Annotated in this window: 80 protein-coding genes, 2 tRNA genes and 1 other RNA gene; 27 read left to right on the forward strand and 56 right to left on the reverse strand. The window is 56.6% G+C overall.

Translation table 11 applies throughout. The features are described from left to right. The first annotated feature begins 386 nt into the window (after nucleotides 1–386). Entirely contained in the window at nucleotides 387–1,352 is a 966-nt protein-coding gene (locus IAE48_RS20990; protein WP_200135495.1) for a L,D-transpeptidase family protein, read from the forward strand. A gap of 80 nt (nucleotides 1,353–1,432) precedes the next feature. On the opposite strand, the gene IAE48_RS20995 is transcribed toward IAE48_RS20990, so the two are convergent. After that, a complete protein-coding gene (locus IAE48_RS20995) occupies nucleotides 1,433–1,690 on the reverse strand; it encodes a YdgH/BhsA/McbA-like domain containing protein (protein ID WP_042715368.1) in 258 nt (85 codons plus the stop codon). 241 nt (nucleotides 1,691–1,931) lie between these two features. Here IAE48_RS20995 and IAE48_RS21000 point away from each other — a divergent pair, with 241 nt between their 5' ends. Continuing rightward, on the forward strand, nucleotides 1,932–2,567 hold the full coding sequence (locus tag IAE48_RS21000; RefSeq protein ID WP_076769689.1) for a TetR/AcrR family transcriptional regulator: 636 nt from the start codon (nucleotides 1,932–1,934) through the stop codon (nucleotides 2,565–2,567). A 517-nt stretch (nucleotides 2,568–3,084) separates the two neighbouring features. Here the strand turns inward: IAE48_RS21000 and IAE48_RS21005 are convergent. From IAE48_RS21005 to hinT, 8 genes are all read right to left on the reverse strand, one after another. Next, entirely contained in the window at nucleotides 3,085–3,624 is a 540-nt protein-coding gene (locus tag IAE48_RS21005) for a glycine zipper 2TM domain-containing protein (protein ID WP_023481678.1), read from the reverse strand. 191 nt (nucleotides 3,625–3,815) lie between these two features. After that, nucleotides 3,816–5,120, reverse strand: coding sequence for an NAD(P)/FAD-dependent oxidoreductase (locus tag IAE48_RS21010; protein WP_094420216.1), 1,305 nt, complete (start codon nucleotides 5,118–5,120; stop codon nucleotides 3,816–3,818). Nucleotides 5,121–5,379: 259 nt separating this feature from the next. After that, a complete protein-coding gene (ycfP, locus tag IAE48_RS21015; protein WP_054803905.1) occupies nucleotides 5,380–5,922 on the reverse strand; it encodes an alpha/beta hydrolase YcfP in 543 nt (180 codons plus the stop codon). Nucleotides 5,923–5,957: 35 nt separating this feature from the next. Beyond that, nucleotides 5,958–6,983: a beta-N-acetylhexosaminidase gene (gene nagZ / locus IAE48_RS21020; protein ID WP_094420217.1), complete on the reverse strand. Its 1,026-nt coding sequence runs from the start codon at nucleotides 6,981–6,983 to the stop codon at nucleotides 5,958–5,960. Nucleotides 6,984–6,994: 11 nt separating this feature from the next. Then, nucleotides 6,995–7,810 carry a thiamine kinase gene (gene thiK, locus IAE48_RS21025; RefSeq protein WP_200135496.1) on the reverse strand — a complete coding sequence of 272 codons (816 nt, stop codon included), beginning with the start codon at nucleotides 7,808–7,810 and terminating at the stop codon, nucleotides 6,995–6,997. Beyond that, nucleotides 7,791–8,444: a penicillin-binding protein activator LpoB gene (gene lpoB / locus IAE48_RS21030; protein ID WP_094420219.1), complete on the reverse strand. Its 654-nt coding sequence runs from the start codon at nucleotides 8,442–8,444 to the stop codon at nucleotides 7,791–7,793. Before lpoB ends, thiK begins: the two co-directional genes overlap by 20 nt. 10 nt (nucleotides 8,445–8,454) lie before the next feature. Then, nucleotides 8,455–8,829 (reverse strand): YcfL family protein, encoded by a 375-nt coding sequence (locus tag IAE48_RS21035; RefSeq protein ID WP_094420220.1) that lies wholly within the window; start codon nucleotides 8,827–8,829, stop codon nucleotides 8,455–8,457. Nucleotide 8,830: 1 nt separating this feature from the next. Further along, nucleotides 8,831–9,190: a purine nucleoside phosphoramidase gene (gene hinT / locus IAE48_RS21040; protein WP_023481409.1), complete on the reverse strand. Its 360-nt coding sequence runs from the start codon at nucleotides 9,188–9,190 to the stop codon at nucleotides 8,831–8,833. 329 nt (nucleotides 9,191–9,519) lie between these two features. Between hinT and fhuE the strand changes: the two genes are divergently transcribed. Continuing rightward, nucleotides 9,520–11,706, forward strand: coding sequence for a ferric-rhodotorulic acid/ferric-coprogen receptor FhuE (gene fhuE, locus IAE48_RS21045; protein WP_200135497.1), 2,187 nt, complete (start codon nucleotides 9,520–9,522; stop codon nucleotides 11,704–11,706). 191 nt (nucleotides 11,707–11,897) lie between these two features. Here fhuE and ptsG read toward each other — a convergent pair whose 3' ends face one another. The 14 genes from ptsG to yceD form a co-directional block, all read right to left on the reverse strand. After that, entirely contained in the window at nucleotides 11,898–13,331 is a 1,434-nt protein-coding gene (ptsG, locus tag IAE48_RS21050; protein WP_023481473.1) for a PTS glucose transporter subunit IIBC, read from the reverse strand. Nucleotides 13,332–13,629: 298 nt separating this feature from the next. Beyond that, on the reverse strand, nucleotides 13,630–14,424 hold the full coding sequence (locus tag IAE48_RS21055; RefSeq protein ID WP_200135498.1) for a metal-dependent hydrolase: 795 nt from the start codon (nucleotides 14,422–14,424) through the stop codon (nucleotides 13,630–13,632). A gap of 10 nt (nucleotides 14,425–14,434) precedes the next feature. After that, entirely contained in the window at nucleotides 14,435–15,439 is a 1,005-nt protein-coding gene (gene holB, locus IAE48_RS21060; RefSeq protein ID WP_200135499.1) for a DNA polymerase III subunit delta', read from the reverse strand. Further along, a complete protein-coding gene (gene tmk, locus IAE48_RS21065) occupies nucleotides 15,436–16,077 on the reverse strand; it encodes a dTMP kinase (RefSeq protein ID WP_200135500.1) in 642 nt (213 codons plus the stop codon). Before tmk ends, holB begins: the two co-directional genes overlap by 4 nt. Then, nucleotides 16,067–17,089, reverse strand: a complete 1,023-nt coding sequence (gene yceG, locus IAE48_RS21070) for a cell division protein YceG (protein ID WP_042713171.1) — start codon at nucleotides 17,087–17,089, stop codon at nucleotides 16,067–16,069. Before yceG ends, tmk begins: the two co-directional genes overlap by 11 nt. Continuing rightward, nucleotides 17,086–17,901: an aminodeoxychorismate lyase gene (gene pabC, locus IAE48_RS21075; protein WP_200135501.1), complete on the reverse strand. Its 816-nt coding sequence runs from the start codon at nucleotides 17,899–17,901 to the stop codon at nucleotides 17,086–17,088. The genes yceG and pabC overlap by 4 nt, the downstream gene beginning before the upstream one ends. Nucleotides 17,902–18,013: 112 nt before the next feature. Next, on the reverse strand, nucleotides 18,014–19,255 hold the full coding sequence (gene fabF / locus IAE48_RS21080) for a beta-ketoacyl-ACP synthase II (RefSeq protein ID WP_094420225.1): 1,242 nt from the start codon (nucleotides 19,253–19,255) through the stop codon (nucleotides 18,014–18,016). A 90-nt stretch (nucleotides 19,256–19,345) separates the two neighbouring features. After that, the gene (acpP, locus tag IAE48_RS21085; RefSeq protein WP_000103754.1) at nucleotides 19,346–19,582 is read right to left on the reverse strand and encodes an acyl carrier protein; all 237 of its coding nucleotides are present in this window, start codon (nucleotides 19,580–19,582) and stop codon (nucleotides 19,346–19,348) included. A 154-nt stretch (nucleotides 19,583–19,736) separates the two neighbouring features. Next, nucleotides 19,737–20,471, reverse strand: coding sequence for a 3-oxoacyl-ACP reductase FabG (gene fabG / locus IAE48_RS21090; RefSeq protein WP_094420226.1), 735 nt, complete (start codon nucleotides 20,469–20,471; stop codon nucleotides 19,737–19,739). Between the two features lie 12 nt (nucleotides 20,472–20,483). Then, nucleotides 20,484–21,413, reverse strand: coding sequence for an ACP S-malonyltransferase (gene fabD, locus IAE48_RS21095; RefSeq protein WP_200135502.1), 930 nt, complete (start codon nucleotides 21,411–21,413; stop codon nucleotides 20,484–20,486). Nucleotides 21,414–21,429: 16 nt separating this feature from the next. Continuing rightward, nucleotides 21,430–22,383: a beta-ketoacyl-ACP synthase III gene (locus IAE48_RS21100; protein ID WP_023481420.1), complete on the reverse strand. Its 954-nt coding sequence runs from the start codon at nucleotides 22,381–22,383 to the stop codon at nucleotides 21,430–21,432. Between the two features lie 6 nt (nucleotides 22,384–22,389). Beyond that, nucleotides 22,390–23,478, reverse strand: a complete 1,089-nt coding sequence (plsX, locus tag IAE48_RS21105) for a phosphate acyltransferase PlsX (RefSeq protein WP_200135503.1) — start codon at nucleotides 23,476–23,478, stop codon at nucleotides 22,390–22,392. A 79-nt stretch (nucleotides 23,479–23,557) separates the two neighbouring features. Beyond that, the gene (rpmF, locus tag IAE48_RS21110; RefSeq protein WP_006819481.1) at nucleotides 23,558–23,731 is read right to left on the reverse strand and encodes a 50S ribosomal protein L32; all 174 of its coding nucleotides are present in this window, start codon (nucleotides 23,729–23,731) and stop codon (nucleotides 23,558–23,560) included. Nucleotides 23,732–23,747: 16 nt separating this feature from the next. Beyond that, on the reverse strand, nucleotides 23,748–24,269 hold the full coding sequence (gene yceD, locus IAE48_RS21115; protein ID WP_023481686.1) for a 23S rRNA accumulation protein YceD: 522 nt from the start codon (nucleotides 24,267–24,269) through the stop codon (nucleotides 23,748–23,750). Nucleotides 24,270–24,410: 141 nt separating this feature from the next. On the opposite strand from yceD, the gene IAE48_RS21120 reads away from it, so the two are divergent. Next, a complete protein-coding gene (locus tag IAE48_RS21120; RefSeq protein WP_200135504.1) occupies nucleotides 24,411–24,995 on the forward strand; it encodes a nucleoside triphosphate pyrophosphatase in 585 nt (194 codons plus the stop codon). Nucleotides 24,996–25,080: 85 nt separating this feature from the next. Then, complete coding sequence (locus IAE48_RS21125; protein WP_370569041.1) at nucleotides 25,081–26,232, forward strand: dienelactone hydrolase family protein; 1,152 nt, start codon at nucleotides 25,081–25,083, stop codon at nucleotides 26,230–26,232. A 31-nt stretch (nucleotides 26,233–26,263) separates the two neighbouring features. Here the strand turns inward: IAE48_RS21125 and rluC are convergent, their stop codons facing one another. Both rluC and IAE48_RS21135 read right to left on the reverse strand, forming a co-directional pair. Continuing rightward, entirely contained in the window at nucleotides 26,264–27,217 is a 954-nt protein-coding gene (gene rluC / locus IAE48_RS21130) for a 23S rRNA pseudouridine(955/2504/2580) synthase RluC (RefSeq protein ID WP_200135505.1), read from the reverse strand. A gap of 108 nt (nucleotides 27,218–27,325) precedes the next feature. Beyond that, nucleotides 27,326–27,718: a hypothetical protein gene (locus IAE48_RS21135; protein ID WP_139567097.1), complete on the reverse strand. Its 393-nt coding sequence runs from the start codon at nucleotides 27,716–27,718 to the stop codon at nucleotides 27,326–27,328. A 71-nt stretch (nucleotides 27,719–27,789) separates the two neighbouring features. Between IAE48_RS21135 and rne the strand changes: the two genes are divergently transcribed. Then, nucleotides 27,790–31,023 (forward strand): ribonuclease E, encoded by a 3,234-nt coding sequence (gene rne, locus IAE48_RS21140; protein WP_200135506.1) that lies wholly within the window; start codon nucleotides 27,790–27,792, stop codon nucleotides 31,021–31,023. 40 nt (nucleotides 31,024–31,063) lie between these two features. Here the strand turns inward: rne and IAE48_RS21145 are convergent, their stop codons facing one another. Beyond that, entirely contained in the window at nucleotides 31,064–31,963 is a 900-nt protein-coding gene (locus IAE48_RS21145) for a LysR family transcriptional regulator (protein ID WP_370569043.1), read from the reverse strand. Nucleotides 31,964–32,136: 173 nt separating this feature from the next. Here IAE48_RS21145 and IAE48_RS21150 point away from each other — a divergent pair, with 173 nt between their 5' ends. Beyond that, the gene (locus IAE48_RS21150; protein WP_200135508.1) at nucleotides 32,137–33,348 is read left to right on the forward strand and encodes an MFS transporter; all 1,212 of its coding nucleotides are present in this window, start codon (nucleotides 32,137–32,139) and stop codon (nucleotides 33,346–33,348) included. An 84-nt stretch (nucleotides 33,349–33,432) separates the two neighbouring features. Here the strand turns inward: IAE48_RS21150 and flgL are convergent, their stop codons facing one another. The 11 genes from flgL to flgB form a co-directional block, all read right to left on the reverse strand. Continuing rightward, nucleotides 33,433–34,401 (reverse strand): flagellar hook-associated protein FlgL, encoded by a 969-nt coding sequence (gene flgL / locus IAE48_RS21155; RefSeq protein ID WP_200135509.1) that lies wholly within the window; start codon nucleotides 34,399–34,401, stop codon nucleotides 33,433–33,435. 14 nt (nucleotides 34,402–34,415) lie between these two features. Next, nucleotides 34,416–36,065 carry a flagellar hook-associated protein FlgK gene (gene flgK, locus IAE48_RS21160; protein WP_128483196.1) on the reverse strand — a complete coding sequence of 550 codons (1,650 nt, stop codon included), beginning with the start codon at nucleotides 36,063–36,065 and terminating at the stop codon, nucleotides 34,416–34,418. Nucleotides 36,066–36,140: 75 nt separating this feature from the next. Beyond that, on the reverse strand, nucleotides 36,141–37,118 hold the full coding sequence (gene flgJ, locus IAE48_RS21165) for a flagellar assembly peptidoglycan hydrolase FlgJ (protein ID WP_094420235.1): 978 nt from the start codon (nucleotides 37,116–37,118) through the stop codon (nucleotides 36,141–36,143). Beyond that, nucleotides 37,118–38,215, reverse strand: a complete 1,098-nt coding sequence (locus IAE48_RS21170) for a flagellar basal body P-ring protein FlgI (protein ID WP_023481768.1) — start codon at nucleotides 38,213–38,215, stop codon at nucleotides 37,118–37,120. The genes flgJ and IAE48_RS21170 overlap by 1 nt, the downstream gene beginning before the upstream one ends. A 12-nt stretch (nucleotides 38,216–38,227) precedes the next feature. Next, nucleotides 38,228–38,926: a flagellar basal body L-ring protein FlgH gene (locus IAE48_RS21175; RefSeq protein ID WP_023481882.1), complete on the reverse strand. Its 699-nt coding sequence runs from the start codon at nucleotides 38,924–38,926 to the stop codon at nucleotides 38,228–38,230. A gap of 57 nt (nucleotides 38,927–38,983) precedes the next feature. After that, nucleotides 38,984–39,766 carry a flagellar basal-body rod protein FlgG gene (gene flgG / locus IAE48_RS21180; RefSeq protein ID WP_023481502.1) on the reverse strand — a complete coding sequence of 261 codons (783 nt, stop codon included), beginning with the start codon at nucleotides 39,764–39,766 and terminating at the stop codon, nucleotides 38,984–38,986. A 15-nt stretch (nucleotides 39,767–39,781) separates the two neighbouring features. Next, nucleotides 39,782–40,537, reverse strand: a complete 756-nt coding sequence (locus tag IAE48_RS21185) for a flagellar basal body rod protein FlgF (RefSeq protein WP_094420236.1) — start codon at nucleotides 40,535–40,537, stop codon at nucleotides 39,782–39,784. 20 nt (nucleotides 40,538–40,557) lie between these two features. After that, nucleotides 40,558–41,835, reverse strand: a complete 1,278-nt coding sequence (gene flgE / locus IAE48_RS21190) for a flagellar hook protein FlgE (protein ID WP_200135510.1) — start codon at nucleotides 41,833–41,835, stop codon at nucleotides 40,558–40,560. A gap of 27 nt (nucleotides 41,836–41,862) precedes the next feature. After that, complete coding sequence (gene flgD / locus IAE48_RS21195) at nucleotides 41,863–42,549, reverse strand: flagellar hook assembly protein FlgD (protein ID WP_094420237.1); 687 nt, start codon at nucleotides 42,547–42,549, stop codon at nucleotides 41,863–41,865. 11 nt (nucleotides 42,550–42,560) lie between these two features. Continuing rightward, nucleotides 42,561–42,965, reverse strand: a complete 405-nt coding sequence (gene flgC / locus IAE48_RS21200; protein ID WP_023481372.1) for a flagellar basal body rod protein FlgC — start codon at nucleotides 42,963–42,965, stop codon at nucleotides 42,561–42,563. 4 nt (nucleotides 42,966–42,969) lie between these two features. After that, on the reverse strand, nucleotides 42,970–43,386 hold the full coding sequence (gene flgB / locus IAE48_RS21205; protein ID WP_023481616.1) for a flagellar basal body rod protein FlgB: 417 nt from the start codon (nucleotides 43,384–43,386) through the stop codon (nucleotides 42,970–42,972). A gap of 157 nt (nucleotides 43,387–43,543) precedes the next feature. Between flgB and flgA the strand changes: the two genes are divergently transcribed. The 3 genes from flgA to flgN all read left to right on the forward strand — a co-directional run bounded on the left by flgA (nucleotide 43,544) and on the right by flgN (nucleotide 45,015). Continuing rightward, entirely contained in the window at nucleotides 43,544–44,203 is a 660-nt protein-coding gene (flgA, locus tag IAE48_RS21210) for a flagellar basal body P-ring formation chaperone FlgA (RefSeq protein WP_094420238.1), read from the forward strand. Between the two features lie 91 nt (nucleotides 44,204–44,294). Continuing rightward, the gene (gene flgM / locus IAE48_RS21215; protein ID WP_042714118.1) at nucleotides 44,295–44,588 is read left to right on the forward strand and encodes a flagellar biosynthesis anti-sigma factor FlgM; all 294 of its coding nucleotides are present in this window, start codon (nucleotides 44,295–44,297) and stop codon (nucleotides 44,586–44,588) included. Nucleotides 44,589–44,592: 4 nt separating this feature from the next. Beyond that, the gene (flgN, locus tag IAE48_RS21220; protein WP_023481860.1) at nucleotides 44,593–45,015 is read left to right on the forward strand and encodes a flagella biosynthesis chaperone FlgN; all 423 of its coding nucleotides are present in this window, start codon (nucleotides 44,593–44,595) and stop codon (nucleotides 45,013–45,015) included. 67 nt (nucleotides 45,016–45,082) lie between these two features. On the opposite strand, the gene murJ is transcribed toward flgN, so the two are convergent. The 4 genes from murJ to rimJ all read right to left on the reverse strand — a co-directional run bounded on the left by murJ (nucleotide 45,083) and on the right by rimJ (nucleotide 48,892). After that, the gene (gene murJ / locus IAE48_RS21225) at nucleotides 45,083–46,618 is read right to left on the reverse strand and encodes a murein biosynthesis integral membrane protein MurJ (protein WP_139964968.1); all 1,536 of its coding nucleotides are present in this window, start codon (nucleotides 46,616–46,618) and stop codon (nucleotides 45,083–45,085) included. Nucleotides 46,619–46,724: 106 nt separating this feature from the next. Beyond that, on the reverse strand, nucleotides 46,725–47,648 hold the full coding sequence (locus IAE48_RS21230; RefSeq protein WP_200135511.1) for a Gfo/Idh/MocA family protein: 924 nt from the start codon (nucleotides 47,646–47,648) through the stop codon (nucleotides 46,725–46,727). A gap of 2 nt (nucleotides 47,649–47,650) precedes the next feature. After that, the gene (locus tag IAE48_RS21235) at nucleotides 47,651–48,298 is read right to left on the reverse strand and encodes a YceH family protein (RefSeq protein ID WP_200135512.1); all 648 of its coding nucleotides are present in this window, start codon (nucleotides 48,296–48,298) and stop codon (nucleotides 47,651–47,653) included. Between the two features lie 9 nt (nucleotides 48,299–48,307). Then, nucleotides 48,308–48,892, reverse strand: coding sequence for a ribosomal protein S5-alanine N-acetyltransferase (gene rimJ, locus IAE48_RS21240; RefSeq protein WP_076769679.1), 585 nt, complete (start codon nucleotides 48,890–48,892; stop codon nucleotides 48,308–48,310). Between the two features lie 235 nt (nucleotides 48,893–49,127). On the opposite strand from rimJ, the gene mdtH reads away from it, so the two are divergent. From mdtH to IAE48_RS21285, 9 genes are all read left to right on the forward strand, one after another. Next, complete coding sequence (mdtH, locus tag IAE48_RS21245) at nucleotides 49,128–50,336, forward strand: multidrug efflux MFS transporter MdtH (protein WP_200135513.1); 1,209 nt, start codon at nucleotides 49,128–49,130, stop codon at nucleotides 50,334–50,336. A gap of 65 nt (nucleotides 50,337–50,401) precedes the next feature. After that, nucleotides 50,402–51,049 carry a glutaredoxin 2 gene (grxB, locus tag IAE48_RS21250; protein ID WP_023481875.1) on the forward strand — a complete coding sequence of 216 codons (648 nt, stop codon included), beginning with the start codon at nucleotides 50,402–50,404 and terminating at the stop codon, nucleotides 51,047–51,049. Nucleotides 51,050–51,170: 121 nt separating this feature from the next. Further along, a complete protein-coding gene (locus tag IAE48_RS21255; RefSeq protein ID WP_200135514.1) occupies nucleotides 51,171–51,731 on the forward strand; it encodes a lipoprotein in 561 nt (186 codons plus the stop codon). 114 nt (nucleotides 51,732–51,845) lie between these two features. Next, entirely contained in the window at nucleotides 51,846–52,889 is a 1,044-nt protein-coding gene (gene pyrC, locus IAE48_RS21260) for a dihydroorotase (protein WP_023481733.1), read from the forward strand. A 75-nt stretch (nucleotides 52,890–52,964) separates the two neighbouring features. Continuing rightward, nucleotides 52,965–53,210, forward strand: a complete 246-nt coding sequence (gene dinI / locus IAE48_RS21265) for a DNA damage-inducible protein I (protein ID WP_042714746.1) — start codon at nucleotides 52,965–52,967, stop codon at nucleotides 53,208–53,210. 278 nt (nucleotides 53,211–53,488) lie between these two features. Then, nucleotides 53,489–53,743 carry a biofilm formation regulator BssS gene (bssS, locus tag IAE48_RS21270; protein ID WP_023481711.1) on the forward strand — a complete coding sequence of 85 codons (255 nt, stop codon included), beginning with the start codon at nucleotides 53,489–53,491 and terminating at the stop codon, nucleotides 53,741–53,743. Nucleotides 53,744–53,859: 116 nt separating this feature from the next. Next, entirely contained in the window at nucleotides 53,860–54,978 is a 1,119-nt protein-coding gene (gene solA / locus IAE48_RS21275; RefSeq protein ID WP_200135515.1) for an N-methyl-L-tryptophan oxidase, read from the forward strand. Between the two features lie 398 nt (nucleotides 54,979–55,376). Next, nucleotides 55,377–55,943 carry a cytochrome b gene (locus tag IAE48_RS21280; RefSeq protein WP_094420246.1) on the forward strand — a complete coding sequence of 189 codons (567 nt, stop codon included), beginning with the start codon at nucleotides 55,377–55,379 and terminating at the stop codon, nucleotides 55,941–55,943. A gap of 2 nt (nucleotides 55,944–55,945) precedes the next feature. After that, the gene (locus IAE48_RS21285; RefSeq protein WP_023481320.1) at nucleotides 55,946–56,521 is read left to right on the forward strand and encodes a YceI family protein; all 576 of its coding nucleotides are present in this window, start codon (nucleotides 55,946–55,948) and stop codon (nucleotides 56,519–56,521) included. A 42-nt stretch (nucleotides 56,522–56,563) separates the two neighbouring features. Here the strand turns inward: IAE48_RS21285 and IAE48_RS21290 are convergent, their stop codons facing one another. Beyond that, complete coding sequence (locus tag IAE48_RS21290) at nucleotides 56,564–57,613, reverse strand: rhodanese-related sulfurtransferase (protein ID WP_200135516.1); 1,050 nt, start codon at nucleotides 57,611–57,613, stop codon at nucleotides 56,564–56,566. Nucleotides 57,614–57,830: 217 nt separating this feature from the next. On the opposite strand from IAE48_RS21290, the gene IAE48_RS21295 reads away from it, so the two are divergent. Then, a complete protein-coding gene (locus IAE48_RS21295) occupies nucleotides 57,831–58,751 on the forward strand; it encodes a Kdo(2)-lipid IV(A) acyltransferase (RefSeq protein ID WP_200135517.1) in 921 nt (306 codons plus the stop codon). A gap of 42 nt (nucleotides 58,752–58,793) precedes the next feature. Here IAE48_RS21295 and IAE48_RS21300 read toward each other — a convergent pair whose 3' ends face one another. The 5 genes from IAE48_RS21300 to IAE48_RS21320 form a co-directional block, all read right to left on the reverse strand. Continuing rightward, nucleotides 58,794–60,275: an MdtP family multidrug efflux transporter outer membrane subunit gene (locus IAE48_RS21300; protein WP_200135518.1), complete on the reverse strand. Its 1,482-nt coding sequence runs from the start codon at nucleotides 60,273–60,275 to the stop codon at nucleotides 58,794–58,796. Between the two features lie 3 nt (nucleotides 60,276–60,278). Beyond that, nucleotides 60,279–62,219 carry an FUSC family protein gene (locus tag IAE48_RS21305; protein WP_200135519.1) on the reverse strand — a complete coding sequence of 647 codons (1,941 nt, stop codon included), beginning with the start codon at nucleotides 62,217–62,219 and terminating at the stop codon, nucleotides 60,279–60,281. A gap of 8 nt (nucleotides 62,220–62,227) precedes the next feature. Further along, nucleotides 62,228–63,256, reverse strand: a complete 1,029-nt coding sequence (gene mdtN / locus IAE48_RS21310) for a multidrug transporter subunit MdtN (RefSeq protein WP_076769674.1) — start codon at nucleotides 63,254–63,256, stop codon at nucleotides 62,228–62,230. 12 nt (nucleotides 63,257–63,268) lie between these two features. Further along, nucleotides 63,269–63,496, reverse strand: coding sequence for a YtcA family lipoprotein (locus IAE48_RS21315; RefSeq protein ID WP_083699469.1), 228 nt, complete (start codon nucleotides 63,494–63,496; stop codon nucleotides 63,269–63,271). A gap of 302 nt (nucleotides 63,497–63,798) precedes the next feature. Next, on the reverse strand, nucleotides 63,799–64,713 hold the full coding sequence (locus IAE48_RS21320) for a LysR family transcriptional regulator (RefSeq protein ID WP_200135520.1): 915 nt from the start codon (nucleotides 64,711–64,713) through the stop codon (nucleotides 63,799–63,801). A gap of 484 nt (nucleotides 64,714–65,197) precedes the next feature. Between IAE48_RS21320 and IAE48_RS21325 the strand changes: the two genes are divergently transcribed. From IAE48_RS21325 to IAE48_RS21335, 3 genes are all read left to right on the forward strand, one after another. Beyond that, nucleotides 65,198–66,967, forward strand: coding sequence for an amidohydrolase (locus tag IAE48_RS21325; RefSeq protein WP_233631694.1), 1,770 nt, complete (start codon nucleotides 65,198–65,200; stop codon nucleotides 66,965–66,967). Nucleotides 66,968–67,158: 191 nt separating this feature from the next. Beyond that, nucleotides 67,159–68,910, forward strand: a complete 1,752-nt coding sequence (locus IAE48_RS21330; protein ID WP_200135521.1) for an enoyl-CoA hydratase-related protein — start codon at nucleotides 67,159–67,161, stop codon at nucleotides 68,908–68,910. Nucleotides 68,911–68,989: 79 nt separating this feature from the next. Beyond that, on the forward strand, nucleotides 68,990–69,364 hold the full coding sequence (locus IAE48_RS21335) for a MysB family protein (RefSeq protein ID WP_094193033.1): 375 nt from the start codon (nucleotides 68,990–68,992) through the stop codon (nucleotides 69,362–69,364). Here the strand turns inward: IAE48_RS21335 and IAE48_RS21340 are convergent, their stop codons facing one another. The 3 genes from IAE48_RS21340 to mdoG form a co-directional block, all read right to left on the reverse strand. Next, nucleotides 69,365–69,583 (reverse strand): YceK/YidQ family lipoprotein, encoded by a 219-nt coding sequence (locus IAE48_RS21340; protein WP_233631695.1) that lies wholly within the window; start codon nucleotides 69,581–69,583, stop codon nucleotides 69,365–69,367. A gap of 76 nt (nucleotides 69,584–69,659) precedes the next feature. Further along, on the reverse strand, nucleotides 69,660–72,188 hold the full coding sequence (gene mdoH, locus IAE48_RS21345; protein ID WP_076769671.1) for a glucans biosynthesis glucosyltransferase MdoH: 2,529 nt from the start codon (nucleotides 72,186–72,188) through the stop codon (nucleotides 69,660–69,662). Continuing rightward, nucleotides 72,181–73,716: a glucans biosynthesis protein MdoG gene (gene mdoG, locus IAE48_RS21350; RefSeq protein ID WP_094420254.1), complete on the reverse strand. Its 1,536-nt coding sequence runs from the start codon at nucleotides 73,714–73,716 to the stop codon at nucleotides 72,181–72,183. The genes mdoH and mdoG overlap by 8 nt, the downstream gene beginning before the upstream one ends. A 275-nt stretch (nucleotides 73,717–73,991) precedes the next feature. Here mdoG and mdoC point away from each other — a divergent pair, with 275 nt between their 5' ends. After that, on the forward strand, nucleotides 73,992–75,140 hold the full coding sequence (mdoC, locus tag IAE48_RS21355; RefSeq protein ID WP_094420255.1) for a glucans biosynthesis protein MdoC: 1,149 nt from the start codon (nucleotides 73,992–73,994) through the stop codon (nucleotides 75,138–75,140). A gap of 20 nt (nucleotides 75,141–75,160) precedes the next feature. On the opposite strand, the gene IAE48_RS21360 is transcribed toward mdoC, so the two are convergent. The 6 genes from IAE48_RS21360 to ghrA all read right to left on the reverse strand — a co-directional run bounded on the left by IAE48_RS21360 (nucleotide 75,161) and on the right by ghrA (nucleotide 80,175). Continuing rightward, complete coding sequence (locus IAE48_RS21360; RefSeq protein WP_370569044.1) at nucleotides 75,161–76,654, reverse strand: phospholipase D family protein; 1,494 nt, start codon at nucleotides 76,652–76,654, stop codon at nucleotides 75,161–75,163. Further along, complete coding sequence (gene ymdB, locus IAE48_RS21365) at nucleotides 76,587–77,129, reverse strand: O-acetyl-ADP-ribose deacetylase (protein ID WP_023481602.1); 543 nt, start codon at nucleotides 77,127–77,129, stop codon at nucleotides 76,587–76,589. Before ymdB ends, IAE48_RS21360 begins: the two co-directional genes overlap by 68 nt. 127 nt (nucleotides 77,130–77,256) lie before the next feature. Next, nucleotides 77,257–77,751 (reverse strand): DUF1097 domain-containing protein, encoded by a 495-nt coding sequence (locus IAE48_RS21370; protein ID WP_200135522.1) that lies wholly within the window; start codon nucleotides 77,749–77,751, stop codon nucleotides 77,257–77,259. A gap of 84 nt (nucleotides 77,752–77,835) precedes the next feature. Next, nucleotides 77,836–78,396, reverse strand: coding sequence for a molecular chaperone (locus IAE48_RS21375; RefSeq protein WP_200135523.1), 561 nt, complete (start codon nucleotides 78,394–78,396; stop codon nucleotides 77,836–77,838). A 20-nt stretch (nucleotides 78,397–78,416) separates the two neighbouring features. Beyond that, the gene (locus IAE48_RS21380) at nucleotides 78,417–79,154 is read right to left on the reverse strand and encodes a phosphatase (protein ID WP_200135524.1); all 738 of its coding nucleotides are present in this window, start codon (nucleotides 79,152–79,154) and stop codon (nucleotides 78,417–78,419) included. Nucleotides 79,155–79,236: 82 nt separating this feature from the next. Then, nucleotides 79,237–80,175 carry a glyoxylate/hydroxypyruvate reductase GhrA gene (gene ghrA / locus IAE48_RS21385; RefSeq protein WP_200135525.1) on the reverse strand — a complete coding sequence of 313 codons (939 nt, stop codon included), beginning with the start codon at nucleotides 80,173–80,175 and terminating at the stop codon, nucleotides 79,237–79,239. Nucleotides 80,176–80,412: 237 nt separating this feature from the next. Here ghrA and IAE48_RS21390 point away from each other — a divergent pair. The 3 genes from IAE48_RS21390 (at nucleotide 80,413) to IAE48_RS21400 (ending at nucleotide 81,336) form a co-directional block, all read left to right on the forward strand. Further along, a tRNA-Ser gene (locus IAE48_RS21390) sits at nucleotides 80,413–80,500 on the forward strand. Between the two features lie 45 nt (nucleotides 80,501–80,545). Continuing rightward, a non-coding RNA gene (locus tag IAE48_RS21395) (RtT sRNA) lies at nucleotides 80,546–80,683 on the forward strand. Nucleotides 80,684–81,248: 565 nt separating this feature from the next. Continuing rightward, a tRNA-Ser gene (locus tag IAE48_RS21400) sits at nucleotides 81,249–81,336 on the forward strand. The last annotated feature ends 32 nt before the right edge of the window (nucleotides 81,337–81,368 follow it).

Genomic DNA, 81,368 nt, shown 5'->3' on the forward strand with positions numbered 1-81,368 from the left:
CGTGCCCTTTTGTAGGCCTGATAAGCGCAGCGCCATCAGGCATGTTTTTGGAGCAAGGGTCAAACACCCTGCCCGCTTTATTGCCGGATGGCGGCGTACCGCCTTATCCGGCCTACGGGATCGAGCTCTTTTGTAGGCCTGATAAGCGCAGCGCCATCAGGCATGTTTTTGGGAGCAAGAGTCGAACATTCTGCCCGCGTTTTGCCGGATGGCGGCGTACCGCCTTATCCGGCCTACGAACACGATGTTTTTCCCCTCATCCGCGTCTTTTTTTGTAATATTTACAAATGCTTTGCAATAACCAGGGTTTCCCGACGAACGTGATGAGCATAATCCTATTGAGTAGTCTTATAGAAATAACCTTATGATTTACATGGATTATGATCATGTTCAAAATGTCGCGCTTCGCTCACTGGATGACGCTGTTCGCCGTCGCCGCTACGCTTATCTTTGCCCTTCCCGCCCGGGCGAATACCTGGCCGCTGCCGCCTGCGGGCAGCAAGCTGGTGGGCGAAAACCGTTTCCATATTGTTGAGAACGATGGCGGTTCGCTGGAGGCGATTGCCAAAAAGTATGGCGTTGGCTTCCTCGCGCTGTTACAGGCTAACCCCGGTATTGACCCCTTCGTGCCGCGCGCTGGCAGCGTTGTCACCATCCCGCTGCAAACACTGCTGCCGGATGTACCGCGCAGAGGGATTGTGATTAACCTCGCCGAGTTGCGTCTTTACTACTATCCCCCCGGAAAAAATGAGGTCACCATCTACCCGATCGGCATTGGCCAACTGGGCGGCGATACGTTAACGCCGACGATGGTCACCACCGTTTCCGATAAACGCGCTAACCCAACCTGGACGCCGACCGCCAATATCCGCGCCCGCTACAAAGCGCGCGGAATCGAGTTACCGCCGGTGATGCCAGCCGGGCCGGATAACCCGATGGGCCATCATGCGATTCGCCTCGCCGCTTTCGGTGGCGTTTACCTGCTGCACGGCACCAATGCCGATTTTGGCATCGGCATGCGCGTCAGTTCCGGGTGTATTCGCCTGCGGGATAGCGATATTGCCGCGCTGTTTGCTGCGGTCAGCCCTGGTACACCGGTCAATATCATCAACATGCCGATTAAAGCCTCCGTCGAGCTAGACGGCACGCGGCTGGTGGAGGTGCATCAGCCGCTTTCCGAATCGATCAATGACGATCCGAAAACGCTGCCGATCCCGCTCAATGCGGCGATAAAGGCATTTCAGGCCGATGCGCAAAGCGATGCGGCGGTCATGGAACAGGCTATTGAGCTGCGCTCGGGTATGCCGGTGGACGTGACCAAACATGCGCAAGAGAGTATGCAAGCGATGTAACGCCCGCGCATAAACAAAAAGGCCCTGCACGTTGTGCAGGGCCTTTTTTATTGCAGTGGCGTAGCTCGAGGGTGGTGAACTTATTTGTAGAGCACTGCGGTACCGTGCAGGCGATCGGAGCCGGTCACGGAGGTGATGCGGTAAGAGGACGCGCCCAGCTGTTCAGCTTTCTCAGCCACTTTTTTCTCAACGGATGCGAGGTTGGTGCTGCCGGTCACGCCGATGGCGGTAAGCTCCTGCTGCCCGGCCGGTGCGGACTGCACCTCAACGGCGGCAAAGCTGGCAAATGAGAGAGTACTTAAAACAGCGGCGGTAAACAGCGTGTTGATGGTTTTCATAATGATTGTCCTGATGCAGGTGAACGGAGGTCGTTAAGCATTAAGTTAACGATCGATAGGTAAATCATAAGTGTGATCTATATCACCCGTCAATATTTTTTTATAACGCTCATTAACTAATTTAAATAGTTCTTAATTTTCATAAGCATATGATTTATTAATATGTGCGGTTTTGCGACTGGTCATTCACCAGGATTATTTTTATAATGGCTATTCAACAAACCAACAAAGAAGCGGCTATATGACCAGTGAAGTCAGCAGTTGTACGAAAAAAAGCCGTGGCCGACCGAAAGTGTTCGACAGGGAAGCGGCGCTCGATAAAGCCATGACGCTATTCTGGCAGCATGGCTATGAAGCCACATCACTCTCCGATCTGGTAGAAGCGACCGGGGCAAAAGCACCGACGCTCTACGCAGAGTTCACCAATAAAGAGGGGCTGTTTCGCGCGGTCCTCGATCGCTATATCGCCCGTTTCGCCAGGCAGCATGAAGCGTTGCTGGAGTGCGAAGAGAAGCCGGTGGAACAGGCGTTGCTGGACTATTTCTCTGCTATCGCCAGGTGTTTCACCAGCACCGATACCCCTGCGGGCTGCTTTATGATTAACACCTCCGCGACGCTTGCCGCCTCGTCGCAGGAGATTGCGAAGACGATTAAAACGCGTCATGCCCGCCAGGAGGAGACATTGCAGCACTTCCTCGCACAGCGGCAGGCGAAAGGCGAGATCCCGGCAGGCGTAGATATCGCTTCCCTGGCGCAGTTTCTTGGCTGCATCTTACAGGGCATGTCCATCAGCGCCCGTGAAGGCGCAAGCCTTGAGAAGCTGCTGCAAATCACCCGCACCACCCTGCGCCTGTGGCCAGATTTGATCAAAGCGTGATAAAAAAATGAGACGGGTCTCCGTCTCATTTCCTCTCTGTGATAGTGATTACACAATTCAACAATAGGTAAAAACTATCAGCCATTTTCCAGGCTTTGCTATGCTTAATTGTGATTATTGCATCGCTAATCATTGTCGGCGGCAATATAAAACAATAAGTATGTTTTTCAGGCGTCACTTTTCCCTTGCTCTCACTCTACGCGTAGTACCGATAATTCTTATGAGGATAAAGGGTCTTTTACTGACTAATCACATGCAGAAGGAAATGGAAATGATTTTGCTATTACCATTCATCAAAGTGTTAATAGTAATTACATTGTTATTTGGTCTGTGGGTCTTGCTGGGTGGCTCGGTACTGTTCGCATTTGTCTCTGTCCTCATTACCGGATTGCTGGTTGTTCGCCAACAAGACTTTATTTAACAACGAAAAAGCCCCGCATGATGCGAGGCTTTTTTATGGCAAAAAAAGGCTCCTCAGCCTGAGCGATGAGGAGCCAATATGCAGAGTACTGCTTTTTTATGCTTTGTTATTCAGAATCAGCTGACCGTTGTTATCCAGCGGAATCTGCGTGCCAGGATCTTTATCCATGCGGATTTTCCCCTGCTGGTCGCCGATTTTATAGGTCACGTCATAACCGAGCATTTTTTCCGATTTGTCATATACCGTGCTGCAGCGCTGCTGAGTGGTGGTGTAGGTATCCCGCTCCTGCATACCGCCCTGAATCTGGTTGCCTGCATAACCGCCGCCTAACGCGCCGACAACGGTCGCCACATCGCGTCCGCGCCCGCCGCCAAACTGATGGCCAAGCACACCGCCCGCTACCGCACCCAGCACGGAACCGGTAATACGGTTCTCATCCTGCACCGGACGACGATGCGTTACCGTGACATTGCGACACGCCTCTCGCGGCGTTTTCACCGTCTCTTTGATCGGCGTGGCCGATACCACCTGCGCATATTGCGGCCCGCGATCGAAAACATTGAGGCTGGCGACTGCGGCAACGCCCAGTGCAGCGGCCACGCCAATACCGATACCCGCTAACATTGATTTATTCACAGGATTCTCTCCCTGGTTGGCTATTGGTAACAATTTTGCAATGGTGCAAGAGGGCAGCCAATCAGAAATCGCGCAAAAATAGGGGTTCGACAGGTGAAAGCAGAGTTATTCAGAGTTGTCTGAGCGCTAAAGGCACATCAGGCAGAGGGATATGCTGCTCTCGCGCCGAAAGGCGGAGAGCAGCAGAAGGATCAGTGGAGCTTGAGGCGCGGGCGGATCACGCGGTTGATACTACCAACCACCATCATCAGCCCGGTTTTAAAGTAACCGTGCAGCGCCACCTGGTGCATACGGTAGAGCGAGATATAGACGAAGCGCGCAATACGCCCTTCGACCATCATCGAGCCGCGCATCAGGTTACCCATCAGGCTACCGACCGTGGAGAAGTTAGAAAGCGACACCAGCGAGCCGTGATCTTTATAGACGTAATTCTTCAGCGGCTTGCCTTTGATCTGCGCGAGGATGTTATGCAGCGCAAGGCTTGCCATCTGGTGCGCAGCCTGGGCGCGCGGCGGCACAAAACCGCCTTCCGGACGCGCGCAGGAGGCGCAGTCACCAATCGCGTAGATATCCGGATCGCGCGTGGTTTGCAGCGTCTGCTCCACCACCAGCTGGTTGATGCGGTTAGTCTCCAGGCCGCCAATCTCTTTCATAAAGTCCGGCGCTTTGATGCCCGCAGCCCACACCATCAGGTCGGCCTGAATATACTCACCCTCTTTGGTGTGCAGACCGCCCTCATCGGCGCTGGTGACCATTGTCTGCGTGAGAACGCGTACGCCCATTTTGGTCAGCTCATTATGCGCTGCGCCGGAAATACGCGGCGGCAGCGCAGGCAGAATACGCTCGCCCGCTTCTACCAGCGTTACGTTCAACGCCTCGTTGGTCAGCCCTTTATAGCCGTAGCTGTGCAGCTGTTTGACCGCGTTATGCAGTTCGGCCGACAGCTCAACGCCCGTTGCCCCGCCGCCCACGATAGCGATATTCACTTTGCCGTTTGCGCCAAGGTTAGCGGAGTATTTCAGGAACAGGTTGAGCATCTCCTGATGGAAACGACGCGCCTGGTGCGGGTTGTCGAGGAAGATGCAGTGCTCTTTCACACCCGGGGTGTTGAAGTCGTTAGAGGTGCTGCCCAGCGCCATCACCAGCGTGTCATACGCCAGCTTGCGCTCCGGCACCAGCAGATCGCCCTTCTCATCACGCAGTTCAGCCAGCGTCAGCGTTTTGCTTTCGCGGTTGATGTCGATAACGGAACCGAGCTGGAACTGGAAATGGTGATTACGCGCATGCGCCAGATAGCTCAGCGCATCGACGCCTTCATCGAGGGAGCCGGTCGCCACTTCATGCAGCAGTGGTTTCCATAAATGGCTGTGATTGCGATCCACCAGGGTGATTTTCGCTTTTTTACCGCGACCCAGCTTCTTGCCTAACTGCGTTGCCAGCTCAAGCCCGCCAGCACCACCGCCTACAATCACGATTTTTTTCAATGGTGTAGTCAAAGTGACCCCCTAAAATATTAACCAATTGTTAACTAAAAGTTATAAAAATAGCCCTTAATTAACAATGGTTTACGCGCTGGCAACCATGCATTGACCACGAGAATATCACGAACGGTTCAATGGTCATACCAAAATTGATGTACATCAAGTTTTGCTGCCGCAAAGATGAGCAAGTGTAGACGTAGCGGCGCAAATTACGCGCTGAAGACGTGAAAAAAGGGAAGCTGCGGCAGGGGGAAACCTGCCGCCAAGAGAGGGATTAACCGAGGGTTTTGAAGGCTTTAATGCGCTGCAGATGCGGTGAGATATTTTTGAATTTATGGGACTGCGCTTCGTCCCAGACAATCTCGTAATAGTGGTGCAGCTCATTTGAAGTGCGCTGGCTGTCGAGCGCTTCATCCTGACGCGAGAGGATAACCAGACAGCGGTCGCGGTTCTTTTCACGAAAGTTGGCGACGCACTTGGTGGCAATATCCCGGTACTCTTCCGGCCGGTCGATCTTCCCTTCCATATTTTCATAAGGAAAGAGATTGGGGTTGAATATCACCTGGCGGATATCGCAGAGAAAACCGATGCGCTCCGCCCAGTAACCGCCCAGACCGACACCGCAAATCAGCGGGCGCTCATCGACGTTGAGCTGCAGCATTTTATCCACCTCTTTGAGCAGATGCTGCATATCATGTTTCGGATGCCGCGTACTGTAGCTAATCAGCCGGACATCGGGGTCGATAAACTGCAGTTGCAGCACCTTTTCGTGGTTGCCGGGGCTGTTCGAGTCAAAACCGTGTAAATAGATAATCATGGTATCCTCACCACTTCGACGGTTTGTCCGCAGGGTTAATGCGCAGCTTTATGCGCCTGCCAGCGTTCGTGCAGCTGTTCCAGCTCGTTGTGAGCCGCTTTCCAGCGCGCCGAACTCATCAACTCCTGACGAGAAAAAGAACCTTTATGATACAAATGTGTAACACGCTCTGCATTGATCGGTGACAGGTTATCCAGCACCTCAACGGCACCTTTACGATTATTACAGACCAGGATCATATCGCAACCGGCATCCAGCGATGCCTGCCCGCGTTCAGCGTAGCTGCCCATGATCGCCGCCCCCTCCATCGAGAGATCGTCGGAGAAAATCACGCCGTCGTAACCCAGCTCACCGCGCAGCACGGTTTTCAGCCACCAGGGTGAGCCGCTGGCCGGACGCGGATCGGCATCAGTGTAGATAACATGTGCCGGCATAATGGCATCCAGCTTGTTCTGCTCAATCAGCGTCTTAAAAATGGACATATCTTTCGCGCGGATCTCTGCCAGCGGGCGCGGATCGAACGGCGTCTCTTTGTGCGAGTCTGCGGTTACCGCGCCGTGGCCCGGGAAGTGTTTGCCGGTGCTTTTCATGCCTGCGCTGTGCATGCCATCAATCACGCGGGTGGCGAGCGTTAACGCTTTCTGCACATCCGCATGGTAAGAGCGCTCACCGATCGCCGCGCTGATATGCCCGACATCCAGCACCGGCGCAAAGCTGATATCGATATCCATGGCGATCATCTCGCTCGCCATCAGCCAGCCCGCCTCCTGCGCCAGCCGACCACCCTCTTCCATGCCGAGCAGCGCCGCGAAAGATTGCGCCGCTGGCAGACGGGTGAAACCATCGCGAAAACGCTGCACGCGCCCACCTTCCTGATCGACCGCCACCACCAGCCGGTGGCGGGAAGCCGCGCGGATTTGGCGCACCAGCTCGCGCAGCTGTTCGGGATCGTGATAATTCCGGGTAAAGAGGATCAAGCCGCCAACCAGCGGATGCGCCAGGATCTCGCGCTCCTCCGCATCCAGTTCGTACCCTTCAACATCCAACATCACTGGACCCACACTTACCTCTCTTATCCTTCAGACTGAAGCTGACGCCATATTTCATTCGCCAGCATAATAAATTGTTGATCGCCGGTCTGCTGCCAGCGGCGTTCATACCAGCTGACCATCAGCATTAACACCCATGGCCGCCAGCGCTTAACCTGCCGCCAGAGCAGAGGCGGATCGATATTCGCCTGCATTGCATAGCGCGCGGCAATATCGCTGCGCTGCGCCTCGTTTTCGCACCAGATCCCGGCCAGCTCCAGCGCCACATCGCCGTCGCCAGCATACTCCCAGTCGATAAGCCGTAGCCCCTTCTCGCCGTGCACAATATTCCCGGCGTGAACATCCATATGCAGCGGCGCAAGGCGCAGCGGCAGTGGCTCACGCTGACGCCGCAGCCGTTTTAGCTGCCGCAGCCAGAAGGGCGTGCGCCGTGCGGGCGCACTGCACTGCCAGTCACGCTCCAGCAGCGGCAATAGCGTGATGCGCCAGCCGAAGCATTTTTGCCGGTGCAGATCATACAGCAATCTCGCCAGCGCGTCGGCCTGCGGCAGCGCGGTGTCGATCGTGCCGGGAATATAGTCGATCGCCATCCAGCCAGCCGCGAAAAAAAGGGGCTGCGGCGCAATAGTGGCAGGAAGATGGCGCAACAGACGATACTGGCGCAGAAAGGAGGCTGGGGCGGCCTGATGCTGCTGGCGAAGCACCAGCGTCTGCCGCCCGTCGCTTATCAGACAGCTCCCGCCGCTCAGCCCAACATGCTGGCTGGCGACGGGAGCGTAGTGCGGAAAGTAGCGTGACAGGATGGCGTCACGCGTCAGATTACTGCTGTTGAACGGCACCTTTACCTGACCAGATAATCTCGCCGGTCTGCACCAGCATTAACTGCATTTGCAGCGAAGGCGCATTGGCATTGCCGGTTGCGTTGGAGTAGAGCACATACTGTGCGCCGACGTTGCGCGCAATGCCCATTGCTTTGCTGCGCGTGCCGAGGCTGTCCTGCGGCGACAGGCCGAGCTGCTGCTTAGCGACAGCCAATTGCTGAGCGGTAATCAGGGTGAATTTACCGTTGTTTGCCAGCGCGTTATGCACCACTTCCGTCGCTTCGCCGGTGTTAATCGAACCGTTAGTGCGGTTGTTTACGCTGTCCACCAGCAGAACGCTGCCGGCATTGGCACCGCTGGCCTGCAACATTTTGCCCACCATCGGCTGTACCGCACCATTCCAGTCATAGTGACGCTCGCGCGGCGTTGGCTGGCCGTTCTGATCCGGGTGTTCAATCGGGCCTGGCTGCTGCGGCAGCGTTGGCACGGAAGGCACGCCCGGGATCGGCTGCTGCGGCTGCTGAGGTTGCGCGGGTTGCGTCGCTCCGCCGCCTGCCTGCTCAACCGGAGCCGGTTGCTGGTCGGTGATACAGCCTGCAAGCAGCATGGCAAGTGTGGTCAGTAACGCGTAGCGTCCAATGGTCTTAATCAAGTGTCACCTCTTAGAGATAGAGATAGAGTCTGACGCTGTGCGCGCCGAGATAGTTAGCGCTGCCGTAGAGTGTCATGGTGGCATTACCGGGAACCGTTACGCTGCGCGGCGCTTCCAGCGGGTGCATCTCCAGACCTCTGGCGTCATACCAGTAAAAGCGATAGTGCAGCGTGACGGGCTGCTGGCGTTCGTTATAGATCTCTGAGGAGGCGGAAGGCTGCAGCGCCTCCCGGCTCATGGTCGGCGGCTGCGCGATGATGCCTGCGGCAAGTATGGAGGACTCCATCACCAACGTTTGATTGCTGGCAACCGGGATTGCGGGCCGGGAGCCGCAGCCGACAAGCGCTAACGCCGTCAGCAGTAACGCAACACGCGCGACGCTCATCTTAAAGCCCTTTATGAGCCAGCATCGGCCCCAGCACGCGCCCACCCAGCAGGTGCATATGAATATGGTAAACCTCCTGCCCGCCGTGACGATTGCAGTTCATGATCAGGCGATAGCCATCTTCGGCAATCCCTTCATCACGGGCGATTTTCGCAGCAACCGTCATCATGCGCCCCAGCGCCTGCTCATGGGCCTGCGTTACATCATTGACGGTTGGGATAAGCAGGTTCGGCACGATCAGCACATGTGTCGGTGCTTGCGGAGAGATATCGCGAAAGGCGGTAACCAGTTCATCCTGATAAACGATGTCCGCCGGAATTTCGCGACGAATGATTTTGCTGAAAATGGTCTCTTCGGCCATGACGTTTTCCTTTTATGAGTGCGGGCCAGGCCCGCCGCCGTCGTCAATTATGTGCCCTAGAGTATGATCGAGATTCTCTTGTTCTTTCAACTATAACGCTGTTTTTCTTTCCCCTTTTACGCCGGGCCTGATTGTGGCAGGCGCAGACGCCTCCCGGCAGAGATGAAATCGCATTTCATAATCGATAATTACATCTGTTTACACCAGTGAAGTGAATGCGTATATTTCGCATTTGCATTTCCATGCGCGCCTCGCGCTGACGCATTTACATCCCGCAGCCAGCAACGTACTGGCTGCGGGTTCTGCTCACACACCATTAAGGGTTTATCATGTCTTTCCCGCAGAATGGCCGCTTCGGCGCACGCGCCTGTACGGCCACCCCTTCCCTGCTGGCCGTTGCCATTGCTTTCGCGCTCACCCCGGCCACCGGTTTTGCCGCCGGCAGTGAAGAGACGGTGGTGGTTGAAGGAACCAGTGCTGCCGACACCCGTGCCCTGACCGAACAGGATTACAATACGCAGACCACTGCGGCAGGCACCAAAATGACGCTGGTGCAGCGCGATATCCCTCAATCCATCAGCATTACCACCCAACAGCGAATGAAGGATCAGCAGTTGGAAACGCTGGGCGATGTGCTGAAGAACACCACCGGCGTGTTCGAGAGCGCGGCAGACTCCGATCGCAGCACCTACTACTCGCGCGGCTTCCTGATTGATAACTATATGGTCGACGGTATTCCGACGATTTTTGAAACCCGCTGGAACCTGGGCGATGCCCTTTCCGATACCGCCATGTATGAGCGCATTGAAGTGGTGCGCGGCGCAACCGGGCTGATGACCGGGGCGGGCAACCCATCCGCTTCCGTAAATATGGTGCGCAAGCACGCCGACAGCCGCGAATTCACCTCAAACGTTTCGGCCGAGTATGGCAGCTGGAATAAACAGCGTTACGTGGCGGACGTCTCCACGCCGCTGACGGATGATGGCAGGATCCGTGGCCGTGCGGTGGCCGGTTACCAGCATAATGACAGCTGGCTTGATCGCTACAGCCAGGAGAAGAAGTTCTTCTACGGCGTGCTGGATGTCGATCTGACCGCGTCGACTGCTTTCTCCGTTGGCTATGACTACCAGGAGACCGACGTTGATAGCCCAACGTGGGGCGGCTTGCCGCGCTGGTATACCGACGGCACAAAAACCCACCCGAGCCGCAGCGACAGCACCGCGCCGGATTGGGCCTACAACAATAAAGTCTCCAAACGTACCTTCGCGACGGTGAAACAGAGCCTCGGCAGTGACTGGCTGCTGACGGTCAACGGCACCCACACCGAGACGCAGCTCGACAGTAAAGCGCTCTATGTCGACGGCACGGTCGATAAATCCACCGGACTGATGGTCAGCCCTTATGGTGCGTCTTATCCCTATGTTGGCGGCACCGGGTATAACACCGGCATGCGTAAAGTCGATGCGCTGGATACTTTTGCTAATGGCTCGTATGAGCTGTTTGGTCGCCAGCATGAGCTGATGGTCGGCGGCAATCTGAGCAAGCAAAATAACCGCTACTTTAGCTCGTGGGAGAATATCCTCGATACCTCGCTCGGCAACTACAGCAACTTTAACGGCAACTACCCGGAAACCCAGTGGGCACCGCTGAGCCTGGCGCAGGAAGATACTATTCGTCAGCAGTCAGCCTACCTCGCGACGCGTATCTCCCTTGCCGATCCGCTGCATCTGATTGCCGGCGCGCGTTATACCAAATACAAACTTGAGACGTTGACGCAGGATCTGGAGAAGAACAACCTCTCACCCTATGCGGGTCTGATTTTCGACATCAACGATACCTGGTCGACCTATGCCAGCTACACCTCCATCTTTAAACCGCAGGAGTACCGTGACGCGCAGGGGAAATATCTCTCGCCGGTAACCGGGAAAAACTACGAGCTGGGCGTCAAATCTGACTGGATGAACAGCCGTTTAACCGCTTCACTCGCCGTGTTCCGTATTGAGCAGGATAACCTTGGGCAGACAACCGGTGGCGTGGTGCCGGGCACCAGCGGCGAAAGCGCGTATGAAGCGGTTGATGGCGCGGTGAGTAGAGGCGTGGAGCTGGAAATTAACGGCGCGCTGACGGATAACTGGCAGATGACTTTCGGTGCCACGCGCTATGTTGCCGATGATAAAGATGGCAATGCGGTGAACCCGAACCTGCCGCGTACGTCGATCAAAACCTTCACCAGCTATCGCCTGCCGATGTTGCAGGAGTTAACCGTCGGCGGTGGCATTAACTGGCAGAACAGCACCTGGGCGAATGTCAGCACCGCCAACGGCAATTTCCGCTCTGAACAGGGCAGCTATGCACTGGTCGATCTGTTTGCCCGTTATCAGGTGACCAAGCAGCTCTCGGTGCAGGCGAATATCGATAACCTGTTCGACAAGAAATATGACACCAACGTCGACAGCCGCACCTATGTGTTCGGCGAGCCGCGTAACTTCTCAGTGAGCGCCAATTACCGCTTCTGATATCGCATCAGTTAACAAAAGGAGCCTGCGGGCTCCTTTTTTATGGGCCACCTGTAGGCCGGATAAGCGTTAGCGCCATCCGGCATTGCGGTTTTGCCGGATGGCGGCGTTGCCTTATCCGGCCTACAAAGGCAAATGCAGGCAATAAAAAAGGGAGCCATCAGGCTCCCTCAGTCTCCCCAGACTATGGCTTAGCTGTTGCGGATGTACTCATCCATCTCGGTTTTCAGGTTATCGGATTTGGTACCGAAAATCGCCTGAACGCCGGAACCGGCAACAACCACACCCGCAGCGCCCAGTTTCTTCAGGCCAGCCTGATCCACTTTCGCTACGTCAGCCACGCTGACACGCAGACGCGTGATGCACGCATCGAGGTTGGTGATGTTCTCTTTGCCGCCAAACGCGGAAACCAGAGCCGGAGCCATTTCGCTGGTTACGCCAGCTTTGCTCTCTTCGGTGGTCTCTTCACGACCCGGCGTCTTCAGATCCAGCGCTTTAATCAGCACGCGGAAGACGGTGTAGTAAACCACTGCGTAGCAGATACCGATAATCGGGAACAGCCACAGTTTGCTGCTGTTGCCGCTCAGCACGACGAAGTCGATCAGACCGTGAGAGAACGAGGTACCGTCACGCATACCCAGCAGGATACAGATCGGGAAGGCCAGGCCTGCCAGAATCGCATGGATAACGTACAGGATCGGCGCCACGAACATAAAGGAGAACTCGATCGGCTCGGTGATACCGGTCAGGAACGAGGTCAGCGCGGCGGAGATCATGATACCGCCCACTTTAGCGCGGTTTTCCGGTTTCGCAGAGTGCCAGATAGCAATCGCGGCAGCCGGCAGACCGTACATTTTGAACAGGAAGCCACCGGAGAGTTTACCTGCGGTCGGGTCACCTGCCATGTAACGCGGGATATCGCCGTGGAACACCTGACCTGCGGCGTTGGTGAATTCACCAATCTGCATCTGGAAAGGTACGTTCCAGATGTGGTGCAGACCAAACGGCACCAGGCAGCGCTCGATGAAGCCATAGATACCGAACGCAACAACCGGGTTCTGGTAAGCAGCCCACTGAGAGAAGGTCTGGATAGCAGTACCGATCGGCGGCCAAATGAAGGAGAGGATCACGCCGGTGAAGATTGCTGCCAGACCAGAGATGATCGGCACAAAGCGTTTACCCGCGAAGAAGCCCAGATACTCAGGCAGCTTGATACGGTAGAAGCGGTTAAACATATACGCTGCGATCGCACCAGAGATGATACCGCCGAGAACACCGGTGTCTGCCAGGTGTTTCGCCGCGATCTCTTCAGCAGGTAAATGCAGAACCAGCGGCGCAACCACCGCCATGGTTTTAACCATAATGCCGTAGGCGACAACGGCGGCAAGTGCGGAAACGCCGTCGTTATTGGTGAAGCCAAGGGCCACACCGATCGCGAAGATCAGCGGCATGTTGGCGAAAACGGAACCGCCCGCTTCGGCCATAACATGGGAAACCACTTCTGGCAGCCAGCTGAAGTTTGCCGAACCGACGCCCAGCAGGATACCTGCGATAGGCAGTACGGATACTGGCAGCATCAGCGATTTACCGACCTTCTGCAGGTTAGCAAATGCATTCTTAAACATAATTGAGAGTGCTCCTGAGTATTAGTGCTTTTTTCTACGCTTTCGCGCATTGGCACGGGGGGAGAACCGCGCCGTGGGAAGGGCATCTAAGCGCCCTTTATTTATTACACAGAGTAAAATAAATCGTTTCAGGTTTGTTTGACCGCTATCACGTTTCAGCCAGCATCGACAATAAAACTCACATTGCCTTACATTTGCCGCTCTGTTTAGGTCAAATTGTAACCGTCACCGCCCATTTTATGGCGGTGAACTTTACTCTTATCGGTTATTAATTACGAGTACTAAAATAAGCTGCTTTTCAGGCTAATTGCAGACGCGACGGGGCGATATGGAACAGGCGGGCAAAGTTTTGCGTCGTCTGTTGTGCAAGCTCTTCAATGGAGACGCCCTTCAGCACCGCCATATACTCTGCAACATCGCGCGTCATGGCGGGCTGGTTCTCTTTCCCGCGGTGCGGTACCGGTGCCAGATAGGGGGAATCCGTCTCCACCAGCAGGCGATCGAGCGGCACATAGCGCGCGGCGTCACGTAACTGCTCAGCGTTACGGAAGGTGACAATGCCGGAAAAGGAGATATAAAAACCCATATCCAGCAGCTTACCGGCCGTTTCACGATCTTCGGTAAAGCAGTGTAGTACGCCGCCGCAATCCTGCACCTTCTCTTCTTGTAAAATGGCCAGCGTATCGGCGCGCGCGTCACGCGTATGTACAATCACCGGTTTATTCAGCTCGCGCCCAATGCGGATATGGTTGCGGAAGGACTCCTGCTGGCGCGGCTTGGTTTCCGGGGTATAGAAGTAGTCGAGGCCGGTTTCACCCATGGCCACTACCCCCTCTTCTGCCGCCAGCTGGCGCAGGGTTTCCACCTCGTACTCTTCATCCTGATTAAGCGGATGTACGCCGCAGGAGAAGACCACATTCTCACGCTCGCCGACTAATTCACGCATTGACCGGTATCCGGGCAGCGTCGTGGCAACCGCGAGGCAGAACCTCACATCGCGCGCGGCGGCTTTCGCCAGCACATCGTCCACATTTTTATGCAGCGTTTCATAGTTAAGGCCATCGAGATGGCAGTGCGAGTCGACTAAAAACATAATGTCTCTCTTATAGATGGGATACAGGAAGCGTCACGCCGGAATGCAGGTAACGCTCCACATTTAACAGTAAATCGGTCAGCAGCAGTTCACGGTTGACGCCAACTACGCTCAGCAGTTGCTCACGGCAGGTAAACAGCGCATGCAAAAGCGCATGTAGCGTGTCGCTGCGCCACTGGCGGGCGAAACCCTGCACCAGCGCCGGGGCATCAACGTTAGTCACCAATGTTGCGCCTTGCTGCAGTTTCAGCGCGTCGAGGATCAGCGAAGCAAGCCACTGCAGGCGCTCCGGGGCATTGTCATGGTTAAGCGCCGGCAGCATCGCCAGCCAGTCACCGCCAGCCAGCGCGTTGTTTGCCGCTTCACACAGCGCCTGGCGCTGCTTCCACTTATCATCCTGCAACAACACTTGAGCAGCACCCGGCGAGCCAGCCGACAGGCGCAGCGCGGTGAGAATCGCTTCTTGTGACATTGTCACTTCACGCGAAAGCCACGTCGCGGCGTACTGTTCTGCGGGTGGTGCTAAGTGATGCATACGGCAGCGGCTGCGCAGGGTCGGTAACAGCCGCACAGGCTCGCGGCAGGCAAGGAAAAACCATGTCTGCGCGGGCGGCTCTTCCAGCGTTTTGAGCAGTGCGTTGGCAGCAGCATCGCTGAGCTGCGCAGCATCCGGCAGGCAGACGACTTTCGCGCCGCCGAGGCGGGCATGCTCATACAGCTTTTCATTTACTTCACGCACCGCATCGATGCCCAGCGTCGACTTCCCTTTCTCCGGCGCAAGCACGTAATAATCGGGGTGCGTACCGGCCTGCATCAATTCGCAGCCGCGGCAGCGACCGCAGCTTTTATTTCCTTGCGGCGTCTGGCAGAGCAGCAGGCGGTTGATGGCGTAGATCAGCGCATCGTCGCCCATCCCTTCCAGGGCGTGGATCAGTAACGCGTGGTGCCCGCGCCCGCTCTGATAACTGGCGACCAGTTGTTCAAAGTCCGGCCGTAGCCACGGATACCATTTCATGCGCCCTGCTCCTCCACCCATGCGGTAACGGTGCGGCGAATATCGGCTACAACCTCTTCCAGCGACTGGGTGGCATCAATGGTACGAATACTCGGATCCTGTTCCGCCAGTTCCAGATAGCGGGCACGCGTACGGTTGAAGAAATCGAGCGACTCCTGCTCAATGCGGTCAAGCTCGCCGCGCGCGCGGGCGCGTTTGAGGCCCACTTCCGGCGTCACATCAAGATAGAGGGTTAAATCGGGGCGGAAATCGCCGAGCACCGCGTCGCGCAGCGTGGTGAGCAGGGTTTGATCGATACCGCGTCCGCCGCCCTGGTAGGCCTGGGTGGAGAGATCGTGGCGATCGCCAATCACCCAGTTTCCGCTTGCCAGCGCAGGTTTGATCACCGTCTCCACCAGCTGGACGCGGGCGGCGTAAAACATCAGCACTTCGGCTTTATCGGTGATCACTTCATCCCCGACGGATCGGATATCCAGCACCAGGCTGCGCAGCTTTTCTGCCAGCAGCGTGCCGCCCGGCTCGCGGGTGAAGACCATGTCGCCAACGCCGAGCGTTTTCAGCGTGTCGACAATGACATCCCGCGCGGTGGTTTTGCCCGCGCCTTCCAGCCCTTCAATGACGATGTATTTACTGCCCATTTTTTTCCTTAAGTACTTTCAGGTACTCCTGCACCGATCGGTTATGACTGGCGAGATTGGTGTTAAACGTATGCCCGCCTTTACCGTCGGCAACAAAATAGAGATATGGCGTTTTTGCCGGATGCGCCGCGGCTTTCAGTGAGGCTTCACCCGGCGTGGCAATCGGCCCCGGCGGCAGGCCATTAATGACATAGGTGTTGTAATCCGTCGGTGCCTCCAGATCGGCGCGCGACAGCTTACCACTATATCGCGCCCCCATCCCGTAGATTACCGTCGGATCGGTCTGCAGACGCATCCCGATGCGCAGCCGGTTAATAAACACCGAGGCGACCCGGTCGCGCTCACCGGCGACGGCGGTCTCTTTCTCAATGATCGAGGCCATCGTCACCAGCTGATTTTCATCTTTATAGGGAAGACCCTCGGCACGCCCTTCCCAGGCGCGGGCAACGGCCTGCACCATTTTTTGATGCGCCCGTTTCAACAGCGCGACATCGGTGGTATTGGCGGTGTACATCCACGTGTCGGGCCAGAACCACCCTTCGACCCACTCCGGGTGCGCCATTTTTATCGCCTGCGCCACGGTCGCATAGTCATCATCTTTCAGCGTGTGTTTAATGTATGGCGCGTCGCGCAGCTGTTTCAGGTAGTCGCTTAACCGCATCCCCTCAACGAAGCGCAGCGGGAACTGCGCCTCTTTGCCGCTCTCCAGCAACTGCATCATCTCCCGCACGGTCATGTTGGGCGTGAAGCGGTAGGTACCGGCTTTAAAATGCGAAAGATCGGGCTCCAGGCGCAGTAACCACTGGAACACACGCGGACGATTAATCACCTTTTCGCGATAGAGCAGCTCGCCAAGCGTTGTGCGCCCGGTGCCAGCCGGCAAGGTGAAGATGGTTTCGTCTTTGATCAAAATTTTGCTGTCGGCCAGCTGCCGCACCTTCCAGGCACCGGCGCCTGCGGCAACAACCAGTACCGCCAGCAGAATGAGTACAACGCCAAAGAGTTTTTTCATAATGGATTCATGTGCTCACAAAGAGGGGCTAAAAAATGGTACAGATCGCGCGCCTGCCACTGCCTGTCCGCCCACTGGCGAACCGGCACAACGGGCATCAGCGCGTTACAAATAATGGCTTCGTCTGCCAGTGCCAGCGCATCGGGCCCGGCGTTGACTTCGACAACGTCAAACGCAGAAGATGCCAGCTGGCGCAGGCAATATTGCCGCATAATGCCATCCACACCCGCCTGATCGAGCCTGGGCGTAAACACCGTTTTACCCTGCCGCCAGAAGAGATTTCCCGCGCTGCACTCGGTGATCCAGCCGTCGCTGTCGAGCACCAGCGCGTCATCGGCGTCGGTTTGTTCAAGCCCGAGGCGAATAAGCACCTGTTCCAGCCGGTTAAGGTGTTTGATACCGGCAAGCGCAGGGTTGCGCCCCAGACGGATTTCACTGAGCGCAAGGGAGACCCCCTCATGCTGCCAGCGCGCATAGTGTGCGGGCCGCGGTGCAAAGGAGACAATGCGCGTCGGCGCAGAACAGTTGGCCGGGCTGTAGCCCCGCCCGCCCACACCGCGCGTGATCACCGCTTTGATAACGCCTTCATCATGCTTTTTCGCCAGCATGGCCATCTCTTGCTCAAGGGCAGACCAGTCGGCAAAAGGGATCGCCAGGCGCTCGCACCCCTGCCGCAGACGCTGCTGGTGAGCGGCAGCAAATTGAATCTGCCCGTCGATAATGCGTGCGGTGGTAAAGCAGCCGTCGCCAAACTGCGTCGCCCGGTCATTGGCCGCAAGCGAGGCCTGCTCTGTGCCATTAATCAAGAACATAGCGACTCCTTGTATGCATGGGCAGACAGTTTGGCAGGATGAAAAGCCGAGGACAAGGGGGATAAATCAGAATAGAAAAGGCCCGCAAGCGGGCCTTTATACGGCAGGTTGATCACACTTTTTTGAAGATCAGCGAGCCGTTGGTACCACCGAAGCCGAAGGAGTTACACAGGGTGTACTCCAGACCGCTAACCTGACGCGCCTCGTGCGGCACAAAATCAAGGTCGCAACCCTCATCCGGATTATCCAGATTGATGGTTGGCGGTACAGCCTGGTCGCGCAGTGCCAGGATGGAGTAGATTGATTCTACTGCACCCGCCGCACCGAGCAGGTGGCCGGTCATCGATTTCGTCGAGCTGACCATTACGTTGTAAGCTGCGTCGCCGAATACGGACTTCACTGCCTGCGCTTCGGCTTTATCGCCCGCAGGTGTTGAAGTGCCGTGTGCGTTCACATAGCCAATCTGCGATGGCTCAATGCCCGCATCGCGAAGCGCATGAATCATCGCTTTCGCCGCACCCGCGCCGTTTTCCGGCGGAGAAGTCATGTGGTAAGCATCGCTGCTCATGCCAAAACCGATGATTTCAGCATAGATTTTTGCACCGCGCTTCTTCGCGTGTTCGTACTCTTCCAGCATGATGATGCCTGCGCCATCGCCGAGGACAAAACCATCACGGTCTTTATCCCACGGGCGGCTTGCGGCCTGCGGATTGTCGTTACGCGTGGAGAGCGCGCGCGCTGCGCCAAAACCACCGACGCCAAGCGGCGTACTCGCTTTTTCCGCACCACCTGCGAGCATCGCATCTGCATCGCCATAGGCAATGATACGCGCCGCGTGACCAATGTTGTGCACGCCTGAGGTACAGGCAGTCGCAATTGAAATGCTGGGGCCTTGCAGACCAAACATAATGGTCAAATGGCCAGCCACCATATTCACAATGGTCGATGGAACGAAGAACGGGCTGATTTTACGCGGCCCACCCTTGACGAGGGAGCTGTGGTTTTCTTCGATCAGGCCGAGACCACCAATGCCAGAACCAATCGCCGCGCCAATACGCGAGGCGTTTTCTTCTGTTACTTCCAGGCCGGAATCCTGCATGGCCTGAATACCAGCGACAATTCCATATTGAATGAAGTCGTCCATTTTGCGCTGTTCTTTGCGCGAAATGTACTCTTCACAATTAAAATCCTTTACTAAGCCAGCAAATTTGGTTGCATAGGCGCTAGTATCGAAATGGTCGATCAGGCTGATGCCACTCTGACCGGCAAGGAGAGCTTTCCAGGTAGACTCTACGGTATTGCCGACAGGAGACAACATGCCAAGTCCGGTCACAACTACACGACGCTTAGACACGTTTGTCCTCCAGGGAGGGATAAAAAAAGAGATTCGTGGGATTGCTCAGATAAAACTCAGGCGGTCGAATGACCGCCTGGAGATGTTCACTTACGCCTGGTGGCCGTTGATGTAATCAATGGCAGCCTGAACGGTAGTGATCTTCTCAGCTTCTTCGTCCGGAATCTCAGTATCAAACTCTTCTTCCAGAGCCATTACCAGCTCAACGGTGTCAAGAGAATCAGCGCCCAGGTCCTCAACGAAGGAAGCATTGTTGGTAACTTCTTCCTGCTTAACGCCCAGCTGCTCGCCGATAATTTTCTTAACGCGTTCTTCGATAGTGCTCATACTCTTAAATTTCCTATCAAAACTCGCTTTCGCGATGGTTTTCGTAGTGTATAAAATGTTGAAAAATTTGCAACTAAATCCCGGCAGTTCGTACCACGATTTTACGCTATTTTGAGGCTTTTCACCCCAATAACGCAAATAAATTTCATCGTGGTTAAACCATATACATTCCGCCGTTGACGTGCAGGGTCTCACCAGTGATGTAACCCGCCTCGTCAGAGGCTAAAAATGCAACCGCGCTGGCGATTTCCTGCGCACCGCCGAGACGGCCTGCAGGCACTTGCGCCAGAATACCCGCACGCTGATCGTCAGATAGCGCACGCGTCATGTCCGTTTCAATAAAACCCGGAGCAACAACGTTTACCGTAATACCGCGGGACGCAATTTCACGCGCCAGCGATTTACTAAAACCGATAAGACCCGCTTTCGCCGCAGCGTAGTTGGCCTGACCGGCATTTCCCATGGTACCAACCACAGAACCGATAGTGATAATACGCCCATGACGCTTTTTCATCATAGCTCGCATTACCGCTTTTGACAGACGGAAAACAGATGAAAGGTTGGTCTCGATAATATCGTCCCACTCATCATCTTTCATGCGCATCAGCAGATTGTCACGGGTGATACCGGCGTTATTCACCAGAATATCGACCTCGCCAAACTCAGCGCGAATGTTTTCCAGCACAGATTCGATAGATGCAGGGTCGGTCACATTTAACTGCAGACCTTTACCGTTCGCACCCAGATAATCGCTGATTGCCTGCGCGCCACTTTCGCTGGTCGCAGTACCAATCACCTTCGCGCCACGGGCTACGAGGGTTTCGGCGATTGCGCGGCCAATACCGCGGCTTGCACCGGTAACCAGCGCGATTTTTCCTTCAAAACTCATGGTCTTCCTCTTTTATTGCGCAAGTGCCTCTGACATCGCCGCCGGCTCGTTTAACGCCGAGGCTGTCAGGGTGTCAACAATACGTTTAGTCAGGCCGGTGAGGACTTTACCCGGGCCCACTTCATACAGGTGCTCAATGCCCTGTGACGCCATAAACTCAACGCTTTTGGTCCACTGAACCGGGCTATAGAGCTGGCGCACCAGCGCATCGCGAATCGCTTCCGGGGTAGTTTCACACGCCACATCAACGTTATTGATCACCGGGATCTGCGGCGCATTAAACGTAATATTGCTGAGCTCAGCAGCGAGTTTCTCCGCCGCAGGTTTCATCAACGCGCAGTGGGAAGGAACGCTTACCGGCAACGGCAGCGCACGTTTTGCGCCAGCGGCTTTACAGGCAGCTCCCGCACGCTCAACGGCTTCTTTATGACCCGCAATAACAACCTGACCCGGTGAGTTGTAGTTTACCGGCGATACAACCTGCCCTTCGGCAGCGGCTTCACACGCCTGTGCAATTGCGGCGTCATCAAGACCGATAATCGCGGACATCGCACCGGTACCTGCCGGAACGGCATCCTGCATAAACTTACCGCGCAGTTCAACCAGGCGAACCGCATCAGCAAACGCGATTACGCCAGCGCAAACCAGCGCAGAGTATTCGCCAAGGCTATGGCCTGCCATCAGCGCAGGCGCTTTACCGCCCTGCTGCTGCCATACGCGCCACAGCGCGACAGACGCCGTCAACAGCGCCGGCTGCGTCTGCCAGGTTTTGTTCAGTTCTTCCGCCGGGCCTTCCTGCACCAGCGCCCAGAGATCGTAGCCCAGCACCGCTGAAGCTTCCTGGAAAGTCTCTTCGATAACCGGCCAGGTTGCAGCCATATCGGCCAACATGCCGACAGTCTGGGAACCCTGTCCCGGAAACACAAATGCAAATTGCGTCATTTTTTTATCCTTATACTCAGAAACGTACCAGCGCAGAGCCCCAGGTGAACCCGCCGCCAAAGGCTTCAAGCAGGATCAGCTGACCAGCTTTGATGCGCCCGTCGCGCACCGCTTCATCCAGTGCGCAAGGCACGGAAGCGGCAGACGTATTGCCATGACGATCGAGTGTTACCACTACATTGTCCATCGACATGCCGAGTTTTTTCGCCGTCGCGCTGATAATACGCAGGTTCGCCTGATGCGGCACCAGCCAGTCCAGCTCGCTGCGCTCAAGGTTGTTGGCAGCCAACGTTTCGTCAACAATATGCGCCAGTTCGGTGACGGCAACTTTAAAGACTTCGTTACCCGCCATCGTTAAATAGGTCGGATTTTCCGGGTTTACGCGATCGAGGTTCGGCAGCGTCAGCAGTTCGCCATAGCTTCCGTCAGCGTGCATATGCGTGGAGATAATACCCGGCTCTTCTGAAGCGCCCAGCACGGCAGCGCCAGCGGCGTCACCGAAGAGGATAATCGTACCGCGATCTTCCGGATCGAGCGTGCGCGCCAGCGCATCGGAGCCGATCACCAGCGCATGTTTTACCGCGCCGGATTTGATGTACTGATCGGCAATGCTCAGGGCATAGGTAAAGCCTGCGCAGGCGGCGGCAACGTCAAACGCCGGGCAGCCTTTAATCCCCAGCATATTCTGGATCTGGCAGGCAGCGCTTGGGAAAGCGTGGGTCGCTGAAGTGGTTGCGACAATGATTAAGCCAATCTGATCGTTATCGATGCCGGCCATCTCGAGCGCGCGTTTAGCGGCCTCAAAGCCCATAGTCGATACAGTCTCGTTTGCCGCAGCAATACGACGCTCACGAATACCCGTACGCGTGACAATCCACTCGTCGGAGGTATCGACCATTTTTTCTAAATCGGCGTTTGTTCGAACCTGTTCTGGCAGATAGCTGCCGGTACCAATAATCTTTGTATACATGTGCGCTCAGTCACTCTTGGATAATATACATACGTTCTTGCTTTCGTCGCCCAGTGCAGACGAAGCCGACGAGATGTACACAGATACCAGGCGAGCGGCAATCCGTTGTGGGACTTGCCGCTGCACCGCCTGCACTGCCTGCTCAATCGCGACGCAAAACGCGCGCTGATTGGCTGCGCCGTGACTTTTAATCACTGTGCCGCGCAATCCTAACAGACAGGCACCATTATACTGGTCGGGGTTGAGGTGGCTGAATCGACTTATCAGACTTTTTTGTAACCAACGTTTGAGTAAGATGAGCCACCACGCCCTTTTTTTCCCTTCGCCCTGCGATTTCAGCAGCGAAAGGAACATTCTGACAACCCCTTCCATGGTTTTTAGCGTGACGTTTCCGGTGAAACCGTCACACACCAGCACATCCGTCTTGCCGGTTAATAATTCGTTCGCTTCCAGGTAACCAATGTAGTTGATGGATGGCGCTTCGCGTAATAACGCGGCAGCTTCGCGGATATTGTCATGGCCTTTGCTCTCCTCTTCACCAATATTGAGCAGAGCGACCCGCGGGTTGGCGATCTCAAGGATCTCCTCCGCCATGACGGCACCCATAACGGCGAATTGTGCCAGCATCGTACTATCGCAATCGACATTCGCACCCAGATCGAGCACCACCGTTCTGCCCTTTTGCTGATGCGGTAATACCGTCACCAGCGCCGGGCGTTCAATGCCGTCGAGGGGTTTGAGCAGCAGCTTCGCCAGCCCCATCAGCGCCCCGGTATTGCCTGCGCTGACGCAGGCCTGGGCGCGCCCCTCTTTCACCAGCTCCAGCGCAATACGCATTGACGTACCGCGACTATTACGGATCGCCTGCGCCGCGCGCGCATCACTGGCAATAACTGACTGTGCAGGAACAACAAGCAGGCGAGAGCGCTGCTCGAAATCAGCTTTGGCAAGTAATGGCGTGATTGCGTCGGGATCGCCGACTAACAGGAGAGTGAGTTGCGAATTAGAATTCAGTGCCTGCAAAGCTGCAGGCACTGTCACGGAGGGGCCAAAATCGCCCCCCATGACATCTAACGCCAGGGTTAGACGTGTCAAGGTATCGTCAGAGCCTGGTTCGGTTTATCCCCGCCTGAGCGGGGAAAGCCTCACTAAGCTTCATCACGCTTGCGCGTGATTACTTAGTGATAACCTTGCGACCGCGGTAGAAACCGTCAGCGGTCATGTGGTGACGCAGGTGGGTTTCACCAGAAGTTTTGTCTACAGACAGGCTGGTGACTGCGGTCAGCGCGTCATGGGAACGACGCATGCCACGTTTGGAACGGGTTGGTTTATTCTGTTGTACGGCCATGGACCTTACTCCTCAATTACTTACGCTTTAAGCTGGCTAATACGGCAAATGGATTGGGTTTTTGCGCTTCATCAGGCAATTCCCCAAAGACCATGTCCGCCTCGGACACTTCACAGTGTTCAGAATCATGCACCGGAACTACAGGCAAGGCGAGAATGATTTCATCCTCAACCAACGCCCGCAGATCGATTTCGCCGAATTCGTTAACCTCAATCGGCTCATACGCTTCCGGCAGTGCTTCAGCCTGTTCGTCTGAACGCACAGGACTAAAACAATACGTTGTGTAGACGTGATGGGTGAACGGTTTCCCGCAGCGCTGGCACTCGAGAGCTACCGTAACCTTCGCATCGCCGGTTAACACCGCCAGACGCTGATTATCAATAGCAAACGACATGGAGCACTCCACATCAGTTTCTACGCTGACAACAGAATCGGCGACGCGCTCGACCTGATCGAGAGTGTAGACACCCTCATAATCAAGGCGTTTTTGAGCGGTACGAACCGGATCAAGAGTCAGGGGTAATTTTACCTTTTGCATAGGGCGCGCATATTAACTTTGTAACGTCATAGAGTCAAAGAAAAAGGCAGCCTGCGGTTGCCTTTTGCCAATTATTCGCACACATTGCGGCCTACAGTTTAATTTGCCTCTCATCGTTAAGCCATATTTGGTGGAAAAAATATGTCTCCTCTTATTCTTGCTTCAACTTCACCCTATCGTCGCGCGCTGCTGGATAAACTCGGCCTCCCCTTTGAGTGTGCAGCACCACAAACCGACGAAACACCGCACCCCGGTGAAACACCCCGCCACCTCGTGCTGCGCCTTGCTCAGGAAAAAGCGCAATCACTGGCGGATAAATATCCGCACCATCTGATAATTGGTTCCGACCAGGTGTGCGTATTGAATGGCGAAATTAACGGCAAACCGCATACGGAAGAGAATGCACGCCAGCAATTGCTGAAAGCGAGCGGAAATATTGTCACCTTCTATACGGGACTGGCGCTCTATAATTCAGCAACCGAGCATCTACAAACGGAGTGCGAACCCTTCGACGTCCATTTCCGCCATTTAAATGAGCAGGAGATCGAGGACTACGTGCGTAAAGAGCGTCCGCTTAATTGTGCCGGTAGTTTTAAAAGCGAAGGGTTGGGCATCGCGCTGTTCGAGCGCCTTGAAGGGCGCGATCCAAATACGCTGGTCGGGCTGCCGCTGATTGCGCTGTGCCAGATGCTGCGCCGCGAGGAGCGCAACCCATTGTTAAGCTAATGCTTAGGCGATCACAGATTGTTTAGTACACGACCTGTAGAGTCACTCTCAATATTAAAACGGCGTTTTAATTTGAGGGGTGCTGATGAAGATGTCGTGCAAAACGGCGCTGGCCGCTGCGTTATTGATTTCCGCTGCGGCCAGCGCACAAGAGACGTGGCAAACCGAGGGCGTCGTCGAAGGCAATCTCCCGGCAAGCTGGCCCGCGCTGAAAGCGCAAATGCTCTACCCTGACTCCTGGCTCTCCGGCCACTACACCGATTTTAATCAATGGCAAACAGAGAGCCGCCAACGCTTTCGTGCCGCCCTCCTCACCCCCGATGCCACAAAAATTTTCGCGCCGGAAACAATAAGCAAAGAGGATCGCGGCAGCTACACCGCCGAAAAACTGGCGCTTAACATTACCGACGACAACCGCATTTCGGCCCTGCTGCTGATGCCAAAAACGCCCGGCCCGCATCCGGCGGTGGTGCTTCTGCACGACCACGGTTCGAAATTTGATATCGGCAAAGAGAAGCTCATCAAACCGTGGAATGACGCTAAAAAACTCGTCAGTGCGCAGGCATGGGCGGATAAGTTCTTTAGCGGAAAATTTATTGGCGACGAGCTGGCGCAGCGCGGTTACGCGGTTATCGCTATCGACAGCCCCGGCTGGGGCGATCGCGGGCCGATGGTCTATGACCAGCAGCAGGCGCTGGCCAGCAACTACTTCAATCTGGGCCGCTCCCTTGCGGGCGAAGTGGCATATGAAGATATGCGCACCGTCGATTTTATCGCCGCACATGCAGGGGTTGATAGCAAACGCGTCGGCGTGCTGGGCTTCTCAATGGGCGGGTTCCGCGCCTGGCAACTGGCTGCACTGAGTGACAAGGTGGCCGCCACGGCGGTGATTTCGTGGTTCGGCACTTACAATGGCCTGATGCAGCCCGGGAATAATGTGCTGCGCGGGCAGTCAGCCTTTTATATGCTGCACCCTGGAATGCCAGCGCTGATGGATATTCCCGATATTGCCAGCCTCGCTGCACCAAAACCGATGCTGATCTTCAGCGGGGGTAAAGATAAGCTCTTCCCGCCCCAGGCGGTCGCAGAGGCCTTTGAGAAAGTGCACCGCGTCTGGGCGTCGCAGCATGCCGATGAAAAACTGGTGACCAAAAGCTGGCCCGAACTGGGCCATGTCTTTTATCAGCAGCAGCAGGATGAGGTCTTTCCGTGGCTGGACAGGTGGCTGAAGCCGTAAGCGATCCCCTCCGCATCGGAGGGGAGAGACGTTATTTTGCGTTACGCAGCGTCGTCAGGCAGTGTTTAAGGGCGTTGTCGAGGGGCGCTTCGATGCGCAGCGTCTCGCCGGTTGCCGGGTGGGTGAACTTCAGCGCCGCCGCATGCAGGAAGAGGCGTGATAAGCCGGTTGAGGCAAGCTGCTTATCAAACTCCCGGTCGCCGTAGCGATCGTCAAAGGCAATGGGATGCCCGGCATGCTGGGTATGAACGCGGATCTGATGCGTACGCCCTGTTACCGGGCTGCAACGTACCAGCGTGGCGAAAGCGTAGCGCTCTTCCACTTTGAAGCGCGTTTCCGACGGTTTACCTTCGCTGTTAACCCGTACGATGCGCTCACCACTCTGCAGAATATTTTTCAGCAGCGGTGCCTGCAAGGTTTTCACGTGGGATTGCCACTGCCCGCGCACCAGCGCCAGATAATCTTTCTGCATCTCTTTACCGCGCAGCTGCTCATGGAGCGAACGCAGCGCCGAACGCTTTTTCGCTACCAGCAGCACGCCGGAGGTGTCGCGATCGAGGCGATGAACCAGTTCGAGGAAGCGCGCTTCCGGGCGCAACGCACGCAGCCCTTCGATCACGCCAAAGCTGAGGCCGCTGCCGCCGTGTACCGCGGTGCCCGAGGGTTTATTCAGCACCAAAATATGATCATCTTCGTAGAGGATGACGTCGTTAAGCTGGGCGACCTTTTGCAGGTGCGGCGAAACTGCCTCTTCTTCTTTTTCGGCCACGCGTACCGGCGGGATGCGAATTTCATCGCCATCTTCCAGTTTATATTCTGGTTTTACGCGCTTTTTGTTCACACGTACTTCGCCTTTACGCAAAATACGGTAGATCATGCTCTTCGGTACGCCCTTCAACTGCGTACGCAAAAAGTTATCAATGCGTTGCCCCGCTTCGTCTGCGGTGATAGCAACAAATTTTACGGCTAATGTCTCAGTTTTCATGGGAGGCGATTCTAAATAGCCACGCTGAATAGCGCCACTCATTTTTATATGCTTATATTGACTATTACATTCGGTAAACAGCGTTTCATACAGTTGATTCGGTGGTTATTAAACCAATCTCCGGGCAAAGGTGAAGAAACTGTGAGTAACCGGGTGATAAATGGTAAAAGTCAGCTTGCTATAACAGGGTTCGCAGGGAATAATGTTGCCGTTTTCCGTGTTGAATTTTGCTAAAACAAGTAAATGAGCGGAATGACCAGTTTTGCCTGTCCGATCATACACGCAGCAATGGCGTAAGACGTATTGATCTTTCAGGCAGTTAGCGGGCTGCGGGTTGCAGTCCTTACCGGTAGATGGAATCTTCTCTGGAGAGTTTTTCCCAGGCTGTTCCCCTGATAATTGCGCTGTATTTTCCACAGGAAATGCAGGCAACCGACACACTGCGCCTCTTAAGCGAGCGATAACCGTGAGGTTGGCGACGCGTAATAGACTCGAGGCCATCGGTTCTCCCCGGAAAGGCAAAATCTTGCCCGCAGCTTAGTCGTCAATGTAAGAATAATGAGTAAGTTACGATGAAAAGAATGTTAATCAACGCAACTCAGCAAGAAGAGTTGCGTGTCGCACTTGTTGATGGGCAACGTCTGTACGACCTGGATATCGAAAGCCCCGGGCATGAACAGAAAAAAGCCAATATCTACAAAGGTAAAATCACCCGCATTGAACCGAGCCTTGAAGCTGCCTTCGTTGACTACGGCGCTGAACGTCACGGTTTCCTCCCCCTCAAAGAGATCGCTCGCGAATACTTCCCCGCCAACTACAACGCGCATGGCCGTCCGAACATCAAAGATGTGCTGCGTGAAGGCCAGGAAGTTATCGTCCAGATCGACAAAGAAGAGCGCGGCAACAAAGGCGCGGCGCTGACCACCTTTATCAGCCTCGCCGGTAGCTACCTCGTTCTGATGCCGAACAACCCGCGCGCGGGCGGCATCTCCCGCCGTATCGAAGGCGATGACCGTACCGAGCTGAAAGAGGCGCTGTCTAGCCTTGAACTGCCGGACGGCATGGGTCTTATCGTGCGTACCGCAGGCGTTGGCAAATCTGCCGAAGCGCTGCAGTGGGATCTCAGCTTCCGCCTGAAACACTGGGAAGCCATTCAGAAAGCCGCAGAGAGCCGCCCGGCTCCGTTCCTGATTCACCAGGAGAGCAACGTTATCGTTCGCGCTTTCCGTGACTATCTGCGCCAGGACATTGGCGAAATCCTGATTGATAACCCGAAAGTGCTGGAGCTGGCTCGCCAGCATATCGCCGCACTGGGTCGTCCGGATTTCAGCAGCAAAATTAAGCTCTACACCGGTGAAATCCCGCTGTTCAGCCACTATCAGATTGAGTCGCAAATCGAATCCGCCTTCCAGCGTGAAGTGCGTCTGCCGTCAGGCGGCTCGATTGTTATCGACAGCACCGAAGCGCTGACCGCCATCGACATCAACTCCGCTCGCGCAACCCGCGGCGGCGACATTGAAGAGACGGCGTTCAACACTAACCTCGAAGCGGCAGATGAGATTGCCCGCCAGCTGCGTCTGCGCGACCTCGGCGGCCTGATCGTTATCGACTTTATCGACATGACTCCGGTACGCCACCAGCGCGCGGTTGAAAACCGTCTGCGTGAAGCGGTACGTCAGGATCGTGCACGTATCCAGATTAGCCATATCTCCCGCTTCGGCCTGCTGGAGATGTCCCGCCAGCGTCTGAGCCCGTCGCTGGGTGAATCGAGCCATCACGTCTGCCCGCGCTGTAGCGGTACGGGCACCATCCGTGACAACGAATCCCTGTCGCTCTCCATTCTGCGTCTGATTGAAGAAGAAGCGCTGAAAGAGAACACCCAGGAAGTGCACGCCATTGTGCCGGTGCCTGTTGCCTCGTACCTGCTGAACGAAAAACGTGCCGCCGTCAGCGCTATCGAAGCCCGTCAGGGCGGCGTGCGCTGCGTCATCGTGCCGAACGATCAGATGGAAACGCCGCACTACTCGGTGCTGCGCGTACGTAAAGGCGAAGAGACGCCAACTCTCAGCTACCTGCTGCCGAAGCTGCATGAAGAGGAGATGGCGCTGCCGTCTGAAGAGGAGTATGCCGAGCGTAAACTGCCTGAGCAGCCTGCCCTCGCCACCTTTGTAATGCCGGATGTGCCGCCTGCGCCGCAAGCCCAGGAGCCAGCGCCTGTAGCACAGGCACAGCCTGCCGCTGCCACTACCGCAGCACCGGGTCTGTTTGGCCGCATCGTCTCTGCCCTGAAAAACCTGTTTGCTGGCGAAGAAGCGCCTGCGCCGGTTGAAGTGAAGGAAGAGAAGAAAGAGGCGAAACCTGAGCGTTCGCAGGAGCGTCGTAAACCGCGTCAAAGCAACCGTCGCGACCGTAACGATCGCCGCGATTCGCGTGACTCCCGTAGCGAAGGCAACGAGGGGCGTGAAGGACGTGACAACCGCGACAATCGTGATAACCGCGAAGGTCGTGAGAACCGTGAAGGTCGCGAAGATAATCGCCGCAACCGTCGTGAAAAACCGCAGCAGAACGCGGAGAATCGCGAGCCGCGCCAGAACACCGTCGTTGACGAGTCGGATAAAGCGAAAACCCGCGACGAGCAGCAGCCGTCACGTCGTGAACGCAACCGCCGCCGTGGTGATGATAAACGTCAGGCGCAGCAGGAAGTCAAAGAGCTGAACCGTGAAGAGCTGAACCGCGAAGAGCAGCCTGCTCAGGAAGCGGAGCAGGAAGAGCGTGTTCAGGTGATGCCGCGCCGCAAACAGCGCCAGCTGAGCCAGAAAGTGCGCATCGATGATAACCGTGCTGAAACCGTTATCGACGAAACCGTCGCAGAGACCGCGCCAGAGGAGCAGCATACTCAGCTCGCGAAAGTCGATCTGCCGGCTGTGGTTGAAAACGCCCCGGTGCTGGAGCAGGAAGAGAACGGTGAAGCGCGTGAAAACACCATGCCGCGCCGCTCACGCCGCTCCCCGCGTCACCTGCGCGTTAGCGGTCAACGCCGCCGTCGCTACCGTGACGAGCGCTACCCGGTACAGTCCGCCATGCCGCTGACTATCGCCTGCGCCTCGCCGGAGATGGCGTCCGGTAAAGTGTGGGTTCGCTATCCGGTGCCGCGTGCGCAGGACGAGCAGCAGGAGATCCAGCACAACAGCGCGCTGGAAACCGAGCAGCAGCATGCAGCAGAGCATGAAGTTGCCCCAGCCGTAGCTGAAGCCCAGCTGGTCACCACCCCGCAGGCTGACGTTGTTGAGCCGCAGGCACCGGTCGAAACCGCAGCTCCCAGCGAGCAGCCAGAAGTGGTTGAACCGCAGGCAGCGGTTGCAGAGCCAGCTCCGGTCGAGGTTGAAACGACCCATCCGGCAGCGATCTCTGCCCCGGTAGACGAGCAGCCGCAGCTGATTGCTGAGGAAGATTGCCCTGTCGCAGAGCAGGTTGCTGAAGAGGCCGAGCCAGTGAAAGAGGAGGCTACGCCTGCACCGGTTGTTGAAGACGTTGCTCCGGCGAAAGTTGAAACTCCAGTGCAAGCTGAAGTTCCTGCTCCGGTGAAAGTTGAAGCCCCTGTAGCGGTGAAAGCTGAAACAGCTGCGCCGGTGGTTGCAACCGCGCCGATGACTAAAGCGCCGGCCCCTGCGTATGTACAGGAAGCACCGCGCCACAGCGACTGGGTTCGCCCGGCGTTCAACTTCGACGGTAAAGGTTCTGCGGGCGGTCACAGCGCCACGCATACCGCCACCGCGCCGGCGACCAAACCGCCAGCGGTTGAGTAAGTAAAACGCTGCAACAAGCCGACCTCCGGGTCGGCTTTTTTTATGCCCGCATTTCCGGCTGGCGCATCCCGCTCAGCCCCGGCATCACTTCCCGCATCAGTTGCAAGAATTTACGCAGCCGCGCGGGGTAGTAGCGCGCCCACGGATAGACAAGGTGAACCGGTAATGGTGCCGCCTGCCACTGTGGCAGCAGCGTCACCAGACTGCCGCTGCGGATATCCTCTTCCACCGCCCAGCTGGAGATTAACGTCACCCCCAGCCCGGCGAGTGCCGTATTGCGCGCGGCGTAAAGACTGTCGGTAAACAAGCGTGGAGAGATGGCTACCTGCACCTGCTCATCATCCTGCGCGTACAGCGTAATTTGATGCTGATAGAAGGTACTCAGCGCCACCCACGGTAAGTTGCCCAGCTGCTGCGGTGTCTCAATAGCCGGAAAGCGTTCCAGCAGCGCGGGCGACGCCACCAGACTGCGCGGCACTTCTGCCAGCAGCACCGAGACGGTAGCCGGATCGACCTCTGCCCCGACGCGAATGGCGCAATCGATATTGGCACTAAGAAAGTCGACGGTTTTATCATTCAGCATCCACTCCACCGTCAGCTGCGGATGACGCTCAAGAAATTGTGTTAGCGGCACCAGCAGCTGCTGCTGACCAAAAGCATGCGGGGCGCGCACCCGCAGCATGCCGACCGGTTCGTCGTCGGACTGGCTGAGATCATCCTCCAGCGCCACCCAGGCATCTGCTACCCGTTTAGCATGTTGATAACAACGCTCGCCGTCATCAGTGAGCTTCATGGCATGGGTGGTGCGCAGCAGCAGCTTGACGCCAAGCAGCGTCTCCAGCGATTGCAAACGACGGCTGACGGTTGCCTGCGTTGTCTCCAGCTGGCGGGCCGCCGCCGACAGCGAGCCTGCTTCCACAATGCGGATAAAGGTCCGCATTAAGTCCACCCGGTCTATACGCTCTTGTCGCCTCATAATCTTTATGCCTATACGTTTCACGTATAACCGTTTTACCACTGCGCTGACTACCGCGCCAGCGCGCCATGGGTAAAAATGCGCTCACACCGTAGCCTGACTACGCATTCACAGCTTTATCTCTTCGGGGACACCATATGAACCATCAATCGCTCTCTGCCCGTATGGCAAACGGCATCTTTTTTGCGCTGGCGCTTGGCGCAGGATTCAGCGTCGCGGCCATCTACTACTCGCAGCCGCTACTGCCGCTGATGGGCAGCGATCTGCATCTGACCATCAACGGCATGGGGCTGGTACCGACGCTCACTCAGGCCGGTTACGCGCTCGGCATTCTCTTTCTGCTGCCGCTGGGCGACCGTCACGATCGCCGTCGCTTAATTGTGGTGAAAAGCGCAGCGCTGGCGGTGTTACTGCTGGCCTGTAGCCTGACCAGCCACCTGCCCTCACTGCTTATTGTCAGCCTGTTAATCGGCATGGCGGCGACCATGGCGCAGGATATTGTACCGGCCGCGGCGATCCTCGCTCCGGCGGGCAAACAGGGGAAAATGGTCGGCACGGTAATGACCGGCCTGCTGCTCGGTATTTTGCTCTCGCGTACGGTCAGCGGCTTTGTCGGCGCGGCGTTTGGCTGGCGTGTGATGTATCAGCTCGCGGCGGTCAGCATTGCACTGATCGGCGTCTTAATGTGGTCAGTCTTGCCGCGCTTCGCTACTCACTCCACGCTGAGCTATCCGGCACTGATGCGCTCAATGGCGCATCTCTGGCAGCGCTACCCGACGCTGCGCCGCGCGGCGATGGCGCAGGGCTTTTTATCCATCGCCTTTAGCGCCTTCTGGTCGACGCTGGCGCTGATGCTGCTTGAGCACTATCAGCTGGGCAGCGCGGTTGCCGGAACATTCGGGATTGCCGGTGCTGCAGGGGCGTTAGCCGCGCCGCTGGCGGGAGGCCTTGCGGATAAAGTGGGCGCAGAGCGCGTGACGCAGCTCGGTGCCGGGCTGGTAACGATCTCCTTCGCCCTGATGTTCCTGTTGCCTGCCCTGCCGCCCCATGGCCAGCTGGCGCTGATTGCCCTCGCTGCGGTCGGGTTTGATCTTGGCCTGCAATCAAGCCTCGTCGCGCATCAAAATCTGGTTTATAGCCTGGAGCCGCAGGCGCGGGGACGTCTCAATGCGCTGCTCTTTACGGGGGTGTTTATTGGGATGGCGCTGGGTTCCGCGCTGGGAAGCAAGCTTTACGCTGTCGCTTCATGGCAGGGGGTGGTGGTACTGGCGAGCGTATCGGGGCTTATCGCACTGCTGATTCGTCTCTTCGATGCCCGTAAGCTTGAGCAGGCGAAGCAAAACGCATAGATAAAAAAAGGCCCGCTCTGGAGAGACAGAGCGGGCATAGCAGACATACTCCAGTTTCAGGATATGCCCAAAGTAAAAAGGTTATTAACGATTCATCTGGAACAGTGACATACCCTGCATATCGGTGAAGGCTTTATAAGAAGCCTGCAACGCCGCTTGTTGCATGGTGTAAGAGGAGATCACCGAGTTCCAGTCAGCATCGATCAGATCGCTCTTCTGCTGCTTTAACGACAGTGCACGATCGTCGCCAAGCGCATCGAGGGTATCCAGTTCGTTAAGCTGAGTACCGAGTTCAGCACGCACACTCAGCACGTTGTTCAGGGAGTTGCCCAGACCACGGCTGGTTTTATCCACCACGGCCTGCGCTGCGGCTTTCGCCGTATCGTCGCCCGCTACCGGCGTCTTCAGCGCTGCAATTGCCGTGTCGAGCATTTTGAACAGATCCGTCTCCGGCGCAGGCGCAACGCCTGTAGCAGGATCGACAGGCTCTTTGGTCGCATTACTGGTAACGGAGTTGAATACCTGGTCACCGGTATGGGCGATCACCATCGTACGCGCAGCATCAACCTGCTGGGTAATGGCGTCGGTACCGCCGCTGTAGTTGCCTGTGGCATCGTACGGCTTGTTTTCAGTGCGGTAACCACCAAAAATGTAGCGACCGTTACCGTCGGTGCTGTTCGCGAGGTTCAATAACTGATCGCGAAAGCCCTGCAGCTCGGCGGCTACTGAAGCGCGGTCATCATCACTCAGCGAGCCGTTGCCCGCTTTCACGATGCTGCTCTGTGCGCCTGTGACGGCAGTAGTTACCTGCTGCAACACGCTCTCTTCGAGGGAAACTTTCTGCTTCGCGAAGGTGCGCGCCGTATCGTACTGCGTGTTTTGCGCCTGCGCCTGGGAGATCACTACCGCCTGCGAGGCGGCAATCGGATCATCAGACGGGCGGTTAACACGCTGACCGGTTGTCATCTGCTCGCCGTATCCTAACCATTTGCCCTGAGCATTGGTTACGCCGCGCATATTTTGTTCGTACATCATTTGCGTGCTAATACGCATGACTCACCTCTTACTTAACGAATGGCCAGCAGGGCATCAAACAACGAGCTTGCGGTCTTCAGCACCTGGGCGTTAGCCAGGTAATACTGCTGAAAACGCTGCAGGTTGCCGTACTCTTCATCGAGGTTTACCCCGGAGATAGATTGCTGCTGGTTGCTCAACTGGGTCACGACGTTAGTCTGTGTCGCGCTGCTAGTTTTCAGCGTCGAGGTTTTGTTCCCGACATCGCTCACCAGCGTGGCATACGAATCGTTAAAGGTTTTGTTCCCGCCGACCACTTTCGCGCTCTGCAGCTTTAACAAATCCTGACCGTTGCGGTTGTCGCTCGCGCCGTTACCGGCCGCGCCCGCCATGGCGATTTTCGACTCATCGGTCACCGCCACGCTCATATTCACAATCGCGTTGCTCACCGGACGGATGGTGAAGCTGTCATCTTTTTTCGCGCCGGTAGAGCCGTTATTGATGGAGACTTTCAGGCCATCAAAATTGAGCGTGCCGTCTGTCGTATCCGGCGTTACCGCGATGGTGGTGTTATTGGAGAGACGCGTGACGTTCCACTGCGTGCCGTCAAAAGCCACTTTATAGTCGGTCGCCTGTACCGCAGAGCTGTTGGTTACGGCCGCAGTCAGCGTAGCGTCGCCGCTGTTTTTGCTGTTCGACGTGGCAGAAGGCCCGCCAATATTGAAGAACTTCTCACCCGCATCGCCGTCTGCGTCAAAGCCTTTAACGTGCTGCTGGTTAAAGGAGTCGGCGAACGAGAGCGCCAGCTGGCCCAGCGTATTACGCGCCTGGTCCAGATCCTGCGTGCGGAATGAGAGCAGGCCGCCGAGTGAACCGGTGGTCACCTGCTTTTCCGGGATCTCGACATTGCCGGCAATCTTATCGACATACGCCAGCGTGGTACGTGCCGGATCGGCGCTGGAAGGCACCGCCGCCAGTTGACGCGCTTCCTTACCCTGCACCAGAGTAATGCCGTTACCCATGCTGACGTTATAGCTGCCATCCTGGGTGCTGACTTCCACACCCACGACTTTGTTCAGTTCGCTGACCAGCTGATCGCGCTGATCGAGCAGGTCGTTTGGCGATGAGCCTGCACCTACCGCCGTCAGTTTAGAGATCTGCTGGTTGAGGTTGGCGATCTGCTTCGAGTAGTTGTTGATCTGATCAACGCTGGTGGCGATAGATAAGTTGACCTGTTTATCCTGGTCACGCAGATACTGATCGGCCACTTTAAACTGGTTTACCAGACCGTCGGCTTTGCCGAGCAGCGCCTGGCGCGACGACGGATCGGAGGCGTTACTCACCAGCGTCTGCATGCTGGAGAAGAAGCTCTGCAGGCTGCTCGACAGGGAGTTGGTGGTATCCGACAGCACATCGTCAATTTTTGACATCTGCTCGTAACGCGTGGTCAACCCGCTGTTCTGGTTTTGCGCCGCGCGCAGCTGGTTGGTAATAAAGGCGTCATACTCACGCTGAACGCCAGTCACGGTGACACCATTGCCCACGTAGCCGCTACCAGTCAGCGTGCTGTTCGAACTGGTCAACACCGTCGTCTGACGGGTATAGCCCGCGACGTTATAACTCGCAATGTTATTACTGGCGGTATTGAGCGCGGCCTGGGCTGCGCTAAGCCCGCTCATTGCGCTGTTAATCAAACTGGACATGGAGGTTCCTTATACACTTTCAGACATGAGTCCTGTTGAAGATTATCGGCAACCCTGAGTGAAACTTGAGACGTTTTAGAACAGATTTTGTGTATCTGTGCTGTACGCCTTGCTCACTTTCTCACCCATCGATTTAAGCTGCTGGATCATTGAGGTCAGCTTACGGGCATAGTGCGGATCGGTGGCGTAACCGGCGCTCTGCAACGCCTGTGCGCCCTGCTCCGCCGTTGCCGCGGTGGTTACCGCCGCGTAACGTTTGTTGCGCGTCAACATGCCGACATAGTCGGAGAGCGCTTCAAGGTAAGAGCTATACACACGGAATTTGGCTTTCACCTTCACCGCCTCACCGTTTTCATACTCGGTGGTGGTGATTTCGGTCGTCGGCCCTTTCCAGCTTGAGGTCGCTTTCACGCCGAAGATGTTGTAGCTCGGCTCGCCGTTCTCACGCGGGATCTGCCGCTGGCCCCAGCCCGATTCCAGCGCAGCCTGCGCGAGGATCAGGTGGTGCGGCACGCCGCTCTGCTGGCTCGCCAGCCGCGCCGGGAGCGAAAGCTGGGCGAGGAAGTCTTTACTGTCGCCGGAGAGTGCCTGCCCGCTACCCGCTTCGGAAACGTCATCGGCATCCGGTACTTTGGGTATCGCTTTGCGCACAAGCTGTGTGAGCGCCTGGTTTTGATAGGTGTTGACGGTCTCCAGCGGGAACTTCATCGGCACCTGCTGCATCTGGTCAGCCGGATCGACCGGCGCCTGATCGCCGGTCATCTGTTTCACCATCATATCGGCGAGACCGAGGCCTTTACCGGCGGTCATCTGCTGAGCGATCTGCTGGTCATACATGCTGGTATACAGCCGCGTTGAATCACTGCTGAAAATCCCGTCTTTCGGTAACGCTTCGCGCATGCTTTTCAGCATCATCTGCACGAACATCCCCTCCACCTGACGCGCCACCGGGCGCAGGTTGGCAGCCGGATCCTGTCCGGCTTTTGACTTCAGTTCATTCAGCGATTGCGCGTCCCATGCCGCGCTGGTCAACATTCGGCTGTCGGTCAACATTAGATGATCTCCAGTTTCGCACGCAGGCAACCGGCGCTCTGCATTGCCTGCAGAATCGACATCAGCTCCATTGGCGAGGCACCCAGGGCGTTAAGGGCACGCACAACGCTATTAAGATTGGCGCTGGAGCGTACGCTCTGCAGCGAGCCGCCGCTCTGGCGCAGGTCAATCTGCGTTTGCGGTGTTACCACGGTCTGGCCGCCGCCAAACGGTGTATTCGGCTGGCTAACGTTGTTCTGCTGGTTGACGGTGACCGAGAGGTTACCCTGCGCAATGGCGCAGCTATCCAGCGACACTTCGCGGTTCATCACCACCGAGCCGGTACGCGAGTTAACAATCACTTTCGCATCCTGCTGCGTGGTGCCGACTTCCATATTCTGGATATCCGCCAGCGCACGAACCTGAGAGCTGCCGCCGGAAGAGACGCGCACCTGAACGGTACGGCCATCCAGCGCGGTGGCGCTGCCATAACCGCGTGCGCGGTTGATGGTGTCAGCAATCTGCTGCGCCATGGTGAAGTCTTCCTGGTTCAGCTGCAGGTTGATGCTGTTCGTGGCCCCGAACTGGTTCGGCAACTCACGCTCAATCACCGCGCCGCCGGTAATGCGACCACCGTTAAGCTGGTTGACCTGCACGCTGCTGCCGCCGGCTGATGCGCCCGCGCCGCCAACGAGGATGTTGCCCTGCGCCAGCGCATAGACCTGGCTGTCGACGCCCTTCAGCGGGGTCATCAGCAGCGTACCGCCGCGCAGGCTTTTGGCGTTACCCATTGAGGAGACCACCACGTCGATGGTCTGCCCCTGGCGGCCAAAGGCCGGAAGCTGCGCCGTGACCATGACTGCCGCCACGTTTTTCAGCTGCATGTTGGTGCCCTGCGGGACGGTAATACCCATCTGCGAGAGCATGTTGTTCAGCGTCTGGGTAGTAAACGGTGTCTGGGTGGTCTGGTCGCCCGTACCATCCAGGCCAACCACCAGCCCGTAGCCAATTAAGGAGTTTTCACGTACGCCCTGTACACTGGTGAGATCCCGGATACGGTCAGCCTGGGCGAAGGTCGCCATCAGCACTAACACCATACCAGTCAAATATTTAAACATTGTTCACCCCGGTTACATCGGCGATAAGTTAAGGAAGAAACGCTGCAGCCAGCCCATATTCTGCGCTTCGTTGATGTAGCCGTTGCCGACGTACTCGATGCGCGCGTCCGCCACCTGGGTGGAAGGAACGCTGTTGCTGCCGCTGATGGTGCGTGGGTTCACGACACCGGAGAAGCGGATGAACTCAGTGCCCTGGTTGATGGCAATCTGTTTTTCACCCACAACATGTAAATTGCCATTGATCAGCACCTGATCGACGGTCACGGTCAACGTGCCGCTAAAGGTGTTACTGGCGTTGGCGCCGCCTTTACCCCCGAAGGAGTTGCTGCCCGAGGCACCCAGATCGGCACGAGCATTGCCAAACAGACCTTCGAGATAACGCGGTGTGGTGTCTACGCCAAAACTGGCTTTACCATCACGACTGGCGTTGGCCGACGAGCTCTTGCTGGCGCTCACGTTTTCCTGCAGTACGATAGTCAGCGTATCGCCAATGTTGCGCGGACGACGATCTTCAAACAGCGGCTGATAGCCGTAGTTAATCGGCTGCGCGGTCTGATAAATCGAGCCATTGACCACCGGAATGGGGCCGGGCATCGGTTGAGCTGTCGTTGCCCCCTGCACCAGTGGTGTAGAAGGGACCCAGGCACACCCGGTCAGGGTTAATGCCACTAAAGCCATTATCGGGTAGCTGCGGACGGCGTATTTTTGCATTGCATTCATCTTCGAGATCAGGGTTCCGGTGCGGCGGTTACCGCACCGGATAACGCCTTAGAGTTGCGTCAGTTTTTGCAGCATCTGATCGGTGGTCGATACTGCTTTACTGTTAATTTCGTAAGCGCGCTGAACCTGGATCATGTTCACCAGCTCTTCCGCGACGTTTACGTTGGAAGTTTCCACAAATCCCTGGTAGAGCAAACCTGCACCGTTCAGGCCAGGCGTGGTGCCGTTTGGCGCGCCGGAAGACTGGGTTTCGGTGTAGAGGTTCTCACCAATGCTCTCAAGCCCGGTGTCGTTCATAAAGGTGGTGAGGTTTAACTGGCCAACCTGCACCGGTGCTGCCGCGCCCTGCTGCGTCACGCTGACCACACCATCGCGACCGATGGTGATGCCCAGGCTGTTCGCCGGGATGGTGATTGCCGGTTGCACCTGGAAACCGCCTGCTGTTACCAGCTGGCCGTTCTGATCCACCTGGAAAGAGCCGTCGCGGGTGTAAGCAGAGGTGCCGTCCGGCAGCAGAACTTCAAAGAAGCCCTGGCCTTTAATGGCGACATCTTTGCTGTTGTTGGTCTGAGACAGGTTGCCCTGGCTGTGCAGACGTTCGGTGGCGACCGGACGCACACCGGTACCGATCTGCAGACCGGAAGGCAGCGTTGTCTGTTCAGATGATTGCGCGCCTGGCTGGCGGATCGTCTGGTACATCAAATCTTCAAATACCGCACGCTGACGCTTAAAACCATTGGTGCTGACGTTCGCCAGGTTGTTGGCGATGACATCCATATTGGTTTGTTGGGCGTCGAGGCCGGTTTTTGCGATCCATAATGAACTGATCATATGTAGTCCTGTTTATTAGCCCATTGACAGCAATTGGTTAGCACGCTGCTCGTTTTCATCGACGCTGCTGATGATCTTCATCTGCATTTCGAAACGGCGCGCACTGGCGATCATATCGGTCATCGACTCGACCGGTTTCACGTTACTGCCTTCCAGTACGCCAGACTGCACGCGAATGGAGGGGTCAGGCTGCAACGTTGCGCCACGGGTCGCCTGCGCGCTCTGGCTCAGACGGAAAAGACCGTCATCACCGCGCACTATTTCGCGCGGTTCTGCTTTTACCAGCTTCAGCTTGCCGACAGGCGCGATGGTATTCGCCGCGTCGCCAGGGTTGAGCGCCGAAATCGTACCGTCGGCGGCGATGGTGACCTGCGCCCCTTCCGGTACGGCGATCGGACCGCCTTCGCCAATCACTGGATGGCCCTGAATCGTCAACTGACCGGTCGGGCTCACCTGGATATTGCCGTTACGGGTGTAACCTTCCGAGCCGTCCGCCGTTTGCACTGCCAGCCAACCATCCTGCTGCAACGCCACGTCAAGCGGGCGTGAGGTGTAGTCCAGTTGACCCGGCGTCATATCGGCGCCAGGCGTGGAGGCCACCACCAGCGTGCGGGTAGGCAGAGAAAGCCCCTCTACCGGCACCGCACGCAGCGCGTTCAGCTGGGCGCGAAAGCCCGGTGTGGAAGCATTCGCGAGGTTGCTGGCGGTGACAGCCTGCTGATTCAGCGTCTGGCTGGCTGCGCCCATCGCGGTATATATTGCGTGATCCATTAAGCCGTCCCGTCAGTCGATTAACGCAGGTTAACCAGCGTGTTAAGGATCTGGTCCTGGGTTTTGATGGTCTGCGCGTTCGACTGATAGTTACGCTGCGCGACGATCATGTTGACCAGTTCTTTACTCAGATCCACGTTTGAGGCTTCCAGCGCGCCGTTAGTCAGCTTGCCGAAGTTACCAGTGCCAGCGGTGCCGAGCAGCGCAACACCAGAGGAGTTGGTAGCGGACCAGACGTTGTCACCCTGAGACTGCAGGCCTTCGTTGTTGGCGAAGTTCGCCAGCACGATCTGACCCAGCAGCTGCGACTGTTCGTTGGAGTAGCTACCGACAACGGTGCCGTCATCGTTGATGGCGTAGCTCACCAGTGAACCCGGCGCGTAACCGTTCTGGTTGATAGCCACTACACCGCTGGTGCCGGTGTTCTGCTGCATTGAGTTCAGGAAGCTCAGGCTGAAAGTGCCCGGCGCAGAACCGTTCAGGCTGGCCAGGTTGATATCGATCTGCGGCTGAGCGTTAGCGGTCGCCGACAGGTTCCAGGTACGCGGAGAGGTCGCCGGAGAGACTTCGGTGTAGTTGTTGACCGCAGAGAGCGTACCATTGCTGGTAAAGGTCATCTGCGCGGCTTTCTGGTAAGAAGAGCCCGCTACGCTGGAGTCCTGGGTGTAGACATCCCATTTGTTGGCACTGTTTTTAACGTAGTAAACGTCAACGGCGTGGGAGTTACCCAGGCTGTCATAGGTGGTGACAGTGCCTTTTTTGTTGTAGGAGTCTGAGTTCGTCGGATCGAACGGGCTAACCGTCGGGGTGGAGTCCGTTGAGTTCAGGTTCATCTGCATCGCCGCCGTGGTGGTGGCTTTCGCCGCCATCAGGGTGTTCGGGATGGTGATGGCAGACGGGTTCGCGCCGCTCTGCACCGCAGGCGGTGTGCCGGCTACCGGGAAACCGGTCACCTGCATACCCTGCATGTTAACCAGGTTGCGGTTTTCGTCGAGTTTGAACTGACCGTTACGGCTGTAGTAAACAGAACCGTTGCTGTCGGTCACACGGAAGAAACCGTTGCCGCTCAGCGCGACGTCGAGGCCACGACCGGTGTTGGTGGTGGTGCCGTCAGCGAAGTCCTGAGTAATACCAGCCACTTTAACGCCGAGACCTACTTTAGAACCGGCAAACATATCGGCGAAGGACGCAGATCCGGATTTAAAGCCATAGGTGGCGGAGTTGGCAATGTTGTTACCAATGACATCGAGGTTGGTGGCCGCAGCATTCAGGCCGCTGACCGCTTGTGAAAAGGCCATGACTTACTCCTGATAAGTATGAAGGCTTTAAATAATCTGTCGTACTTCGTCGAGTGTGGTACTTCCGTAAGTACCTAAATCCAGTGTGCTTCCCTTGTCGCCGCGGGTCACACCCTGTACCAGCGCAAACTGCAGCGGTTGTGCAACCAGCTGCGTTGTGCCGGAGCTGGCCGCGATAGACACCGTATATGAGTTATCCGGTGCTACGCTGCCATCTGTCATTTTGCCGTCCCAACTGAAGGTGTGGACGCCAGCTTTCAGACCGCCGAGTTCAATAGTCCGTACCGGCGTACCGCTCTTATCGCTCACGATGGCGGTCACTTTGTCGGCAGTCTGCGTCAGTTCTACGCCAAACGGCGTGGATGTTCCTTTGCCCACCAGCACGGTCTGTCCCGGGATCATCACGCCGTGACCAATCAGGGTGCTCGCCTGCAGCGACTGATTGTTATCAAGCTGTCCGGAGATGGAGCCGAGGGTGGTATTCAGTTTCTCAATCCCGCTTACGGTGCTGATCTGCGCCAGCTGCGTGGTCAGCTCGTTGTTCTGCAGCGGGTTGGTGGGATCCTGGTTCTTTAACTGCGCAACCAGCAGCGTCAAAAAGCTGCCCTGAAGGTCGGATGCGCTGTTAGTGCCGGTAGCCGTGGTACCGGACGTTTTGCTGGTCGTCGAGACGCCGTTGTTAATCGGGTCGTTAATATTTACGCTGATAGACATACGGGGCCCCTTTACTGACCGAGAGTGAGCGTTTTGAGCATCATGCTCTTCACGGTGTTCAGCACTTCAACGTTCGCCTGGTAGCTGCGCGACGCGGACATGCTGTTGACCATTTCGCCCACGACATCGACGTTAGGCATTTTTACGTAGCCGCTTGCATCTGCCAGCGGATTACCAGGTTCATACACCAGCTTGTCCGGCGCCTGGCTTTCAATCACATCCGCCACTTTTACGCCGCCCGTTGCCTGGCCCGGTGCTGCATCGACCTGAAAGACAACCTGTTTAGCGCGATACGGCTGGCCATCCGGTCCGGTTACGCTGTCGGCGTTTGCCAGGTTACTGGCGGCGACGTTCATACGTTTGGACTGTGCGGTCAGCGCGGAGCCTGCGACATCAAAGATATTCAGTAATGCCATTTAATTAGTTCCCCTGTTGCAGAACACTCATCATGCTTTTGATCTGCCCGCCCAGCACGGTCAACCCGGTCTGGTATTTGACGCTGTTGTCGGCGAACTGGGTACGTTCACGATCCATATCGACGGTGTTGCCATCCAGCGATGGTTGATCGGGAATGCGATAAAGCAGATCGGTAGACGGGCCGGTCATCGCCTGCGCCGGAATGTGGCGCGAAGAGGTGAGCGCCAGCGATACACCGCTGCCTTCAGCCCGACCGCGCTCCATCACTTTTTTTAATTCACTGGAAAAATCCATATCGCGCGCCTGAAACCCTGGGGTGTCGGCGTTAGCAATATTTGCTGCCAGAATCTCCTGGCGCTGGGCGCTCAGGTTCAGCGCTTCCTGTTGAAAGCGCAGTGCGGCATCAAGTTTATCGAGCATGGCTCCCTCACTGATGACAATTATTTAGCCAACAGCTTAAATCGCCCCTTGCAAACTTATCGTTGGAATAAGGGCAAAATGCGTCGCTATTTTTTGCGTTGATAGATTTGCAAAGCGGTTAAAATCTCCTCATCTGGTTCAACAGGCATGTTTTGCGATGAAGACGTTGAAAGGCGGTGTAGCCGCAATCTTATTGTTATTAAGCCCCTTTTCTCAGGCAGCGGATCTGCAGGCGCAACTGACGTCGCTTTTCGCCCAGCGTCTGGCTGGCTTTAGCGATGAGGTGGTGGTAAACATTCGCACCCCGCAAAGCCAGTTACCGGCGTGCGATCAGCCTACCCTGAGCGTGGTGGGCGGCGCGAAGCTGTGGGGCAATATGAATGTGATGGCGAACTGCGCGGGCACGAAACGCTTTGTGCAGGTCGAAGTCCAGGCGACCGGCAACTATGTCGTGGCGGTGCAGCCTGTTGCACGCGGCGCGACATTGCAGCCCGGCAGCGTGGCGTTACAGCGCGGCCGCCTCGATCAGTTGCCGCCAAGAACCATGCTCGATATCAACATGGCGCAGGATGCGGTAAGTTTGCGCGATCTGGCGCCGGGTCAGGCAATTCAGCTCTCAATGGTGCGTCAGGCATGGCGGATTAAAGCCGGCCAGCGCGTACAGGTTGTAGCGTCCGGAGATGGCTTTAGTGTGAACAGCGAAGGTCAGGCGATGAACAATGCGGCAGTGGCGCAAAATGCGCGTGTTCGCATGGCTTCAGGGCAGATAGTTAGCGGTACGGTTAATTCTGATGGGAATATTCTTATTAACCTATAAATTGCTTAAAGAACTAATGCTATCTGCCGATAAGTTAGTAAGACTGAAGAAATCTGGCCCGAAACGCCGCGAACCTCAATGAGGAAACATTATGAGCATCGATCGTACCTCTTCCCTGAAGCCGGTTAACACCGTTCAACAGCGTGAGACTAACGAAACCCAGACGCAGAAAGCGCGTCAGGAAACTGCCGCGACGGCAAACAGCACCAACGTCACGCTCAGCGGTTCCCAAACCAAGCTGATGCAGGCGGGCGCTAACGACATCAATATGGAACGCGTTGAAAAACTGAAAACCGCGATTCGTAATGGTGAACTCAAAATGGACACCGGCAAAATTGCTGATGCCCTGATTAACGAAGCGAAGAGTTACTTACAGAGTAAATAACCGTATGAATCGACTGTCAGATATTCTTGATCAAATGACAGTTATCCTGAGCGCTCTGAAAGACGTGATGGATACTGAGCAAAAACAGCTTTCCGTTGGCCATCTCAATGGCAGCGCGCTACAGCGCATTACGGAGGAGAAAAGCTCCTTGCTCGCGACGCTGGACTACCTTGAGCAGCAGCGTCGTGCCGAACAGAAAACGCAACAAAACGCCTCTGGCGATGTTGCCAATCGCTGGCAGATCATCACGCAGAAAACGCAGCATTTACGCGACCTCAACCAGCACAACGGCTGGCTGCTGGAGGGGCAAATCGCGCGCAACCAGCAGGCACTGGAAGTCCTGAAACCGCATCAGGAACCGAGCCTCTACGGTGCGAATGGCTATGCCTCATCCGCCAATCGCGGCGGCAAGAAGATCGCGATTTAGTCCGACGATAGCGTGAGCACGCCGTCGTAAACAGGCCAGGGTCTCCCCTGGCTTTTTGCGTTGCTTTTTATACCGTCCGGCGCGCGAACTCTTTCACTTTAAACCCGAGCAGTGCAAGGGTAACAAAGTAAGCAACAATACCCGCCCCAACCACTATCATCAGGCGCAGCAAGCGGTACGGCATTGTTCCTGTCGCCCAGTCAGGCATCACATACAACATCCCTACCAGCGCGGCGGCCATAACTACCACGGCAATTACCAGACGAAGCAGAAAACGGCTCCAGCCCGGCTGCGGGGTAAAGATCTTCTGCTTACGCAGCTGCCAGTAGAGCAGGCTGGCATTGAGACAGGCCGCCAGACCAATCGACAGCGACAGCCCGGCATGCTTCAGCGGGCCGATAAATGCCAGGTTCATCACCTGGGTCATCAGCAGCGTCACTATGGCGATTTTGACCGGCGTTTTAATGTCCTGGCGTGAATAGAAACCCGGTGCCAGCACCTTCACCACGATCAACCCCATCAATCCGACCGAATAGGCGATCAGCGCGCGCTGGGTCATTGCCGCATCAAAAGCGGTGAATTTGCCGTACTGGAACAGCGAAACGGTCAACGGCTTGGCGAGAATGCCGAGCGCCACTGCACTGGGAAGCGCCAGCAGGAAACAGAGGCGCAGGCCCCAGTCCATCAAGCGGCAATACTCCTCCTGATTGCCGCTGGAGAAGCTTTTCGACAGCGATGGCAGCAGGATCGTCCCGAGCGCTACGCCCAGCACACCGGAGGGGAACTCCATTAAGCGGTCGGCGTAATACATCCACGACACGGAGCCGGAGACGAGGAACGAGGCGAATATGGTGTTGATGATAAGCGAGATCTGGCTGACGGAGACGCCGAGGATCGCTGGCCCCATCTGCTTCACCACACGCATTGCACCCGCATCGCGCAGGTTGATACGCGGCAGCACCAGCATGCCAATCTTCTTCAGATGCGGCAGTTGATAGACCAGTTGCAGCACGCCACCGACGGTCACCGCCCAGGCCAGCGCCAGCACCGGCGGATGGAAGTAAGGCGCGGCAAATAGCGCAAAACCAATCATGCTGACATTGAGAAAGGTGGGTGCAAACGCCGGTACCGAAAAGCGGTTCCAGGTATTGAGGATCGCCCCTGCCAGCGACGCCAGCGAGATCAGCAGAATATAGGGAAAGGTAATGCGCAACAGCTGCGAGGTGAGGTTGAATTTATCTGCCGTATCGGCAAACCCCGGCGCGGTAACGAGGATAACCCAGGGCGCGGCGAGCATCCCGATAACGGTGACTATCGCCAGCGCAAGGGTCAGCAGGCCGGAAACATAGGCGACAAAGACGCGGGTGGCATCTTCGCCCTGTTTGCTTTTGTACTCGGCGAGGATCGGCACAAAGGCCTGGGAAAAGGCGCCCTCGGCAAAAATACGCCGTAACAGGTTGGGCAGTTTAAAGGCGACAAAGAAGGCGTCCGTCGCCATCCCTGCGCCAAACACCCGTGCCACAATGGCATCGCGCGCAAAACCCAGCACGCGGGAAAACATTGTCATGGAGCTGACTGCCGCCAGCGATTTGAGTAGGTTCATTCTGGTTTCCATAAGACACAACGCCTGCTATGCAGGCGTTGGGATACAGCGAAGCGCTTAGTCTACAGGGAAAAAAGCGAATTACTATCGCCTGCGTTACCCCGCATTATTCACTCATCGCCTCGCGCCAGAGCTTCTCCACCACGCGTTGCGCCAGGATCGCCTGCTCGCCCGCGGTTTCCGGAACCGTCTGATTTTGCACACACTCGATAAAGTGGCGCGCGCAGCCGGCAAAACCGCGCTGCTCCAGCACGCTCTGCCAGCCGGGAATTGGGCGCGCAATAATCCCCTGCCCGCGCTCTTCGCGCCACTCGCGCATATCGGTAATATCCACCAGCCCGCCATCAGTCACTGCCTGCACCCACTCGCGCTGGCTGCCCGCCCGCCGGTGCATACTGGTAGTGATGTGCAGCGTGTCGGCGCTGAAGTGGTGCTCGGCATAGAGCATTGCGCCGTCGTCGGTGGTTTGCAGCGTGCCGCTCTGGATCTGCACGCGACCGCCCGCCAGCCATAGCGCGGTGTCGACCACATGCAGATAGTCATCAAGCAGCGTAAAGCGCAGGTCGTGCGGCCCGACGCTGTCGGCGCGGTGTTTATCCATGCGCAGCGACGCCGCCTGCGGCATCTGCTGTTTCAACTCGCGGTAGAGCGGCGAGAAACGGCGGTTAAAGCCAACCATCAGCGTCAGTTTTTTGCGCGCCGCCAGCTCGACTAAGCGCTCGGCATCTTTCAGGTTTTCCGCCAGCGGCTTATCGACGCAGACATGCACGCCAAGGTTGAGCAGCTCGCTCACCACCGCATAGTGCGAGGCGGTTGAGGTGTGCACGAAGACCGCATCGCACTGCGCCGCCAGCGACGCCAGCGAATCTGCATAAGGAATGCGCCAGGTTTCACACACCCGCAGGGCTTTGTCCCGCGTCGGCGACCAGGCCGCCGCCAGCGTCCACTCCGTTGCCGCGCCGAGTACCGGCAACCAGGCTTTCTGCGCGATACCGCCCAGCCCTACTACACCAATCCGTAATATCGTCACGCTTAATCCCCTAAATGTGCCAGCAACGAATCGAGACGCTGCTTCAGTTCCGCGACCTCACTCTCCAGCGCCTCAACGCGCGCCTCAAGGGTCTGCTCTGAGGGCGCAACGGCTTCCACTACATTGATCAGTGTCTGCATATCGCCACTGAAGAGGTGCATATAGCGGCTTTCACGCTTGCCCGGCTCGCGCGGCAGACGCACGACACAAGGGCCATCTTCACGGTTTGCCAGCTGCTCAAGGGCGTTTTCCACCTCGGCCATATCAGCAAAACGGTGCATGCGTTCCGCACGGCCACGCAGTTCGCCCGGCGTTTGCGGCCCGCGCAGCAATAGCGTGGCGATAAGCGCCACCTCTGCCGGGCTTAACTTCAGATCGCCAAATTCTGAGTTGCAGAAGCGCTGCTCATATTTGGTCACCCGATTACCAAAACCGCTAACGGTGCGCAGATAGTGGCGCTTTACCAGCTCATCAAGCACATCCTGGACCTCGTGCTCGCTCAGGTTCATCACCGGCTCGCGGTTGGTTTTTTGATTACAGGCCGTCACCACGCCGTTGATGGAGAGCGGATACTGCTCCGGCGTAGTGACCTGCTTCTCCAGCAGGCAGCCGATAACCCGCGCCTCGATGGCGGTGAGTTGATACTTCATCTCTGCTCCTTATCGTCCCGGAGTCCACTCCTGGGCGGTTAATGCGGTGAGGACGTGGTCGCGCCACTGCCCATCGATCAATAAATAGGATTTGGCATAGCCCTCTTTTTCGAACCCGAGGCGCGCCAGCAAGTCGCCGCTGCGTTTATTGTGCGGCATATAGTTGGCCATTATGCGGTGCATATGTTGCGTGCGCTGCATATAGCGAATGGCGGATGTCAGGGCTTCAAACATCAACCCTTGCCCCTGCCACTTCTGGCCGATGGAGTAGCCGAGATAACAGGCGTGAAACGAGCCGCGCACCACGTTGGAAAAGTTGGCAACGCCGACAATCTCTTTCTCTTCGGGATCGAGCAGGGCGAAGTAAAAAGCAGAGCCCTGTTTATGAAACTCATTGATCATCCCCAGACGCGCCTGCCAGCCGGAAGGGTAACAGTGGCTCTCATCGCGAACGGGCTCCCAGGGTTTTAAAAACTGGCGATTTTCCGCGTAATAATCCGCAAGCCGCCACGCATCGCGCTCGTGAACCAGGCGCACCACTAATCTGTCCGTTACCAAGCGTACTTTCGGCACATTACTGCGATAGCCAAACATGTTTACCACTCCTTCGTTTCGCGGCTTTTTTTACCCCTTCTCTTTACTATACCTTTGCTCTGCGACTCTGTGAAAACAGCAACATGGCATTTTCTGCGCCGCGCCCCCTTTTCGATGAAAAGTCTCAATCAAACGCCCGCCTTGATAAAAAAATATTGTCGCGGTGAATGTGTGAAAACGGTTGCCGAAGCCGCAGAATAGAGGCGTCACCTTTTTCTGATTTCCCGGAGGGGAAATGGCGCGCATCTCGCAGGCAAGGAGCCTGGGTAAATATTTCCTGCTGGTCGATAATTTTTTGGTGGTGCTCGGTTTTTTTGTTGTCTTCCCCCTGATTTCCATTCGTTTTGTTGATCAACTTGGCTGGGCCGCGCTGATGGTCGGGATCGCGCTCGGCCTGCGTCAGTTTATTCAGCAGGGGCTAGGCATGTTTGGCGGCGCGATCGCCGACCGCTTTGGCGCAAAACCGCTGATTGTCACCGGCATGCTGATGCGCGCAGCAGGATTCGCGGCGATGGGAATGGCGCATGAGCCGTGGGTGCTATGGCTCTCCTGTATCCTTTCCGGGCTTGGCGGCACGCTGTTCGACCCGCCGCGTTCAGCGCTGGTGGTCAAACTGGTGCGTCCGCGCCAGCGCGGTCGCTTCTTCTCGCTGCTGATGATGCAGGATAGCGCCGGGGCGGTTATCGGCGCGCTGCTCGGCAGCCAGCTGCTGCAGTATGATTTCCGTCTGGTGTGTGCCGCCGGGGCGCTGATGTTTATCCTCTGCGCGGGCTTTAACGCCTGGCTGCTGCCAGCATGGAAGCTGTCGACGGTGAAAACACCGGTGCGCGAAGGCTTAGCCCGCGTGCTGCGTGACAAGAAGTTCGTCACCTATGTCTTAACACTCAGCGGTTACTACATGCTGGCGGTACAGGTGATGCTGATGCTGCCGATTATGGTCAACGACGTTGCCGGATCGCCGACGCCGGTTAAATGGATGTACGCCATTGAGGCCTGTCTCTCGCTGACGCTGCTCTACCCGATTGCGCGCTGGAGCGAAAAGCGCTTTCGCCTTGAGCAGCGCCTGATGTTCGGCCTGGTGGTGATGTCATTCAGCCTCTTTCCGATGGGCATGGTCGGCTCCCTGCAACAGCTTTTTACACTTATCTGCACCTTCTATATCGGCTCGATTATCGCCGAACCGGCACGGGAAACCCTGAGCGCTCAGCTGGCCGATGCGCGGGCGCGCGGCAGCTATATGGGCTTTAGCCGCTTAGGTCTGGCCTTTGGCGGCGCGCTTGGCTACGCTGGCGGCGGCTGGCTGTTTGACGCCGGGAAAGCCTTTCGCCAGCCGGAGCTGCCGTGGATAATGCTCGGCGTGATTGGGCTTATCACCTCCCTTGCTCTGCTGTGGCAGTTTGCCCCGCGCCGCGTTCAGCCGCCGATGCTCGAACCGGGTGCCTGATTTGCGCCACCTCTACCTCTCTTCCATACTGATTAGTGATGGATAAACCTGTATGGAGGAGAAACGTGAAACTCTACATTTACGATCACTGCCCTTTCTGTGTAAAAGCCCGCATGATTTTCGGCCTTAAGAATCTCCCGGTTGAACTCCATGTCCTGCAAAGCGATGACGAAGCGACGCCGACCCGCATGATTGGTCAGAAGATGGCGCCGATCCTGCAAAAAGATGACAGCCGCTACCTGCCCGAAAGCCTCGATATTGTTCACTACGTTGATAAGCTCGACGGTCAACCGCTGCTGACCGGCTCGCGCAATCCGAAGATCGAGGAGTGGCTGCGTAAGGTGAATGGCTACGTTAATAAGCTGCTGATCCCGCGCTTCGCGCAGGCCCCCTTTGACGAGTTTTCCACCCCGCAGGCACGCGCCTACTTCACCGCCAAAAAAGAGGCGGCGATTGGCGATTTTGCCGATCACCTCTCCCACTCTGCCGGGCTGGTGAAGAATATCAGCGACGATCTGCGCGCGCTGGAGAAGCACATCGTGCAGCCGAACGCCGTTAACGGCGAACTGTCGGAAGATGATATTCATCTCTTCCCGCTGCTGCGTAACCTGACGATTGTCAGCGGCATTACGTGGCCGACCCGCGTTGCCGATTACCGCGACAATATGGCGAAACAGACCCAGGTTAACCTTCTCTCTTCCATGGCTATCTAAGCCGTTCATGGCGGAAGCGACCCGCTTCCGCCCCTTCTTTAAGTATTTTCTGCTGGCCTTTGCGTCGGCCGTCGCGCATGCTACACCTCGATCGAGGCATCAGGACCACGTTGAGGAATTCATGAAGAAGATGATTTTGGCCGCAGCACTCATGCTGAGCGGCGTGCTGGTGGGGTGCAATCAACTGACCCAATACACAATCAGCGAGCAGGAGATTAACCAGGCCCTGGAGAAACGGAATAACTTCGCCAAAGATATTGGCGTGCCGGGCGTGGCTGATGCGCATATTGTTCTCAGCAATCTTGCCAGCGCGATTGGCCGCGAAGAGCCAAATAAAATCACCTTAACGGGCGATGCCAACCTGGATATGACCTCGTTGTTCGGTAATCAAAAAGCGGTGATCAAGCTGAAGCTGAAAGCGCTGCCGACCTTTGATAAGGATCAGGGTGCAATCTACCTGCACGAGATGGAAGTGGTGGACGCGACGGTAACGCCGGAAAAGATGCAGAGCGTGCTGCAAACCGTGATGCCTTACCTGAACCAGTCTCTGCGCAACTACTTTAACCAGCGCCCGGCCTATGTGCTGAAAGAAGACAGTACCAAAGGCGAAGCGCTGGCGAAGAAATATGCCAAAGGCATTGAGGTGAAGCCGGGAGAGATTGTCATCCCGCTTACCGACTGAATCACTGGGCGCCTGGCGCCCTTTTTTTCAGGAAAAGGATGCAAACGAAAACGTTTCCCCTTATGCTTGGTCTCCGGCAAAAACAGCCCTTTCTCACTTAGCCGGAGCCCTCCAATGACACAACCTCAGGTTTTGAAAATCCGCCGTCCTGACGACTGGCATCTCCATCTGCGCGACGGCGATATGCTGAAAACCGTGGTGCCGTGGACCAGCGAAACCTACGCCCGCGCCATTGTGATGCCTAACCTGGCTCCCCCTGTAACTACCGTTGAGGCGGCTATCGCCTATCGTCAGCGCATCCTTGACGCGGTGCCTGCCGGTCAGCACTTCGAACCGCTGATGACCTGCTATCTGACCGACAGCCTGGATCCTGATGAGATCGAACGCGGCTTTGCGGAAAAGGTCTTTACCGCAGCAAAGCTCTACCCGGCAAACGCCACCACCAACTCCAGCCACGGCGTCACCAGTATTGATGCCATCATGCCGGTGCTTGAGCGTATGGAGAAGCTCGGCATGCCGCTGCTGGTGCATGGCGAAGTGACCCACGCGGAGATCGATATTTTCGATCGTGAAGCGCGCTTTATCGAGACAGTGATGGAGCCGCTGCGCAAGCGGCTGCCGGAGCTGAAAGTGGTATTCGAGCACATCACCACCAAAGATGCCGCCGACTATGTGCGCGACGGCAATGAGCGGCTGGCCGCCACCATCACCCCGCAGCATTTGCTGTTTAACCGCAACCATATGCTGGTGGGCGGCGTGCGCCCGCACCTCTACTGCTTACCGATCCTCAAGCGTAATATCCACCAGCAGGCGCTGCGTGAGCTGGTCGCCAGCGGGTTTGATCGCGTCTTCCTCGGCACCGACTCGGCTCCGCATGCCCGCCATCGCAAAGAGGCGAGCTGCGGCTGTGCAGGCTGTTTCAATGCGCCAACGGCGCTGGCCAGCTACGCCACGGTGTTTGAAGAGATGAACGCGCTGCAGCACTTCGAAGCCTTCTGCTCCCTCAACGGGCCGCGCTTCTATGGCCTGCCGGTGAATGAAGAGTTTATTGAACTGGTGCGGGAAGAGTGCGTGGTGCCGGAGTCGATTGCGCTGGCGGACGATACGCTGGTGCCCTTCCTCGCCGGTGAAACCGTTCGCTGGCAGGTAAAACGCTAAATATTCTTATGCCCCCTGTTGTAATGTGTTCCGATTAACTGTATAAACATACAGTATCTTACACAGGGGGCTGTTATGCGCATTGAAGTGACGATTGCCAGAACCACATCTTTACCTGCAGGCGCTATCGATGCGCTGGCAGGTGAGTTATCCCGCCGTCTGAATGACCACTATCCCGATCGCGAAAATAAAATTTCTGTCCGTTATGCGTCAGCAAATAATCTCTCCGTCCTTGGCGGCGCGAAAGAAGATAAAGACCGCGTTAGCGAAATCCTGCAAGAGACCTGGGAAAGCGCTGACGATTGGTTTATCACCGATTAATTTCCCTCTGAAGTTGAAGTTATTGCCGGGTCGCCCCGGCTTTTTTTGCTTCAATTTTAAGCAAAACCGTAACATCTGATTTTCCTAGCGAAATGAGTCGCTTATCTTTTCGCCACTCCCTTAAGAAAAATCTATGACTACAAAAAAGATGTTGCAGAGTGTTTATTTTTTCGATCACCGGGTCGGGTTGTTGATATACTGAAAAGGCTTCAAATTAAAACACGCATTGAACCTCGAACGTCGTTGTCTAATTAAAACACGCCAAACAGGGGGTTATGATGGTAAAGAATAATGAAGTCATCCAGACCCATCCACTGGTCGGATGGGACATCAGCACCGTAGACAGCTATGACGCACTGATGCTCCGGTTGCATTACCAGACCCCGAACAGAGCCGCTCAGGAAGGGACTGAAATCGGTCAGACGTTATGGTTAACAACCGATGTTGCCCGCCAGTTTATTTCGATTCTGGAAGCGGGCATTGCCAAGATTGAATCAGGCGATTACGAAAAAGACGAGTATAAGAGGCATTAACACCATCTGCGCATACTCAACATCAGGCACCCTCGCGGTGCCTTTCTTTTTTCTGCCCTTGTATAAGCCCCCCAGGTTATTTACCCTCCTGAACACGCATTTGCCTGGAGAGAACCATGACATACGACCTGATTATTATCGGCAGCGGATCCGTTGGCGCAGCAGCAGGCTACTACGCCACGCGCGCCGGGCTTAAGGTGCTGATGACCGATGCGCATATGCCGCCGCACAGTGAAGGCAGCCATCACGGCAATACGCGCCTGATCCGCCACGCCTACGGCGAAGGCGAGAAATATGTTCCGCTGGTGCTGCGCGCCCAGCAGTTATGGGATGAACTGAATACGCTCACCGGCGAAGCGGTTTTTGAGCGCACTGGCGTCATCAATTTTGGCCCGGCTGATTCTTCCTTCCTCGCCAACGTCGCCGCCAGTGCCGCACAGTGGAAGCTAACGCTTGAGAAGCTGGATGCCGCCTCGCTAATGGCCCGCTGGCCGGAGATCCGCGTTCCGGATGATTACATCGGTCTCTATGAAGCCGACTCCGGCGTGCTGCACAGTGAACTGGCGATCAAAAGCTGGGTCCAGCTGGCTGAACAGGCAGGCTGCGCGCAGCTCTTCAACTGCCCGGTGACCGCCCTGCACCATCATCAGGATGGCGTCACTATTGATACCCCGGAAGGGAGCTTCTCCGGCAAAAAAGCGCTGGTGAGCGCTGGCACCTGGGCGAAAACGCTGCTGCCAACCCTGCCGATTCAGCCGGTGCGCAAAGTATTTGCCTGGTTCCAGGCCGATGGCCGTTACAGCGTGAAAAATAACTTCCCGGCGTTTACCGGTGAGATGCCGAACGGCGAGCACTACTACGGCTTCCCGGCGGTTGAGAATGAGTTAAAGATTGGCCGCCATAACGGCGGACAGGTGATTAACGCGGCCGACGAGCGCACGCCGTTTGGCGCAGAAGCCGGCGACGGCTCGGAGTGCTTCTCCTTTTTACGCCAGCATCTGCCGGGCATTGGCGGCTGCCTGTATGGCGCGTCCTGCACCTACGACAACTCGCCAGATGAAGACTTTATTATCGATACCCTGCCAGATGCGCCGAACACGCTGGTGGTTACCGGCCTGAGCGGTCACGGCTTTAAATTTGCCCCGGTTCTCGGCGAAATTGCCAGCGCCTTCGCGCAGCAGAAAACGCTGGAGTTCGATCTACAGCCCTTCTCTCTCGCCCGTTTTACGCGTTAACTTCACGGCGGCCCTATTTCGGGGCCGTTTATTTTGGTGGCAAATAAAGTAATCACCTGCGTGAAAATATGGCGGCATATATTCTCACCCGTCGGATTTCTTTTAATTTTGCTGACCCTCATGCACGCCAAAATGCTTACAAAAGCTGACACTTAGCGATTTATTCACCTTTTAAAGACAATATTTTTGAATACTTCAGAAGTATGACAACAGGCTCAACCTGCTGCTAATCCTGCCTTAAACGTTTCAACCTTCTAATAGCCTGAATATAAACTAACAAACTTATTCAAAATTTATGTTATAGAAAAAATAACAATCCAATTCGTTATTTTTGAGTTGCAATATTTGCTCACTGACGCCATTTTAAATTAACTTTTGGTTAACAGTGATGACCCGTTATGCAATTTCGCAACTCTCCGGCGCGCTACGGTTTTATTTCCGTGACGCTTCACTGGCTGGTCGCCATCGTGGTGTATGGTATGTTCGCCTTAGGGTTATGGATGGTCACGCTCAGCTATTACGATGGCTGGTATCATCAGGCACCCGAAATCCATAAAAGTATCGGCATTCTGCTGATGTTTGGCCTGGTGATCCGCCTGCTTTGGCGCTTTATCTCCCCGCCACCGCCGCCGTTGAAAAGCTACTCCACCGCCACGCGCATCGCCGCGGTGGTTGCCCATATCGTTCTCTACCTGCTGTTATTTAGCATCGTCTTTAGCGGCTATCTCATCTCCACCGCCGATGGTAAACCGATTAACGTCTTTGGCCTGTTTGAGATCCCTGCCACGCTTGCCGATGCCGGCTCGCAGGCGGATCTCGCCGGAACCATTCACCTGTGGCTGGCCTGGAGCGTAGTGGTTCTCTCCGTGCTGCACGGCCTTGCTGCCTTTAAACACCATTTCATTGATAAAGACGCCACTCTCAAGCGGATGCTGGGAAAATCGTCACCTGACTCTGGAGCATAAGTATGAAGAAGATCCTGCCGGGACTCGCTCTCGCCTCGCTGCTGTTCACCACCGGTTCTGCTGTAGCGGCAGACTACAAGATCGATAAAGAGGGCCAGCACGCCTTCGTTAACTTCCGTATCCAGCACCTTGGTTACAGCTGGTTATACGGTACGTTTAAGGACTTCGACGGTAGCTTTACCTTTGATGAGGCCAACCCGGCGGCCGACAAAGTGAATGTCACCATCAATACCAACAGTGTCGACACCAACCACGCCGAGCGTGATAAACACCTGCGCAGCGCAGAGTTCCTCAACGTGGCGAAGTTCCCGAAAGCGACCTTCACCTCAACGTCGGTGAAAAAGGATGGTGATGAACTGGATATTACCGGCAACCTGACCCTGAACGGCGTCACCAAACCGGTTGAGCTGGAAGCGAAACTGCTGGGCCAGGGCAATGACCCGTGGGGCGGCGTGCGCGCAGGCTTTGAAGCCTCCGGCAAGATCAAGCTGAAAGACTTTAACATCACCACCGATCTCGGCCCGGCATCGCAGGATGTTGAGCTGATTATTTCGGTTGAAGGTGTGCGCCAGAAGTAAGCAGGCGTAAAAAAAGGAGAGGGGTTCCCCTCTCCTTCTGCATTATTCCGGGTCCGGAATGCCCAGTTTGGTGTTCAGGCGACCACGCGATTTATTGAAGATCTTATTGCCATTCTCGCGCCCGGCGCGGCGTTTACGCTGCTCCTCTTCCGGCAGCGCGCGCTCCTCTTTGCACAACTCGCTGCAGCAGCCGTCGAACTTCTCAGCACAACTCGGGCACTGAATAAACAGCAGGTGACAGCCATCGTTCAGGCAGTTGGTGTGGGCATCGCACGGCATGCCACACTGGTGGCAGTGCGCAATCACATCATCAGAGATGCGCTCGCCCATACGCTCGTCGAAAACAAAGTTTTTGCCGATAAAGCGCACCGGCAGACCCTGCTCGCGGGCGCGGCGGGCGTACTCAATAATACCGCCTTCGATATGCCACACTTTGTTGAAGCCGTTATGCTTCATCCAGGCGCTCGCTTTCTCGCAGCGAATGCCGCCGGTGCAGTACATGACAATCTTTTTATCTTTGTGTTCCTGCATCATCTCAACCGCTTTCGGCAACTGCTCGCGGAAGGTATCGGCCGGAATTTCCATCGCACCGTCGAAGTGGCCCACTTCATATTCGTAGTGGTTGCGCATATCGATAAACACCGCGTCAGGATCGTCAAGCATGGCGTTCACTTCCGCCGCTTTCAGGTAATCCCCAACATCGCTGGCATCAAAAGTCTCATCCTCAATGCCGTCCGCCACGATGCGGTCGCGCACCTTCATGCGCAGCACCCAGAAGGATTTACCGTCATCATCAATGGCGATATTCAGACGCAGCCCATCCAGCGCCGGATCGAAGGTATAGAGTGCTTCGCGAAACGCCTCGAATTTGCTCTGCGGCACGCTGATCTGCGCATTGATCCCTTCATGGGCGAGGTAGATACGCCCAAAAACGCTCAGCTGCGACAGGGTCTGGTAGAGCGCATCGCGCGTCGCCTGCGGGTTCACAATAGTGAAGTATTTGTAAAACGAGACGGTGACGCGCGGCTCGGTTTCGGCGAGCATGCGGGCTTTCAGTTCATCATTGGAGATGCGGTTGTGTAACACTGGCATGGTGTACGTATCCTGCAGAGTGGAGAGTGAAAAACGGGCGGCATCATAAAGCAAATAGTGTTAATTTACATCCCCACATTTTGCGCTACATTTCAACCCATTCATTTCACACTGTAATGCGCGTTGCGCTTATGGAACGCGGCTCTACCCCCTGGTTTTTGCGAATTACAAAAAAAGTGCGAGAATACAGGCCATTGTAGCTATACACAGGACAGTCATGACGCATTTACCCAAATTTTCGGCATCGCTGCTGCACCCCCGCTACTGGGCAACCTGGTTCGGGATCGGCGTGCTGTGGTTGGTGGTTCAACTTCCCTATCCGCTGCTTTACCGCTTAGGCTGCGCGCTCGGCCACCTTGCACAGCGCGTGATGAAACGCCGCGCGCACATTGCGCACCGCAACCTGACGCTCTGCTTCCCGCAGATGAGCGAGGAGGAGCGGCAGAAAATGGTGGCGAAGAATTTTGAATCCGTCGGCATGGGGCTAATTGAAACCGGCATGGCCTGGTTCTGGTCCGATCGCCGCATGCGCCGCTGGATGGATGTCTCCCATTTCGAACATGTGCGTAACGTACAGGCGCAGGGCCGCGGCATTCTGCTGATTGGCGTGCACTTCCTGACGCTGGAGATTGGCGCGCGGATGTTTGGTCTGAACGAGCCGGGCATCGGCGTCTACCGCCCGAATGACAACCCGGTTATCGATCTGCTGCAAACCTGGGGGCGCATGCGCTCCAATAAAAGCATGATTGACCGTAAAGATCTGAAAGGGATGATCCGCGCACTGAAAGCGGGTGAAGTGGTGTGGTACGCGCCGGATCACGACTACGGCCCGCGCGCTAGCGTCTTTGTCCCCTTCTTCGCCGTCGAGCAGGCTGCCTCCACCTCCGGCACCTGGATGCTGGCGCGCATGTCGCAGGCCTGCGTGGTGCCGTTTGTGCCGCGCCGCAAACCCGCCGGTAAAGGGTATGAGCTGATTATGCTTGAGCCGGAGTGCTCACCGCCGCTGGACGATGCCGAAACCACCGCCGCGTGGATGAACAAAGTGGTGGAGCGCTGCATTATGATGGCGCCTGAGCAATATATGTGGCTGCATCGCCGCTTCAAAACCCGCCCGCAGGGCGTGCCTTCCCGCTACTAACCGCCCCGCTCCGCCTGTAAACCACGGGCGGAGCCGCCTCTGTTACGGCTTCTCTTCACCCTTTTCGTTCTCGTTACGGTAACCGCCGCCCAGCGCTTTAATCAGTGTGATATCGGTGCTGAGCTGCTGCGCCTGCATATCGAGCAGCAGAAGCTGTTGCGCCAGCGCTAAACGACGTGCCTCCTGCGCCCTGAAGCGGCTCAGCAGCCCGCGCTGGTAATGGGCTGCGGCGCTGTTGGTTGCCGTCATCGCCGCGCGCACCTTCTCCTGCTGCATCGCCACCATCTGGTTGAGATCGTTAAGCTGGCTGGAGGTGATCGCCACATCGCGCACCGCGTCGAGCACCGCCTGGTTGTACTGTTTGATCAGGATGTTACTGGCGGTACGGACTGATTTCAGGTGGGCATTTAACCGCCCGCCGTCAAACAGCGGCAACGTGAGTGCAGGCAGAATATTGAGCTGCTGGAAGGAGTAGCGGAAGAGATCGCCGACATCAAAAGCGTTGTAACCCCAGAAGGCTTTGATATCAAAGTGCGGGTAAAACGCCGCCTTCGCTGAGTCCACCTGGCTCATGGTGGCAGTAACATACCCGCGCAGCGCCTGCAGATCGGGGCGGCGCGCCAGCAGTTCAAAGGAGAGCGACGCGGGCAGCGTTTGTTGAAGTTGCGGCAGCGCCACCGGATGAATGTCAGGCATGCTCTGCGCGTCCGCGCCAATCAGCGCCCGCAGGGTCTCGCGGTAGCGCGTTAACGCGCCGTTCGCTTCCACCAGCTGTTGCTGCGCCGCCAGCCGTTCAGCCTGCGCACCGGCGAGATCGACACTATCCTCCAGCCCGCGCGCCGCACGCTGCTGATGCGCCTGCTCGGAGAAGCGGGCAATCTCTTGCTGCTCATTGAGCAGGGCGATGCGTGCAAACGTCGCCTGCATCGCAAAGTAGAGCTGAGCAACACTGCTGGCGATATCCAGCTCAATCGCCGCCGTCTCGGCAAGCCTCGCATTCTGCTCACCAATCGCGGCTGCCACGCGCGCGCGATCCGAGCCCCAGAGATCGAGATTGAGCGACGCGCCCACGCCCACCGTATTCAGCGTGTACCACGGGCCCTGTTTATCGACCGGCAGCGAATAGGCGTAGGGCCAGGTCGCTTTCGCATCCCTGTCCGACACGCGCATATAGTTTTGCGCGGCAACGGCCCCAGCCTGCACGCCCATTGCCGACTGCGCCAGCGCCACCGTTGACTGCGACTGCCCGACGCGCAGGCGCGCCGCCTGCATGGTAGGCGAGTTTTGCAACGCGCGGTTGACCAGCATGGTTAGCTGGCGATCGTGATAGTTTTCCCACCAGCGTGCCGCGGGCCAGCCACTATTTGCCAGATGGATCGCCTGCGCCAGTTGCGCCTTCTGCGGGTTGACGATCGTCACCTGCCCCGGATCGTCCTGCACCAGCGCACAACCCGATAACAGCAGCAGGCCAAATGCGGCCAGCGTGCCGCAGCGAAAACGCGAAGAGATCATTTTTGCGCGCATACCTTACTCTGCCTGTCGCGAACTCAGTGAAAAGGGGGATGACCACGCCGGCAGGCTGGAGAGCACCTGCATCAGCGGCGGGCCATAGGGGTTTGCTGCATCGGCGCGCAGTGCCTTCAGATCCGGCTTCGGCTGCGCATGATCGATAGTCGCGGCGTAGGCCTCAACATACTCCGCGCAGCGGGGCAAAAAGGGATCGTCCGCTGCGGCATAGAGGCGATAGCCTTCGCTCAGGCGCACCAGCTCCTGCGCGCTGGCAAAGGTCTTGCCGCGCGGCCAGGCTTTCGCTTCTGCATGGGGATGCGCCCAGGTGTTGAGCGGCTCGGCGGCAACGCGATTGAGCAGCGCATCGCTCTCGGTCAGGCTGGCAAACAGCGCCGGTGTCGTGGACTCGCGATCTTTCGCCCGCAGCAGGTCCGCAATACGCCGGTAGAGGCGCGCGAGGCTGGCTTTGAGCTGTGGCGCTTCGCTGTCCGGCCATAAATAGAGATGGATCAGCGACGAGACCAGCACGCCGAGCAGGATGCCGATCACCCGGTCGCGCAGCTCGGTTAAGTTGGTGAGCGGGCCAAACCAGCTTAAAAAGGCCAGCGCAAAGGTAAAACCCAGCTGGATCCCGGCATAAGCAATGCGCTCAGAACCGCCCGCCAGCCAGGCTGCCAGCGCCATTACCGGCAACGCCATCCCCAGCAGGCCAACCAGCGACTCCGTCCACGGTTGAATGAAGATAATCAGCAGCAGCGCCAGCAGGGTTGCCAGCAATGCGCCGCCAATACGCAGCGCGATCTTCTGCATCGTCGCGCCAAGCCCCGGCTGCGCCACAATCACGCAGCTCAGCATAATGGTGTGGATGCCCTGCCAGTCCGTTGCGGTATAGAAGACGTAGCAGAGCAGCGTGGCCAGCACGGTTTTCAAAGTGAAGTGCAGATAGGCCGGGTTGCGCCAGGCATCCGGCGGCATTAAGGCTATCTTCTCCCCCTCACCGGGCGGCAAGGCAATGCTTTCTCCGCGCTGAAGCGAGGCCAGCAGCGCGGCAATCTCGCGCACAATCACATCATGCTTACTGTCAACGGGATCTCCACTCTCTTGCACTGCCGGCAGGTTGCCCTCCTCCACCTGCTGCGCCAGTGCAAACAGCGCATCGGCAAGCGGCCGCCGCGCCGTATCGTCCGCACCGGGTTGCAACAGCGCAATCAGTTGATAGCTGCGTAGCGTAAACGCCATCACGCTCTGCCACTTCTGCTGATTATCAGCAATTTCCGTGCTGGAGAGCCGCGCCAGCTTAAACAGCGTGTGCAGTTGCGCAACCTGGCGGGCAATGGCGCTAAAGGTGGGGCGGGTCTGTTCGAGGGAGTCAGCATCGGTTTGCGTCAGGCAGGTCGCCGTCTGGCGCAGCATCGCGGCGAGCGCGCTTTTGAACTGCCAGCCAGGAAACGCCTGCGCAAAACAGGCATTGACCAGCAGCGTCACCACAATGGCGCTGTTGATCGCCACCCACAGCCACAGCAGCAGGCGCACGAGGATCTCGCTCTGCCCGGTCATGGAGGGAAAAGTTTGCGCATAGATCACCGCCAGCGCCACGACAAAAAAGGCCAGCCCCAGCTTGCCCATAATGCGCATCAGATAGACGGCAAGGGAGAAGAGCAGCACCGAGGCGACAAGGCGCACCAGCGGATAGTCATAGGTCCACTTGATAATCAGCAGCACGCCGCCCAGTACCAGCGTCACCACCAGCATAAAGGCGACGCTGACCAGCGAAATCATCACTACGTTGGGCTGGCTGACATAGAAAACGACAATCAGGGCTATTGCCAGAAAGGGGATCTGCAGGCTCATAAACAGCGTAATCAGGATCGCGCAGCTGATTGTCATACGCAGGGTGTAGTTGCCCCGCCCCGGCGTGGCGCGCAGCTCTTTTTGCAGATAACCCCAGGCGCGCTCCATCCCAATGCTCACTGCGGTTTAAGGGTAACGCTTGCGGAAGCGCCCATGCGGAACAGCGCCGGATCGGGGTGCTCCACGGCGATTTTTACCGGGAAGCGCTGCGAGACATGCACCCAGTTAATGCTTTTCGGCACAATCGGTAAACCGCCAATCACCGTTCCGCCCTCCGGCAGCACACCAAAGCCGACCGACTCGACGCGGCCACTAAAGCGCTGGCTGTGGTCGGTCATCACGGTGATCTCCGCTGGTGTCCCGGCGCGAATGCCTTGTAGATCCGTTTCGCGGAAATTGGCCACCACATACCAGCGGTCGTCATCCATCAGCGTAAAGACCGGTTTTAACGCCGAGGCGTACTGGCCGACCGTGGTTTTCAGCGCCACTACCACACCGTTAAAGGGCGCGCGCACCTCGGTAAACTCCAGATGCAGCTCTGCCAGCGCAATCTGCGCCAGCGCCCCTTCCCGCTGGGCCACCATCGCATCGACGCCGAGCACGGCGGAGGCTGCCTGGCTGGCCTGAAGTTGGATCGCGGCCAGCTCAGAGCGGGCGGCTTTCTCTGCCGTGCGCGCCTGATCCAGCTCCTCCTGCGAAGCGAACCCTTGCGGCACCAGCGGCTCCAGCCGGCTGCGCGTTGAGCGGGTCTGATCGACCAGCGCCTGCGAGCGCGCCACCGCGGCGGCAACAGACTGCGCGTTATACTCCTGCGCTTTGATGGTGCGCCCGGTCAGGGTGATTTGCGCATCGAGCGCCGCCAGCCGCGATTTCGCATCCGCCAGCATCGCCTGGTAAGGTCGCGGATCGATGCGGAACAGCAGATCGCCTTTTTTCACGCGCTGGTTGTCGCGCACAGGCATCTCGACAATGCGCCCCGTCACTTCCGGCACGACATCGATCGTATCGGTGTAGACATAGGCATCGTTGGTTTGCGGAGAAGTCTGCAGATGCCAGATCACCGCAATCAGCGCCACGATAGCGCCAATCACGATGAGCAGCAGCGGCCACTTTTTCCGTAACAGCGTTGAGCTGGAATCAGTCATAGGCCTTCATATCTAAAAAAGTAAGAACCAGAAAAGCGCGGCAAAGAGAAACAGCAGAGCCAGATAGCTTATAACCAGCGGCGAAAAACGCGCCTGCCAGCCTTTACGCACAATCAGCAGATGACACGGAATAAGCAGCAGCGCGGCGGCGAGAAAACAGAAGAACCAGGCGGGAAATGACGCGCCCAGAATCGGGATAGCGGGCGGTAAGCCGCAGCCGGAGAGTAAGCAGCAGAGCATAAGCGCGGCCCCGCGCAGACGTTTTGCGATCCCTTTCACAGCCTTGCTCCTGCGCGCGAAATCATCGTCACTGACACCTTTTCTCCATCCCTTAGATAAATAATTCGCTAACGACGCGTGTGGCACACCCGACTCAGATTAGGGGTAACCTTTGCAAGCGGTGATTATAAACCGCTGCGCCAGAAAATATAACGCTGACGTTACATTTCCGCTTTTTTGCATAACCCTCAGGCAAATCTCAAAAGCAAAATGTTCTCCCGCGCAGAATCGTCTGCCTGGCGGCAGAATAAATCCGGCTGCCTTTAACAATAACCGAACCACTCTTTTAAGCTGCTAACAATCAGCGAACGCAGCGCCGCGTCATCCTCGTTTTCGCGCCAGAATAACATCAGCGAGTGCAGGTTATTAAATTCATCATTATTGACATCAAGGGCGACCGCTCGCTTCGCCAACAGCTCCGGGCGCGCAATATGATCCGGCACGCAGGCGATGCCCAGCCCCTTTTTCGCCAGCGTCGCGCTCAATGTGTAATCCGTTACCAGCATCGCTTCCGCCGGGGCGTGCAGCGGATAGCGATGGTCATTATTTTCATCCGGAAAGGCGGGATAGATGAGCGTCTCACCATCCAGTTGAAAGGCATCGATATGGCGCTGCTGCGCCAGCCAGTGCTGAGGATGGGCAATAAGCATGGTTTGCAGATCGCCCACCACGCAGCCCTGCAGCCCGCAAGGCATGACCGGCAAATGCAGCCCCAGCACGTAGTCGACGCGCTTAGCACGCAGGCTCGCCTCGGTGTCATATAGATCGGTATGGATAACGTGGAGCAGCATCTGCGGATAGGCCGCCTTCACGGCGAGCAAAATATCGGCCACCACCTCTTGCGGGATCAGTTCATTAAAGGCCAGCCTCACTATCTCCGGTTCGCGGCGTGTTTGTAATGATAAGGAGAAGGCCTCCAGCCGCTGCCAGCTATTTACCATTGATTGTGCTTTTGGCAACAGTCGCTTGCCGTTGCTATTAATTTTGACCACCGATCCATTACCACGGGTGTGAAATAAGGGGTAGCCGAGAATATCTTCCAGCTCTTTTATCCAGCGGCTAATTGTTGATTTCGAGCGATTCATCCGTTGCCCCGCCTGCAGAAAACTTCCCGTTTCCGCAGCGGCGACAAATGCGCAGAGCGCTTTATTTTCAATAATCAGATCGCTTTTTTTCATGCTGGTTGCGTCCTTACCTCTTCTCATTATTGTGATGAGCCCGACGCCAGGGCATCCGCTGCTCACTCCGCAGGAACAGGTTTAAGGGCTTTCTTATTACAACACATTGATGTGGGTCACTTTTAACCCGCTCTTGCAGAGGGTTAATAAGGCGCTATTAACATGCCAATAAAGATAATTACAAAATGAAAAGCAAATAACTAAATAGCGTCAAATGACGTTATTAATTGTCAATAAACCGCATCGCTTAAGCTTTTACTTATAAGTAAACAAATAACACTTTAAGCAAGCGTTCATGATTTATCTTTAAATAAACGTCATCTGTTGCATAAACAGAACTTTTTGCCAGCAGGAAAGTTTTATTATTGCCACAAAACCCTATTGCTGCGGTTATTTTGCGTGTAGCGCATTTGTATCGTTATCCGCTTCTGCTTATTATCGCGGCGAACGTTATTATTCCCGCCTTTTAAATGGAGAACGCGATATGGGTTTATTTAAACCTTCGGGTACGCTACAGAAAATTATCAAAGTGAGTCTGTTATCGGCATTAATTAGCACCTCACTTAACGCTACAGCGGCAAAGGATGTACCTAACGATCCCAATGACCGGCCGACCCCTGCCGATATCATTATTATGAATGCCGATATCCGCACTTCCGATGCCGCCAAACCGCGCGCGCAGGCGCTGGCGATTAAAGATGGCAAATTTATCGCGGTGGGCAGCCCGCACTATATCAAGCTGCTGCAAAGCGATAAGACGAAAATGATCGACGCTAAGGGTAAAACGGTGATCCCAGGGCTGATTGATGCCCACACGCACCTGATTGCCGGGATTGATCTCATTAACGGGGTCGACCTGTTTGGCGTCAGCAGCAAACAGACGTGGCTGAAGATGATCAAGGAAAAAGTGGATGCCCAGCCGAAAGGTAGCTGGATTTTCGGCGGACGCTGGGACGCCACCTTAACCGCAGAGAAAACGCTACCCACGGCAGCCGAACTCGACAAAGTCGCGCCTGATAACCCGGTCGCACTGGTGGATGTCGATTACCACACCATGTGGCTGAACAGCAAAGCGCTGGAAGAGCTGGAGATCACCGATAAGACGCCCGACCCGGTCGGCGGAACCATTCAGCGGGATAAAAATGGCAAAGCGACCGGTATCCTGCTGGAGAACGCCCTGGATATCTACAACCGCTCGCCAAAAGTGATTGCCGCCCAGGGGGATAAAAGTGAGGGCTTGCGCAAAGTGATGGCGCATTTCAACAGCCTCGGCGTCACCGGTGCCCATGATATGTGGACCAACTCGGGAGACATCTACACCGATATGCTGAAAAAAGGCGGCTTCCCGATGCGCATCTGGTTCGGCTATATGGTGGATACCAGTGAAAAGAACAGTGGTGAACAAGCCTGGAAGGCGCAGGCCGATAAGCAGAAAGAGATGAATGCTTTTGCCGCCGACAAAGAGAAAGCGATCGGTAAAGGGCCGCAGTTCCGCTATGGCTACCATAAATATTTTATGGACGGCACCCTGATGAACCACACCGCCGCCCTGCATGAGCACTACTCCGATCGCCACGATCACTACTTCGGCACCCCGCTCTATACCCAGGAGAAGATGAACGAGATGGTGCAGCGATCTCATCAGTATGGCTTCCCGGTTGCCGTTCATGCCATCGGCGATAATGCCGTGACCATGGCGCTGGAGGCGTTTCGCAACAGCCCGCAGGGCAAGGATAAAATTAACCGTATCGAACATATTGAGCTGACGAAGTACGCCAATATCGAGAAGTTTGCGCAGAACGGCATTGTGCCGTCGATGCAGCCCGATCATGCCATTGCGCCTAACTACCTTGAGACACGTCTGGGGAATGAGCGCCTGAAGCGCGGTTACGCCTGGCAATCGCTGTTGACGGCGGGCGGCAACCTGGTATTCGGTAGCGACTGGCCAACGGCAAAAGAGAATCCAATGACGCAGCTGGGTGATGCCGTGTTACGCCTGAAAGAGGGCAAAGTGTGGTATGGCGAAAACGCCCTCACCTTTGACGAAGCGCTCTATGCCTACACCATGGCACCGGCAAAAATCAGCGGCTGGGATAAAGAGATTGGCTCGATTACCGTCGGTAAGTGGGCTGATTTCGCCATTGTTGACGGCAAAATCAAGGATCCGGTGCCGCAGGATATCCGTAACTGGAAAATTGCCGAGACCTGGTTTGCCGGCGAGAAGGTCTACGATAGCACAGAGAAGAAATCGTAATTCTCTCTTCACATGCGGAGCCTGCTCCGCATGTGAAGCTGAATGCGACAGGCCAGATTCAGAGTTTTCACGCCAGGGTGAGAAGTTGCCTGGCAGCATCACCGCCGCTCTGCTTGTTTTATCCCGAGGCCTGAAAAAAAATAGTGGGTGAGTAATCCCCTACCGGAATACCTTTTCCAGGATGGAAAGTCATGCATATTTTTCTGCTTTGCAGCGCCTTTAATGGCCTGTCACAACGTTTTTTTGTCGAACTCACCGATGCCGGTCATCAGGTCACCGTTGAGGTGTTTACCGGCGATGACGCGCTTGAACAGCGGCTTGCGGCGAACCCGCCAGACATTATCGTCGCACCGTTTCTGAAACGGGCTATCCCTGACTGCGTCTGGCAACACTTCCGATGCTTTATTCTGCACCCGGGTATTGTTGGCGACCGCGGCCCCAGCTCCCTTGACTGGGCGATCCTTGAAGGGTGGCTCGAATGGGGTGTAACCCTGCTGGAAGCCAACGCGGTGATGGATGCGGGCGACATCTGGGCGACGCGTACCTTCCCCCTGCCGCCGATGGCGAAAAGCCGTATTTACCGCCACCTGGTTACCGATGCTGCCGTTGCCTGTTTGTGGGAGCTGATCGCGAAGTTACAGCAAGGCCAGCAGCATGGCGATCCCCTTGATTATGACCGCGCCACCACGCGCGGCCGTGAGAGAGCCGCACTGCCGTTAAGCGCGCGCACCCTTGACTGGCAGCGCGATCCCACCGACCTGCTGCTGCGTAAAATCCGCGCCAGCGACAGCCTGCCCGGTGCGCCGACGCAGTTAGCAGGCGTGCCGGTGCGGGTGTTCAACGCCTGGCAGGCTGAGGCTACTGTCGCCAGCCGACGTGGGCACGTCGGGGAGATTTTCGCCCGCGACGGCGATGCGCTCTGTGTGGCCACCCTCGATGGCGCGCTGTGGATCGGTCACCTGCGCCGCAGTGACAAGCACGCCTGTGCGCAGGTCAAACTTCCCGCCGCTGTAGCGCTGCGGGACGAACTCGCAGCGTGCGCTTCGCTGCCGGTACTCGATGCGCAGCACCCCAACAAGCCCTGGCTTGAGACGCGCGGGCGTGTCGCCATTCTTCACTTCCCGCTGCTCAACGGCGCGTTTACCGTCCATGACTCGCAGATCCTCACCACGCTCTTTGTGCGCGCTGCCGGAGATAGCAGCGTGGATGCCATCGTGCTGGCCGGGGGAGATGATTTCTGGTCAAACGGCATTGAGCTTAACTCCATTCATGTGGCGGATAACCCTGCTGAAGAGGGGTGGGCATCGATCAACGCGATCGATGACTTTGCCGAAGCGATCCTCACCTGTCGCGACAAGCTGGTAATAAGCGCGGTCAATGCTAATGCCGGCGCGGGCGGTGCAATGCTGATGCTGGCGGCCGATCGGGTCTTTATGCGGGCGGGCGTGGTGATTAATCCGCATTACAAAACCATGGGGCTGCACGGGTCGGAGTTCTGGACCTTAACCCTACCCTGGCGCGCAGAGGCTGAAGCGGCGGTAGCGCTGAGTGAGAATTGCCTGCCGATTAGCGCCAGGCAGGCGGCGGCGCTTGGCCTTGTCGACTCGGTGCTTGATATCCCGCGCGAGGCGTTTCTTGAGACGGTGGTAAGCCATGCCAGCGCGATGATTGCGCCTGCCGCCCTGCCCGATTCGCTCAAGGCAAAAGCGCAGGCGCAGGAGGCGATGCGCCGTGGGCGTCCCCTGGATGCGTATCGCCGGGAGGAGCTTAGCAGGATGAGAGGCAACTTTTTTGCCGACGATCTCCACTTCTCCTCTCGCCGTACCGCGTTTGTGATGAAGCAGCCGCCCTGTAAAACACCGGAACATTTGCAGCGCCATAACGCCGCCGTGGCAGCGAGCCTGGCGAGTTTGCGCTGCGATAAAAGTGACGAGGAAGTTTGACGCTGGCATCACCAGCGACTATAGATTTCTGCATGTCTACTATCGTTATCAAGGAGCGTTTTACATGGCTGATTCTGAACTGAACTATTACACAACTCTGGCCGAAGCCATTGACGCGGCGCGCGAAGCGTTTATCGCTAACAACCCCGACGTCGATGAAGATGACCTCAATGTGCAACAGTTCAATGTCCAGAAGTATGTGCTGCAGGATGGCGATATCGTCTGGCAGGCAGAATTTTTTGCCGACGAAGAGCAACCGGGCGAGTGCCTGCCGATGTACAGCGGCGAAGCAGCACAGAGCGTCTTTGATGGCGACTTTGACGAGATCGAGATCCGTCAGGAGTGGCTGGAAGAGAACACCCTGCACGAGTGGGATGAGGGCGAATTCCAGCTCGAACCGCCGCTGGATACCGAAGAGGGTCAGGCTGCGGCAGATGAGTGGGATGAGCGTTAATTACTCGTAGGGGCCGTGCTGGGCGTCTATCGGCAGTAGCAGGGTGTCGAACACCAGCGAGAGCGGCAGATCCAGCACGGTCAGGAAACGCCATGAGGAGTCACGTACGTCCCACTGCACGCCGGGGTAGTACTGATTCCCGTGGCCCTGGCCTGGGATCGTCCGGCTGACAATACTGCCGCAGCCGCTTAACACGCACACCATGAGTACCACCAGCATCACTCTCACCGCGTTCCCCTTCTGATTATGCAGATAAAAAAATACCGGCTAATGCCGGTATTTTCTTAATGATGGCTTATTTCGCCTTCAGCGCCAGTGGATTAAGCGACAACGTTTCGTAGTGCTTCACCCAGGACAAATAGCGCTCTGGTGATTCCCAGACGCGATAGTGCAGGCGTGAGAGCGTAACCGGGTCGCTTAACAGCACCAGACGACGATCGCGGTTGAGCTTCTCAGGCGTTTCATTCAGCGCCTGCTCAACGTGACGGTCGCGGGCAATCTCCAGCACGTTACTGGCACGGTGACGCGCGGTCGCCATCGCTGTCGCCAGCGCGTTGAAGGAGGGGTTAAACACGGCGTGCATAAACCCATCTTCCAGCGAGCGTGAGCGGTTCAGCTCCAGATAGCGGTCGGTATCAACCAGCACCTGCGGCGGAGAGTACTCTTCCGGGATCAGGAACAGTTTCCAGCGTTTGGTGCGCAGACCGACCGTTGAGCGGCTCGAGATCACCGACACGAACGGCGAGAGGATCAGCGAGAAGACGATCGGTGCCAGCCAGAAGAGGAAGCGCAGATCCAGCCACGCCATCCCTACTGCCCACACCAGGCCCAGCAGCAGCTGCGAGCCGTGACGCATAAAGGCTTCACCCCACGGGGTGGAGTCATCATCACGCTGCGGCGAGTTCCATACCACTTCCCAGCCGAGGAACGCACTGACCACGAACACCGTGTGGAACAGCATACGTACCGGCGCCAGCAGCACGGAGAAGAGCACTTCCAGCAGCAGCGACAGCGTGACGCGGAAGAAACCACCGTACTCTTTCGGCCCTTTGCACCAGACAAGGATGATACTCAGCAGCTTCGGCAGGAAGAGCAGCACCATGGTCGAGGCAAACAGCGCGATAGCCAGTTCCGGACGCCACTGCGGCCAGACCGGGAAGAGCTGGCGCGGCTGCAGGAAGTACTGCGGCTCGGTCAGCGCATGCACCACCTGTAGCGCCGTTGAGAGCGCGAGGAACATAAACCACAGCGGTGCCGAGAGATAGGACATCACGCCGGTCAGGAACACCGCGCGGTGAACCGGATGCATTCCTTTCACGAGGAACAGACGGAAGTTCATCAGGTTGCCGTGACACCAGCGGCGGTCGCGTTTCAGCTCATCAAGCAGGTTCGGCGGCAGCTCTTCATAAGAACCAGGCAGATCGTAAGCAATCCACACACCCCAACCGGCGCGGCGCATCAGCGCAGCTTCCACAAAGTCGTGGGAGAGGATGGAGCCTGCAAACGAGCCTTCGCCCGGCAGCGGTGCCAGCGCACAGTGCTCGATAAACGGCTGCACGCGGATAATCGCGTTGTGGCCCCAGTAGTGGGACTCCCCCAACTGCCAGAAGTGCAGACCGGCGGTAAAGAGCGGGCCATAGACGCGGGTAGCAAACTGCTGGCAGCGCGCATAGAGCGTGTCCATGCCGGACGCGCGCGGCGAAGACTGGATAATACCGGCGTTCGGATTGGCTTCCATCAGGCGCACCAGCCCGGTCAGGCAGTCACCGGTCATCACTGAGTCTGCATCCAGCACCACCATGTAGCTGTACTGGCTGCCCCAGCGACGGCAGAAGTCATCGATGTTGCCGCTCTTACGTTTCACGCGACGACGGCGACGGCGGTAGAAGATCTGCCCTTCGCCCTGCACTTCGGCAATCAGCTCCATCCAGGCTTTTTGCTCGGCGACGCAGATATCCGGATTGTAGCTATCGCTCAGGATATAGACGTCGAAGTGCTTCTGCTGCCCGGTGGCTTTCACCGACTCCCAGGTGGCGCGCAGGCCCGCGAAGACGCGATCGACGTCTTCGTTACAGATAGGCATGATCAGCGCCGTGCGATGTTCCGGGTTCAGCGGTTCATCGCCCACCGTCGAGGCGGAAATACTGTATTTATCGCGCCCAATCAGCAGTTGCAGGAAGCCCATCAACGCCGTCCAGAAGCCAGCGGAGACCCAGCAGAAGAGGACGGCGAAGAGGATCAGGATCCCGGTCTGCAACACGTAAGGCAGGAGCTGCATAAAGGAGACCCACAGATCCTGGCCTGCCATATCGGCAGGGTTGATCAGCGCCCAGCCCTGATAAGGCAGGATGGTTTTCATGTACCAGGTCGCAACCACCGTCTGCGCAATCGTCAGCACGAGCAGGATATAGCGACGGATAGAGCCAACGGTACGCCACTTCTCCTCGCGAACCTGCTCCTCTTTGGTCAGACGCGACATATAGCGCGGCAGAACCTCACGACCGCGCAGGCGATCCCAGAAGCGCCCCAGGGGGTTGGTGCGCCAGGGATCCGGGAACATCGAGGAGCGTTTGGCTTTCGGCATCGCCTGCAGCTGCGCGCGTCCCTCGTCGTCCTTCGCCAGTTGCCCTTGCGCCAGCGAATCCGGCCAGCTGTTTTCCAGCCGCGCGGTCACCGATCCCAGCGGCGTGTCATCTTCACGCTTCCAGTCCGTGTGCTCCGCGTCCAGCGCTTCATGCACGCCGCGAATCGAATCCGTCGGCAGCGCTGCTTTCCGCTCCTCGGGGAGCGGCAGCGCGTCGATATACTCAGTTATCTTATTCATTGGCAGGTAGCTGATAGCTCCAGGTTTCACTCAGGGGCTGATCGGCGTTGACCAGCGCCGCGCGCATATCCGTGGTTTTCTTCGGATCTTTGACCTTCACGCGCAGCGTCAAACGCCAACCTTGGGTCACTGGATTATAGCGAACGGCGTTTTCAACGATCTCACCGTTATCGCCAATGCTCGCCTGCGCCGTTACCGGCGTATCCTGCGGCAGTTTTTTCATATCCTGGCCGGTAAAGTCGATCACGAACGCGATGGTACCGTCCGGCTGGCGGATAAGGTTGGACTGCTTCACATCACCCGTTGAACGACGAGTCTGCTTAACCCAGGCATTATCCGGCGCATGCAGTTTATCTTCGTCACGGCTAAAGGTGATGGTGTACTTGAAGTTCATCTCTTTGCCCGGCTCCGGCAGCTGATCCGGTGTCCAGTAGGCAACGATGTTGTCGTTGGTTTCGTCGTTGGTCGGGATTTCCACCAGCTCGACTTTCCCTTTGCCCCACTCGCCTTTCGGCGTGACCCACGCGCTCGGGCGCTGGTCGTAGCGGTCATCGATATCTTCGAAACGGGAGAACTCACGGCCACGCTGCAGCAGACCGAAACCCTGCGGGTTTTCCATCGCATAGCTGCTGACGGCCAGGTGTTTCGGGTTGTTCAGCGGACGCCAGATCCACTCGCCGTTGCCGGCCAGCATCGACAGACCGTTGGAGTCATGCAGCTCAGGACGGTAGTTGATTGCCGGCGAGGGCTGAGACGGCCCGAACAGGAACATACTGGTCAGCGGCGCAACGCCCAGTTTGCCCACTTTGTCACGCAGATAGACTTTAGACTGGACATCAACCACGCTGTCGCGGCCCGGAATAATGACAAAACGGTAGGCGCCGGTAGCACGCGGGGAGTCGAGCAGCGCATAGATGGTCAGACGCTTGTCGGTCGGTTTCGGACGCTCAATCCAGAACTCCTTAAAGCGCGGGAACTCTTCGCCGGAAGGGAGCGCCGTATCGATCGCCAGCCCGCGCGCGGAGAGACCATAGACCTGGCCCGCGCCAATCACGCGGAAGTAGCTCGCGCCCAGCATGCTGACGATTTCGTCGTTTTTATCTTTGCTATTGATGGGGTAAAGCACTTTGAAACCGGCAAAGCCGAGATCCTTAACGGTATCTTTGTCGTGCTGAATGTTGCCGAAGTTGAAGTAATCCGGGCTGTACTTAATCTGATGCACGGCGGTCGCGGTCACTTCGTTGATGGTTACCGGCGTGTCGAAGTACATCCCCTGATGATAGAACTCAAGCTTGAACGGTGTGTTGGTCTTGTTCCAGTAAGCTTTATCATGGTTGAACTGAATTTGTTGATAGTCCGCATACTTCATGTCGCGGAACAGCGAGGGCAGATTGCTTTTGGGTGCTTCATAGCTCTTGCCAGCCAGGGATTGCGCCTGTTTTGCGACATCGTCGATAGAAAAGGCCCAGCCTGATGACGTATAAAGTGACAACAGTACTGCTGCCCCTACCCAATGCATTTTCATCATTCGTAATTTAGGTTTCATAATAACTAAGCACTTCCCCCTTTGTGTGCTTAAATCGATCCGATCCATTTTAATGGAAACTCTGGCAATCCGACAACCGAATCCCTGCTTTGTTCTCAGGTACCGTTCATTGATTAAACAAATGCATCCGGCCCCCCATTTCCTTTTGCAGTCTTATCCTGGAGACAGGTTATCTGACATAGTGTAGGGTTGGTTTGGAATGTAATCATTATTTGTCTTATGGATAAGACGAAAAGTCTGAGAATGCACGGAGATATATGTCTAAATCCCCCGCACAACGTGAATATTTCCTTGATTCCATCCGCGCGTGGTTAATGCTGCTTGGGATCCCGTTCCACATTTCCCTCATTTACTCGAGCCATATGTGGCATGTCAACAGCACCTACCCGTCATGGTGGCTGACGCTGTTTAACGACTTCATTCACGCCTTTCGCATGCAGGTCTTTTTCGTCATTTCGGGTTACTTCTCCTATATGCTCTACCTGCGCTACCCGCTTAAACGCTGGTGGAAAGTGCGCGTCGAGCGCGTAGGTATTCCCATGTTGACGGCTATTCCACTGCTGACGTTGCCGCAATTTATTATGTTGCAACATGTAAAGGAGAACACCGCTAACTGGCACACCCTGTCGACTTATGACAAATTCAATACGCTGTCATGGGAATTGATCTCCCATTTATGGTTCCTGCTGGTGCTCGTTATATTAACGACGATCAGCTTGTGGTTATTCCGCGCCATCAGAAACAACGCCGATCGCCTGCTTAACGACATTTCTCTCGGCAAGCTTTCTGTCTGGTTTCTGCTATTGGGTATCGCCTGGGCGGCATTTCGCCGCGGCGTTTTCCTCTTCTATCCGGAAATATTGCGCGACGCGCTGTTTAATTTCACCGTGATGCAGACGCTGTTTTATATCCCCTTCTTCCTGCTTGGCGCCCTGACCTTTATCAGCCCGCGTCTGAAAAGCCTGTTTGTTACGCCATCGCCCTGGTGCATGGTGGGGTCGGCGCTGGCGTTTGTCGCCTACCTGCTCAATCAGCGCTACGGCAGCGGTGAGGGGTGGATGTATGAAACCGAAGCGGTAATCACCATGCTGATGGGCTTCTGGATGGTGAATGTGGTCTTCTCGCTTGGCCACCGGCTGCTCAATTTCCAGTCTGCCCGCGTCAGCTACTTTGTTAACGCCTCGCTCTTTATCTACCTGGTGCATCACCCGCTGACGCTGCTATTCGGCGCATGGATTACGCCGCATATTCAGTCGAACGTGGTGGGCTTTTTCACCGGACTGGTGTTTGTGATCGGCATTGCCATCGTGCTGTATGAGATCCACCTGCGCATTCCGCTGCTGCGCTTCCTCTTCTCCGGCAAGCCGCAGGAGAAGACGGCGAAATCACCGGTGCAGGCCGGGTAAACCACACGGCTGCTCTGATCTCAGAGCAGCCACTCCACCGGCAGCCAGTAGACCATGCGCACCAGAATGCGCTGCCACAAACGGGTTTGCGGCTCCTTTTTCAGCACAATCTCCTCGCCATCCTGCTGTTCAATCCAGTTGATACGACCAAAGCGGTCAAGGCGTAGTTGCCAGGTGATATCTTTCTGGCTGCGCAGAAAACGGTGATGGATCTGCTTTGCCAGCGTTTCACTATCAATGACAAAGCCCATCTCGGTATTCAGCACCGCGGATCGCGGGTCGAAGTTAAACGAGCCGATAAAGACCTTTTCACCGTCGATACTGAAGGTTTTCGCATGCAGGCTGGAGCCGGAGTTACCGGTTAAACCACGGTCATGCACCGGGTGAATGGGCGCTTCCCCGCGCGTCGGTTTCAGCTCATAAAGCTCAATCCCGTGGCGCAGCAGCTTTTTGCGCCAGCGCGCATAACCTGCGTGCACCACCGTGACATCGTTGGCGGCAAGGGAGTTGGTCAGAATGGCGATCTTCACCCCTTTGCGTGCCAGCTGTAGCAGCAGCGCAACGCCCGCGCGCCCCGGCACAAAATAGGCCGAGATGATGTCGATCTGCCGGTCCGGTTTACCCATCACATTAAGCAGTCGCTGCGGCAATAACGTGTGCTCGCGCGCTTTGCCCTCCCCTTTACGCGGGTCATCGCTCAGCAGACGCGTTTTTGCCCACATCAGCGGCAGCGTGCCGTTTTCAAGGTGCGCGGCGAAGTGCGTAGAAGCGAGCCTTTCCTGGTAGCGCACGGCGGTGATATCTTCCCGCCAGCTCTCCGGCAGGCGAATGCGTTCGGCAATCTCCTCCGGCGACAGCGAGAGTACGCTGCGCAGTGACGAGACCGAGGCCGAGTTCCAGTAGCGCAAGAAATCCCGCTCCACCTCTTTCACCACCGGGCCGATCGCCATTACGTCGAGATCGGTAAACAGCGGCTCTTCGCCAATGCCAAAATAGGCATCGCCAATATTGCGGCCACCTACCAGCGTCACCACGCCATCAACGGTGAAACTTTTATTGTGCATCCGCCGGTTAAGGCGCGCGAAATCCGTTAAATAGCCGAGCGCACGCAGGGAGCGAAAGGAGAAAGGGTTAAATAGCCGCACCTCGATATTGGGATGGTTATCAAGCTGGCGCAGCACGCCATCCATGCCGAGGGTGTTGTTATCATCCAGCAGCAGACGCACCTTCACGCCGCGATCGGCGGCGGCAAGCAGCGCCAGCATCAACAAGCGGCCGGAGGTGTCATCTTCCCAGATGTAGTACTGCACATCGAGCGTGCGCTCCGCCAGCTCCGCTAACCGGTAGCGGGCGACAAAGGCGTCCATACTGTCATCGAGAATATGCAGACCGCAAAGACCGGGGTGCGCCTCACAAACGGGTGCAACGGCGCGCCCAAGCCGGGAATCAGCGTGCAGGGTCGGCACCGTGTTGGGTGAGTAGGCGTTGATAGAGTCGCAGAGTTTCATCGTCATAGCAGACAAAGTATATCTGCCGTAACAGAGAATAGCGGGTTAGATAATCCGAAACGGTGTTGATGGCGATCTCCGCCGCAGCCGCTTTCGGGTAACCGTACACGCCGGTGCTGATAGCAGGAAAAGCAATAGAGGCGTAGCCATTCGCATCCGCCAGCTTCAGGCTGTTGCGATAGGCATCTTCAAGCAGATGGGCTTCGTTATCATTTCCGCCGCGCCAGACCGGACCGACCGCATGGATCACCGCTTTGGCGTTAAGATTGCCGGCGGCGGTGATCACCGCATGGCCCGGCGGACACTCGCCCTGCTGCTGGCGAACCTGTTTGCACGCCTCAAGCAGCGCCGGACCGGCTGCGCGATGAATCGCGCCATCAACCCCGCCGCCGCCGAGTAAAGACGCGTTGGCGGCGTTGACAATAACATCCACCTCAAGGGTTGTAATATCCCCCTGAATAACCTGCATACGTGATTCCATTATGGCTCCCTTGTCGGTGCAAAACCGAGATCATGCACTAAGTGTATACTGGCGCAACGGAAATGGTGGCGCCGCAAGCGAGCCGGCAGGAAATATTGTCGGGAAGAGAGGGAAAGCGAACGGCTAATTACGCTTTTTTCGCTGCCGCCGCGCGGGATGAACGACTCCGGGAAGCGAGCCACAGACCGCTGTTTTTCATGGCATAGCCAAACAGCAATCCTACCGCCAGCGAAGGAACTACTACTCTCCAGTCGCCCTGCCCGGCAAAGGTGGCGCAGGCGCCAATAAAGGTGCCGGGAACAAAAGAGAGCAGCAGGTTTTTAGCCTGCAGACACATCAGAAAAGCCACGATACCGGTCATCAGATAGCCCACAATCTCAAGATGGGGAGCCAGTGCGCTTCCGTACATAATCACCAGCGCCCAGATAACGCCACTCATTACCGTGCAGGCAGAGATCGCCAGCCCCTTCAGCCCATCCTGCGGGCAGGCGAAATAGGCCGTACAGCCGAGAAAACCGGCCCAGCTTAAAAGTCCTGAAGCGACGGCAACCCAGCCCCAGAGCCCGGAGAGGATACCTGTCGTCAATGCGAGTGCGAAGAGTCTGTTCATGGCGCGCATCATAGCAGATGCGCGCCGCTGCAAAGTGACATTCACCACATAAATTTAAACAACGAACTCATCGTTGCAAATTATTTGTGACTCAAATCACTCTTCATTCTCTGACTCTTCCTGAAGCTCTTCCCACATAGCGGCAATCGCATCGCGGGAGAGTTCAGCCAGCGTGCGCCAGAACGGCGTCGTAGCGTGGGCTTCCACTTTGCCAAAGAAGGTGCCGCACCACGGCAGCAGGTACTCCGCGAAGAGGGTTTCCAGCGCTTCGCTCTCATCTTCCGCAGAGTGATCTTCGAGCCATGAAGCGGCCAGCAGGAGCGTACCTATATGATCGGCCGGCGCGGCGCTCAGCGGCATACCGCGGCTGGATAAAAACTCGCGCACCTCCGCTTCGCTCGCCCCTTCAACCCATGCACTGCGCAGCGGCGAAACGCGACACTCATCGCCGACAAACAGCGCGTTGTAATCGGCGGCCAGCGTCTGGGCATCGCAGCTTTTTTGCAGACGCTCCAGCAGCGCATCCTGCTCAAGCGGCCAGCTCTCTGCCAGCTTTCCTTCGCGGATCATCGTGTAGAGCGGCACCAGCAGCGGATCCTGCGGCTGGCGGTAAAAGAGCGAGCCCAACACGCGGCAGAGAATAGAAAATTCGTTCATTCAGTAGTTCCAGTCAGTATTTAAAGTTCAGCAAATTCATCAATCGGCGCCATGCCGCGTGACTCAAGGAAGCTCAGCATGCGGCGCGGTGATACGTTGAGGATGCGATCCTCCGGGAAGCCGACTTCATCCAGCACTTTGCGGCACTCCGTGAAGTCGCCCAGCGTAAAGGCGGTGTGCGAGTCGGAACCGAGCGCCACCCAGCCGCCCGCGTCACGCACGGCAGCGGCAATGGCGCGGCAGTTCGTTTCACTGCCCTTGCGCGAATGGATAAAGGAGGAGTTGTTAATCTCCAGCGCCACATCATACTTCGCGGCTGCGGCGGCCACCGCCGGAATATCAATCTCAAACTTGGGGTTACCAGGGTGGCTAATGATATGCACATTACCGCTGGCAATGGTGGCGATCATCGCCTCGGTATGGCTGGCTTTATCCTGCGGCGGGAACACCGGCTCATGAAAACCGGCCACGATCAGATCGAGCGCATCAACCATCGGCCCGGTGCAGTCGATTTCGCCCGCGCGGTTTTTAATATTGGCTTCGATACCGCGCAGAATGCCGACGCCGTCGACCAGCCGCGGCCAGATACGCATATTAATAAAGTGCCAGTGGTGAGGGGCATCGGCCATGTCAGGGCCATGATCGGTAATGGCGAAGAGCTTAATGCCTTTGCGTTTCGCTTCGGCAATATAGTCATGCAGCGTGCTGTAAGCGTGGGTGCTGGCGACGGTGTGCATATGCAGGTCAACGGGGTACATGGCTCACTCCTGTAGTCAATTGCGCAAGAATAGCAGCTATTGTTATGCAGTTTAATGAAAACCCGGCACGACCGGGCCTATCTCAATACCCCCGCGCCCGATCAACGCGACCGCTCACCGACTCGCCGCGCTCAAGCTGGCGAAGGGTGTGGCAGATATAATCAATCGCTTCATCGGGACGGGTCACAGCGGCAATATGCGGCGTAATGGCGACGCGCGGGTGCGCCCATAGCGGGTTATCCGCAGGCAATGGCTCTTCACGAAATACATCCAGCATCGCGCCCTTCACCTTGCCGCTCTCAAGCGCCTGCAATAGATCTGCTTCCACAAGATGTACGCCGCGCGCGAGGTTAAGCAGATAACTCCCCTCTTCCAGCTGCGCGAGCAAGGAGTGATTGATGATGCCCGTGGTCTCCGGCGTGTTGGGCAGCAGGTTAATCAACACGCGTGTGCCATGCAGAAAATCCCCAAGCTCTTGTCCACCGGCAAAACTGGTGACGCCCGGCAGATCTTTTCGGCTGCGGCTCCAGCAACGCAGCGGGAATCCCCATTTCAGGAGTGCTTCGGCAACTTTTGCACCCAGTACTCCGGCGCCAAGAATGCCGACGGTAAAGTCCTTATGCGCATACTCCTCAAGGGGTTGCCACTTCGCCTCGCCTTTTAGCGCCTGGTAATCATCGAAACGGCGGAACCAGTGCAGCACCTGGCTTACGGCGTACTCCTGCATCTGTTGCGCCATGCCGGTGTCTTCAAGGCGAAACAGCGGCACTGCGGCGTCGAGCATCTGCGGATGCGCCTTAAGTTGTCCGAGGATCGCATCGACGCCTGCGCCGAGGGCAAACACCGCCTTCAGCTTCCGTCCTGCAAGCATCTCCACGGGCGGATGCCAGACCAGCGCGTAATCAGCGGGGGCATTATCGCCCGGCGTCCAGACACGGATGTTGGCATGCGGCAGTGCTTCGCGCAGGGCATTCACCCAAAAGGCGTTATCAAATGAGGGGTGATAAAAGAGGATCTCCATCGGCGCTCCGGTCTTGTTGTGGGTGAGGCATTTTTATGCGGCCGATAAGCATAACAAATATCCTCTCCAGCGCGCGTGTTGAGTGCCAGGGCGAGAAAAAAAGCGTTTTCAGAACGTTTTAGAAGCAGGTTGTTTGAAGTTTGTCTAAACGCACTACTTTATTGCAAAAGAAGATTGACGCGGTTACGGGTTTTCCCTACATTAGCGCCCGTCCCGACGACATCGGGACAACAATGTGGTGAGGTGTCCGAGTGGCTGAAGGAGCACGCCTGGAAAGTGTGTATACGGCAACGTATCGGGGGTTCGAATCCCCCCCTCACCGCCATTATTTAAGATGAGAGCCTGTACGAAAGTACGGGCTTTTTTCTTTTATATTCCCCGAACAGGGGGGATGAGAATCCCCGACCGGGGTTCGACAACGGGCGACAGCACGTTGGACAGACCATGAACGCAGTGAGTGGGCTGCCCGAAGGGCGAGCGAAGCGAGTCAATCCCCCCCTCACCGCCATTATTCGAAGAAGAGCTCGCATGAAAATGCGGGCTTTTTTTTTCGCATGTACCTTCGCACAAGGGGGGATGAGAATTCCCGACCGGGGTTCGACAACGGGCGACAGCCCGTTGGACAGACCACGAACGCCGTGAGTGGACTGCCCGAAGGGCGAGCAAAGCGAGTCAATCCCCCCCGGTGCACGCGTCGGCACAGGAGCCAGTGCCTGATGGCGGCTGCGCCTTATCAGGCCTACGCGCAGATGTCACTCCACACATCACAAAACATTTCACAATGCCAACTTTCGTGCCGTGTCCAATTGCCTGATGGCGGCTGCGCCTTATCAGGCCTACGTGATTGTGCCTTCTCAACCATCAAACCTGCTCTGCTCCGTAGGCCGGATAAGCGTGAGCGCCATCCGGCATTTTTATCCCTGCAAATCCCGGCATTTCCGCTACCAATCCACGCCGTTGCTCACACCTTAAGCGAACAATCATCACGGCTGAAAATCTGCTTGACCGCTTCAGCGCAACTCCCTATAGTAGCGCCCCGTTGCCCTCCTGTATGGCGGGTGACAATACAACGTGGTGAGGTGTCCGAGTGGCTGAAGGAGCACGCCTGGAAAGTGTGTATACGGCAACGTATCGGGGGTTCGAATCCCCCCCTCACCGCCATTATTTGAAGAAGAGCTCGCATGAAAATGCGG

The sequence above is a fragment of the Kosakonia sp. S57 genome (genome assembly GCF_016516575.1).
Lineage (GTDB): Bacteria > Pseudomonadota > Gammaproteobacteria > Enterobacterales > Enterobacteriaceae > Kosakonia > Kosakonia cowanii.

Excerpts from the sequence above, each read along its gene's own strand:
- IAE48_RS21125 (WP_370569041.1), top strand. The coding sequence starts at position 25,081 with ATGAAGATGTCGTGCAAAACGGCGCTGGCCGCTGCGTTATTGATTTCC.
- IAE48_RS21320 (WP_200135520.1), bottom strand. The coding sequence starts at position 64,713 with ATGAAAAAAAGCGATCTGATTATTGAAAATAAAGCGCTCTGCGCATTT.
- murJ (WP_139964968.1), bottom strand. The coding sequence starts at position 46,618 with ATGAACCTACTCAAATCGCTGGCGGCAGTCAGCTCCATGACAATGTTT.
- flgA (WP_094420238.1), top strand. The coding sequence starts at position 43,544 with ATGAAGACGTTGAAAGGCGGTGTAGCCGCAATCTTATTGTTATTAAGC.
- IAE48_RS21150 (WP_200135508.1), top strand. The coding sequence starts at position 32,137 with ATGAACCATCAATCGCTCTCTGCCCGTATGGCAAACGGCATCTTTTTT.
- rluC (WP_200135505.1), bottom strand. The coding sequence starts at position 27,217 with ATGAAAACTGAGACATTAGCCGTAAAATTTGTTGCTATCACCGCAGAC.
- ghrA (WP_200135525.1), bottom strand. The coding sequence starts at position 80,175 with ATGGAGATCCTCTTTTATCACCCCTCATTTGATAACGCCTTTTGGGTG.
- ycfP (WP_054803905.1), bottom strand. The coding sequence starts at position 5,922 with ATGATTATCTATTTACACGGTTTTGACTCGAACAGCCCCGGCAACCAC.
- IAE48_RS21290 (WP_200135516.1), bottom strand. The coding sequence starts at position 57,613 with ATGCCAGTGTTACACAACCGCATCTCCAATGATGAACTGAAAGCCCGC.
- IAE48_RS20990 (WP_200135495.1), top strand. The coding sequence starts at position 387 with ATGTTCAAAATGTCGCGCTTCGCTCACTGGATGACGCTGTTCGCCGTC.
- IAE48_RS21100 (WP_023481420.1), bottom strand. The coding sequence starts at position 22,383 with ATGTATACAAAGATTATTGGTACCGGCAGCTATCTGCCAGAACAGGTT.
- flgB (WP_023481616.1), bottom strand. The coding sequence starts at position 43,386 with ATGCTCGATAAACTTGATGCCGCACTGCGCTTTCAACAGGAAGCGCTG.
- mdoC (WP_094420255.1), top strand. The coding sequence starts at position 73,992 with ATGTCTAAATCCCCCGCACAACGTGAATATTTCCTTGATTCCATCCGC.
- IAE48_RS21305 (WP_200135519.1), bottom strand. The coding sequence starts at position 62,219 with ATGGAGCGCGCCTGGGGTTATCTGCAAAAAGAGCTGCGCGCCACGCCG.
- solA (WP_200135515.1), top strand. The coding sequence starts at position 53,860 with ATGACATACGACCTGATTATTATCGGCAGCGGATCCGTTGGCGCAGCA.
- IAE48_RS21300 (WP_200135518.1), bottom strand. The coding sequence starts at position 60,275 with ATGCGCGCAAAAATGATCTCTTCGCGTTTTCGCTGCGGCACGCTGGCC.
- IAE48_RS21255 (WP_200135514.1), top strand. The coding sequence starts at position 51,171 with ATGAAGAAGATGATTTTGGCCGCAGCACTCATGCTGAGCGGCGTGCTG.
- ptsG (WP_023481473.1), bottom strand. The coding sequence starts at position 13,331 with ATGTTTAAGAATGCATTTGCTAACCTGCAGAAGGTCGGTAAATCGCTG.
- holB (WP_200135499.1), bottom strand. The coding sequence starts at position 15,439 with ATGAAATGGTATCCGTGGCTACGGCCGGACTTTGAACAACTGGTCGCC.
- fabG (WP_094420226.1), bottom strand. The coding sequence starts at position 20,471 with ATGAGTTTTGAAGGAAAAATCGCGCTGGTTACCGGTGCAAGCCGCGGT.
- IAE48_RS21325 (WP_233631694.1), top strand. The coding sequence starts at position 65,198 with ATGGGTTTATTTAAACCTTCGGGTACGCTACAGAAAATTATCAAAGTG.
- flgJ (WP_094420235.1), bottom strand. The coding sequence starts at position 37,118 with ATGTTGACCGACAGCCGAATGTTGACCAGCGCGGCATGGGACGCGCAA.
- flgD (WP_094420237.1), bottom strand. The coding sequence starts at position 42,549 with ATGTCTATCAGCGTAAATATTAACGACCCGATTAACAACGGCGTCTCG.
- mdtH (WP_200135513.1), top strand. The coding sequence starts at position 49,128 with ATGGCGCGCATCTCGCAGGCAAGGAGCCTGGGTAAATATTTCCTGCTG.
- ymdB (WP_023481602.1), bottom strand. The coding sequence starts at position 77,129 with ATGGAATCACGTATGCAGGTTATTCAGGGGGATATTACAACCCTTGAG.
- IAE48_RS21340 (WP_233631695.1), bottom strand. The coding sequence starts at position 69,583 with ATGCTGGTGGTACTCATGGTGTGCGTGTTAAGCGGCTGCGGCAGTATT.
- IAE48_RS21000 (WP_076769689.1), top strand. The coding sequence starts at position 1,932 with ATGACCAGTGAAGTCAGCAGTTGTACGAAAAAAAGCCGTGGCCGACCG.
- fhuE (WP_200135497.1), top strand. The coding sequence starts at position 9,520 with ATGTCTTTCCCGCAGAATGGCCGCTTCGGCGCACGCGCCTGTACGGCC.
- hinT (WP_023481409.1), bottom strand. The coding sequence starts at position 9,190 with ATGGCCGAAGAGACCATTTTCAGCAAAATCATTCGTCGCGAAATTCCG.
- mdoG (WP_094420254.1), bottom strand. The coding sequence starts at position 73,716 with ATGATGAAAATGCATTGGGTAGGGGCAGCAGTACTGTTGTCACTTTAT.
- mdoH (WP_076769671.1), bottom strand. The coding sequence starts at position 72,188 with ATGAATAAGATAACTGAGTATATCGACGCGCTGCCGCTCCCCGAGGAG.
- bssS (WP_023481711.1), top strand. The coding sequence starts at position 53,489 with ATGGTAAAGAATAATGAAGTCATCCAGACCCATCCACTGGTCGGATGG.
- dinI (WP_042714746.1), top strand. The coding sequence starts at position 52,965 with ATGCGCATTGAAGTGACGATTGCCAGAACCACATCTTTACCTGCAGGC.
- IAE48_RS21170 (WP_023481768.1), bottom strand. The coding sequence starts at position 38,215 with ATGTTTAAATATTTGACTGGTATGGTGTTAGTGCTGATGGCGACCTTC.
- pyrC (WP_023481733.1), top strand. The coding sequence starts at position 51,846 with ATGACACAACCTCAGGTTTTGAAAATCCGCCGTCCTGACGACTGGCAT.
- tmk (WP_200135500.1), bottom strand. The coding sequence starts at position 16,077 with ATGGGCAGTAAATACATCGTCATTGAAGGGCTGGAAGGCGCGGGCAAA.
- IAE48_RS21280 (WP_094420246.1), top strand. The coding sequence starts at position 55,377 with ATGCAATTTCGCAACTCTCCGGCGCGCTACGGTTTTATTTCCGTGACG.
- rimJ (WP_076769679.1), bottom strand. The coding sequence starts at position 48,892 with ATGTTTGGCTATCGCAGTAATGTGCCGAAAGTACGCTTGGTAACGGAC.
- IAE48_RS21375 (WP_200135523.1), bottom strand. The coding sequence starts at position 78,396 with ATGAACGAATTTTCTATTCTCTGCCGCGTGTTGGGCTCGCTCTTTTAC.
- yceG (WP_042713171.1), bottom strand. The coding sequence starts at position 17,089 with ATGAAAAAACTCTTTGGCGTTGTACTCATTCTGCTGGCGGTACTGGTT.
- IAE48_RS21055 (WP_200135498.1), bottom strand. The coding sequence starts at position 14,424 with ATGTTTTTAGTCGACTCGCACTGCCATCTCGATGGCCTTAACTATGAA.
- IAE48_RS21285 (WP_023481320.1), top strand. The coding sequence starts at position 55,946 with ATGAAGAAGATCCTGCCGGGACTCGCTCTCGCCTCGCTGCTGTTCACC.
- IAE48_RS21315 (WP_083699469.1), bottom strand. The coding sequence starts at position 63,496 with ATGCTCTGCTGCTTACTCTCCGGCTGCGGCTTACCGCCCGCTATCCCG.
- yceD (WP_023481686.1), bottom strand. The coding sequence starts at position 24,269 with ATGCAAAAGGTAAAATTACCCCTGACTCTTGATCCGGTTCGTACCGCT.
- IAE48_RS21135 (WP_139567097.1), bottom strand. The coding sequence starts at position 27,718 with ATGGCCTCGAGTCTATTACGCGTCGCCAACCTCACGGTTATCGCTCGC.
- flgG (WP_023481502.1), bottom strand. The coding sequence starts at position 39,766 with ATGATCAGTTCATTATGGATCGCAAAAACCGGCCTCGACGCCCAACAA.
- IAE48_RS21360 (WP_370569044.1), bottom strand. The coding sequence starts at position 76,654 with ATGACGATGAAACTCTGCGACTCTATCAACGCCTACTCACCCAACACG.
- IAE48_RS21235 (WP_200135512.1), bottom strand. The coding sequence starts at position 48,298 with ATGAAGTATCAACTCACCGCCATCGAGGCGCGGGTTATCGGCTGCCTG.
- flgL (WP_200135509.1), bottom strand. The coding sequence starts at position 34,401 with ATGCGTATTAGCACGCAAATGATGTACGAACAAAATATGCGCGGCGTA.
- IAE48_RS21120 (WP_200135504.1), top strand. The coding sequence starts at position 24,411 with ATGTCTCCTCTTATTCTTGCTTCAACTTCACCCTATCGTCGCGCGCTG.
- fabD (WP_200135502.1), bottom strand. The coding sequence starts at position 21,413 with ATGACGCAATTTGCATTTGTGTTTCCGGGACAGGGTTCCCAGACTGTC.
- IAE48_RS21295 (WP_200135517.1), top strand. The coding sequence starts at position 57,831 with ATGACGCATTTACCCAAATTTTCGGCATCGCTGCTGCACCCCCGCTAC.
- flgC (WP_023481372.1), bottom strand. The coding sequence starts at position 42,965 with ATGGCATTACTGAATATCTTTGATGTCGCAGGCTCCGCGCTGACCGCA.
- flgE (WP_200135510.1), bottom strand. The coding sequence starts at position 41,835 with ATGGCCTTTTCACAAGCGGTCAGCGGCCTGAATGCTGCGGCCACCAAC.
- IAE48_RS21035 (WP_094420220.1), bottom strand. The coding sequence starts at position 8,829 with ATGAGCGTCGCGCGTGTTGCGTTACTGCTGACGGCGTTAGCGCTTGTC.
- flgK (WP_128483196.1), bottom strand. The coding sequence starts at position 36,065 with ATGTCCAGTTTGATTAACAGCGCAATGAGCGGGCTTAGCGCAGCCCAG.
- mdtN (WP_076769674.1), bottom strand. The coding sequence starts at position 63,256 with ATGACTGATTCCAGCTCAACGCTGTTACGGAAAAAGTGGCCGCTGCTG.
- IAE48_RS21175 (WP_023481882.1), bottom strand. The coding sequence starts at position 38,926 with ATGCAAAAATACGCCGTCCGCAGCTACCCGATAATGGCTTTAGTGGCA.
- IAE48_RS21380 (WP_200135524.1), bottom strand. The coding sequence starts at position 79,154 with ATGTACCCCGTTGACCTGCATATGCACACCGTCGCCAGCACCCACGCT.
- pabC (WP_200135501.1), bottom strand. The coding sequence starts at position 17,901 with ATGTTCTTGATTAATGGCACAGAGCAGGCCTCGCTTGCGGCCAATGAC.
- IAE48_RS20995 (WP_042715368.1), bottom strand. The coding sequence starts at position 1,690 with ATGAAAACCATCAACACGCTGTTTACCGCCGCTGTTTTAAGTACTCTC.
- IAE48_RS21145 (WP_370569043.1), bottom strand. The coding sequence starts at position 31,963 with ATGCGGACCTTTATCCGCATTGTGGAAGCAGGCTCGCTGTCGGCGGCG.
- acpP (WP_000103754.1), bottom strand. The coding sequence starts at position 19,582 with ATGAGCACTATCGAAGAACGCGTTAAGAAAATTATCGGCGAGCAGCTG.
- flgM (WP_042714118.1), top strand. The coding sequence starts at position 44,295 with ATGAGCATCGATCGTACCTCTTCCCTGAAGCCGGTTAACACCGTTCAA.
- flgN (WP_023481860.1), top strand. The coding sequence starts at position 44,593 with ATGAATCGACTGTCAGATATTCTTGATCAAATGACAGTTATCCTGAGC.
- IAE48_RS21185 (WP_094420236.1), bottom strand. The coding sequence starts at position 40,537 with ATGGATCACGCAATATATACCGCGATGGGCGCAGCCAGCCAGACGCTG.
- IAE48_RS21330 (WP_200135521.1), top strand. The coding sequence starts at position 67,159 with ATGCATATTTTTCTGCTTTGCAGCGCCTTTAATGGCCTGTCACAACGT.
- rne (WP_200135506.1), top strand. The coding sequence starts at position 27,790 with ATGAAAAGAATGTTAATCAACGCAACTCAGCAAGAAGAGTTGCGTGTC.
- rpmF (WP_006819481.1), bottom strand. The coding sequence starts at position 23,731 with ATGGCCGTACAACAGAATAAACCAACCCGTTCCAAACGTGGCATGCGT.
- IAE48_RS21370 (WP_200135522.1), bottom strand. The coding sequence starts at position 77,751 with ATGATGCGCGCCATGAACAGACTCTTCGCACTCGCATTGACGACAGGT.